The following is a 115,343-nucleotide window of genomic DNA, read 5'->3' on the forward strand; positions in this document are numbered from 1 at the left end:
GTCGCGCCGCTCCGGAAGCGTGATCGGCGCCGAGCGCGCAGAATCCTCTCATCACGTGGGTCCACGCGAGAGGGAGTCATGAGCCGTCGCCACTACCTGTGCCGCGGGTGCGCCGCACCGCTGTTCGTCGTGGCGACCACGCAGCCGGGCACACCGGATCTCCGCTGGGAGATCGATCACCAGACCGTCCCGGAAGGGTGCGCGGTCCTGCCCCTCCTTCCGCTGTACGGGGAGGCGCTCCGGCCGGAAGGGCTCGAGTACGCGTTGGACGTCCTGACGCCGCTGATCCACTGAGAACCCTTCCAGGGGCCCGGCTCACTCCCGCCCGCGCCGCCGCGTCCGCTCGTGCCACACGCCGGCCGCACAGGCCACCGCCGTGACCAGCAGCGTCAGCAGCAGGGAGCGGCGGCTCGCCTCGCTCGCCGCCATGCCTCCGATGATCACCAGCAGCACCACGAGGACCAGCAGGCTGAGGTAGGGGTAGGCCCACATGCGCAGCGCGAGGGTGCTCGGTGTCTCCTTCTCCAGACGCCTGCGGCCGCGCAGATGCGTCACCGTGATGCACAGGTACACCACGACGGCCACCGACCCGGACGAGTCGATGAGGAACTGGTAGACGGCCGCGGTCGGAAGGAAGTAGTTGGCCACCACCGTGAGCAGGCCCGCGCTGGACGCCACGAGCACGGCGACCGCGGGAACGCCCTGGCGGGTCGTCCGGGCGAAGACGCGGGGCGCCTCGCCGCGCTCGGCCAGCGAGTGCAGCATCCGGGACGACGTGTAGAGGCCGGAGTTGAGGCAGGACAGGACAGCGGTCAGCACGATGAGGTTCATGACCGTCCCGGCGTACGGCACGTCAAGGTGGTCGAGCACGGCCGTGTACGGACTCTCGATCACGGCGCCCGCGTCCCAGGGAAGCAGGGTGACGACGAGAGCGATCGAGCCGATGTAGAAGAGCAGGATGCGCCACACCACGCTCTTGATGCCGCGCCGCACGGCGTAGGCGGGGTCCTTCGCCTCGCCCGCGGCGATCGTCACGACCTCGGTTCCGAAGAAGGAGAGGAACACCACGAGGGACGCCTGGATCACCGCGGACCATCCCTGCGGCGCGAAGCCGCCGTGCCCGGTGAGGTTCGACATGCCCGGCGCCTCGGTGCCCGGGACCGTGCCGAGGACCGCCGCCAGCCCCACGACGAGGAACGCGACGATCGCCGCCACCTTGATCATCGCGAACCAGAACTCGAAGGTGCCGAACGACTCGACCCGCGCGAAGTTCACCGCGATCAGCGCCAGCATCAGCACCAGCGCCGCCAGCCAGCTGGGCACCGCGGGGAACAGCGCGTGGGCGACGGCCGCGCCGGATATCGCCTCGAAGCCGACGATCACGCACCACTGATAGGCGTACAGCCAGCCGACGGACAGTCCGGCCCACGGCCCCAGGTAGCGGCCGGCATAACTGGCGAAGGAGCCGCTCTCGGGCCGGGCGACCGCCATCTCCGCCAGCATGCGCATCACCAGGACGACCACCGCGCCCACGGCGGAGTAGGCGACCAGCACGGCCGGGCCGGCCTGCCGGATCGCGTTCCCGCTGCCGACGAAGAGTCCGGCGCCGATGACGCCGCCGATGGCGATCATCGACATCTGGCGGTTGCCCAGCGCCTCCCGCAGCCGCTCGGGCCGACCCGTCGCGTCGGGGCCGCCCGCCTCTCGGGGCGGCCCCGGCCGGGTGTCCTCCGTCGGCGCCGGCACCCCCTCTGTCGAGGTGTCTCCGGTGGACCTGTTCACGGGTGGTTCCCCTCACGTAGAACGGCGACACGGATCGGCCGGGCGGCACGGGTGCGGCGAGCGCCCGGACGTCGATCTTGTCTACCGCTCGTACGTGACCTCGGAGTTGCCCGGACGTTTCACGAACTCCGCGCGGATCTTCCACCGGGTGCGCGGTCGCCGCCTTGCGACCGGCACCTCAGTGGTGCTGACGCATCATCATTTCTCTTCCCCTGAAGGCGGGTTGTCGCCCTTCTGATGAGGAACCGGGCAGCCGCCGGGAAAGGTGCCGAGCTCCGACACCCGGTATCCCTTCGGGTATCCGCGGACATTGCTGCTCTGCCGGGCGTAGCGCGGTGTGCGGCGCGGGGGCAGCAGGCGGACGAGCCGGCCCCGCAGCCTCATGCCGCCGCGGACCGCGCGTTCCAGTGGGGCGGGCGGATCGGCGTAGCCGAACGCGGACCGCAGCGGCGCGTCCATCAGGCACCGTGAGGCGGTGCGCATCGCCGGGCCGAGCGGGCCGGGATACCAGGAGGCCATCAGCTCCAGCGTGGCCTCCGAGACGGCGCGGCCTCCGGCGTCGAAGGCGAAGTGACGGCGCTCGTAGGAGTCCATGTACCCCTCGAACTCCTCGTAGGTGGCGGGGATGTGCTGGATGTTCATGCGGGCGCCGAGCGCGCGGTAGTAGTTGGTCGAGGCGCGGACCTCGTGGCGCGAGTAGGGCCGCCAGCCGTAGTCGTCGAGCCACCGTTTGGGAACGACGACGAACGTGGACAGCACGTAGAGGTAGTCGTCGTTGGTGATGTCGTAGGCGCGGTGCATCTGGTTCATCCGGCGGATGGCCTCCCGCCCCCGCGGGGCGTCCATGCCGTGCTCGCCCACGGCGTCGAGGATGAGCACCGTGTCGTCGTACCGCTTCTGCGTCCGGTCCGTGAACTCCCCTGTCCGGCTGAGCAGTCGGCCGATGCTGGGCACGGCGTACGTGCGGTAGAGGGCGAATCCGAGGGCCTGCATGGTGTCCCACGGGAATTCGTACGTGGAGCTGATGCCGTATATCTCCTCGAAGTCACGGTCCGGATCCAGTCGGCGGATCCGCTCGAGCCAGTGATTGCGCCGCATGAACGTCCTCTCTGAAGCCCGCGCGCGGATGGTGCCCCCTCATGATCCCGGTCCTCGCGCAGAGCGGAAGACGATCCGCGCACGGATCCGCGAATCGTCCGGAGTTCTGTCGGGTCGGCGGACACGGCTTCCGACGTGTCGTGGCCTCCGGCAGATCCCCGTACCGCACCACCGAGCTGCTAGAACGGTTCCACACGTCAGCAGGTGCGCCGGCAGGCGCCCGCTACTCGGTCGGGACGGTTCGGATGCGCAGTGTCGGGGTCGAAGAGGAGTTGCTGCTCGTCGACGGTGAGTGCGGGGAGCCGCGGGCCCTGTCGAGCGCGGTGCTGGCGATGGCCGCGCGCGACCAGCACGGCGCCGACGAAGTCTTCGAGGCCGAACTCCACCGCCAGCAGCTGGAGTTCGCCACCCGGCCGTGCGATACGACGGCGGATCTCGCCCGGGAGATCGTCCGGTGGCGCGCGGCCGCCGCCCGGCACGCGGCCACCCTCGGCGCCGCGATCGCCGCACTGGCCACCTCGCCGCTTCCGGTGAACCCCACCGTCGGCACCGGCCCGCGCCATCGCTGGCTCGAGGAGCAGTTCGGGCTGACCACGCAGGAGCAGCTCACCTGCGGCTGCCACGTCCATGTGTCCGTGGAGTCCGACGAGGAGGGGGTCGCGATCCTGAACCAGATCCGGCCCTGGCTGTCCGTCCTGCTCGCCCTGAGCGCCAACTCCCCTTTCTGGCAGGGAAAGGACTCCCGCTACAGCAGCTACCGGAGTCGGGTGTGGGGGCGCTGGCCGTCGGCGGGACCGGTGGAGCTCTTCGACGGCGCCGACGCGTACCACCGGCAGATCAGCGCCATGGTCGCGACGGGCGTGCTGCGCGACGAGGGGATGATCTACTTCGACGCGCGGCTCTCGGCGGCCCATCCGACCGTCGAGGTCAGGGTGGCCGACGTCTGCCTCGACGCGTCCACCACCGTGCTCCTGGCCATTCTGGTACGCGGCCTGGCCGAGACGGCGGCCCGGCAGTGGCGGGCCGGTGAACCTCCTGCCGCGCACCCGGTGGCCCTGCTCCGCCTCGCGGCCTGGCGCGCGAGCCGTTCCGGCCTGGACGGGGAGCTCGTCTGTCCGGAGCTCATGCGACCGGTGCCGGCCGCCTCCGCGGTGGAGTCGCTCTTCGCCCACGTACGGCCGGCTCTGGAGGACGCCGGTGATCTCGACGAGGCCCGGTCCCGGCTGGCGCGGCTGTTGCACGAGGGGAACGGGGCGCGCGTACAGCGGGAGGCCCTCACCCGCACCGGCAGTCTGCGGGATGTCGTCGACGCGTGCGTGCGACGCACCGGTCAGTCTGATTGAACGGGCCGGGCGCGGCCCGCCTGCTCCCCCTCGACCCCAGAAGCTCTCACCTGCGCCGCTCCCCCTGCGCCGCTCTGCTCTGTGCTGCTCTGTGCTGCTCTCTTCTGCGCCGCTCCGCCCTGCTCGCGATATGAGACGCCTTTCTGCGATCTTGCCGAGGTCTTTAGAGTGGCGCACATGTTCGGACCCGCTCGTCAGCTGGCGCTCGCGCTCTTCGCGGCCACGCCGTGGAGCGTCGACGACGCGCTCTGTCGCCGCTGACCACACGTCGCGCCGCTACGGCGTGCCGATCCCGCGCCGTCATCGCCAGTCCGGCATTCCCCCCTCCCTCCTCCGGAGACCTGCCTTGACCACCGCTCCCTCCGCCGGGGCGCCGCCCCGGGCGGCCCTGCTCTCCCCCGCCCCCACGTCCTCCCCCGCCCCGCAGGCCGAAGCCGCGCCACCGGTCCGGCGGGCGCCGCTGGCCGGCGCCGCCGTCATCGGCGCGGCACTCGCCGTCTACGTCTTCGTCGAGCACGGTGCCAAACCCGGCGTCCTGCTGCTGCTCGGGATCGCGCTGGGATTCGCGCTGTTCCACTCGCGGTTCGGATTCACCTCCGCCTGGCGCCAGCTCGTGGCCGTCGGCAACGGCACCGGCCTGCGGGCGCACACCCTGCTCCTCGGCACCACCGCGACGCTCTTCGCACTGATCATCGGCACCGGCAGTGGCCTCTTCGGTTCGGTGCCCGCACCCAGTGCGGGGCCGATCGGGGTGGGGCTGCTGGTCGGCGCGTTCCTCTTCGCCATCGGCATGCAACTCGGCGGCGCCTGCGCCTCCGGAACCCTCTTCGCCGTCGGCTCGGGACAGAGCACGATCGTGCTCACCCTCTTCGGGTTCATCACCGGTTCGACCCTCGCCGCCTGGCAGTTCACGCTCTGGAACGACCTGCCCGCGCTCGATCCGTTCCTGCTCTCCGACCACGTCGGCTGGTTCGGTTCCTGGGCGGTGACCATCGTGGCGCTGGTCGCGATCTGGTTCGTCGCACGCGCCGTGCAGGCCCGGCGCAATCCTCCGCCGGTCGGCGCCGCGCCCTCGGCGCACGGCACGCTGGCCCGTGCGGTGCGCGGCTCGTGGCCGCTGGCCGCGGGCGCCCTGGTGCTCGCGGTGCTGGGCGCCGGTGTGCTGCTCGTCTCGGGCGGCGCCTGGGGCATCACGAGCGCCTTCTCCCTGTGGGGCTCCAAGCTGGTGGGTGCGCTCGGCGGTTCTCCGGAGACCTGGGCGTACTGGCAGCAGCCCGGCAGTGCCGCCCAGTTGTCGGGGCCGGTGCTCGCCGACAAGAACAGCCTCACCGACATCGGCATCATGGTCGGCGCGGCCGTCGCCGCGGCCGCCGGCGGTGTGTGGCAACTGCACCGCGGCATCCCCGGCCGAACGGCGCTCGCCGCGGTCCTCGGCGGCATCCTCATGGGGATCGGCGCGCGCCTCGCGGGCGGCTGCAACATCGGCGCCTATCTGGCGGGGATCGCCTCGGGCTCGCTCCACGGCTGGATCTGGGGCGCCGTCGCCCTTCTCGGCACCTGGGCGGGGCTACGGCTGCGTCCGCTGTTCGGCCTCGGCAACCCCAAGCCGGCCGACAGCGTCTGCTGACCGCTCCGCGCGGCGGACTCCCTGTCAGCGCCCGCGTCTGGCGGCACGAACTGCCCCTTCTCTCCGTCGCCCGCGGCCTCCTCGCGGGCGACCCTCACCTCGACCCCGACGCCTGACCCGGCACATCCGTGCGGAGGTCAGACGTCGGGGTCGGCGCGGGCCTGCGCCGGTCAGTCGTCGCTGCGGCTCAGGCGCCCGGGCCACCAGGCCTTGGGCCCGATGTCCCGTACCAGTGCCGGGACGAGCAGCGACCGTACGACCAGCGTGTCGAGCAGGACGCCGAACGCCACGATGAACGCGATCTGCACGAGGAACGCGAGCGGGATGACGCCGAGCGCGGCGAACGTCGCGGCCAGCACGACACCCGCCGACGTGATGACGCCTCCCGTCGCGACCAGGGCCTTGAGGATGCCTTCGCGCACGCCGTGGGCCAGCGACTCCTCGCGGGCCCTGGACATCAGGAAGATGTTGTAGTCCACGCCGAGCGCGACGAGGAACACGAACCCGTAGAGCGGCACGGAGGCGTCGGTGCCGGTGAAGCCGAAGACGTGCTGGAAGACGAGCGAGGAAATGCCCAGCGTGGCGAGGAAGTTGAGCGCCACCGTCGCCACGAGGAGCAGCGGCATCAGGACGGACCTGAGCAGTCCGACGAGGATGACCAGGATGATGGCGAGGACGACGGGAACGATCAGCTTGCGGTCCCGCTCCGCGGTGGTCTGCGTGTCGTACTGCTGGGCGGTGTAGCCGCCGACCAGGGTGTCGGCGCCGTCGATCCCGTGCAGGGTCGTGCGGAGACGCGAGACCGTCGCCTTGGCCGCGTCGCTGTCGGCGGGGTCGTCCAGCGTGACGTCGACCCGGATCCTGCCGTCCACGACGCGGGCCGGGCCGCCGCCGGGCCGACCCTGGGCGTTCAGGGCCGCCGCGTCGGCCACGCCCTCGGTCGCCTTGGCCCGCTGGGTGACCTCTTGCTCGTGCTCCGCGTCGGCGATCACCACGGCCGGGTTGCCTGAGCCGCCGGGGAAGTGCTCGGCCAAGGTCGCCTGGGCGGCGACGGACGGTGCGTCGTTGACGAAGATCTCGTCGAGCGGCACGCCCTTGGAGTCCAGGGTGGGAGCGAACGCGGCGCAGACGAGCAGACCGGCCAGCGCGACGGCCCAGATCTTGCGCGGCGACTGCTGCACGGCGTGCGCGACCCGGCGCCACACGCCGTGTCCGCCGGCCGCCGCGTCGGCGGGGCGCGGACGCGCGGGCCAGTAGGCCGCGTTGCCGAGCAGCACCAGGACCGCGGGCAGGAACGTGAGGGTGCTCAGCACGGCGCAGACGATGCCGATCGCGCCGACCGGGCCGAGCGCGCGGTTGTTGGTGAGGTCGCTCAGCAGCAGGGCGAGCAGGCCGAGGGCGACGGTGGCGGCGCTGGCGACGATCGCCCCGGTCGACTGGCGCAGGGCGGCGCGCATCGCGGCGAACCGGTCGGTGCGGGCGGCGAGTTCCTCGCGGTAGCGCGCGGTCAGCAGGAGCGCGTAGTCGGTGGCCGCGCCGATGACGAGGATCGACAGGATTCCCTGGACCTGTCCGTCGACACGGACGACGTCGTGATCCGCGAGGGCGTAGACGACGGCGCAGGCGGCCCCCAGGGCGAACACCGCACTGATGATGATCACGAACGGAAGCAGGACACTGCGGTAGACGAGCAGCAGGATCACCAGGACCGTGACCAGCGCGACCACGAGCAGCAGTCCGTCGATGCCCGCGAACGCGCCCGAGAGGTCTGCCTGGCTCGCCGCCGGTCCCGCGACGGCGACCGTGGTGCCCGGCACGCCGCCCGTCGTCCGTTCGATGCGGTCCAGGGCGGGAGAGAGTTTGTCGCCGAGGTCGGGGCGGAGCTGGACGATGCCCTGCAGCGCCTTGCCGTCCTTCGAGGGCACGGCGGGCGACACCTGCCCGACCACCCCGGGTGTCCCCCGCAGCTGTGCCAGCGCGCGGGTGGCCCGGTCCCGCTGGCCGGCGTCGAGCGAGCCCTTGTCGTCGGCGGTCCACACGACGATCGCCGGCAGGGTCTCGTCCTGCTGGAACGCGCGCTGTGCGTCGATCACGCGGGTCGACTCGGCATTGCGCGGCAGGAACGCGGCCTGGTCGTTGGTCGCGACCTCACCGAGCTTTCCCGCGTACGGGCCCAGCGTGCCGCCCACGGCGAGCCAGACGATCAGCAGGACGAGGGGCACGAGCCAGCGGGCGCCTCGTGGTGTGCGGGACATGGATCTCCCAAGGCAGAGGGCAGGAACAACAAACTCAACAGAAAAGTATCTTAATGATTGAGTTAAGTGGGCAGCGGGTGCTGTCGTCAGTCGATTCCGTCCCGGCCACCTGATCGGATGCAGGCGGCGTCGGTTACGCCTGCGGGCCCTTGGTGTGCGTGAGTTCCTCGTTGAGGTCGTTGAGAAACCTCAGCACGACGGCGAGCTCGGGTCCGCTGAAACCGCTGCGGACCCGGTCGGCCGCCTCCGCGAGCGGGCCGAAGTACCTCCGCGCCTGCGCCTGGGCGCCGGGCACGTAGTGCAGATGGACCACACGCCGGTCCGCGCTCTCCCGGACCCGGTTGATGTGTCCCGCACGTTCCAGCCGGTCCACGCACGCGCTGACCGCGCCGGACGTGAGACCGAGATGCTGACGCAGCCCGCTCGGGGTCAGCGGCTCCTCGGAATCCAGAATGGCGGCCAGTGCCTGGACGTCCGTGGGGTGCAGTCCCTGTCCGGCCGCGAAGCCGTGGACGAGGCGGTTCAGTTCGCCGTTGAGACGACGCAACTGGACGGCGAGGGCCTGCAGATCCGGGTGCGGAGCCGACCCCGCGTCGCCGCTCTCCTCCGTATGGCCGCTGGTCGCGGCGGTCCCGCCTGGTTCACGATTGTCCACCTGCCCACCCTACCGACGCCGTGGACGGTCCCGGCCGCCGCGCGCGACGGTCCGGCCCACTGGCGGACCGGCCGGTGGCAGCGGAGGGTGGAGAGAGCACCGAGCGAAGGAGTGGCGTTGAACGCGGCCGACGACGGGATGCACTGCCTGGTGACCGGGGCGAGCGGCTACATCGGCGGCCGGCTGGTGCCCGAACTGCTGGCCGCGGGGCACCGGGTGCGCTGCCTGGCCCGCACCCCCGACAAGTTGCGCGATCACCCCTGGGCGAAGGACACGGAGATCGTCCGCGGCGACGTGACCGATGCCGCCTCGCTCGCCGACGCGCTGGCCGGGGTGGACGTCGCCTACTACCTCGTGCACTCCCTGGGCACCGGCGACGACTTCGAGCGGACCGACCGCGAGGCCGCGCGGATCTTCGGCGAGCAGGCCCGCCGGGCCGGCGTGGGCCGCATCGTCTATCTCGGCGGCCTGACCCCGGCGGGCGTACCGGAGCACGAGCTCTCACCCCACCTGCGCTCACGTGCCGAGGTCGGTCACATCCTGCTCGCCTCCGGGGTGCCGACGACGGTCCTGCGGGCCGCCGTGATCATCGGCTCCGGTTCGGCGTCGTTCGAGATGCTGCGCTATCTGACCGAGCGCCTGCCCGTGATGGTGACGCCGAGCTGGGTGCGCACCCGGATCCAGCCGATCGCGGTGCGCGACGTGCTGCGGATCCTCGTCGGCAGCGCGACGATGCCGTCGCACGTCTCCCGCGCCTTCGACATCGGCGGCCCCGACGTGCTCACCTACCGCGACATGATGTTCCGGTACGCGGCCGAGGCCCGGCTGCCGCGGCGGCTCGTGCTCCCCGTGCCGATGCTCAGCCCCGGCCTGTCCAGTCACTGGGTCGGGCTGGTGACCCCGGTGCCCGCGTCCATCGCCCGGCCGCTGTGCGAGTCGCTGCGCCACGAAGTCGTCTGCCACGAACACGACATCGCCGCATGGGTGCCGGATCCGCCGGGGACCCCGATCCCTTTCGACGAGGCCCTGGCGCTTGCGCTGCGCCGGATCCAGCAGGCGCAGGTCTCCACGCGCTGGTCCTCCGCCTCGGTGCCGGGCGCGCCCAGCGACCCCTTGCCCACGGACCCGGACTGGGCGGGCGGCAGCCTGTACACGGACGAGCGGGAATGCGTGGTGAACGCGTCGCCGCAGCGGCTGTGGGACGTGGTGGAGGGCATCGGCGGCGAGCACGGCTGGTACTCGTTCCCGCTGGCCTGGGCGGTACGCGGCTGGCTCGACCGGCTGGTGGGCGGCGTGGGACTGCGGCGCGGGCGGCGTGACGCGGCCCGGCTCCGGATCGGTGACTCCCTGGACTTCTGGCGCGTCGAGGAGATCGAGCCGGGCCGGCTGCTGCGGCTGCGGGCCGAGATGCGCCTGCCCGGACTCGCCTGGCTCGAACTGTCGGTGGAGGCGGTGGACGGCGGCCGGTCCCGCTACCGTCAGCGGGCGCTGTTCCACCCGCGGGGCCTGGCCGGTCAGGCGTACTGGTGGAGCGTGGCCCCCTTCCACTCCGTGGTGTTCGGCGGCATGGCCCGCAACATCGCCTCCGCCGCGGAGCACGGCCAAGAACAGCCGCGACGGCGTCGCGTCGGCCGGTCCCGCGCCCACCGGTGAAAGGGGCGCCGGGCCGCCTCCCGCGACGGTCCGGCGCCCATGGTCAGCCGTTCCGGGCCGAGGCCCGCTGCGGCGTCAGCCCGGTCCCGCTGCCGACGCCACCGAGGGGCACCACGTGGTCGAGCCCCACGAAGCGGCCGTCACTCTGCCAGAGAGCGGGCTTGAGGAAGGCGTACTTCTCCTCGTCCCACGATTTCCAGTCGTCCTTCAACAGCCCTCCGGTGTCACCGGAGTTGGGGTTGAGGCACCAGAACGTCTGGTTGATGCGGTGCTCGGTGATGAAGTCCCTGAGCGCTGTCATCCACTTCTGGTTGTCGGCGCCGTCGAGGCGGCCGCCCCATTCACCGATGAGCAGCGGTGCCGTGCCCTGGTCCTGGAGATAGAACCAGTTGGGCCGCCACACGTCCGCGGTCAGGGTGTCCTTGTTCCAGTCGCCCTCGAACCAGGGCTGCCGGAAGACGGCCGGGCCGTAGTCGTGCGGGGAGTAGACGAGCTGGTCCTGGTCCTTGCCGAGGTCGACGGGGTGGTCCGCGGCGCCCCGCAGGTTTCCGCCCCACCAGTCGAAGTGGTAGTCGGCCTCGTTCGTCGACTGCCAGTTCTTGCCGTCGCGCGGGTAGATCTCGATGCCTTCGCAGAGCACGAGCAGATGCGGGTTGATGGCGAGGATGCGGCGGCCGGCCGTCTGGCAAGCGTTCTTCCAGTTGTCCTCGTCGGTGGAGCCGTCCCACTTGGCGCGCGGGCTCTCGGTCTGCTTCCCGTGCGGCTCGTTCTTCACGTCGGCCGCGATCACCGTGTCGTCGTATCTGTAGCGGTCTGCGAGCCACTCCCAGGCCCGGTAGAAGTCCTCGCTGGTGATGGCGCCCTTCCACCACACCGGGTAGATGTGGCCGGAGTTGTCGGCCTCCGCGCTGTGCACGTCGAGCATGACCTTGATCCCGTAGGTCTTGCACAGCTGGAGGAAGCGGTCGAACACCTCCAGCGTGGTCTTGTCCTTCAGGTCCGGGTTCTCGTAGGTGTTGACCGCACTGGACACCGCGGCCCTGCCGTCCCGCCACTCCAGGACGAGCTGGGTGCTGATGGGGACGCGGATGGTGTTGAGGCCGCGCTCGGCCATCTGTCGCGTGATGGTCTCCAGGTTCGCCGACCACAGTCCGTGGAAGACGCGTTCGGTGGTGTTGAAGCCGAACCAGTTCGTGCCGGTCATCCACACCGGGTTGCCCTGTTCGTCTACGACCTGGGCTCCGTCGGTGTGCAGCCAGTCGTCGCCGTCCGCGGCCGCGGACTTCGTGGAGTACGACGCCTGAGTGGCCTGCTTCACCGGCGCCGCGCTCACCGCTGGATAGGTGTTCTTCACCAGAGTCGCGAACTGGGCGTCGAACCAGTGCCCGGCGAGCGGTGCGTCCGGCAGCGCCCCCGTCCTGACTCCCTTCGGGGTGGTGAAGTCGGGGTCGCAGTTCGGGTCGGGGCGTTTGCCCTCGCCGTTGTCGATGTCCTCACCGGAGCCGTCGGACTCGCCGGGCGGCTTCACCCACAGGTAGGCGTCGATGCCGGGCGCGTCGGCGGGTGCCCCCTGGGGGCGGGCGCCGAGGCCCGCGCCCTGCTGGTTGCACCAGTTGCCGCGGTCGGTACGCCGGTCGACGCGCCCGGAGGTGACGTAGGCGTCGGTCGTGTCGCCGCTCGCGCCGCCGGGCCGGTCGGTGCCGCCCCAGCCGTTGCGTGAGGTGTCGACGAGGACGCCGAGCCCGTCGGACCAGCCCGCCGCCGCGAACGAGGTGCGCAGCGCCTTCGCGTAGTCGGCCTCGTCGAAGTTCGGGTTGTACTCGTAGAACGTGGCGGACTTCAGCGGCTGACCGCCGACCGTCTGATCGGGGTCGTCGAGGTGGGGCTCGGCCGTGGGGGTGTAGTTGGAGACGTTGGTGACGACTCCGTCGACGCTGTCGAGCCCGGCCTTCGTCCCGCGTGCCGTCTCGGTGTAGAGGTCGACGACGCCCTTCAGGTTGTTGTCCCAGCCGAGCCATCCGGAGTGGGCCGCGTCGAGGTAGGTGTAGACGTTCGGGAGGGCGTGCAGTTTGTCCAGGGCGTACTGCACCGCCTTGACCTGCAGTCCGCTGGACTTGGCCTGGGCACACTCGGGGTCGGAGAGGTTGGTGACGAGGTTCGGCAGGCCGTCGGGTTCGATGACGGTGGCGATGCGCAGGTCGGCGTACCTGGGATCGGCCAGGGCATCCGCTACGGGGTCGATGTACTCCTTCTCGTAACGCTCCAAACCGGCCTCCGTGAGCGGGAGTTCACCGTTGGAGGCGAGGGCGGCGCAGTCGCGTCCCGGGAGGTCGTAGACGACGAACGTCGCGGTGATCGGGGTGCCGGGCCGCGCCTGGGCGAGGGCCTTGTCGAGGTGGCCGGTCAGGCCGAGCCGCCCGTCGTTGGCGGCGCCGCCCTCGATGGCGGCGATCCGGTCCAGCCAGACGGCGGTGGGCTGTCCGCCGACGCTGCGCATCCGGGCCGCCAGGTCGGCGTCGCTCTCCTGGCCGGCGGACTGCTCGACGCGGGACGTGTAGTCCGGGTTGACGTAGGCGTCGGCGCCCTGGAACGGATTGTCGACGTGTTCGGCGGCGCGGGCGGTGCCGGCCGTCGCGGACCAGGGGGTGAGCAGGGCCGCGGCCAGCGCCGTGGCCGTGAGGACTGCCGCGCCGGGGAGGCGCGTCAGGCATCTGCGGTGCGGGGGATGCCGGTGCACTCTTCTGTCCCTTCGTGGGGTGGACACAGGGGGTTGGACACAGAGGGTTGGGCACAGGGGTGGGCGTGCGGTGGGGCGTCGGAGCCATATGTTTGGGAGCGCTCCCAACTGCCGTACGACCGGGGCTTTTCGACGCACCCGGTCAGGAGACGCTGAGCGAGAAGGCGTCGGTGCGCAGTCCGGCTCCGCCGTGCCACGGCTCGAACCCGGCCTGGACGCTGGTGAGATACCAGTCGGCGCGCAGGCTGCCGCGCGCGGCGGCATCGTCGGCGAAGGCGTGCAGGTCCAGGTCGGTGACGGCGTCCGTGGCGCTGGTGCGGACGTAACTGATCACGTTCCAGCCGATGTTGCCGGTCCACACGTCGTAGTTCGCGCCGCCGATGGTGACGTTTCCGGCCTTCTGGCCTACGGGCTGGACCGGGCCTTGGTGCTTGTTCCAGATCATCAGCTCGCCGGCGTTCTGGCCGCTCGCCCGGGCGTCGGGGTCGAACCAGAGGTCGTACGCGACGTCGTAGACGCCGCTCGCCGGCGCGTGCGTGGACCAGCTGCTGGTCACCCGGTTCATCGCGTCGATGCGCAGCGGCAGCCCGCTGCCGGTGGTGCAGGCGCCGTAGTGGCAGCCCGCGTAGATGGAGGGGTAGGAGGCGGGGGCGCCGTTCGTCGGGTTGGCGTGGTCGGCCCGGGTGACCTCGAAGGAGGTGCCGTCGACCGCGATGCACTGGGCCGTCGACGCTCCCCACACGTTGTTCTGGACGGTGTACTTGCCGCCTTCCACGCTCAACGTGTCGAAGGCGCCGCAGAGTTCGGTGGCGCGGGCCGAGGCGGTGGCCGTCGACGCGGAGGCGAACAGGCAGCCGGCCGCGGCGAGGACCGCGAGGGCCGTCCTCGTCCGGCGGACGGCGGTGGGGGGACGCTTCACGTCGCTTTCCTTTCGTCGGTACGGGATCACTTTGGGAGCGCTCCCACATCCAGCGAGAAAGCCATGTCCATGACATTCACGATGCCGGTCGGCTGCCTCGGCGGAGCGAGAGGTGGTCCGACCGGCATCGTGGGCAACTCCGCGGCGCGCGTCAATCAATCGCGCGAGTTTCGGTCGACGGCGCAGGTCGTCACCGCGCCGTCGAAACCCGTCGCCCTCGCGAGCCGGCCGGTCAGCCGCACCGGGTGCGGAATCCGGTGGCGGCGAGACCGTCGCAGAACGCCGCCCGCGCGTCCGTGTTGCGCGACAGACGTCCGTCCGCGAACCAGGTCGAGTCCGGCGGGAAGTCGAACGAGCCGTCGTCCTTCCCGTCCCAGCCGTAGCGGAAGTCGAGATTGATGTACGTGACCGTGGTGATGACGTCGGACAGGTCGTAGGTACCCGCCATGTTCGGGATGGGGCCGCGGTAGTCGAGCAGGCCGAAGAGCCGCTTCGTCCAGAGCGCGCCGCGTACGGGCTCGGCGCCACTGGTGTCGCCGCCGTCGGCGGTGAAGTTCATCATGCCGGACTCGGACACGGTCATCTTCTTCCCGTGGTCCTGGGCGAACTTCATCATCTTCAGGACGTTCGCGTCGTAGTCCCAGTTCTTCCAGACCGCACTGGGATGGCCCGAGGAGTCGGTGGCGAGGTAGGCGTTGCGGCACTGCAGCGTGGAGGTGTCGTAGTTGTCCGGCGGGGTGCCGTTGTAGAGGTAGCCGCCGAGGTCGTGGATGGGCATGCACAGTTCGTGGGCGAAGATCGAGACGCCTATCCGGTCCACCGCGGCATCCCCCGGATAGAGCTTCTCGAACTCGCCGCGCACCGGGTGGAAGACGAACCTGACGTTGTTCTGGTGGACACGCCCCTGGATCAGCGAGCGGATGCGGGCGAAGGCGTTCTTGTACGAGGCGCAGCTGTCGTCGGTGCAGTGGTAGAAGGAGCTCACCTCGTAGTCGAGGCGCAGCAGGAACGTGGCCGACGGGTGGGCGTCGATGAAGTCGATCAGTGTCGTGAACTTGTCGGTGTAGCGGCCGTCGGCGAGTTCCTGGGTGACGGCGCGCGAGCGGGCGGCCTTGGCGTTCTCGTCGCCGCCCTCGAAGCCGGGCGGGTTGTCCTTCCAGCTGATGCCGACCTGCACCGTCCTGCCCTGTCCGGCGAGGAAGGACGCGTAGTCGGCGTGGCCGGGGCCGACCCAGTTCCCGGAGGCGAGTTCGTAGTAGACGGAGCCGCCGTCCGGGGCCTGGCCGAAGGAGGTGTAGTCGTCCCAGGCCGCACGGGTGGACTGCCCGATGAGGAGCGTGCGCGGCTCGGCCGGGGCGGCGGAGGCGCTCGTCCCCAAGGGGATCAGCCACGCCACGGAGAGGAGCGCGGCGAGGAGCAGGAGGTGCGGCCGCGGACCGCGGCCGGTGTTCGTGGTGCGCATGGTGTCACTCCTGACTGCCGGGCCGTGGTCGTGGGGGCGGCCCGGCGCGGCGGGGAAGGGGCGGCGGGACGGCCGGGTGCGGGGTCGTCCCGCCGCGAGGGCGTCAGGTACCGGGGGTCACCTGGTGCCGTTCGCCCAGCCGGAACCGCGTAGTTGGGCGAGGAAGCGGTCGCGGATCGTGGGGTTCGCCTGGATACGGGAGTCGCCCCAGTAGCCGTTGGAGCAGCCGGGGCCGCCCGCCTGGGCGCCGTCCGCGCACTGCCACTGCGTCTGGCTGTCCCAGTCGGTGTTGATGTAGGCGGCGGCCCGCACGACGTCCCGGTTCTTCGCGATCCAGTCGAAGTACGGCTGGTACCACTCGTTCCAGATGGTGTCCGCGCTCGCGGCGGCCGGGCCCTTGCGCATGATGCAGCTCTTGGTGCCGGCGCCGTTGTCGTAGCCCTGCGGCGCGGACTCGGCGACCATCACCGGCTTGCCGTGCCCGCGGGCGAAGTTCAGCACGCGGTCCTGGAGGTCGGCCGGTGCGGTGTCGGTCGCGCTGCATCCCCACTGCGTGGCCACGGATCCGGCGGAGTAGAACGAGGACATGCCGACCCAGTCGACGTACTGGTCCCCGGGGTACCAGGCGTCGTAGTGGTGCGGGTCGGTGACGACGTAGTTCCACTCGGGGTGGTCGGTGCTGGTGTTGAGCGGCCAGGCCGCGGTCTGCCAGACCGTCGCGACCTTCGTGGCGCCCAAGGCGTCGATGCGCCCCTTGATGTAGGCGAACGCCCGCTTGTAGAAGTCGGCGTTGTAGCAGTTCCAGGGGCCGTCGAACTCGTAGCCGATCCGCAGGAACACCTGGCGGTCGTAGCCCTTGAGCTTGGTCACCATCTCGTCGACCTTGTCGCGGTACCGAGTGATGAGGTTCGGGCTGCCCGAGGTCACGTCGCTGTCGCCGGTGCCGATGATGGCGCGCAGCGGCTGGTTGTTGCATCCGCTGGTGGCGTCGGAGAGGTAGAGGCCGACGGCGACGGCCGCGCCGGGGTACTGGGCGAGGGTGCTGTTGAAGTCGACGGTTCCCGCGCCCCAGTTGGCGGATCCGTTCATTCCGGCGAGCGGCTCCGGGTTCCCGCCGAGCACCAGGTTGGTGTAGAGCGTGACGCCGCCGGGGGCGGGCGCGCCGAGTGCTGACTGGTCGAGCACGTCGCGCTTGTAGTCGGCGAGCGTGTCGCTGTCCTGGCCCATGATGGACAGCGTCTTGCCGTCGGGCGGGAGGTTGCGGGCCGCGACGGCGGAGTCCGCCGCGGCGGGCACGGTGCCGAGCGCGCCGAGCACGGCCGCCGCCGCGAGGCCGGCCACCGCGGCCGTGGCGCGTCCGCGCAGGGACGTCATCGGGCTCGCAGGTCTCATGGATCTCAGGGTCCTGAGGGGATTCACGGGTCAACTCCTTCTGGTGGGGGGTGAGTTCCGCCCCGCATCGTGGAGACCGCTCCGCGTTACGTCAATGAATCACGTAAGTTTCGTAGAAGTTTGCTGGCTGTGGCCGTGCGCTCGAAACGCGCAGGGCGCCTTGTGGGCTGCCGAGGTGCACACATCACCCCTCCCACCGGCGGTGTTTACCAGCTCGTCGGAGCACGTGCCGACACCGAATGTTCTTCGAAACTCTTGACATTAAGTTTCGACAGCCGTCAGGTTGTGCGCATCGAAACGCCTTCGCGTCCCTCGGTCTCCCACTCGCTCCTGATCCCTGGAGGTCCCCCATGGGCTCCTCGCACGCCCGCAGATCCGTCGCCGCGGCAGCCGGACTCGCCACCCTGCTCGTCCTGTCCGGCTGCTCGTCCGGCTCGGTGGAGTCCGACGGGAAGATCACCCTGACCGTCGCCACCTTCAGCGACTTCGGGTACAAGCCGCTGATCAAGGAGTTCGAGAAGGCGCACCCGGACGTCGTGGTGAAGGAGCGGATCTCGCAGCTCGACCAGCACCACAACAGCCTCTCCACCCAGCTCTCCTCGGGCAGCGGCGCCGCCGACGTGGTCGCCATCGAGGAGGGCTACCTGCCCAAGTTCCGCACGGTGCAGGACAAGTTCGTGAACCTCGCCGACTTCGGCGCCCTCAAGCGCAAGAACGAGTACCTGCCCTACAAGTGGGGCCAGGGAACCGCCGACGGCGGGAAGTTCGTGATGGGGTACGGCACGGACGTCGGCGGTCTCGCCATCTGCTACCGCAAGGACCTGTTCCGCCGGGCGGGGCTGCCCACGGACCGGGAGGCGGTGGGCAAGCTGTGGCCCACCTGGGACGCGTACTTCAAGGCCGGTGACACCTTCCGCGCCAAGGTGAAGGACCACGCCTGGTTCGACTCGGCGGGCAACGTGTTCAGCGCGATGATGAACCAGACCGAGTACGGCTTCTTCGACGCCGACGACTCCTACATCGCCGACAAGAACCCCGACGTGAAGCGGTCCTTCTCCGACTCCGCCGACGCCGCGGCCGACGGCATGTCCGCCAACCTCGTCCCGTTCAGCCAGCAGTGGAACGCGGGCATCAAGCAGGGCCGGATGGCGACCATCACCTGCCCCGCCTGGATGACGGGCCTCATCCAGACCGCGGCCGGCAAGGAGGGCGAGGGCAAGTGGGACATCGCCGCCGTGCCCGGGGGCGGCGGCAACTGGGGCGGCTCCTTCCTGACGGTGCCCAAGCAGGGCAAGCACACGAAGGAAGCCGCCGAACTGGCCTCGTTCCTCACCTCCGCGGCCTCGGAGAAGAAGATCTTCCAGGGACCGACCGGCTCGCTCCCGTCCCTGACCGGCGCGCTGTCGGACCCGGCGGTGCAGAACACCCGGCAGAAGTACTTCAACGACGCGCCGACCGGCAAGATCTTCGCCGCCTCCGCGCAGGGCCTGAAGCCCAGTTACCGCGGCACCAAGGACCAGCAGGTGCGCATCCCGTTCGCCAACGCCCTCCAGCTCGTCGAGCAGCGCAAGTCCTCCCCCGCCGAGGCATGGCGAAAGGCCCTGTCCGACGCGGAGAAGAACCTCAAGCACTGATCCCCGACCCACCCGAGCCCGTAAGGAGGCCTCCATGGCGGTCCACACCGCCGGTGCCGAGCGCACCCTCGGTACTGACGCACCACCGGGCCGCCGTGCCCGAAGGCGGCCGACGCGGCGCAGCCGCCTCACCCCCTACAGCTTCATCGCACCGTTCTTCATCGTCTTCGGGCTCTTCGGGCTCTACCCGCTGCTCTACACGTTCTGGGTCTCGCTGCACCGCTGGGACCGGCTCACCGGCGACGGCGGGTACACGGGCCTGGACAACTTCCGGGACCTGTTCGCCGACCCGGACTTCTACAACGCCACCTTCAACACCTTCAGCATCTACCTGCTCTCCACCGTCCCCCAGCTGCTGCTCGCCCTGGCCGTCGCGTGGCTGCTCGACCGGCGGCTGCGCGCCAGGACGACCTGGCGCGCCCTGGTCCTGGTGCCGCAGTACGTGTCCGTGGTGGCCGTGGCCCTCGTCTTCTCCCAGCTGTTCGGGCGCGACTTCGGCGTCGTCAACTGGGTCCTGGAACAGCTCGGACTGATCAGCGACCCCGTCGACTGGACCGCGGACACCTGGAGTTCGCACCTCGCGATCAGCTTCATGGTGATGTGGCGCTGGACCGGCTACAACGCCCTGATCTATCTGGCCGCGATGCAGGCGGTGCCGCGCGATCTGTACGAGTCGGCGATGGTCGACGGCGCCGGACGCCTGCTCACCTTCCGCCGCATCACCCTTCCCGCGATCCGCCCGACCCTGCTGTTCACGGTGGTCATCTCGACCATCGGCGGCCTCCAACTCTTCGCGGAACCACTGCTGTTCGACTCCCAGGCCAACGCCGAGGGCGGCACGGAGCACCAGTTCCAGACGCTGACGCTGATGCTCTACAAGTACGGGTTCATCAACAACGACGCCGGATACGCGTCCGCCATCTCCTGGGTGCTGTTCCTCGTCATCGCCGCCGTCGCCGCGCTCAACTTCTTCCTCACCCGGCGCCTGGGCGGCTCCGACCGATGACCCCTCCCCCGGCCCCCGAAGGAAGCCCCCGTATGGCAACACCCCTGACCGCCCGTCGCCCGCGCACCCGCGCCGCAGGGCCCCGGCGCCACGACAGTGCCGGTCCGCTGGCCTACGCCCTGCTCGCCGCCGTGGTCCTGGCCTCGATCTTCCCGCTGTACTGGACGTTCGTCGTCGCCTCGCACAGCGACAACTCCGTCCTCGGCAACGCGACCCCGTCCCTGGTGCCCGGCGGCCACCTGCTGGAGAACATCCGGCGCGTCTTCGACACCGTCGACTTCTGGAAGGCGCTCGGCAACTCCTTCACCGTCGCCGGCACCACCGCCGTCAGCAACGTCCTGCTCTCCTCGCTCGCCGGGTACGCCTTCGCCAAACTCCGCTTCCCCGGCCGCAACGCCCTCCTCGTCGTAGTGATCACCACGGTGATGGTGCCGACGCAGCTCGGCATCATCCCGCTGTACCTGCTGGTGACGGACATGGGCCTGTACGGCAAGCTCAGCTCGCTCATCGTGCCCGCGCTGGTCTCCGCGATCGGCGTGTTCTGGATGCGGCAGGCCATGGAGGAGAACATCCCCGACGAGCTCATCGAGGCGGCCCGGATGGACGGCGCGGGACAACTGCGCACCTTCTGGTACGTGGCCTGGCCCGGCGTGCGCTCGGTCGCCGCGGTGCTCGGCATGTTCACCTTCATGTTCGCCTGGAACGACTACTTCTGGCCGCTCATCGCCCTGCCCCCGGAGAACGGCACGGTGCAGATCGCCCTGAACCAGCTCGCCGCCGGCTACTACACCGACTACACCCTGATGCTCGCCGGTGTCGTGGTCTCCGTCGTCCCCGTGCTCGCGCTCTTCGCCGTGCTGGCCCGGCGCATCGTCTCCGGAGTGATGGCCGGTGCGGTGAAGGGGTGAGCCACGCCTTCGGCGCCGCCGCGCCGCGACCCGCTGACCGTGACCGCCTCCGCACCGATCCCCGAGGAACCGTATGACTGCCGCCGCGCCCACGACCGGGCCGACCTCCGCCGCGCCGCCGCCCGCCACCGGGCGGCCCGCGATGATCCGCAACCCCGTCCTCGCCGGATTCCACCCGGACCCGTCCCTGCTCCGGGTCGGCGAGGACTACTACCTCGCCACCTCCACCTTCGAGTGGCTGCCGGGGGTGACGCTGCACCACTCGCGCGACCTGGTGAACTGGCGCCCCCTGGGCGGCGCGCTGACGGAGGAACGGCTCGTCGACCTCGCCGGCACACCGGACTCCGGCGGGGTCTGGGCGCCCTGCCTGTCGTACGCGGACGGGCTGTTCCACCTCGTCTACTCCAACGTCAGGAGCCTGGCCGGCGCCTACAAGGACGTACGCAACTGGGTGACCACCTCCCCCACCCCCACCGGCCCGTGGTCCGAGCCCGCGCCCGCGCCCGGCGGCGGGTTCGATCCGTCGCTGTTCCACGACACCGATCCCGGTGGCAGCGGCCGCAGTTGGCTGCTGTGGCTGTCCTGGGACCACCGGCCGGGCAACGATCCGTTCGGCGGCATCCTGCTGCAGGAGTGGGACCGGTCCGCGCGCCGCCCCGTCGGGCCGGTGCGACGGATCTTCTCCGGTACGCGGCTCGGACGCACCGAAGGACCGCATCTGTACCGCAAGGACGGCTGGTACTACCTGTTCACCGCGGAGGGCGGGACGTCGTGGGAGCACGCGGTGACCGTCGCGCGCTCCCGCGACATCACCGGCCCCTACACGTCCGATCCGGCCGGCCCCCTGTTGACCGCGTACGGCGACGACGCCCTGGAACTCCAGAAGGCCGGACACGGCAGCCTCGTCGAGACCCCCGACGGCGCCTGGTACCTGGCCCATCTCACCGCCCGCCCGCTGACCGCGCGCGGCGCCTGCGTCCTCGGCCGCGAGACCGCCCTGCAACGCGTGCACTGGACGCCCGACGGCTGGCCGCGCGTCGACGGCGACGCGGGCCCCGGGCGCCCGTCCGTGCTCGTCGCCGCGCCCGCCGGTGCGCGGGCCGAGCCGCAGCCCGCGGCCACCGCGTCCACCGGCGTCCTCGGCCCCGAGTGGATGACCCTGCGCCGGCACCCCGACCCGTCCTGGCTCACCCGGACCGGCCCGCACGACGACACGCTGCGGCTGCGGCTGCGCGGCGGCGAATCGCTCTCCTCGCTCCACGAGCAGAGCCTGGTGGCCCGCCGCCAGCAGCACCTGCGCTTCACGGCCGAGGCGACGGTCTCCTTCGACCCCCATGCGCCCCAGCACATGGCGGGCCTGGTCCACTTCTACAACACCCAGATCTGGCACTACGCCCATGTCACCTGGGACGACGCGCAGGGCAGGGTGCTGCGCCTCGCCGTCTGCGACCGCGGCCGGTACTCCGAGCCGACGCCGCCGGTGCCGCTGCCCCCGAGGGGCCCCGTCCGGCTGCGGCTGACCGGGCAGGGCGCGGAGGCCGCCTTCACCTGGTCGGTGGGCACCGACGACGGCGCCCGCGCGGAACGTCCCCTCGGCCCGGTCCTCGACGTGACCCGCCTCTCCGACGAGTACGCGACGGTCGGCGACGGCGGACACTTCAGCAGCTGGGGGTTCACCGGCGCCTTCATCGGCGTGTGCGCGCAGGACCTCACCGGCGGCGGGCGTGCCGCCGACTTCACCGCACTCGGCTACCAGGGCCCGGACCACGGATGACGGGCCTTAGGCTTCACCCCACAACGCCCCGCCGCGCCCCGCACGCCACCGTCCCACGGGAGTCCGACGCCGTATGACCGCACAGTCCCGCCCCCGCGCCACCATCGGTTCCATCGCGGCCGAGGCCGGGGTGTCGACGGCCACCGTGTCGAAGGTGCTCAACGGCCGCAGCGACGTCTCCGCGGCGACCCGGGAACGCGTCCAGGAGATCATGGCGCGTCACCATTACCACCCGCGCCGGCCACGGCGCCGCGGCGGCATCGTCGACCTGGTCCTCAACGAGCTCGACAGCCTGTGGTCCGTCGAGATCATCCGCGGCGCGGAGGAGACGCTGCGCGAGGCGGGCGTGAGCATGGTCCTGTCCGCGGCGCACGGCAGCAGCTCGCAGACCAGCGCCTGGCTCGACCAGCTGGCGGCGCGCCGCTCCGACGGCGCGATCCTGGTCGTCTCCGATCTGACGCTGGGCCAGCGCAATCGCCTGGCCTCGCTGGGCGTCCCGTTCGTCCTCGTCGACCCCGTCGGCAACGTCGAGGCCGGCGTCCCGACGATCGGCGCCACCAACTGGGCGGGCGCGGTCGCCGCCACCGAGCACCTGATCGGTCTCGGGCACCGGCACATCGCCCATCTCGCGGGCCCGCGCCAGCTGTTGTGCAGCCGGGCCCGCGCGGACGGGTTCCGTGCGGCGATGGAGGCCGCCGGCCTCGACATCCCGGAGGGTGCGGTGCGGCACGGCGCCTTCACCGACCCCTCGGGCCGCACCGAGACGATCGCCCTTCTCGACGACGCCGAAGAGGGCCGGCTGCCGCGTCCCACCGCGGTGTTCGCCGCCAGCGACCTCCAGGCGTTCGGGGCGTACACGGCGCTGCGCGAGCGCGGGCTGCGGGTGCCGCAGGACATCAGCGTGGTCGGTTTCGACGATCTTCCGGTGACGCGGTGGAGCGACCCCACGCTCACCACGGTCCGCCAGCCGCTCCAGGACATGGCGGCGATGGCGGCCCGCACCCTGCTGCGGGTGATCGACGGCGAAGAGGTCGATCTTCCCCGGGTGGAGCTCTCCACCCGCTTGGTGGTCCGCGCCAGTACGGCGGCGCCCGGCACCGGTTGACCGCTCGCGGCAGATTTGAGCGTCCAGGGCGTTGACGCGCCGTCAGGCGGTGCGCCATAACTTCTCTTACAACGATGTAAGAGCGGCGTACTCGACCCCGGCCGCCGGCCCGCCCGCTCCCCATCACGGCACCCGGATCCGGCGCTTGTTAGCCCGGTGCCGTACAGCGTTGTAAAGCTCAACGAGCACCGGGCACCCAGCGTGCTCCAGCACCTCCGTACCGCCGTCCGGCGGCCCGTGCGGCCGCGCCCTGCGACACGAGGAGCCCCGATGCGCCACCCCTCCAACCGCCTCAGATCGACGCGCCCCGCGCGTGCCCTGTCGGCGTCCCGCCCGGGCCGCGCGCTCGGCATTCTGCTGACCACCCTCGCGCTGCTCCTGGGCGGCGCCACCGCCCTGGCCCCCGCCGCGCAGGCGGCGGCCGCCGCCTGGACCCCCAAACCGGCGCCCATGACGACGCCGTGGACCGACCAGGTCTCCCGGGACAATCCGCTGCCGGAGTATCCGCGACCGCAGCTGACGCGCTCCGACTGGGCCAATCTCAACGGCATCTGGGACTTCGCCGTCACCTCGGCGAACGCCGGGCAGCCGGCCTCCTTCACCGAGCAGATCCGGGTCCCGTTCGTCGCGGAGTCCGCGCTCTCCGGCATCCAGCGCAAGATCACCCAGAACGACAAGCTCTGGTACAAGCGCACGTTCACCGTGCCGTCCGCGTGGAACGGCCGCCGCGTCCAGCTCAACTTCGGCGCCAGTGACTGGCGTACGACGGTGTGGGTCAACGGACAGCAGGCGGGCGCCGCCCACAGCGGCGGCTACGACGCCTTCGGCTACGACATCACGCCGCTGCTCAACGGCGGCACCAACACCATCGTGGTCTCGGTGTTCGACCCGACCCAGACCGGCGGCCAGGCCGTGGGCAAGCAGCGCATCAACGACGTGACGCCGCACCCGGGCGGCGGCATCTTCTACACCGCCGCCTCCGGCATCTGGCAGACCGTGTGGCTGGAGCCCACCGCCCCCGCCCACATCACCCGTCTCGACATGGTGCCGAACCTGTCCGACTCGACGCTGCGGGTCACCGTCCGGGGCGACGGGATCAGCGGCCAGAGCGCGCGCGTCACGGTCAGTTCCGGCGGCACCACGGTGGGCACGGCGACCGGCGCGGTCGGCTCGCAGCTGACGGTCCGCATCACGAACCCGCATCTGTGGTCGCCGGACGATCCGTTCCTGTACGACGTCAAGGCCGACCTCGTGACCGGCTCCACGGTGTCCGACTCCGTCGGCAGCTACGCCGGAATGCGCTCGATCTCGCGCGGCACGGTCGACGGCAAGCAACGACTGCTGCTCAACGGCACGTTCGTGTTCCAGACCGGCACCCTCGACCAGGGGTACTGGCCCGACGGCATCTACACCGCGCCCACCGACGACGCCCTCAAGTACGACCTCCAGAAGCACAAAGACCTCGGCTTCAACATGGTCCGCAAGCACATCAAGGTCGAACCGCAGCGCTGGTTCTACTGGGCCGACCGGCTCGGGCTGCTCGTGTGGCAGGACATGCCCGCGATGGACACCCGCACCCCGGACTCGGCCGCCCGCACCCAGTGGGAGGCGGAGTACGACCAGATCATCGACGAGCACCGCAGCTCCCCGTCGCTCGTGATGTGGGTCAACGAGAACGAGGGCTGGGGCCAGTACGACCAGGCCCGCATCGCCGACAAGGTGAAGGCGGCCGACCCCTCGCGTCTGGTCGACAACATGAGCGGCGTCAACTGCTGCGGCTCGGTCGACGGCGGCAACGGCGACGTGATCGACAACCACATCTACGTGGGCCCGGGGGTGACCAGACCCTCGGCGACCCGGGCCGCCGTCCTCGGCGAGTACGGCGGGCTGGGGCTCCGGGTCCCCGGCCACGAGTGGTCGCCGGGCAACGGCTTCTCGTACGAGGACCAGACCGACGCCGCCCATCTGAACAACCGCTTCACCGGCCTGATCGACGCGCTGCGCCTGCAGCAGATGCCGGCGGGTCTGTCGGCGTCGGTCTACACCGAGATCACCGACGTCGAGAACGAGGTCAACGGCCTGCTGACGTACGACCGTCAGGTGGTCAAGGTCGACGCGACGCGGGTCAAGGCGGCGAACCAGGCCCTGATCAACGCCTCGAAGAGTCCGGCTGCGCCGACGACCCTGCCCACCGGCCTCAAGTCGCTGCGGGTCACCACCCCCGGCTACACGGACCGGTACGTCCGGCACAAGGACGCCCTCGCGTACACCGAGGTCGTGAACAGCGGCAGCAGCGACCTGCTGAAGAACGACGCCACCTGGCGGATCGTGCCCGGTCTGGCCGACAGTTCCTGCTACTCCTTCGAGTCCCGCAACTATCCGGGCGAGTACCTGCGCCACCGCGAGTTCCGTGTGTACCGGGAGGCCGGTGACGGCTCGGCGCTGTTCCGCGCGGACGCCACGTTCTGCGCGGTTCCGGGGCAGGGCGGCGTGCGGCTGATGGCCCAGAACTATCCGGGCCAGTACCTGCGTCACTACAACTCCGAGGTGTACCTCGCCGTCCCCGGCGGATCCCGCGCCGCGGACAACCCGAGCCTGTTCACCGAGGACACCACCTGGTCCGTGGAGGCCCCCTGGGCTCCCTGACCGGTGATCGCTCGGCGCCGCCGCGCACATCTCCCGACGCCGGGGTGTGCGCGGCGGCGTTCGGCTTGATAGGCAAGTGAATGCTTGCCTATTCTGTGGATGTGGCCGATGACCTGTTCAAAGCCTTGGCCGACCCCACCCGGCGCACCATCCTCGACGAGCTCACGGAGAAGTCCGGCCAGACGCTGTTCGAGATCTGCGCGCGGCTGAGCATGAAGCACCGGCTCGGCATCTCGCGCCAGGCGGTCTCCCAGCACCTCGCCGTGCTGGAGGCCGCCGGGCTCGTCGCGACGCGGCGGGAGGGCCGCTACAAGTTCCACGACCTGAACACCGCCCCGCTGCGGCAGATCGCCGAGCGGTGGCTCGTGCCCGGCACATCCGGACCTGAGGAGAGTTCCCCATGAAGATCCATCTGACCAGCGTCTTCGTCGACGACCAGGCGAAGGCCCTGCGCTTCTACACCGAGATCCTCGGCTTCGTGAAGAAGTACGACGTCCCGGTCGGCGAGCAGGACCGGTGGCTGACCGTCGTCTCGCCCGACGAGCCCGGCGGCACCGAGCTCCTCCTGGAGCCCGCCTCCCACCCGGCCGTGAAGACCTACCGCGACGCGCTCGTCGAGGACGGCATCCCGCTCGCCCAGTTCGCGGTCGCCGACGTGAAGGCGGAACACGAGCGCCTGCGCGGCCTCGGCGTCCGCTTCACCCAGGAGCCCCTGGAGATGGGCCCCGTCACCACCGCCGTCTTCGACGACACCTGCGGAAACCTGATCCAGATCGCGACACAGCCGGAATAGGCGCCACACCGCCACGGCGCACTCCACGACCACTCTGCGCATCAGCAAGTCCGAGAGCCAGGAAAGGCCCCATCACTCACGTAGCTCACATGCATATTGTGCAATCCCTGTTCAGCCTCTGGGATCTCCTGTAAGTTCCCGCCGCAGCGGAGGGCGAGATCACCTCCGCGTGCCGGAGAGAGCCGCGCAGGAGGCACCGTGACCGAGACGACCGACCAGGCGACACGTGCAAGGACCCGTCCCCGCGACGCGGCCGCGGCGGGTCCCGGCCGGGGCGCATCAGGGCTGCGCGCGCGGGAGACCGCTCCGCCGCACCCCTCCGCCTGAACCCTTCGCCCCCGCCCCCCTTCTCGAAGGAGTCACCATGCGCCGCCCCGGTCCTCGTACGTACGCCGCCTCGGCCGCGGCCCTGACCGCCCTGCTCACTCTCGTCCCGGCCGCGCAGGCCGTACCTCTGTCACCCGGCGCGGCTGCTCGGAGCACCATCGCGGCGGCCACGGTCGAGAAGGTGCCCTACGCCATGGACTCGTCCAACCAGGCCGCCTGGTGGACGCCGGTCGCCACCTACAAGGGCCGCGGCCAGTACACGTACTTCGCCTACGACGAGCCCGGCTCGATCGCCGCCACGCACCGCCCGGCGCTCGCCCGCCGCGATCCGGACGGCGTCTGGAGCCGCCTGCCGCTGCTCGACAGCGACGGGCAGCAGGCCGAGTTCACCGACGACAACGGGCACAACCAGCCGTCCGTCGCCCGTGACGGGAGCGGCCGCCTGCACGTCTTCACGTCCATGCACACCGACACATGGCGCTACTTCCGCTCCGACAAGGCCGGTGGCGACCTCACGGACCACGCGGCCGAGATGCCCGACCAGGGCGCGGCCATCACGTACCCCGTCCTGACCACGGCGCCCAACGGCGATCTGTACCTGGCCGCACGCGTCGGCAACGGATCGGACCAGCGCCCCGGGAAGCTGTACCGCTGGGACAACGCGGCATCCCGGTGGAGCGTCGTCGCCACCTTCGCCGCGGCCCAGTACCGCGCCGTCTACCCCGACGACCTCGCGGTCGACTCCGCCGGACGCGTGCACCTGCTCTACGAGTGGTCCAAGGCGCCGTCGTCCGCCTTCCGGCACCAGCTGTCCTACCTCCGCTACGATCCGGCGACCGGCAGCTTCACCGACAGCACCGGAGCGGCCGCCACCACCCCGGTCACCCCCACCACCGCCGACGTGATCCAGGGGCTCACCACGGGCGAGGAGTGGAGCAGCGACAACACCGGGTACACCGGCCCGGCGGTGCAGAGCGCCAAGCTCACCCTCGACGGCGCCACGCCCAAGGTCGCCTACCGGTACCGCTCGGGCGACAGCGGCGGCGACTTCCGCGTGTACTACGCGTACCCGAGCGCCGGCCGCTGGGCCCGTCAGACCGTCTACGCCGGCGGCCCGACCAACGCCGCGCTGGGCATCACCTGGGACGAGACGGACGGCAAGCGGGTCTACTACGTGACCGGCTCCGGCACCGACCGCGTGTACGCCGCGACGGAGGCCGGCGGCGCCTGGACCTCGACGTCCGTCACCCCGGGCCTGACCGCGGACCGCCTGGCGGTGCGGCGCGACTCGGACGGGAACGATGTGCTGTACCTGCCGGACACGGCGCACAACACGCTGTACTACGCGCGGCGTTGAGGGATGTGAGAGGGCGTGGCCGCGCCGAGGTGACCGCCAGGCGGGCCCGCTCCCGGAGCGGCTCTTCCCGGCCCGGATCCGCACGGGCCGGGCGAAGCGTCGGCGACATGCGCGAGGCCGCCTCGGAGTGTGTGCTCCGGGCGGCATCGGTGCGTCGGCCGGTCAGTGGTCGTCGGCGAGTGCGCCGCTGAGCCGTTCGTGGATGCGGGCGCTGTGCTCGTTCAGGCCGCTTATCTCGACCTGCTTGCCGCGCTGGGCGTACTTGGCCTCGATCAGGTCGAGGGCGGCGACGGAGGAGGCGTCCCAGATGTGGGTGCCGGACAGGTCGATGACGACCTTGTCCGGGTCGGCGGCGTAGTCGAACCGGCCGACCAGGCTGTTGGCGGAGGCGAAGAAGAGTTCGCCGGTGACGGAGTAGACGACCTGACCTCCGTCGGGATCGGTGACCGCGGTGACATCGGCGACGTGGGCGACGCGCCGGGCGAAGATCACCATGGCGATGACGGAACCGACGACGACACCGATGGCCAGATTGCCCGTGGCGACGACCACCGCGACGGTGATGACCATGACGGCGATCTCCCCGGCGGGCATCCGCCTGAGGGTCTTCGGCGCGATGGAGTGCCAGTCGAACGTCGCGAACGACACCATGACCATCACCGCGACCAGAGCCGCCATCGGGATGTCCGACACGATCGGGCCGAACACGATGCACAGCACCATGAGGAACGAGCCCGCCAGGAAGGTGGACAGGCGGGTGCGTGCTCCCGACACCTTCACGTTGATCATGGTCTGGCCGATCATGGCGCAGCCGCCCATGCCGCCGAAGAAGCCGGTGACGATGTTGGCGATGCCCTGGCCGATCGACTCACGGGTCTTGTCGGAGTGCGTGTCGGTGATGTCGTCGACGAGCTTGGCGGTCATCAGTGACTCCATGAGCCCGACGAGTGCCATGGCGAGCGCGTAAGGAGCGACGGTGGTCAGCGTGTCCAGCGTGAAGGGGACGTCGGGCAGGCCCGGTACCGGGAGCGCGTGCGGCAGTTCCCCCTTGTCACCGACGGTCGGCACCGCGATCGCGGCCGCGACGGTGATCACGGTCAGGACGACGATGGAGACCAGCGGGGCCGGAATCACCTTGGTGACCTTCGGGAACAGCACCATCAGCGCGAGCCCGCCGACGACCAGCGGGTAGACGGCCCAGGGCACGTCGGTGATCTCGGGCACCTGCGCCATGAAGATGAGGATGGCGAGCGCGTTGACGAACCCGACCATCACGCTGCGCGGGACGAAGCGCATCAGCTTGGCCACTCCCAGCGCGCCGAGGACGACCTGGAAGATCCCGGCGAGGATGACCGCGGCGACGAGGTAGCCCAGTCCGTGCTCGCGGTTCAGGGGCCCGATGACGAGGGCGACGGCGCCGGTCGCCGCGGAGATCATCGCTCGTCGGCCGCCCACGATCGAGATGGTGACGGCCATCGTGAAGGCGGCGAACAGGCCGATCTCCGGGTCCACCCCCGCGATGATCGAGAAGGAGATCGCTTCGGGGATCAGGGCGAGCGCGACGACGAGGCCGGCGAGGACCTCGGTGCGCCACACCTTCGGATCGGAGATCCAGTCGGGCTTCACGCGGCGCAGCAGCGCGACAGGAGATGCGGGAGATTGCGCAGACAAGAGAAGCGGTACCTGTTCGTGGTCGGGCACACTCGGTGTCACCGTGCATGCGGGAAGGCGCGGACGGACCGGGCCGGTCGTCCGCACAGCCCGCTCGACGGCGGGCCGAGGTCCACAGGGACGAGCAGGCGCGGCGGGACCGGCGGACTGCTCAGGGGCGAAGGGTCACGGCGGGCAAGCAGCGGCGCGACACGACATCGGCATGCGCACGCTCTCTCCTGCACCCATCGGTTCTTGACCGGGGGCGCCATCGGCCCCGACTCGGCTGACGGTCACGGGACGGACCCCGGAACGCTGTCAACGGTCGTCAAATCTACCCTAACGTTAGGGTAGAGATCGGTGCGGGCCGCCTGCGGCCGCAGCGGCAGGAACCAGGGAAGGGCGTCCGCGGTGAGCGGCGAGCACATGCAGATCGGCGAGGTCGCCGCCCGGACGGAGCTGTCGCTGCGCACCATCCGGCACTACGAGGAGACAGGTCTGGTCATCCCCTCGGCCCGTTCCCAGGGCGGTTTCCGCCTCTATACCGAGTCCGATGTCGCCCGCCTCATGGTGATCCGCCGGATGAAACCGCTCGGCTTCACCCTCGACGAGATGCGCGATCTGCTCGACGCCACCGACCGTCTGGACTCCGGCGCGGACCTTCCTGCCGACGAGCGTGGTCAAATCCTGGTCCGCATCGAGGAGTTCGAGCGGGCGGCGCAGCGGCGGGTGGCGGATCTGCGGACCCAGTTGGCGCGGGCGGAGGAGTTCGCCGGCACCCTGCGCACGCGCCTGGACCAGGCGGGCGGGCCCACGCGGTCCGCCTGATCGTCGGCGGTCCCGCGCCGCGACGCGCCAGGATCGCCGGAGGGCCTGGATCCACCGTACAGAGCACCCGCACCGCGGCGGCGGCGTTCGTCGCGGCCGGGCTCGTCGACGACGGGAGCGCGCACGCCGGGTCCGCGTCCAGTCTGCGGGTCACCGCTGAGGGCGACTCGCTGCCGGCCCGGGCCGCCGAGGAGGTGGCCCGGCTCGACGCCCGCTTCGCCGCACAGCACCCCGAGCTCAATGACAGCCACCCCGCGTTGCGCCTTGCCTCACATCACCCTGTTCGAATGAACATTGATCTGTTAGAAATGAGGCATGGGAATCGCCAATCGTCTGGACCTGACCCTGCGACTGGTGCAGGGCTCCGACCGGGTTTCCGTGTCGGAGCTCGCCCATCGCCTGGGCGTCTCGGACATGACCGTGCGCCGTGACCTGGACGCACTCGAAAGCCAAGGGCTGGTGCGCAGGGTGCACGGTGGCGCGGTCGCCACCCGGCCGCGCGAGGAAGGCGGCGGCTTCGCCGCACGGGAAGGGTGGCAGGCCGCCACGAAGGACCGGCTGGGCGCGGCCGTGGCCGCACTGGTGGAGCCCGGCTCACGCGTTCTGCTGGACGCGGGCACCACGACCGTGCATGTGGCGGAGCATCTGGCCGAGCGGTCCCCGCTGACCGTCGCCGTGCTGAGCCTGCAAGCGGCCGCGGCGCTGGCGGACCGGCCGGGGATCGACCTGCTCGTCGTCGGGGGCCGGTCCCGCCCCGGCGAGCGCTCGCTGGTGGGGCCGTTGGCCCTGCGCACGCTGGAGGCACTGAGTTTCGACTGCTTCGTCATGTCCATCGGCGGTGTGCACGCCGCACACGGCTGGTCGGAGTTCTCCCTGGACGACGCGGCCGTCAAGCAGGCCGGCCTCGCCCAGTCCGCGCGCACCGTCACGGTCGCGGACGCCACCAAGCTCGGCGTGCGCGCGTTCAGTCAGGTCGCGCCGCTCGGATCCGTGGAGCACTTCGTCACCGACGCCGCCGCCGAGGATCCCCAGACCCACCCCGGCGGCCCGGAGACACTCCGGGCCCTTCGGGAATCCGGCGTCGAGATCCATCTCGTCTGACGCCGGTCCACCAGCACCACAGCAAGGAGCAGTCCGGTGAACACCGCCCCGGCATCACTGATGATCCTCGTCGCCGGCCCCTACCGGTCCGGCACCGGCGACGACCCGCACAAGCTCGAGGCGAACGTGCGGGCGATGAACGAAACGGCCCTGAGGCTCTTCCGCGCCGGCCACCTGGGAGTCACCGGCGAGGCACTCGCCCTGCCGCTCCTGGAGGCCGCGGGCAGCACCCGGCCCGCAGACGCCGCGTACGAGGAGATCTTCCACCCCGTCGCCGAGCAGTTGCTGGCCCGCTGCGACGCGGTCCTGCGCATCGGCGGCCCCTCCGAGGGCGCCGACCTGATGGTCGACCGCGCACGCGCCCGGGGCAAGCGCGTCTTCACCTGCCTCGACGACGTCCCGGCCGCCCGATGACCGCCGGCATCGACACACCTGACCGGCGCGGCCGCACCGGCCTGGACCGGCACGGGCGCGACCTGACCGGCAATCCGGACGTGTGCGTCCGGGACGTGGAGGTCCTCTCCTGCGACTGGTACGTGCTGCGCAGGACCACCTTCGACTTCCGGCACAGTGACGGTCACTGGAGCCGCGAGCAGCGCGAGACCTACGACCGCGGCGACGGCGCCACGATCCTGCTCCACGACACGGAGCGGCGGACCGTCCTGCTGACCCGCCAGTTCCGGCTGCCCGCCTACGTCAACGGGCATCCCGACGGCATGCTCATCGAGACGGCGGCGGGCCTCCTGGACGGCGACACCCCCGAAGAGGCGATCCGACGTGAGGCGGCCGAGGAGACAGGGCACGTCATCGGCACGGCCGAACCCGTCTTCGCCGTCTACATGAGTCCCGGCTCGGTCACCGAGCGCGTCCACTTCTTCGCCGCGCCCTACCGGGCCGCGACCGCCACCGCGACGCCGGGCGGCAACGCGGACGAGGGGGAGGACATCGCCGTACTGGAACTGCCCTTCACCCAGGCACTGTCCATGATCCGCACCGGTGGGATCGCCGACGCGAAGACGATCATGCTGCTTCAGTGGGCGGCCCTCGACGGGCCGTTCGGCCCTCCGGGTTCGCACACCGGCGCGGCCGTCGTGCACTCCGACGGCACCGACCCACGCGTCCGGGCGTAGAGCGACCCATCCGTCCGCCCTGCGGCTCCGTATTACCACTGCACCCGTGTTCACATGTGTGCGTACCGAGAGCTTGGAGGTCTGGAACGTGAAGGAAGCCGTCCACATCGGTCCCGCACCAGGTAGGGGACCCAGCCTGGAGGAGCTCATGGCCGATGTGGCGAAGGGAGACAAGGACGCGTTCGCGTCGGTGTACGACGCCGTGGCGGGTTCGGTCCTGGGCGTGGTCCGCGGCGTCCTGCGCGACCGGGCGCAGTCGGAAGAGGTCGCGCAGGAGGTGCTCATCGAGGTGTGGGGCAATGCCGCCCGCTACCGCACCGACCGCGGGACCGCGATCAACTGGGTGCTCACGCTGGCCCATCGGCGCGCGATCGACCGGGTCCGCTCGGTGGAGGCCGCCGCCGCGCGGGACCATCAGGCGGCGCTCCTGGAGCAGACCCCCGAGTTCGACGAGGTGACCGAGGAGGTGGAGACCCGGCTCGAGCACGAACAGCTGCGACGCTGTCTGCGGACGCTGACCGAACTGCAACGGCAGTCCGTGTCGTTGGCGTACTACCGCGGCCTCACCTACAGCGAGGTCGCCGAATTGCTGGCGGTGCCGCTGGGCACCATCAAGACGCGGCTGCGCGACGGTCTGATCCGGCTGCGGGACTGCCTGGGGGTGAACGCATGACGACCGCCGATCTGCACACACTGACCGGGGCCTACGCCCTGCACGCTCTCGACCCCGAGGAGCAGGCCGAGTTCGAGCGGCACCTCGTCGCCTGCTCGGCGTGCTCGCAGGAGGTCAAGGAGCTGTCCGCCACGGCGGCCCGGCTCGGCAGCGCCCTCACGGTCGTACCGCCCGAGGGATTCAAGGAATCGGTCCTGCGCCGGATCGACACCGTGCGCCAGGAGCCGCCGCGCACCGCCGCGGGCTCGCGGCTCTCCGGGACGCCCCGGCGCGGGCGCCAGATCTCGCGCTGGGCCCTGGCGGCCTGTGTCGCGGCGGTCGCCGCGCTCGGCGGGACCACGGTCTGGCAGCACCAGGAGGCACAGGACGCGCGGGAGGAGGCCCGGCAGGCCCGGCAGGCCACGGACCAGGTCGCCGACGTCCTCGCGGCGCCGGACGCCAAGACGCGCACCGCACGTCTGGGGGACGGGGCGAGCGGCACGGTCGTCGTCTCCAAGAGCCTCGACAAGGCCGTGTTCGTGGCCGCCTCCATGGCGGAGCCGCCGAGCGGCAAGGTCTATCAGCTGTGGTTCGACGACGCCGGAACCATGCGGCCCGCCGGATTGATGGATCCGCAGCGCACGGCCCAGACCGTCCTCATGGACGGCGCGGTGGGCGACGCGTCCGGCATGGGCGTCACGGTCGAGCCGACGGGTGGATCGCAGCACCCGACGTCGAATCCCGTGGCGCTGATGCAGCTGCCCGCATGACCGGTCCGGCGGGTGGCGGCGAGATCGCCGCCACCCGCCGGTTCAGCCGCGCTTCGGCGGCCGGGGGAAGAAGCCGCTGGTACGCGCGACGTACTCGGCGTATCCCGGCCGCTGCGCCATGTGCCGCTCCAGCAGGGCCTTCCCGCTCCCGTTGATCAGCAGGAAGCTCATCGTCAGGGGCGAGACGAGGGCGAGGAGCGCGGGCCAGGGGCCGGCCTCGCAGGCCACGAGGAACAGGCCCCACCAGACGCAGAAGTCACCGAAGTAGTTCGGGTGCCTGGTCCAGCTCCACAGACCCCGGTCCATGATCTTTCCGCGGTTCCCGGGATCGGCCTTGAACCGCGCCAGTTGGTGATCCCCGACGGCCTCGAAGGACAGACCGACGGCCCACACGACCGCTCCGACGACCGTGAGCGGCGACAGGTCCGACCGCGCGTACGACGCGATCTGGACCGGCAGCGACACCAGCAGGATCAGCGCGCCCTGCAGGAGGTACACCATGCGCAGGGCGTACAGGTCGCGTCGGCCGGGCGCCTTCGCCAGCATCTGTTCGTAGCGGGGGTCCTCACCGTGTCCGCGGGAGCGCCGCGCGATGTGCAGGGCGAGACGCAGCCCCCAGACCGCGGTGAGCAACAGCACGAGGATCCGCCGGACCAGATCGCCGTGGCCCGCGGAAAGGCCGAACGTCGTGGCGGCCACGGCGGCGAAACCGATCCCCCAGGCCACGTCGACGCCGCGGTGGCGGCCCGTGCGGAGGCCGACGGCGAACGCGGCCAGGACCACGACCAGGGCCGCGGCCGCCGACCCGCCGACGTTCACGGCGAAGGCCGCCCACGGGAAGCCGTTCACGACCTGTCCCCCGCCGGGCCGTCAGGGCGTACGGACAGGATCTGGTCGACGCCCATCCGGCCTTCCTCGAAGGCGAGTCCGCCGCCGACGAGATACAGGCGCCACACCCGGGCCCCCTCCTCGCCGATCAGGCGCACGGCCTCGTCCCAGCCGTCCTCCAGCGTCTTCAGCCAGGCGGCGACGGTGTGGACGTAGTGCTCGCGCATCGCCTCGACCCCCACCACCTCCAGGCCGGCCTCCTCGACGAGCGTCACGGTCTCCCCCAGCGGCCGCATGTGCATGTCGGGCGCGATGAACGCCTCGATGAACGCGCCGCCGCCGGGGGCGTGGTGACCGCGCGACATCTGCTGGATCAGGACCCGCCCGCCGGGCCTGACGCGGTCGTGCATCAGCCGGGCGAAGGCGGGGTACTCCGCGTCGCCGACGTGTTCCCCCATCTCGACGCTGACGGCCGCGTCGTACCGGTCACCGGCGGACTCCCGGTAGTCCTGGCAGCGCACCTCGACCCGGTCCTCCAGACCGCGTTCCCGTGCCTGTTCCCGGACGTGGGCGGCCTGTTCGGCGGCGAGCGTGACCGCGGTGACGCGGACACCGTGCTGCTCGGCGGCGTACAGCGTGAGCGAGCCCCAGCCGCAGCCGACGTCGAGGAGCCGGTCGCCCGGCCCCAACCGGAGCTTGCTGCAGATGAGTTCCAGCTTGGCGCGCTGTGCCTGCTCCAAGGTGGCCTCGGCCGGACGGTCGGGCCACAGGGCGCACGAGTAGGCCATCGTGTCGTCCATCAGGAACCGGTAGAAGGCGTTCGACAGGTCGTAGTGGTGACTGATCGCGGCGCGGTCCCTGGCCCGGCTGTGCAGCGTGCCGCGCAGCCGGGACTGGGACGCCGGGGGCGCGGGCGGCGGGCCGAAGGCGCCGAGGCGGGCCAGGGTGCGCACCGCGCGGGCCCGGTCGGCCGCGGAGATCCGGGGTGCGTGCAGTGCCTGCTCGCGGGCGGCCCGCCACATGACGCGCAGGGACTCGCCGAGGTCGCCGTCGACGTCGATCTCACCGGTGACGTACGCCTGGGCCAGGCCGAGCTCGCCGGGATGCCACAGCAGGCGGCGCAGGGCCCGGCGGTGGCGGACGACGACCGCCGCGGCGTCCGGCGGGCCCGCCTCGCTGCCGTCCCAGGTACGCAGGCGCAGCGGCAGCGGCCCGCCGAGGGCGTCCTCGGCGAGTGCGGCGAGCCGCTGCGCGGCTCCCTTGCGGGCGGTGCCGGAAGTGCTCATCGGCGGGTGGGCTCCTTCGTGAACAGGTACTGCTGGACATCGAGGTAGCGGGCGCGGAACCCGGCCTCGGAGTAGGCGAGATAGAAGGTCCACATGCGGCGGAACGTCTCGTCGAAGCCGAGTGCCTCGACCTCGTCCGCCCGCTCGGTGAACCGCTCGCGCCACAGCCGCAGGGTCTCCGCGTAGTGCGGTGCGAGGGCGTCCCTGCGGTCGGTGCGCAGGTGCGTGTGCTCGCGGGTGACGCTGTCGATGACCTCGACGGACGGCAGCAGTCCGCCGGGGAAGATGTACTTCTGGATCCAGGTGTAGGTGTGGCGGCTGGCCACCATCCGGTCGTGCGGCATGGTGATGGCCTGCACGACGGCCCGGCCGCCGGGGACGAGCCGCTCGTCGAGGGTGCGGAAGTATCCGATCCAGAACTCCTCGCCGACCGCCTCGATCATCTCGACGCTGATGACGGCGTCGTACGTGCCCTCGCTCGCCCGGTAGTCGCGCAGCTCGATGTCGACCTGGTCCGCGTATCCCGCTTCCTCGACCCGTGCCATGGCGAGGTCGCGCTGTTCGCTGGAGAGGGTCAGTGACGTGACGTGGGCGCCGCGCGCCGCGGCCCGCAGGGCCAGTTCGCCCCAGCCGGTGCCGATCTCCAGGACCCTGGTCCCGGCGCCGACGCCGGCCAGATCGAGCAGCCGGTCGATCTTGCGGTGCTGGGCCGCCTCCAGCACGGACCAGTCCGCGGGAAAGCCGCGGAAGAGTGCGGCGGAGTACGTCAGGGTGTCGTCCAGGAACAGCGCGAACAGTTCGTTGGACAGGTCGTAGTGGTGGCTGATGTTCGCGCGCGACCCGTCCGGGGTGTTGCGTTGCGCGGCGGGCTGCCGCTGGGCCCACAGGTCGCGGAGCTTCTGCAGCGGTGCGGGGACGAGGGTGGCCGCGTGTTCGGCGAGGACGGTGAGCACGCCGACGAGGTCGTCGGCCTCCCACTCCCCGGCCAGGTACGACTCGCCGAAGCCGATGAGGCCCTGGGCGCCGATGCGGCGGTGGAAGGCTTCCGGGTCGTGCACGACGAGCGCGGGACCGCCCAGGCCCAGGGTGTCCTGGCCCGCGTAACGGACGCGCAGGGGAAGCCGGTTCAGGGCGGAGCGGACGACCGTGCGCGCGACGGCCGTGCGGGCACGGGAGGCGCGGGGCAGCGCCGCGACGTCGGGCCATCGTGCCGCGTCCACGCCGGAGCGGGGCAGCGCCGGGGCCCCGGTGGAGGTGAGTCTCATCGCATGCCTTTCTGGACCTGGTGGCGGGGGCGCGGCCGAATGCGCAGACCCCGCGTCAGGAGACGTATGCCGTGGTACCGGATAGCGGCGGACACCGCGATTGTGGACAGCGGGTACCGCAGGACGGCGCGTGCGACACCCAGTGGTGTCGCGGGCCGTCGTTCACCGCGCACGGTCGCGGTGAAGGGCGGTGCTCCGGCGTGGTCCAGACGCACCGTCAGCCGCAGCGTGTCGCCGGGCGTCGGCAGCCGCATCCGGTAGCGGCCCTCGACGTCGTAGAACGGCGAGACGTAGAACTCCTTGTCCACCTCCGCCTGACCGGCGCGGTCGGGATGCAGCACGTAGCAGTGGCGTTCGCCGTACGTGTTGTGGACCTCGGCGACCACCCAGCGGGCGGTTCCGTCGGGCGCGAGGCACCAGTAGAGGGTGAGCGGGTTGAAGACATGGCCGAGCACGCGCGCGTGAGCGAGCATCACCACGCGGTCCGTGGCGGCCAGGTCGACGCCCTGCGCCGCCAGGAACGTGCCGAGCCGCTCGCGCAGGGTGCCGCCGTCGCCGCCGAAGTGGTCACGGGCGTCGAAGCGGGCGAACCAGCGCAGCGGGTACGCGAGCCGCGGCGGCCGGTCGACGTCGATGAGCCACATGTAGGTGTGGTGGCGCAGGGTGTGGCGCACCGGGCCGGTGCGGACGTGCGCGACGGTGCAGGGGTAGAGCGCGGGGGTGCGGATCACCAGGGCACCCCCAGCGCGGCGGCGGCCTCGACGCCCGCGCGGCACCCGTCCTCGTGGAAGCCCCAGCCGTGGTAGGCGCCCGCGAACGCCGTGACGGGACCGTTCAGTTCGGGGAGCCGGCGCTGCGCGGTGACGGACTCGGGTGTGAAGACGGGGTGCTCGTACACCATGCGTGCCAGCACCCGGGAGGGATCGACCCGGTCCGTCCCGTTCAGGGTCACGAGGAACCGCTCCGGGGCGTCGAGGCGCTGCAGCCGGTTCATGTCGTAGCTGACCCGTACCGCGGCGGAGTCCGTGTCGCACGACGGCATCAGGTAGTTCCACGACGCCTGCGCGCCCGGGCTGCGCGGCAGCACGCCGGGGTCGGTGTGCAGCAGGGTCTCGTTGCGGGAGTAGTGGAAAGCACCCAGGACCTCACGCTCGCGCGGGTCGGCGTCGGCGAGCAGGCGCAGCGCCTGGTCGGGGTGGACCGCGAGGACGACGGCGTCGTACGTCACCGTCCCCAGCCCTTCGGCGGTGATGTCCGCGCCGCCCGCGTGCCGGCGGACCGCGTGCACCGGGGTCGCCGTGTGGACGGCATCGAGGTTCTTCGCGACCCGCTCCACGTAGGTGCGCGAGCCTCCCGTCACGGTGCGCCACACCGGGGATCCGCTGACCGCGAGCATCCCGTGGTGCTCCAGGAAGCGGAACAGGTGGGCCGCCGGGTACTGGTGGGCCGTGCGGGCGTCACAGGACCAGACGCAGGACACCAGCGGCGTCATGAAGTGCGTGACGAAGTAGGGCGAGAAGCGCTCGGCGGCGAGGAACTCCCCCAGCGAGACGGGGAGCCGCCCGTCGTCGGCGCCGGGCGCCGACGAGGCCCTCAGGACCCTGCGCGCCGCCCGGTGGAAGCGCGGCACCTCGCTCAGCATCCGCAGATACGGCGCCCGCAGCACGTTGCGCGGCTGGGCCAGCAGGCCGCGCACGCCCCGGGCCCCGGCGTACTCCAGGCCACAGCCCTCGCAGCGGACGGACATGCTCATCTCGGATTCCTGGGTGGGGACTCCGAGTTCGGAGAAGAGCCGCAGCAGGTTCGGGTACGTGCGGCGGTTGTGCACGATGAACCCGGAGTCGACCCGGTGCAGCCGGCCGTCGGCCGAGACCAGGTCGTGGGTGTGTGCGTGGCCGCCGAGGCGGTCGTCGGCCTCGTACAGGCTCACCTTGTGGGCGCGACTCAGAATGTGCGCCGCCGTCAGCCCGGCCACTCCACTGCCGACGACCGCAATGCGCCGCCCCGTCCCGTCGGGCATCGTGCTCCTCTCACCCGGCCCCCGTTCGGGCCTCTCACCTGTGATCCGGAGCGGACGCCCTCATGGATTGCCCCGGCATGGTCAACATCTCTTCTTTTCAGCACAGCAGGACGGATGCACAGGTCATCGGCCAGGTGGGCGTACGAGGAGAGGGGGCAGGAGCGCGTGCGGCGCGGCGCGGCGCGGATCGCACCCGCGGGGGTTAATCCGTAGGCGTGAACGACCAATCCGAGCGGGCGACGGGGACGGATTCCTGAGCATGGACGACGCAACGCAGCAGCCGCCTCGCGGCATCAAACGTCTGTCGCTGGGCGCACTGAGCGGCCTGCTCGCCGGTTATGCGGCGATCGCCGTCGCCGAGTTGGTCGCCGCGGCGGTCAGGCCCGAATCGGGGCCGGTCGTCGCGGTCGGCGGCGCGGCGATCGACCGCACTCCGCCCGCGGTCAAGGACTGGGCGATCCGCCAGTTCGGCACGAACGACAAACTCGTGCTGCAGCTCGGCATCCTCGCCGTGCTGACCGTGCTGGCCCTCGCGCTGGGCATGCTGGCCACCCGATGGCGGCTGCTCGGTTCGCTCGGGGTGCTGGCGTTCGGTGTCGTCGGCGCGCTGGCGGCGGTGAGCCGGCCGGACTCGACGAGCTTCACCGACGCTCTGCCGTCCGTCGTCGGTGCCGTGGCCGGCGCCGCGCTCCTGTACTGGCTGACCGGACGCCTCGGTCCGGTAGGCGGCGCCGCCGGGGCCCCCGCGCGCGAGGACCGCGACGACAACGCTCCTGAGGGCGATCCCGGCGCCGACGGGTCGGGCTGGGACCGGCGGGGCTTCATCATCGCCGCCACGGCCGCCGCCGCCGCGTCGACCGGCGCGGGGTTCGCCGGCCGGGCCCTGAGCGGTTCCCGGGGGCAGGGCGCGGTCGCTTCGCGCAAGGGTGTCGTGCTGCCCGCTCCGGCGTCGACGGCCGCGCCCGTCCCCCGCGGCGCCGCGCTGCGGATCGACGGGATCAGCCCGTTCATGACCCCGAACGGCGACTTCTACCGGGTCGACACCGCCCTGACCGTGCCGAAGGTCGACGCCACCAGCTGGCGGCTGCGCATCCACGGCAAGGGCGTCGAGCGGGAACTGACCCTGTCGTTCGACGACCTTCTGAAGATGCCGCTCGTCGAGCGGAACATCACGTTGACCTGTGTCTCCAACGAGGTGGGCGGCCCGTACGTCGGCAATGCCCGCTGGATCGGCGTCCGGCTGGCCGACCTGCTGGAGCGGTGCGGGGTGAAACCGCCGTCCAAGGGCGGGCCCGCCGACCAGCTGGTGGCCCGCTCGGTGGACGGCATGACGATCGGCAGCCCCGTCGAGGACGTGATGGACGGCCGGGACGCGCTGCTCGCCGTCGGGATGAACGGGCAGCCGCTGCCGTTCGAGCACGGCTTTCCGGTGCGGATGGTCGTACCCGGCCTGTACGGATATGTGTCGGCCTGCAAGTGGATCCAGGACATCGAGCTGACGACGTTCGACGACTACGACTCGTACTGGGTCAAGCGGGACTGGGCGCAGCGCGCCCCCATCAAGACCGAGTCGCGGATCGACACGCCGAAGCCGTTCGGCCGCCCGAAGGCCGGGAACGTCATGGTGGCCGGGGTCGCCTGGGCGCAGCACCGCGGCATCGACAAGGTCGAGGTCCGCGTGGACGACGGCCCCTGGGAGGAGGCCCGCCTCGCCGCCGAGGACACCCGGGACACCTGGCGTCAGTGGTCGTACGCCTGGCAGGCCACGAAGGGCGGCCACACGCTGACCGTACGGGCCACCGACCGCACCGGCGAGACCCAGACGGAGAAGCGCACCCCGCCGATCCCCGACGGAGCCTCGGGGTGGCATTCCGTGGTGGTCACCGTCGACTGAACCCGGCGACTCCCGGAACCGCGCTCGGGGCGGGCACAGCGGCTGCTGTGCCCGCCCCGACGGGGATGCGGCCCGCTCGCGCGGGTCAGCTCTTGGGCATGAGGACGGTGTCGATGATGTAGACGTTGGCGTTGGCGGTCTTCACGTTGCCGCAGACCACGTTCGCACTGTCGTTGACCTTGTACTTCTCGCCGGAACCGGACGTGGTGAGCATGCTGCCCTCCAGCGTCTTGAAGTTGCCGTCCGAGAGCTTGTCCGGCGTGACCTTCTCGCCCACCACGTGGTACGTGAGGATCTTGGTGAGCTGGGCCTTGTCGTTGAGGACCTTGTCCAGGTCGGCCTTCGGGATCTTGGCGAACGCCTCATTGGTCGGGGCGAACACCGTGATGTCCTTGGCGTTGTTCAGCGTGTCGACCAGGCCCGCCTTCTTCACCGCCGTGACCAGGGTGGACAGGTCGGGGTTGTGGGACGCGGCCGTCGCCACCGGATCCTTCGCCATGCCGTCGAAGGAGCCCGCGCCGTCCTTGGGCACGGACGAGCAGGCCGGACCGAACGGCCCGTCCATGTCGTCGGCCGAGGCCATCGGCGCCAGCGCCAGCATGGAGAACGGCAGAGCGAGCGCCGCCGCCCCCACCATGAGCCGGGTGCTTGCACGGTGAGCGGTCATGATCAACCCTCCTCGTCGGCGGGCACCATTGCCCACCGGTCCCCGAGCGGGTGCGGACCGCCTGGGTCGGCAGTTCTCTGCGCACCCTCACATGGGGAATACGTCGCGACCCTTTGCGCGGATTGCCCCGATTCAAGAAATTTGCCCCCGCTTCTTCGCACGCTTCGGTGCACACCCGTTCGCCGGACACCTCGCGACGGCTGATCCAGCGCCGATGACCAGGGGAATCACGGCCGATCGTCACTCATCCGGGGGACACACCAATCCGCGTACCGATCAGTTCCGGATTCCCCGCGATGAAGGCAGATCGCCTTTGTGAGCCACCTAGTTGAGGAGTTGCCATGCGGAACCGAATCCGTCGCATCGCCGTCGCCGCCACCGTCAGCGCCGTCCTGCCGCTGGCCCTGACCGCCTGCTCCGACAGCGACTCCAAGGACAAGGCCTCCGACACCGCGTCCTCGGCCGCCTCCAAGGGCTCCGACATGGCCAGCCCCTCCGACGACACGAACGCGATGAGCGAGCCCTTCGGCCCCGCGTGTTCCTCCGTGCCCAAGGACGGCGCGGGCTCCTTCGACGGCATGGCCAAGGACCCCGTCGCCACCGCCGCGTCCAACAACCCGGCGCTGTCGACCCTCGTCACCGCGGTGAAGAAGGCCGGCCTCGTCGACACCCTGAACAACGCCAAGAACATCACCGTCTTCGCGCCCACCAACGACGCCTTCGCCAAGATCCCCAAGGCCGACCTGGACAAGGTCCTCAACGACAAGGCCCAGCTCACCAAGATCCTCACCTACCACGTCGTCGGCCAGAAGCTCGCCCCCAAGGACCTCGAGAACGGCTCCTTCGACACCCTCGAGAAGTCCAAGCTCACCACCGCCGGCTCCGGCGAGAACTACAAGGTCAACGACACCGCCAACGTCGTCTGCGGCAACGTCAAGACCGCCAACGCCAACGTCTACATCATCGACACCGTCCTCATGCCCAAGAGCTGACACCGCACCACGGCACGACGGGAGGAGGCCGGACGCCACCGAGGACGTCCGGCCTCCCGCCGTTTCCGTGCAGGTCACGTCCTGCGCTACGCCGTGCCCCGGGACGCGCCCCGCTCGAGGACGGCGTACGCGAGCACGGCGACGACCAGCCCGGTGACCGCGTCGGAGAGCTGCGGGGCGAACCAGTGGGCCGCTCCCGCGCCCGCCGCTCCGATCGCCCACGCCCCGAAGGCCGTGGGACGGATCGCCACCGTGGGCCGGGCGTCCATCGCGCGGCGGCCGCCCCGGGCGAAGAACTGGTCGGCGATCAGCACACCGCCGAGCGGCGGGACGAAGACACTGAGGATGACCAGCCAGTCCAGGAAGTGATTCCAGACTCCGGCGAGCGCCGCCGCCGTCCCGATGAGACCGAGCACGATCGTCATCAGCCGCATGGTCCGGCCCGTCAGATGGGACCAGCCCAGGGCGCCGTTGTAGAGGCAATGGCTGCACACGGAGCCGAGGTTGACGAAGACGAAGACGGCGGCCAGGACGTTCAGGACCCCGGAGTTCTCGCCCGTGAGGATCGGCAGGAAGTCGCCGCCCGTGACGGCCGGTGCGGCGATGGCACCCGCCGCGACCACCAGGCCGCCGGTGACCTGGGCGACCACGCTGGCGACCGGGAACGCGCTGATGGTCGCGAGCACCGCCTGGCGGCCGTTCCTGGACCAGCGGGTGAAGTCGGCGGTCATGGTGCCGGAGTCGGCGAACGTCGCCATGACCAGGGAGACCGCGGCTCCGAAGGTGAGCGTGGCGTCACCGCCCACGCCTTCGTAGGAGAAGACGGCGCCGAGGTCGTGGTCCTTCGCCACGATCACCAGGGCGGCGACGCCCGCGACGATGAACAGCGGCGCGGCGACCGCGCCCAGCCAGGACAGTGCCCTGATCCCGAGATAGGTCAGGGCTATGAAGCCCAACCCGGCCAGGACGGCGACGAGTTGCTCGTGCCAGCCGAAGGCCTGGTGCAGGGTCGCGCCGGTGGCGCCGGTGTTGAACGCGAACCAGCCGACCACGATGGTGGCGAGGAACGCGGAGGCGACGACGTAGCCGGTGCGGCCGAAGGTGCGCGTGGCCTGGAGGGAGAAGCTCTCGCCGGTGGAACCGGCGCGGTGACTGAGGATCCCCACGTACAGGAGCATGACGAGGTTGGCCGCGGCGATCGCGGCGAGCCCCCGCCAGAAGCCCAGCATGGCGACGACCACGCCGCCGGGGACGGCGTTGGTCAGGATCATCGGGAATCCGAACCAGACGGCCGAGACCGTCAGCAGCGACTTGCGGCTCTCCGCCGGGACCGGGCTGTGCTCGTACTCGGGGTCGAGCTCCCGGGCCGTGGCAGGATCCGGCTGCGCGGCGGTGTGTGGAGTGTTCATCGTGTGGTGTGGGCTTCCGGGTGGGCGCTCGCGCGCGTCAGGCGGGAGAGTCGGTGAACGCGTCCGCGAGGGCGGTGGCCGCCTTCGTGAAGGCCTCGGCGGGCGGGTGGGTGATGCCGGCGCCGATCATGCCGATGCCGGCTTCCTTGTGGGCGATGGCCGTGTTGATGACCGGCAGGATCCCGGTGTCGAGGACCTTGCGGACGTCGATGCCCGTGGGCAGGCCCTGGAAGTCGAGGGACGGGATGGTCACGTTCGTGTTCTGCGTCGTGGTGATCTCGCCCATGTCGCGGGTGTACCCCAGGGCCTCCTGCACGGTGCCGCCGACCAGGGCGACGATGGCGGGGGCCGCCGACATGGCGAAGCCGCCGAAGCCGTACGTCTCGGTGATCGCGCTGTCGCCGATGTCGAGGCCGGAGTCCTCCGGCTTGAACCCGGCGAACATCGGGCCGACGACCTGCTGGGCGGGGCCGGTGAACCACTGTCCCGGCAGCCCGCTCACGCGGATGCCGAACTCGACGCCGTTGCGGGCCATCGCGGTGACGACCGTGGAGTGCTCGATGCCGTGCGCGGCGTCGAGGGCGGCCTTCGCCATGACCATCCAGGTCGGGCCGGAGAAGTAGTCCGAGCTGGCGATGAAGTCGAGGACCTCCTTCTTCTGCTCCGTGGTGAACGACGTCTGGAGCAGGGAGGCGCTCAGCGCCTGGGCGAGCAGCAGCGTGCCCGCGTTGTTGCGGTTGTGGCACTCGTCGCCCATGTGCAGGGCCTGCGAGAGCATCAGGCGCAGGTCGATCGGGCCGCCGATCTCCATGGCCTCCTTGAGCATGGGGCCGAGGACGTCGCGCATCCAGTTCAGGCGGGTGATGACGCTGTCGTCGTTGGCGCCCATCCGCAGGATCTTGGCCATCTGCTCGGACAGGTTGGTGAAGGCGACGTTGCCGTGCGTCGCGTTCCTGACGATGTGCATGTACATCGACGCGGAGGTCACACCGGCCATCGAGCCGACGCAGTCGGCCTCGTGGCAGGGCTTGAAGGTGATGGCGCCGGAGGCGGCCAGCTCGGCGGCCTCGTCGAGGTTCTCGGCGAGGCCCTCGAAGACGAGGGCGCCGGTGACCGCGCCCTTCATGGCGCCGGCCATCCGCTCCCAGGTGATGGGCGGCCCGGAGTGCAGGATGGTGGTCGGCGTCATGCCCGGTACGACGTCGAGGGCTCGGCCGTAGCCGGTCAGCATCGGGCGGGCGGCGGTGATCCGTTCCACGGCCTGCGCGTTGGCGGCCTCGATGCGGGCGGCGAGGGCGGGCGCGTCGAGGGCGTCGAGGGCGCGGACGGCCTCGGGGCTGCCGCCGCCGGGCGGCGTCCAGTCCAGGGTGGTGACCTGCGCGCCCTGGGCGGCGATGTCGGCGTCGAACATGGCGAGTCCGACGTTGACCACGTTCAGGTCGCTGCCGAAGAGGGCGCCTGCGGGGGTGGTTGCTTCGGGGGTGCTCATGACTACTTGGCCTTCCGGGCGATCTCGCGGGCGAACCGGCCCGTCTCGGTGCTGCTGCGGGTGACGGTGACTCCGGCGGCCCGCAGAGCCGCGCTCTGGTCGGCGACGGAGGGGGTGTCCAGGTCGGTGCCGAGGACGTACGCGACGATCTCCAGGTGGCGGCCGGCCTCGGCGGCGATCCGCTGCGCCTCTTCGATGGCGGGCAGGGTGGTGCCGACCGGGTCCTCATGGGCGCCGAAGCCGAGCACGAAGTCCATGACGATCGCGGCGACCTCGGGGTCACCGGCCTCCTGGACGAGCCGCTCGAGGCGCAGCGCCGGGTCGATCATCGGGTGGGGGCGGCCGTTGGTGAAGTCGTCGTCGCCGAAGTCGAGGAAGGTGTGGCCGGTGCTGGGGCCGGCGGCGGTCAGCCGGCGGGCCGGGTCCTTCTGGATGTTGCTGAAGATCTCGACGCCCGCGTCCTGGACCGCGTACATCGTCTCGTCGCAGAGCGTGCCGCCGCAGAAGAGGCCTCGGACGTAGCGCTGGCCCGGCGCGAGGCGGTCCGTCACCTCCGCCGCTGCGGCCTCGGCGTCGAACTCCTCGGTGGCGGGCTGCTCGACGTCGGCGAGCCGGACGGCTTGGCGGGCCGCGTCGAGGCTGCTGCCGGCGAAGTGCCCGCCGGCGGCCTCGACCGCGTCCTGGGAGCCGCCGATGAAGTAGACGACGACGGGCTTGCCCGCGGCGGCGACCTCGGCGAGGACCTTCTTCTCCACCGACGGCGCCGGGGGCTTGGAGACGAGGACGATGACGTCGGTGGCCGGGTCGGCGGCGAGGGCGCGGATGCCGTCGGTCATCATGATGCCGCCGACCTCCTCGCTCAGGTCGCGGCCGCCGGTGCCGATGAGCTGCGAGATGCCGCCGCCGAGGGCGTGGACCCGGACGCTGACCTCCTGCGAGCCGGTGCCGGAGGCGGCGACGAGACCGATGCTGCCGGGCCGCACCTTGTTGCCGAAGCACAGGGCGACGTTGTTGATGATGGCGGTGCCGCAGTCCGGGCCCATCATGAACAGGCCCTTTTCGTGGGCGAGTTGCTTGAGGGCGACCTCGTCCTCGACGGGCACGTTGTCGCTGAACAGCATCACGTGCAGGCCGCTTTCGAGGGCCTTGCGGGCCTCGCGTGCGGCGTAGGCGCCGTTGACCGCGATGACGGCGAGGTTCGCGCCTTCGATGGCCTCGGCGGCGCCGGTGACGGTCCGGTGGGTGACCGCGCCGGCCTGTGCGGAGGCGGGCGCCTTGCGCTGGAGCAGGTCCTCGACCTGCTCCAGCAGGGCCTGGGCGTCGGCGTCCTCGGCGGTGACGAGGACGATCATCAGGTCCCCGTTGCCCGCCGCGCGCAGCTCGTCGGTGAGCAGGCCGAGGTTGTCCAGGACCCCCTTGTTCATCTCGGTGCCCATGGCGGTGAACGCCTGGTCCACCCCGTCCAGGCCGTTGGCCCTGGTCGAGACGGACATCAGGGACACGGAGTCGTAGTACGTGTTCTTCCGTACGACTGCTGTGGTGCTCACAGCGAACCTCGCAGTTCTTCTTCCAGGTGGAGCCCGGCCGCCAGGCCGGACAGGGTGTCGCTGCCCGAGGTGTGGCCGATGGCCAGCACCGCGTGGACAGGAACGTGCAGTGCCCGCGGCGACCGGCTCTCGTCGGCCAACTGCCGCAGTACGTCGATGAGTTCGGACCGGACACGACCGCTCGCGGCCTCCGCAAGCGTCGCGAGGGAGAGGTCCGTGGTGCGTCCGGGGTGCTCGTCCAGGGTGTCCCGGAGGGCCGGGAGGAGGGGGGCGAGCCCGCTGCCGGGGAGCGCGGCCAGCAGGGCAAGGCCGGTGAGGAAGTCGTCCCCGGCCGGGGTGAGTCCGGGGCCGAGGCCCAGCAGGGCGAGGATGCCGCGGCGGATCGCGGCGTCGTTCCTGTCGCGCAGGGCTGCGACGAGTGCGGTGCGTCCCTCGTCGAGCGCGGCCGCGACGGCGGCTTCCATGGGGCCGGCGCCCGGGACCGGGCCGAGCATGCCGCCGCGGGGGCCGTGCATCCGGTTCAGGTCGTCGAGGCGGGCGGCGGCGGCCGCGAACCCGCCCGGGGAGAGATGGGCGAGGGAGGGTGCGACGGGTCGCCAGGCGCGGGCGCCCGCGGGCGTCAGGCGCAGAGGGTGGCGCGGGATGTCGAGTTCGAGGCACTGGTCCGTGAACGTCACGCCGTGGCCCGGCACGAGGCCCTGTCCCGCCCAGTTCGCCACGTCCACGACGAGCGCTCTGGGGGCATCGGCCGCGTCCCGTGATGTGAGCGCGATCAGTTCGCCGCGCGGGGTGAGCACGTTGACGACGCGGGTGAAGACGGAGTGGACGGTGCCCCGGCCGGCGAGGGCGGTCAGCCGGTCGAGGAGTTCCGCGTCCCCCGAGAGCACGCGCACCTCGCGCGGCGGGACGAGCTCGCCGTGGACCATCCCGCGCCCCTTTCCGCGTCCCGCGCACGCACCGACGGACGACCGATCGGCTCGCCCACATTGGTATACCATTCAGCCTCTCGTAAGCGAACACAAGTACCAGCAAGGGACCTACGCATGCGCATCGTCGTCGCCCTCGGAGGAAACGCTCTCGCTCGGCGCGGGGAGCCCATGACCGCGGACCACCTGCGCGCCAACGTCCGCTGCGCATGCCAGGCGCTGGCCGGGCTGGCCCGTGAGCACGAGGTCGTCATCACGCACGGCAACGGTCCCCAGGTCGGCCTGCTCGCCCTGCAGAACCTGGCCTACCAGGACGTGGCGGCGTACCCGCTGGACATCCTCGGCGCGGAGACGCAGGGCATGATCGGCTACGTCATCCAGCAGGAGCTCTCGAACGCGCTGGTCGGCGAACGCGAGGTGGCGGCCGTCATCACCACGACCGAGGTCGACGAGGCGGACCCGGCCTTCGAGCGTCCGACCAAGCTGATCGGTCCGACCTACTCGGCGCAGGACGCCGCCGAGGCCGCGGCCGAGTACCGCTGGACGATCGCCCGCGACGGCGGGGCGTTCCGGCGCGTGGTCCCCTCCCCCGAGCCGCTCCGCATCATGCAGGCGCCGCTGGTCAGCAATCTGCTGGACCACGGCACGCTCGTGGTCTGCGTCGGCGGCGGCGGCGTTCCGGTGCGCACCGACGCCAAGGGCCGGCAGATCGGCGTGCAGGCCGTGGTCGACAAGGACGCGGCCAGCGCCGCGCTCGCCGCCGGGCTGAAGGCCGACATGCTGATCATGCTCACCGACGGCGACTTCGTCAGCGAGAACTGGGGCACCCCCGAACAGCGCGACATCCTCACCGCGTCACCGGAGGGTCTCGCCCGGCTGGCGTTCGCCGAGGGCTCGATGAAGCCGAAGGTCGACGCGGCCGTGCGGGTCGCCGAGGCGGGCGGCCGCGCGCTGATCGGCCCCCTGGAGCGCCTGGACGACCTGATGGAGCGGCGGGTCGGCACGGAGATCCGGTCCGACGTGCCGGAGGGCATCGTCTACGTCCAGCAGTGAGGCACGGACGCTACAGGCTATTCGGTATACCAATGGAGAGCCGGTGGCCGTGCTCCGACCGGACGCACCGGCGGGGACACGCGCCCTCCGGGAGAGGAGCAGCACCGTGCCGCGGGAGAACCCGATGGTCGCACCCCCGTCGCCCCCAGCCGTCGGCCGGACGGGGCCGTTCGCCTCGCTCCGTGACAGCCCGGGGTTCCGCGCCCTGTGGGTGTCCAACGTGTTCTTCTTCGGCGGGGCGTGGATCCAGACGATGGTCCTGGGGTGGATCGTCTTCGAGACGACGCGCTCCGAGCTGCTGCTCGCCGTCTTCACCGCGGCGCGCCTCGCGCCCATGCTCCTGGGGCCGTTCGCCGGGGTCCTCTCCGACCGTTACAACCGCGTCCGGCTGCTCACCGTGGCGTGCGTCTGGGCGCTGACCGCGGCGGTCACCGTGTCGGGGCTCGAGTCCCTGACCCAGGTGCCCTACTGGGCCCTGGTGCTGGGCGGTCTCGCCATCGGTCTGGCGCAGTCGCCCTCGCAGCCCTCCCGGTCCGCGCTGGTCCTGCACCTGGTGGGCCGCCGCAATCTGAGCAATGCCAACGCACTGAACGCGATGGCGATGAACATGACGCAGGTCGTCGGACCCGCGCTCGGCGGCGCCATGATCAGCGCGTTCGGTGCCCCGGCCGCCCTGTGGATCTCCAGCGCCTGGTACGCGGTGTCCCTGCTCGCCCTCTGGCCGCTGCGCCATGCGGACCGCGCCGCCCGGCGCGACGCTCCCGCCGAACCGGTGGTCGCCATGCTCGTCACCGGGCTGCGGACGGTCCTGCGCAGCCGGCTGACCGCGGCCGTCCTCGGTGTCACGCTCGCGGCGAACGTCCTGCTGTGGCCGATCCACCAGGCGTTCATGCCGGTCTTCGCCAAGGAGTCGCTCGGGCTGGACGCCGACGGCCTCGGCTGGCTGCTGACCTGCGGCGGCGTCGGCGGACTCGTCGGCTCCCTGGTGATCGCCGCACTCGGCGACTTCCGTTTCAAGGGGGGCCTGTTCGTGTTCGGGACAGCCGGGTGGGCCACCCTGTGGGCGCTGTTCGCCCTGTCGCATCAGGTCGCGGTCTCGTTCGCGCTGATGGCGGGGATCGGTGTCCTGAGCGCCTCGTTCGGCGTGCTGCAGACGACGCTGCTGCTGATGACGACCGAACCGTCGGTCCAGGGCCGCGCGTTGGGCGTCCAGGAACTGGCCATCGGCGTGATGCCCCTGTCGTCGCTGGGGCTCGGCGCGGCGGCGCAGTACGCGGGGGTGGCCACGACCACCTTCCTCAGCGCACTGCTCCTCGTCGCGTTCCTGGCCGTCCTCGCCCTGCGGATGCCGGGCCTCCCGCGCTACGGCGGAAGCGGCGCCTGACACTCCCCCGCCCGGCGGCTACTGCTCCGCCGTCGCCCTGCGCTGGTGCTCCGCGGCCACGGTCTCGCTGGTCTCCAGGTGCCGTACGGCCAGTTCCTCGACGCGGGCCACGTCCCGCGCCTCGATCGCCCGGTAGAGCTCGCGGTGCTCACCGGCCACGACGGCGAAGTCGTCGTGCTGCCCGAGGAGCCAGCGCATGCGGCTGCGCAGGGTCTCGTTGAGCTCGTCGAGCAGGGCGTTGTCGGCGAGTTCGGTGACGGTCTCGTGGAAGTCGGCGGCGGCCCGGCGGGCCGCCGCGCCGTCCCCCTTGGCGGCGGCCGCCAGCTCGGCGTCGAGGTCCACGCGAAGCTTGGCGAGACCGGCACGCGTGCGGCGCTGAGCGGCGAGCCGGAACGCGAGGACCTCGAGTGCGGACCGGACCTCGCCGAGGTCCGAGATGTCGGAGGCGGTGAACTCCCGGACGACGGCCCAGGTGCGCGGACGCGGCGTCACGAGCCCTTCGTTGACCAGGTCGCGCAGGGCGTCACGGACGGGCAGCCGGCTCACGTCCAGCTCGGCGGCGATCTCGCGCTCGACCAGTTTGCTGCCGGGCGCCCTCGTCCCGTCGATGATCTGGTCACGCAGGGTGCGCATGACCCGCTCCGACTCGGGGGTGAATTCCTCAGCGCCTGTCATGCCGTCATTCTCGCATCGCAGGTCGCGAGGGCGATCCGCTCCCTGCCGAGCCGGGTACGGGCGGGGCCCGGTGACGTCGTGACCGTATGCGGAGCGTCGAGATCCGGAGGCGCTCCAGCATCTCGCTTCACGGTATACCGAATGACACAAGGAAGCCCCCTTTCTCATGCGCCAATTACCGCTTAGCCGGACATTCTTACCGACCGAAACCACACGGCGCTCCATCTTGGTATGCCAAATGTTAGGGTCGCATCGGCGCGTGGCCGACGGCCGTACCGCAGCCGATGCCGATGGCCGGGCTCCCGCCCGGCGAGCGACCGCCAGGAGGGCCTTCGTGCGTACCCGTTGGCGTGCCGCCCACGTCCTCGCCCACCAGGACGGGCACCACGTCCTGCTGCACGACGGCGAGGTGGTCTGGGAGGACGACACGCTCGTCCATGTCGGGCGCGGCTGGACCGGCCCGCTCGACGAGGACCTCGACCTCGGGGACCGCCTGGTCATGCCCGGGCTCATCGATCTCGACGCGCTGGGCGACATCGACCACCTCCTCCTCGACTCCTGGGCCTCGCCCGAGCGGGCCCCGGGACTCCAGTGGTCGCGGGAGTACGCCGCCCGCAGCCGCGACGTGTTCACGCCCGAAGAGCGCTCGGTGATCCGCTTCTACGCCCTGGTGCAACTGGCCCTGCACGGCATCACCACGTACATGCCGATCGCCTCCGAGGTGCACAGCGCATGGGCGGAGACGTTCGACGAGTTCGTCGCCATGGCCGACGCCTCCCGGCGGATCGGGCTGCGCGGCTATCTGGGACCGAGCTACCGCTCCGGAGTGCACGTGGTCCACCCCGACGGACACCGCGACGTCGTGTTCGACGAGGAGCGGGGCCGCGCCGGGCTGCGGGACGCCGAGCGCTTCCTCGACCACGTCGACGACCTCGCCGACCCGCTCGTGCGGGGCGCCCTGCTGCCGTGCCGCATCGAGACGCTCACCCCCGAACTCCTGCGCGCCACCGCCGATCTCGCGACGCGCCGGGACGTCCCGGTGCGCCTGCACTGCCTCCAGGGGACGCTGGAACGCGCGCTCGTGCGCCGCTTCCACGGCTGCACGCCGCTCGAACTCCTGGACCGCGTCGGCCTGTTGGGGACCAGGCTCCTGGTGCCGCACGGCATCGTCATCGACCGCCACCCCTCGGTGCACGGTGAGGACTTCGGCGACCTGGCCACGCTCGCCGCCGCCGGGGTCTCCGTCGTGCACTGCCCGCAGACCTCGCTGCGGTACGGCAGCGTGCTGCACTCCTTCGGCACGTACCGCCGCGCCGGGATCAACCTGTGCCTGGGCACCGACTCGTTCCCGCCGGACCTCGTCCGGGGCATGGACACCGGCGTGCACCTCGCCAAGGTGGTCGACGGACGGGCCGACGCCGCGCCCGCCGAGGCCTACGTCGACGCCGCCACGCTCGGCGGCGCGCGGGCGCTGGGCCGCGACGACCTGGGCCGCCTGGAACCCGGCGCCCGCGCCGACCTCGTCGCGTTCCGGCTCGACGACATCCGCGACGGCGTCCTCGACGATCCCGTGCGGACCCTGCTCCTGAACGGCAGTGCCCGCAGCGCCACGCACTCCGTGGTGAACGGCCGCCCCGTCCTCGTCGACGGAGCGCTGCCCGGCGTCGACACCGAGGCGCTGCGGCGCCGCGCCCAGGCACTCTTCGACACGATGCGGGCGGCCTACGGCGAGCGGGACGTGCTCGGACGCGGCGCCGACGCGCTCTTCCCGCCCACGTTCCCGGCCTTCGAGGAGCCGAGGACGGCGGTATGTCCCACGTCGACCGTGTCGCGCGGACCCTGCGTGCCGCCATCCTGGCGGGCGTCCATCCGCCCGGCGCACGGCTGCGGGAGCGCGACCTGTCCGAGGCGCTCGGGTACTCGCGCGTCCCGGTGCGCGAGGCGCTGTCCCGGCTCGCGGCCGACGGCCTCGTCGAGCTCTCCCCGCGCCGCGGCGCATCGGTGCGCCGGCTCACCCTGCGCGACGTGGACGAACTGTTCGACCTCCGGCTCAGCCTGGAGGTGCTGGCCGCCCGCAGGGCCGCGCAGGTCGCCGCCGCGGGCGGGAGCACCGTACGGCTGCGTCAGCTGATGGAGGCCGCGGAGGACGCCACCCGGCGCGCGGCGGTGCGGGAGATCCCGGCCGCCAACACCGCGCTGCACGCCGAGATCGTGGCCCTCACGGGCAACCGGATGCTGCGGACCACGCTGCAGCCCTCCCTCGGCCTGGTCCAGTGGGTGTTCACGCTCACCGGGGACCGCGACCAGCGCGTGCAGTGCTCCGAGCACCAGGACATCTGCGCGGCGATCCACTCCGGCCTGCCGGACCTCGCCGCCGCCCTCGCGTACACCCACATCGAGAGGGGGCGCGCCCCCTCCCTCGCCACGCTGGCCGACGTGCTGCCGGCCGAGTAGCCCCCCCGATCCCCCTTCCTCACCTGTACAGAACGGCAAGGAGTCACCACTCATGCTCATCAGGAACGTCCGCCCCTGGGGCGGCGACAGCTCCGACATCTACGTCCGCGAGGGCCGCATCGCGTCCGTGCTGCCGCACGACCCGGCCCGCGCGGACGACGGGGTGAGCGTCGACGGTCGTGGCCGCCTGGCCATGCCGTCCTTCTCGGACGTCCACTGCCACCTCGACTCCAACCGGATCGGGCTGCCGTTCCGCCCGCACACCGGGACGCCCGGGGTGTGGGGCCTCATGTCGAACGACCGTGAGCACTGGCGCGAGGACCCGCCGGTCGCCGAGCGGGCCACCAACCTGCTGGGCCGCATGATCGAGCGCGGCACGACGCGGGTGCGCAGCTACGCGCAGATCGACGCCGACTGCGGGCTCGAGCGGTTCGAGGGCGTGCTGGCCGCCAAGGAGGCCCACAAGGACCGGGCGGACGTCGAGATCATGGCGTTCCCGCAGGCCGGCCTGCTCCTGGAGAAGGGTGTTCCGGAGCTGATGGACCAGGCGCTGGCCTCCGGCGCCGCGGTCGTCGGCGGCATCGATCCGTGCACCCTCGACCGGGACCCGGTGCGCCACCTCGACATCGTCTTCGACCTCGCCGAGCGCCATCAGGCGCCGGTCGACATCCACCTCCACGAGCCGGGCCACCTGGGCGTGTTCAGCACCGACCTGATCCTGGAGCGCACGCGTGCGCTCGGCATGCAGGGCAAGGTGACGCTGTCGCACGCCTACGAGCTGGGCACCGTCGACGAGGCGACCCGGCGCCGCCTCATCGAGGAGTTCGCGGAGCTGGACGTGTCGATGGCGACCATCGCGCCCGCGCAGCAGTCCCACGCGCTGCCGCTGGCGGACCTCACGCGGGCCGGCGTCCGTGTGGGCCTGGGCGAGGACGGACAGCGCGACTACTGGTCGCCGTACGGCAACGGCGACATGCTCGACCGCACCTGGCAGCTGGCGTTCACCAACCGCTACCGCCCGGACGAGCTGATCGAGCACTGCTGGGCGGTCGCGAGCCGGGGCGGTGCCGCGATCCTCGACCCGTCGCTGGAGCGGCTCACCTCGACCGCGGACCGGCCGGGCGTGGCGGTCGGCGACGCCGCGGATCTCGTCCTGGTGGACGGTGACAGCGTGGCCGCGGCCGTCATGGACCGGGGCACGGACCGCACCGTGATCCACGCGGGCCGGGTCGTCGCGGACCAGCTCCAGCTGGTCGGCTGATCCCCGGGCCGACCGGCCCGACCCGACCCGTGCGAAGGGCCGGACCACCTCGACGGTGGTCCGGCCCTTCGTCTGCGCTCACCGCCTCAGACGCTTGCCGTCTCCTTGGCGTTCGGCGCCGTGCCGTCCTCCGCCACCAGGTGACAGGCCACCTCGCGCGGCGCGCCGCCCGGCTCCGCCGACGGGAGGGTGCGCAGGGCCGGCGCCTCGGTGCGGCAGCGGTCCGTGGCCAGCGGGCAGCGGGTGTGGAAGTGACAGCCCGGCGGCGGGTCCAGCGGACTGGGCAGGTCGCCGCCGAGCACGATGCGGCTGCGGCCGCGCTGCTCCGCGGGGTCCGGGACCGGCGCCGCGGACAGCAGCGCCTGGGTGTACGGATGCTTCGGGTCGGCGAACAGCTCGGCCGCGGGGGCCTGTTCGACGATCCGGCCCAGGTACATCACGGCGATCCGGTCGGCGAGGTACTCGACCGCCGCCAGGTCGTGCGTGATGAACAGGCAGCCGAAGCCCCGCTCGCGCTGGAGGTCCGACAGCAGGTTGAGGACGGAGGCCTGCACGGAGACGTCGAGGGCGGACGTCGGCTCGTCCGCGACCAGCAGGGCGGGTTCGACGGACAGGGCGCGCGCGATGGAGACCCGCTGGCGCTGGCCGCCGGAGAGCTGGTGGGGGTTGCGGTCGGCCAGCTCCGGGCGCAGTCCGACCCGGCGCAGCAGTTCGTCGACGCGCCGCGCCGCCTCCGCCTTGCTCGCCATGCCGTGCAGCCGCATGGGCTCCGCAACGATCTGACGGATCGTCATACGCGGGTTGAGGGACGACGAGGGGTCCTGGAAGACCAGATGGACCTTCTTGCGCAGCGGCCGCATCGCGCGGGGCGAGAGCGTCGTGACGTCGGTGCCGTCGAGGACTACCTCGCCGCCGGTCGGCTGGTCGAGGCGGACCACGCAGCGGCCGACGGTCGACTTGCCGCTCCCCGACTCACCGACCAGGCCGACGACCTCGCCGGGGCCGATGGTCAGCGAGACGCCGTCGACGGCGCGGACGGTGCCGGTCGCCGCCGGGAAGTGGCGCCGCAGTGCGCGGACCTCCAGCACCGGGGTGTCCGTGCCGGTCATCGGGTTGCCTCCTCGGACGTGGGCGCCGCCGGGTGGTGGCAGGCGATCTGGTGGGTGCCGGTCAGGGAGCTCAGGAGCGGGCGGCCGGCGCGGCAGTCGTCCTGGGCGAACGCGCAGCGCGGCGCGAAGGAGCAGGCGTCCGGCTGCGTCCGCAGGTCCGGGACGAGACCGGGGATCTCGTTGAGCCGGCTGCGGCCCTCGGCCGTCCGGCTGCCGGGCCGCAGCACGGCACCGAGCAGACCGCGTGCGTACGGGTGGCCGGGCGCGGCGAACAGCTCGTCCACCGAGGCCTGTTCGACGGGACGCCCCGCGTACATCACGAGAACCCGGTCGGCGGTCTCGGCGACGACACCGAGGTCGTGCGTGATGAGCACGATCGCGGTGCCGAGCCGGTCGCGCAGCGACTTCAGTACGTCGAGGATGCCCGCCTGAACGGTCACGTCGAGGGCGGTGGTGGGCTCGTCGGCGATGAGGACGGCCGGGTCGCAGGCGACCGCGATGGCGATCATCACGCGCTGGCGCATGCCGCCGGAGAGCTGGTGCGGGTACTCGTCGATCCGGCGGTCCGGGGCCGGGATGCCGACCAGGTCGAGGAGTTCGACGGCCCGCGCGCGGGCGTCCTTCTTGCTCAGCTTCTGGTGCCGGACGAGGACTTCGGTGATCTGCCGCCCGATGGTGAGCACCGGGTTCAGGGACGTCATCGGTTCCTGGAAGATCATGGAGAGGCGGCGGCCGCGGAGCGAGCGCAGGGTGCGTTCGCTCGCGCCGACGAGCTCCTCGCCGTCCAGGGTGATGGAGCCGCCGACGCGCGCGGTCGACGGGAGCAGGCCCATGACCGCCATCGACGTGACGGACTTGCCGCAGCCGGACTCGCCGACCACGGCCAGCACCTCGCCGGCCCTCAGGTCGTACGAGACGCCGTCGACGGCGTGGACCGTGGAGTCCGGCCCCTCGAAGGAGACGGTCAGATCACGGACGCTGAGCACGGGCTGCCCCTCGCCCAGGCGGGTCGGGGACGGTTCGGTGAGGGTCACCGGGAGCCTCCACGGGGGTCGAGGATGTCGCGGACGCCGTCGCCGAGCAGGTTGAACGCCAGTGTGGCGAGCACGATGACGATGCCGGGGAAGACCGCCATCCAGGGGGCGTCGGCGATGAACGGCTGGGCGCTGGAGAGCATCACGCCGAGCGACGGGGACGGCGGCTGGACGCCGAGGCCCAGGAAGCTGAGCACCGCCTCACCGATGATCGCGGACGGGACGCCGACGGTCGCCTGCACGATGAGTGCCGAGGTCGCGTTGGGCAGGATGTGGCGGAAGAGGACCGTGCCGTTGCCCGCGCCGTTGGCGACGGCCGCGTCCACGTAGTCGAGATGCTTCAGGCGCAGGGTCTCGGCGCGCGTGATGCGCACGATCGCCGGGATCTGGGAGATGCCGATGGCGATGGTGGCGTTCTTCAGCGACGGGCCGAGCACGGCGGCGAGTCCGACGGCCAGGACCAGGAACGGGAACGCGAGCATGGTGTCGGTGATCCGGGAGACCACCGTGTCGGCGAGGCGTCCGTAGTAGCCGGCGAGCAGGCCCAGCGGTACGGCGACCACGAAGGCCAGCACCACGGCGAGGACGCCGACCTGCATCGACGCGGTCACTCCGACCAGGACCCGGGAGAGCTGATCGCGCCCCAGGTCGTCGGTGCCCAGCCAGTGCGACCAGCTGGGCGCGGCCAGCACCTGGTCGAAGTCCGGCGCCGCCGGGTCGTAGGGCGTCAGCAGCGACGAGAAGACGGCGACCAGGACGAAGAGTGTCGCGAGGACGGCGCCGGTCAGGGCGAGCCGGTTGCGGCGCAGCGTGCGCCAGGCGTCGGCGGCGCGGCCGCGGGTCCGCTCGGCGGGGGCCGCGGGTGTCGCGGCGGCGGTGTCGACGGCCGTCATCGGGAGCCTCCCAGCCGGATGCGCGGGTCGACGACCGAGTAGAGGAGGTCGACCAGCAGGTTGATCAGGATGTACGCGGCCGAGGTGAACAGCACCACGCCCTGCACCATCGCGTAGTCACGGGTGAAGACCGCGTCGATGGTGAGCTTGCCGAAGCCGGGCAGGACGAAGACCTGCTCGGTGACGACGGCTCCGGAGATGAGCTGGCCGAGCTGGAGGCCGAGCACGGTGATGACGGTGACCAGCGAGTTGCGCAGCGCGTGCGAGCCGATGACGGAGCGCTGCGAGAGGCCCTTGGCGCGGGCGGTGCGCACGTAGTCGGAGCTCATCGCGTCGAGCATGGCCGCCCGGGTCTGCCGCATGACGACGGCGGCCAGGCCCGAGCCGAGCACGATCGCGGGCAGGACGAGGCGCCGCAGGTTCTCCATCGGGTCCTGGCCGAACGGCACGAATCCGGAGGCCGCGAAGACCGGTACGGCGATGGCGAGTCCGAGGACGAGGAGCATGCCCAGCCAGAACGTCGGCACGGACATGCCGAGCAGCGCGAGCGCGTTCGCGAGCCACTCCTCGGGGCGCCCGCGGCGCACGGCCGCGACGATGCCCGCGCCGATGCCGAGCACGACGGCCAGCAACAGGGCCAGCGCGGCGAGTTCGAGGGTGATGGGCAGGGCGTCGAGGATGGAGTCCAGGACGGGCAGGCCGCTGCGGGCGGAGGTGCCGAGGTCGCCGGTGACGGCGTGGCGTAGGTAGTCCCAGTACTGGACGGCGATGTTGTCGTTGAGCCCGTACTCCTCGCGGATGGCGGCCAGGACCTCCGGGGAGGTCTGCTCGCCGGCGAGCGCCTGGGCGGTGTCACCGGGCATGGCGCGCACGCCCGCGAACACCGTGATGCTGACCAGGACCATGGTGAGCAGGGCCTGTCCGACGCGGCGTCCGGGGTAGGAGGTCAGGAGTCTGCGTGCGGTCGTCATCCCTGGCCACCAGCCTTCACGTAACCGGCTTCCTTGACCCGGATGAGGCCGTCGCCGGACAGCTTGATGCCGCTGACGTCCTGGGAGGCGACGGCGTAGTTGATGTTCCGGTAGAGGTAGATCACCCCGTGCTGGCGGTTGATCGCGGCGGTGAGTTCGCGGTAGATCTCGCGGCGCTTCGCCACGTCCGCCGTGCTGCGTCCGGCCGCGATGAGCCGGTCGATGTCGGGGTCGGAGAGCTTGCCCTGGTTGTTGCTGCCGGTGGTGCCGACGAGGCTGTCGATGTTTCCGGCCGGGTCGGGCTGCCCGCCCCAGCCGCCGGTGCGGGCCTGGAAGTCGCCCGCGAGGGTGCGGGTCAGGCCGGTGGCGAACTCGGTGGGACGCAGCTTCACCGCGAAGCCCGCCTCCTTGGCCATGGACTGGACGACCTGGCCGAGCCGGTTGTCCTCCGGCGTCGTGTTGATCATCAACTCGAGCGGGACGGGCGTCTTCACCCCGGCTTCCTTCAACAGCCGCTCGGCCTTGGCGACATCGCGCTTCGGGCAGGTGACGGGGGTGCTGAGCGGGGTACCCGGCGGGACCGGCGAGCAGGCGGGCTCGTACATGTCCTGGAAGACGACCTTGTTGATCAGCTCGCGGTCCAGCGAGAGGTCGAAGGCCTCACGGACGCGCACGTCGCGGCCGAAGGGGGTGTCGACGCGGCCGGGCTTGTGGTTGATGCCGTCGCTGTTGCCGACGTTGAGGGTGATCGCCATGTAGCCGAGCGAGGGCGTGTTGAGGAGCTGGAGGTCCTTGTCGCCCATGCCGCTGCGCACCTCGACCGGGCCCATCTGGTCGCCGATCTGGACGTCGCCGGAGCGGAGGTTGGCCAGGCGGATGTTGCCGTCGGTGATGGTCTTGTAGACGACGCCGTCGAGGTGGACCTTGTCGGCGTCGTAGTAGAGCGGGTCCTTCTTCAGCTCGATCCGGTCGCCGATCACGCGCTTGTCGTACTTGAACGGTCCGACGCACGACGGGTGAGCGGCGAACTTCTTGCCGTACGTGGCGAGCGCCTTGGGCGACATGATCAGGCCGGCGGTGTTGGCGAGGCGGCCGAGCAGCGGGGTGTCCGCGTGCTTGAGCGTGAGGCGCACGGTGTAGGGGCCGACGGCGTCGACCTTCTCGACCGAGTCGATCTCCGAGGCGCGGCCTGATCCGGCGAGGTGGAGGTGGCGGTCGAGGGAGGTCTTCACCGCCTTGGCGTCGAGCCGGGCGCCGTCGCTGAAGCGGGCGTCGCGGCGCACGTCGAAGGTGAACGTCCGGCCGCCGTTGGTGATCTTCGGCAGGGACGCGGCCAGTTGCGGCACGAAGCGGTTGTGCTGGTCGACGTCGTAGAGCTGCTCGCACATGGAGGTGAAGACGGTTCGCGCGACGAGCGTGCTGGTCAGGCTGGGGTCGAGCATGTCGGGGTCGGACTTGAGCGCGATCACGGCGGTGCCGCCGTCGCGGACGGGTCGCGTGTCGGCGAGCCGGGGCGCCGCGGCGGTCTGTTCACCGGGCGGCGCGAGGGAGCCGCAGCCGGTGACGAACGTCAGCAATGCGGCCGCCGCGAGCACGGCGGGGAGATGACGCACGGGACCACACCTCCTTACACGAGCAGGGGCGCACGCCCGGTCGGGCCGCGCCATTGGGGCGACACGGTATACCGAACCACTGTTTCGCCAGTTGGACAGCGAGGAGGTTCTGTCGCCCTACGCCCCAAATATCGCTACGAAACAGGGGCATTGTCGGCACGCGCGAGGAGGGTGATCGTTACGTCTTCGAGTCTTTGGTATACCGATTGGCGGGCCGGGTCAGTCCGAGCCGAGGGAGCGGGTCCGGGTGAGGATGTCGCGCAGGTCGGCCACCGGGATCTTCGGCAGGCGGTCCGCTGTCAGCAGGCCGTTGATCTCCTGCTCCGTGTCCGTGAACTGGGTGTAGCAGAAGCCCGCGAGACCCGAGTCCACCGCGGCCCGCACCAGGGACTCCAGCCGCGCGGCGAAGTCCTCCTTCGTGGCCACGGTGTCGTAGCCGAACCACTCGGCGCCCTCGGCCGGTTCGAAGGTGGCCCCGCCGAACTCGCTGAGGACCACGGGCTGTCCCTGGTGACGCACACCGTCCAGGAGGAGCCGCTTGGCGCCCGGCCACCGCTCGACGATCTCGCCGCGCCGCCCGGGGCCGCGTGCGTAGCGCTCGCGCAGCACCTCCGCGTGCTGGGTGTAGTCGTGCACGCCCCAGATGTCGGCGGCGGAGATCTCCCAGCCGTCGTTCGAGACCGCCGGGCGCGCGGGGTCGAGGGCCTTGGTCAGGTGGTAGAGGGCGTCCATGAAGTGCCGTTGCTCGGGCACGAGCGCCGGGTTCGGGACGGACCAGGACTCGTTGACCGGCACCCAGGCCACGATCGAGGGGTGGCTCAGGTCCCGGGAGATCGCCTCGGTCCATTCGGCGACCACCCGCTCGACGGTCGTCGTGCCGAACGCGTACGCCGACGGCATCTCCTCCCACAGCATCAGCCCGAGCCGGTCGGCCCAGTAGAGGAAGCGGGGGTCCTCGATCTTCTGGTGGATGCGCAGCCCGTTGAGACCGATGTCCTTGGCCAGTTCGGCGTCGCGGCGCAGCGCGTCGGCGGAGGCCGACAGGTGCGACGCGGGCCAGTAGCCCTGCTGCAACGCGAACCGCAGGAAGTACGGCTTGTGGTTGAGCAGGAAGACGCCGTCGTCCCACCCGATGTCGCGCAGGCCGAGGTAGGAGGCGACACGGTCGACGGCCGTGTCGTCGGCGCCGTCGGCGCTCTCGCTCACGAGGACCGTCGCGTCGACGAGATGCGGATGCTCGGGGCTCCAGAGCAGGTCGTCGAGGTCCTGCCCGTGCCCCAGGGCGGGCACCGCGATGTCGAACGCGGTCTCCTGCAGGTCGGTCAGCAGCCGTTGCTCGGCGAGGACCCGGTCCCCCAGGGTGAGCCGCACCGTCAGGTGCAGCGGTCGCTTCGGCCACGCGGCGAGGCGGACGCGGCACCGGACGCGGGCGTGGGCGACGTCGGGCGTCCAGTGCAGGACGCTCACGTGCTGGTCCGGGACGTCCTCGAGCCACACCGGCTGCCAGATCCCGGAGGTGCGGTGGTACCAGATGACGTGGGGGTCGCGCCGCCAGTCCTGCTTGCCGCGGGGCTGCGCGGCGTCGAGCGGCTGGTCCTCGGTCCGGACCACGAGGACCTGTTCGCCGTCCTCGACGACGGCGTCGGTGAGGTCGCAGGTGAAGCCCGTGTGCCCGCCTGTGTGACGGCCCACCGGGTGTCCGTTCAGCCAGACCTCGGCCCGGTGGTCGACGGCTCCGAAGTGCACCAGCAGGCGTCGGCCCGCGGCCGGCCTCGGCACGGTGATCGTGCGCCGGTACCAGAGCACGGGGTGGAAGTCGGTGTCGCCCATGCCGGAGGCCTCGGACTCGGGCGGGTGGGGCACGGTGATGACGCGGGTGAAGGGTTCGGTGGTGTCCGGGTCCATCCAGCGGCCGGAGCGGCCGCGGTCCGCGTCGTCGTGGGCGAACTGCCACGGACCGCTCAGGTCACGCCAGTCGGGGTCGCGGACCAGCTGCGGCCTCGGGTGACCGGCGGCGTCCAGGTGGCTGTGGGGCATGCGTGAACTCCAGTGGTGTCGTACGTGGTCACGGCGGAAGGAGGGCGCCGTGCGGTTCAGCTCTCCGGCCGGCCCGATGTAGCGCGCAGGTCGACGACGGTGGCGGCGAACGCCAGCGGCCCGGGCAGCAGCGGGACCATCAGCGGCATCGACCAGGCAAGGAGCGCCGACAGGAGCACCGCGCCGGCCAGCATGAGGGAGCCGCGCGGATCGGCGGCCGAGCGGAGCAGTCCCTCCCGTGCGGACAGCTGGTGCGGGGCCTCCAGCACGGTCGCGCGCAGTCCCACGACCGAGACGCCGAGGGCGAGCAGGGCCAGGGCGGGTGCCATGACACCGGCTCCGGGCAGCCCGCTGCGCAGCAGTGCGGTGTCGGTCAGCAGGACCACGACGAGCAGCGGCGGGACAAGGCCGACGGCCAGGGCGCGCGCGGACAGTCGTGCGCGCAACTCGCCGACGTGGGCACTGAAACTGATCTGGACACCGGTGCCCGCGGTCCGCCGCAGGCTCGCCGACGCGGCGGCGAACGCGGCCGGCGCCGTGACGACCGGCAGGCAGGCGGCGCTGGTGAGCAGGCCGACGAGCAGCATGTCGGCGAAGAGGCTGAAGCCGGACCCGAAGACCTCGCCGGGTTCCCGGCGCCGCCCGGGCGGTACGGAGGTGGCCTGAGTCATGAGGTCAGCCCTTCAGCCCGGAGGTGGCCATGCCCTGCACCAGATAGCGCTGGAACACGAAGAAGAACAGCACGATCGGCAGGACGGAGATCACCGACATCGCGAACATGGGGCCGTACGCGGAGGTGCTGGACTGGTCGACGAAACTGCGCAGGGCCAGCGTGATGGTGAACTTGTCCGGCGCGAACAGATAGATCATCTGCGTGAAGAAGTCGTTCCACGTCCAGATGAAGGTGAAGATGGCCGTCGTGATCAGCGCGGGCCGGCTGAGCGGCAGCGTGATGGACCAGTAGGTGCGGAAGGCGCCGCAGCCGTCGATGCGGGCGGACTCCTCCAGTTCGCGCGGGAGGCCGCGCATGAACTGGACGATGAGGAAGACGAAGAACGCCTCGGTCGCGAGGAACTTGGGCAGGATCAGCGGCCAGTACGTGTCCACCATGCCGAGCTTGTTGAAGATGATGTACTGCGGGATCAGCACGACATGGTGCGGGAGCATCAGCGTCGCCACCATGAAGGCGAACATCACCTTGCTCATCCGGAAGCGCAGCCGTGCGAAGGCGTACGCGGCCAGCGAGCAGGACAGGACGTTGCCGAGGACGGCGCCGCCCGCGATCAGCAGGCTGTTGCCGAGGAGCCGGGTGACGGAGATGCCCGACACTCCGTCCAGGGCCGTCGTGTAGTTGGACCACTCCAGGTGGCTGGGCCACAGGTCGAGGCTGGTCAGTACCTCGTCGGCCGGCTTGAGGGACGTGGCGAGGAGCCAGACCAGTGGATAGAGCAGGACGAGCAGCGCGACGGCCACGACCGTGTGCGGGAGCCAGCGCTTCATGGCGATGTTCATCGGGTTACCGCCCCTCCTCGTCCGCGTAGAAGACCCAGGACCGGGACGTCCGGAAGAGGATCAGGGTGATGGCGCCGATGGCGATGAGCAGCATCCAGGCCATCGCCGCCGCATAGCCCATGTGCGAGGCGGTGAAGCCGCGTTCGTACAGGTACAGCGTGTAGAACATGGTGGAGTCGGCGGGCCCGCCCTTGCCGCCGCTGATGGCGAAGGCCGGCGTGAAGACCTGGAAGGAGTTGATGATCTCCAGCACCAGGTTGAAGAAGACGACCGGGGACAGCATCGGCACGGTGACGGAGACGAACTGCCGCCAGCGGCCGGCGCCGTCGAGCGCGGCGGCCTCGTAGAGGTCGGGCGAGATCTGCTGCAGCCCCGCCAGGAAGATCACCATCGGTGCCCCGAACTGCCACGCGGTCAGCAGTACGACCGCGTACACCGCAAGGTCGGGGTCGCCGACCCAGCCGCCGGTGTGGATGCCGACCGCGTCGAGGACGCCCGCGACCGAGCCGCCGTCGTTGAACAGGGCGCGCCAGACCAGCGCGATGGACATGCTGGCCCCGAGCAGGGAGGGGGCGTAGAACGCGGAGCGGTAGAAGGCGCGGCCCCGGCTGAGGTTCTTCAGCAGCATCGCCACGCCGAGCGCGAGACCGAGCTTCAGCGGCACGGCGACGACGACGTACAGCATCGTGGTGCCGACCGACCGCCAGTACCGGGGGTCCTCGGTGAGCATCTCGGTGTAGTTGCGCAGGCCCACCCAGCGGGGCGGGTCGAAGAGGTTGTAGTCGGTGAAGGACAGGTACAGGGACACCGCCATCGGCACCAGGGTCAGCACGACCGCGCCGATCATCCATGGTGAGAGGAACACATAGGCGGGCCACTGCCGTTCACGGGTCCGGCGGCGCCGTCCGGCCGGCTGCTGGTCCGGGGTGCGGTCGGCGCGCGCGGGCGCCCTGGTCGTCACCGTGCTCATGACCTCAGCTCCCTGTTGGCCGTGTCGATGAGTTCGCGCGCCGCCTGGCGGGGCGTGGTCAGCTCGTACATCACGCGCTCGTACGCGCGGCCGAAGGCGGTGTTGATGGCGAGGTCGGCGCGCGGCGGTGCGGTCGGCGGTGGTGCCACGCCGTACTTCTCCATGGTCTGTGCGTACTCGTAGATCTCCCGCTCGGGGCCCTTGAGGGTCTTGGAGACGCGGGTCGCGATCTTCCGGTTGGGCGGGGTGGAGCGGGAGAAGCCGAGGATGTCGCCGGCCCGGGGGTCGTTGAGGAGGAAGTCGATCAGCTGGGCGGCTTCCTCGGGGTGTGCGCTGTGCGCTCCGATGCCGATGAGCATGCTCGGCTTGAAGTAGACGCCCTGGCGGCCGCCGGTCGTGGGGACCGGGGCGTAGTGGACGTCATCGCCGAGGAGGCTCACATAGCCGGGGAACGGCGCGTCCCAGGTGAAGTCCGAGGCCGCGAGGCCACGGCCCATCGGGCTCATCTCGGTGTTGGTGGCCTGGGTGGAGTCCTTGGCCTGGGCGGTGGCGCCCTCCCTGCGGAGCTTGTCGCAGAACGTCCAGAACTCGGTGAGGTCGTTCTCGTTGAAGGCGAGTTCGGTCTGGCTCGCGTAGAGCTTTCCGCCGCGGCTGCGCAGCCAGTCCTCGAACACGTCCTCGTTGCCCCCGCCGTCGTTGGAGCCCACGACGGTGCGGCCGTCGGGTGACGTCAGCCCCAGGGCGCTGATCCTGCGGTTGCCCTCCGCCCATTCCTCCCAGGTCCAGTCGGGTTGCGGTGCGGGGATCCCCGCCTTCTTGAAGACGGCGGAGTCATAGGCGTACCCGGTGATGCCACGGCCCATCGGCAGGGCGTACTGCCCGCCCTTGTAGGTGCCGGTGCGCAGGAAGCTCTTGTCCATGTCGGACGTGCGGATCGTGCTGTCCTCGATGACGTCGTCCAGTGACATCAGGGCGTCGCCGCCCGCGTACTGGGACACCTGGCGGTAGTCGAGCTGGACCACGTCGGGGACGCCGCCGCCGGCCGCCTGTGTGGCCAGCTTCTGGAGGTAGGCGCCGAACTCCCCGTTCGACGTGCGGACGGTGACGCCGGGGTGTTCCTTCTCGAAGAGCCGGACCGCCTTCTCGGTGCGCGCGGCGCGGTCGTCGTTGCCCCACCAGGAGAACCTGAGGGTGACGCCTCCGGACGTGCCGCCGCTCGCGGTGGAACACGCGGAGAGGGTGCCGGTCAGCGCGGTACTGAGGCCGGCTGCGGCCGCCGCCAGGACGGTCCGGCGGCTCGGTGGTCGCGGCCGACCGCTTCGGAGCTCGGGCATGAGGGCCCTCCGGGGAATGGACGTGGACGTTGACAGGGGGGACAGGGGGGGGACAGGGGGAAGGTGGATGGCCAGGGGTGTGAAGGGGCGTCAGATACCGGGGTAGACGTCCAGCCGGCCGCACATGCCGAAGCGGCCGCGGGCGGTGGGCCCGGTCGCGGCGACCCGGGCCGCGGCCAGATGCCTCTCGTCCTGTGTGCGCAGGGCTGCCAGTTGGTCGCCAGTCGCCGTCGCTGCGGCACGGGCGCCTTGGTGCCAGCGGCGTTCCCATGCGTCCAGCCGGGGGCGGACCAGTGCGGCGGCCGCCCGCTGGAACGCCGCCAGCGGCTCCGGGTCGCCGCTCTCGGTGGCGGCGCGCAGTTCGACGAACCGGCGGGTGGCCAGGTCGCGGCGGGCGCGCGCGATCTCCACCTGCTCGGCCTCGGGAACATCGGCGGGGACGCGGATCGCGTCGGCGTACGTCCCGGCGTCGGCGAGCAGGTCCTGGGGCAGGGTGAGCACCGCGTCGCCCGCCTCGGGCAGACCGCTGTTCTGCATCACGACGGTGATCTCCAGGCCGCCCGTGCTGGTCAGGCGGTGGATCGTGCCGGGCGTGAACCATGCGACGGTGCCCGGCTCCAGGGCGGTCTCCTGGTAGCCGGAGGTGGTGAGGGTCTGCACGGTGCCCCGGCCCGCCGTGACCACGTACCCCTCGCTGCAGGTGAGGTGCAGGTGCGGGGTGCCGCCCCCGGGCAGGCCGTCGACGGTGGGCCAGTCGTACACGCGCAGCCGGGACACCCCGACCGCCGCCGGGAACCCGTCGTACGTCGCGCTCACCACGCCCGGTCCTTCAGGTGCGCGGTGACCTGCTCGCGGTCCCAGGCGCCGTCGGCGATGTGCACGCGGTAGCCGCGGGTGAGGGTCTCGCCGGGGGCGAGGACGAGTTCGTCGTGGAACGCCCAGGACGGCGCGACCGCGGCGAACGGGTCGCTGCGCACGAACCAGTGCGCCGGGTGCGTCCCCCGCTCGCCCGCGTGGTCGTTGGCCGGGGCGTGCTCGAAGACGACCGTGGCGTGGCCGTCGCGGCCGTCGTGCTCACCGACGTACGCCAGCCAGGGGGCCTGGCTGCCCATCGGTTCGCCGCCGTCGGCCTCGGCGGTGAAGACCTCGCCGTCGCGGAAGGCGCGCGGGCCGCGCCAGAACAGGCCGGTGTATCCGGCCGCGGGGCGCCCGTGGGTGGTCGGGCTGCCGAACCGCAGGGGCTCGGCGCGCCGGTTGGTGACGGCCGAGGTCCAGGAGAGCGACCAGCTGCCGGCCTGCGGATCGACGTCGCACACCTCGATGCGCCGGTCCTCCTGAGCCCACAGCTCGCCGTCGTGCGGGTGCCAGGACAGACGCTCGGCGATGACGACGCGGTCATCCGCGGCCGACACCTCGTCGAAGGCGATGTGGGCCATCGAGCCGACCTTCTCCGGCAGCGCGAGGTACCCCTCGCCGTGCACGTAGGTGTTCCCGCCCCACAGGTTCTGGCCCGACAGGTGGGAGGCGGTCAGCTGCAGCCCCTTGTGCCACCGGTGGTCGTTGGGGCGGTAGTCGGTCACGAGCCCGCCCGACAGGGTCCGCAGCGGGTGTAGGTAGGGCTTGGGCGCCTCCCACGCGGCTTCGGGCCGGTACACGTAGGCGAACAGCTCGGTTCCGGTCGCCTCGTGGGCCACGGTGATGCGGTCGCCGTGGGCGTGGGTCAGTGCGAGCGTCATGCGTGGTCCTCTTCCTTGCGCGGTGCGGCGGGCGCCCAGCCCGGGGCGCCGCCGTGCAGTGCGGTGTAGTAGGGGTCGCCGGGGCCGATCTCGCCCGCGCGCACGGGGGCGCCCGTGAACGCGGACTTGTACAGGGCGGTGATGAACTCGAGGGTCTGGCGGCCGCCCGCGCCGCTGGTGGCGTGGCGCCGTCCGGCCTTGATGTCGGCGACGAGGGCGCGCAGTTGGGCCAGGTGCGAACTGGGCTCGTCGGTGCCGAAGTCGCGCCAGGCGGCGACCGTCTCCTCGGGGACGCCGGGTGCCGGGGTGATGCGCCAGTCGGCGTTGCGGTAGCCGTACAGATGGGTCAGTTCGACCGTGGCGTGTGCGCAGTCGATCCGGATCCGGCTGACCTCGTCCGGGCTCAGGACGCTGTTGATGACGGTGCCCAGGGCGCCGTTCGCGAAGCGGATCTGCGCCGTGGACACGTCCTCGGTCTCGACGTCGTGCACGAGCCGGGCCGCCATGCCGCGCACGTCGGACCACGGGCCGAGCAGGTCCAGGAGCAGGTCGGTCTGGTGGATGCCGTGCCCCATGGCGGGGCCGCCGCCCTCGGTGGCCCATCGGCCGCGCCAGGGAACCGCGTAGTAGGCGCTGTCCCGGTACCAGGTGGTCTGGCAGTGCGCCACGAGAGGCCGGCCGAGGGCGCCGCTGCGCAGCAGTCCGCGGACGTGGCGGGCGCCGGAGCCGAAGCGGTGCTGGAAGACGATGGCGGCGTACGGGTCGGCGTCGCCGCCCTTCTCCGCCGCCTCGATGGCGTCGAAGTCCGCCAGGGACGGACAGGGCGGCTTCTCGCACCACACCCACGCGCCGCCCCGCAGGGCCGCCTCGGCCTGCTGCCGGTGCACGGCGGGCGGCGTGCACAGCACCACGAGGTCCGGGCGCACTTCGGCGAGCATCGCGTCGAGATCCGTGGCCGCGTACGGGATCCCGAACTCGTCGGCGCACGCGCGCACCGCGCTCTCGTCGACGTCGACCGCGGCGGCGACGACCACCTCGCCCTCGGCCTCCAGCGTCCGGAGCGCGGGCAGATGGCTGGAGCGCGCGATCCCTCCCGTGCCGACCAAGGCCGTGCGCAACGGGGTGTTCGAGCGGTGCGGGGACATGCGGACCCTCTCGTGAGACAGCCGTGGGCGGGGCACTGCGGGCGGCGCGAGCGCGTGAGGGCGGCGTCGGCGCGAGGCCTGTGTCGGCCCTCTCCCGTGGGGACAGCGGCCTCGGCCCGCAGACATGCGGCGGTCGCCCGACCTGCCGGCGGGGCAACCGCTTTCTATCGGTGTTCCAACGTTGTAACCGCCGTGAGTCGCGGAGGTCAACCCTTCGTCGGCGATGAGATCGGGCGGGCACGGACCACTGGCTCTCGGCGGCAACCGATGCATAATCTGGGAGAACTTCGACGACGGGAGCCGGTCAGTGGCAGCGGTGACACTCAAGGACGTGGCGGAACGCGCAGGGGTGTCGATCAAGACCGTTTCCAACGTTGTACGCGATGCGCCACGGGTGTCCGAGGCCACGCGGGAGCGGGTGATGCGGGCCGTCCACGAACTGGGCTACCGGCCGAACCCGTCGGCCCGCCGGCTGCGCACCGGGCGCAGCGGGCTGATCGCCCTGGCCGTTCCGGACCTGGCGACGCCGTACTTCGCGGAGCTCGCCCAGCACGTACGGGCGGAGGCCGCGGCCCTGGGGCTCACCGTCCTCATCGAGGAGACGCTGGGGGACGCGACGGAGGAACTGCGCCTGGCCACCGGTGTCGGCGCGTCACTGCTGGACGGCGTCATCCTGTCGCCCCTGCGGGTCCCGCCCGAAGAACTCGCCGCCGTCGCCAACGAGTTCCCCCTCGTGCTGCTCGGCGAACGCAGCTACGAACGCGAGCAGGTCGTGGTCGACCACGTTCTGATCGACAACGTCGCGGCGGCCCGCGACGCCACCGAGCACCTGATCGCGCTCGGCCGCACCCGGATCGCCGCCATCGGTGTCGACCAACAGGCGTCGGCGACCAGCCGGCAGCGCCTGGAGGGCTTCCAACGGGCGCTGCACGAGGCCGGGTTGACCTACGATCCCCGACTCGCGCCCTCGGTGCGGGAGTTCGACCGCCGCAACGGCCTGGCGGCGATGCGCGCCCTCGCCGCCCTGCCGGCCGGGGTACGGCCCGACGCGGTGTTCTGCTTCAGCGACCTGCTGGCCGTGGGCGCCCAACGGGCCCTGTACGAAGCCGGGATGAGCGTGCCCGACGACGTCGCCGTGGCCGGCATCGACGGGTCCGACGAGGCGCTCTACAGCACCCCGTCGCTCACGTCCGTGGTCCCCGACAAGGCCGCGATCGCCTCCCTCGCCGTGAAGTGCCTGGCGGCCCGCATCCGCTCCGACGTGCCCTTGCCGTTCGAGGTGCACACGGCCCCGCACTGGCTGGACACGCGGGAGTCCACCGCGGGAACGCGACAGCAGCTGCCCTGATGAACGGTCGGCCGCGGTCGGTGGCTTCCACGCGCCCGAGCTGCCGCCGGCTCGCGGTCGGCCGCGTCGCCCGGCGTCACGGAGCGACGCGGAGCGGAATCCGCCCCGTCCGGCAGCCGTCCTCGCACAGCCGGCCCAGCTCCCTGCCACGACCGGCCCGAGTCCGGCGTTCCGCCTGTTCGGGCTCCCTTCGACCGGGTCGGCGCAGCGCTGTCACCGCCGTCTCGTAGTCTCTGCGCCATGAGCGAGGGGGGACCCGCACCGCGGGTGATCGACGGCCGGTTCGAGCTGGAGGCGCGGCTCGGCGGCGGGGGCATGGGGACGGTGTGGCGGGCCCGGGACCTGGTGCTCGACCGGGCCGTGGCCCTGAAGGAGGTCCGGCCTCCCGACCCGGCGCTGGCGGAGTACGACCCGCAGGCTGCCGCGCTGCTGCGCGCCCGGGCGCTGCGCGAGGCTCGGGCCCTGGCCCGGGTCGATCACCCGAACGTCGTGACCGTCCACCACGTCGTGGACCCGGGCGAGGCGGCGTTCCCGTGGCTCGTGATGGAGCTCGTGACGGGCGGTTCGCTCGCCGACCGGCTCGCGCGCGGTCCCATGGATCCGCGCGCGGCCGCGCAGTTGGGCCGCGAGGTGCTCGCCGCGCTGCGCGCCGCCCACGCGGCCGGGATCCAGCACCGTGACGTCAAGCCGGCGAACGTCCTGCTCAGACCCGACGGGCGGCCGGTGCTCACGGACTTCGGCATCGCGGCGATCCGTGAGTCGACCGCGCTCACGGCGACCGGCTCGATCATCGGCACCCCCGACTACATGGCGCCGGAGCGGGTCTCCGGCGGCGACGGCGGCCCCGAGTCCGATCTGTGGTCGCTCGCGATGATGCTGTACGTCGCCGTGGAGGGGCGGCACCCCCTGCGCAGGGCGACGACGCTGGCCACGCTGGCCGCCGTACTGAACGAGGAGCTCCCGCCCCCGGAACGGGCCGGGGTGCTCGCCCCGGTCCTCGGCCGGATCCTGGTGAAGGACCCTGCGCTGCGCCCGTCGCCGGCCGCGGTCGACGCCCAGCTCGCCTCGGCGGCGAAAGCGCCGTCGGCCGAGGACGTCCCGGCCACGTCGTACCGGCTGTCACCGCCCGCTCCCCCGGCGCCGTCCGTCCAGGACGCGGTCCCGGGGCCCGGCGCCGCCGCGCGGCCGGGCGGCGGGACCGATGAGCGGGAGGCGCGTGTCCGGCGGCTCACCCGGCGGCTCGCGATCGGCACGTCCCTCACCGGGACGGCGGTCGTGGCCACGGTGGTGTGGGTGCTCCTGCCGGACGGAGGCGCCACCGACACCGGAGGTCACGCCCCCGGACCGTCGACGGTCGCTTCTGCGTCCGCCGCTCCGAGTGCGGGCACGCGGCCTTCGTCCGCGCCCGGTCCGACGCCGACCGGCCGGACCGACCTGCTGACGCCCGACGGCATCCGCACCGCCCTGAAGGCGCTCGAGGCCGAGGCGGGGACGAGCCGGGTCAGCTCTCTCACCGTCTATCCGGAACACGTCTCGGCGCAAGTGATGGTCAACGGAAGCAGGACCCGCTACGACAGTTGGACCTACACCACCGAGCGCGGGGCCGAGAAGGGCATCATCAGCGGTTCGGTGACCTCCATGCAGAGCCCTTTCGACGTCGACGATCTCGACTGGGACGCGGTGCCCGCACTGCTCAAGAAGGCCGAGAAGACCCTGAACGTCTCGGATGTGACGAGCCGTTACCTCGATGTGCGGGCCCCGGACCCGACGTTCGGCACTCCGCTCCGCATGGCGGTCTACCTCTCGAACGCCTACAGCGAAAGCGGGTACATCGAGGCGGACGCCCGGGGCAGGGTGACGAGGACCCTGCCCGACGACAAGAGCTGAGCGTCCGCGCGGTCAGTCGGCGTCCTGGCCCGTCGCGCGGCGCACGGCCTGACGGGCCTCGTAGAAGTCGGCGTCCGAGACGTCCGGGTCGTCCTCGACCTCGCTCAGCCAGTCCTCCATCTCCTCGGGCTGCCACAGGTCGAATCCCTTGGGAATGTCGAGCGTCGTGGTGCTCGCACGCAGCTGCTCCACCGCAGCGGCTTCCTGGACACTGCGAGTGCTCACCTCGGTCACCGCGCCACGTCCTTCCGGTCTTCATAGGGGAACGGACGGGTGACCCTGCCAGACACACCCCGGATGTGTCCAAACCGGCCGCCCGCCCCCTCTCCGCTACGAGGCCAGAACGCTGACCCGACCGGCCAGTTCGGCCGAGAACACGGCGGCGGCCTGCTCCAGGGCCAGGGCGGACGCCGGAGCGATGACCGTGCGGTCCCCCTCGACGGTGATGTCCTTGTCGAGGGTGAACCAGCCGGGCACGATGTGGGCCGCGCCCATCGAGGTCAGGACCGGACGCAGCGCGTAGTCGATGGCCAGCACGTGGGCCGTGCTGCCGCCGGTGGCGAGCGGCAGCACGGTCTTCCCGGCGAGCGCGTACTGCGGGAGCAGGTCGAGCAGCGCCTTCAGCAGGCCGCTGTACGCGGCCTTGTAGACGGGCGTGCCGATGACGATCCCGTCCGCCTGCTCGAACCGGGCCGCGGCCTCGACGATCGCCGGGTGGCGGAAGTCGGCGCGCAGCAGCGCCTCGGCGGGCAGGTCACGGACGTCGAGCGTGCCCACCTAGTGCCCGTCGTCGACGAGGCGGGCGTCGACGTGGCGCAGGAGCCGGCCGGTGCGCGAGGTGGCTGAGGGGCTTCCGGAGACGGAGAGGACGACGGCCATGGGGAACCTTCCGGGTTCGGTGGTGCGGTGTGTACGGCGATGCGGTGCGGCGCCGCCGGTCGGGCGGCGGTCGTTCACCAGGCGCTGGCCCGCACGGAGACCTGGGGCTCCAGGTCGGCGCGCAGCGCTTCGAGGAAGGTGACGAGCTCGGCCGCCACCGCGCGGTGCTGCTGGTCGTTCAGGACGTCGTGGCGGGCTCCGCGCACGACGGCGAGGCGGGCACGGGGCAGGGTCTTGGCCAGGCGGTCGAGGGCGTCGTGGTCGGCGAGGGGGTCCAGGTCACCGGCGAGCAGCAGGTGCGGGACGGCCGAGCGGGAGTCGTACGCCGCGTCGAGCAGGGCGTCCGGCACGGGGGTGCCGAGGGTCCCGCGCCGGACCTGCGGGTCGGTGGTGAGGGCGCCCCGGTGGACGGGGCAGGTCGTCCTGACGTCCAGCTCGTCCTCCCAGCCGGCGCTTGCGGAGGCGGCCGCACTCCCGGGGAGCCCGGCGAGGACGAGGGCGTCGGGCCGGAGCTCGGGGGCCTCTGTGGCGTGGCTGTACAGGGCGGCGAGCGCGGCGGCGCCCGTGTCGGAGCCCACGAGCACGAGCGGACCCGCCGTGCCGTCGTCCGCCGCGGGCGCCGCGGCGGCAAGGCGCTGCCCGAACTCGCGCAAGGACGAGCCGAGTCGAGCGGTGTCGAGGTCCGCGGCGTCCGCGGCGTCCACGGCGTCCACGACGCGGACGCGGTAGGCGTCGGCGGCGAGTCGCCTGCCGAGCCGGTTGTACGTGGCGCGGGTCTCGCCCCGCCCCGGGACCACGACGACGGTGCCGCGGGTCCGCAGGCCCTCGGGCGCGTGGTGGTCGGTGTACTGCTGGGTCATGCGACTGCTCCTGCGGGTTCGGGCGCGGGCCGCCAGCCCAGGGCGGGGGCGACCTCGGTGGCGATGAGCTCGAGGGCCCGGATCGCGGCGTCGAGGTCGGGCACGGCGGGGTTGAACTGGGTGATCAGGTCGGTGGCGAGGGGCAGGACCTGTTCCTGGCCGAGCGCGTGGACGATCTCTTCGGGGTGGCCGTAGAAGCTGTGGAAGCGGCGCAGCGCCTCCGCGCGGTCGAGGCCCTCGGGGAACGCTCCGCCGCCGGCCATGCGCAGGGCGGCGCGGTGCACGTCGTCGCCGATGTGGCGCAGCGCGGTGCGCCGGTCCCGCGCCGGGAACACGAACCGCGACAGGCCGATCCGCGGGCGGTGCGGCCGGTCCCAGGCGGCGAGGTACGCGTCCGCCCAGGGGCGTTGCACCGCGTCGGTGGGCGCGTCGTGTCCGTAGGCCGCGCGGTTGAGGAGCAGGTGCGAGCCGCCGTTCGCGGCGTGCCGGGCGCCGGGTTCGCTGAAGACGCCCTGCCAGATCCGGTCGGTGAAGTCGCCCGGCGCGGGCTGGACGCGGAAGCCCGGCGCCCGCACCTCGTCACCGGCCAGGGCCTGGCGCAGCACCGCCAGGTGTTCGCTGGTGAGCTGCCGCTTGCGCGCGACGTCCTGGCCGAAGGCGGCGTACTCCAGGTCGCTCGATCCGCTGCCGACGCCGACCTCGACGCGACCGCCGCTGAGCGTGTCGACGACGGCGATGTCCTCGGCGAGCCGGACGGGGTCCTCCAACGGGAGGACGGTGACGGCGGTGCCGAGCCGGATGCGGGTGGTGCGGGCGGCGGCGTGGGCGAGGAAGGGCCAGGGCGCGGACAGGCCGCCTCCGCCGCCGGGTTCGTGGTGCTGGGCGACCCAGCCGATGTCGAAGCCCAGCGCGTCGGCCGCGACGAAGAGCTCCTGCGCGTTGCGGTACGCCTGTGCGGGGTCGTCGCCGCGGCCCTGGACGTGGGTGAGGAAGCCGAGCCGGAAGCGCGGCGCGGGCGCGGTCACGATCCGGCCGCGTCGAGGCTGTGACGGTTGGCGGGGACCGGCAGACCGAGGTTGCCGCGCAGGGTGTCGGCCTCGTACGCGGTGCGGAAGAGATCGCGCTTCTGCAGGATCGGCACGACCCCGTCGACGAACAGCTCCAGCTCCTCCTCGGTACGGAAGGCCAGGTTGATGCCGTCGAAGGTGCCGGCGTCGAACCACTCCTCGATGCGGTCGGCGACGGTCTGCGGCGCACCGACGAACGGCGAGCGGCGGAACTCGGCTAGCGACTGCGCTACTTGACGCAGCGTCAGGTTCTCCGTCCTGGCCCGTTCGATGATCTTCGCGGCGCCGGTGCGGCCGCCCTTCTCCGCGAGGTGCGCGACGTCGGGGAACGGCGCGTCGAGATCGTGCACGCTGAAGTCGTACGCGCCGAACGACCGGCCGAGGAGCGCGAGGTGCCGGTCGAAGTCGTTGTCCTCCTCGAAGATCTCCCGCTCACGGAGCCGTGCCGCCTCGTCCGTGGCGGCGACGACCGGACCGCCATGGATGAAGATCTTGATGTGGTCGGGGTTGCGGCCGTGGGCGGCCGTGCGCCGCTTGATGTCGGCGTAGTACTCCTGCGCCTGCTGGAGGGGCCCGCCGGGCGCGTAGATCCCTTCCGCCACGCGTGCCGCGAGGTCGCGGCCCTCCTCGGAGACCCCGGCCTGGAAGATCACCGGCTGGCCCTGCGGCGAGCGGGAGAGGTTCAGCGGACCGGCGACCTTGAAGTGCTCCCCCACGTGGTTGAGTTCGTGGAGCTTGGCCGGGTCGAGGAAGGTGCCGCGCTCGACGTCGGCCGGGAACGCGTCGTCCTCGTACGAGTCCCAGAGCCCCTGGGCGACCTGGACGAACTCCAGGGCGCGCCCGTAGCGGGTGGTGTAGTCGAGGTGCTCGTCGAGGCCGTAGTTCCTGGAGGTTCCGGTGTCGAAGCTGGTGACGACGTTCCAGCCGGCCCGGCCGCCGCTGATGTGGTCGAGGGAGGCGAAGCGGCGGGCGAGGTTGAACGGGGAGTTGTAGGTGGAGCTGGCCGTGCCGACGAGGCCGATGTGCCGGGTGTGGGTGGCGACGGCCGACAGGAGGGTGAGGGGTTCGAGCCGGTTGAGGTAGTGCGAGGGATAGGTGGCGTTGATGAACTGGCTGTCGACGATGAACAGGGCGTCGAACAGGGCGTGTTCGGCCGCCTGGGCCTGCCGTATGTAGTAGTTGATGTCGATGCTGGCGTTCTTGGCGACGCGCGGGTCCTTCCACAGGCCGTGCTGGCCGGGACCGCCGACACCGTACGGGTGCAGCGCGAGGTGGATCTGCTTCCGGGACATGAGGGTTCCTGTCTGTGGGCGCGGGAGGGGCGTGAGTGGCTATGCGTGGAGCAGGGCGCGCAGGGCCGCGCGTTCGGCACGGTCGGCCGGGGCACCGTGCAGGGTCGGCGCGGAGCCGAGGAGGAGGCGCGTGTACGCGTGGCGCGGCTCGTCGACGATGTCGCGGGCGGCGCCGACCTCGACGAGTTCACCCTGGTAGAGGACGGCGATGCGGTCGGCGACGCCGGCGACGGAGCCGAGGTCGTGGGAGATGAGGAGGAGCGCCACGCCTTCCGCGCGCAGCTCCTCGAGGATCTCCAGGACCTGGACCCGGTTGGCGGAGTCGAGCGCGCTGACCGGCTCGTCGAGGATGACGACGCGGGGCTCGGTGACCAACGCGCGCGCGACGGCGACGCGTTGGCGCTGTCCGCCGGAGAGCTCGCCGGGCAGCCGGCCGAGCAGGTCCGCGGTCAGCCGGACCCGGTCGAGGAAGGCCCTGACGCGGGTGGCCGCCTCGCCGCGCGGCACACCCCGTACGAGCAGCGGCTCGCTGAGCGATTCCTCGACGGTGAGGTCCGGGTCCAGGCTGCGCAGCGGGTCCTGGAAGACGTACTGGACGGTCCCGCTTCGGCGCAGGTCGCGCCATTGGCGGCGGCCGTAGGCCGTGACGTCCGCTCCCCCGATGGTGATCGATCCGCTCGTGGCGGGCACCAGGCCGAGGACGGTGCGGGCGAGTGTGGACTTGCCGGAGCCGGTCTCGCCGATGAGGCCGACGGTCTCGCCCGGCGCGACGCTCAGCGAGACGCCGTGCAGGGCCCGGCGTCGCCTGCGGCGCGGCCCGTAGTGCACGTCGAGGTCGGTGATCTCCAGGAGCGCGGGCGCCGGCCCCGCGGGGTGGTCGGTGCTCACGCGTCCTCCTTGACCGTGCGGAACCTGTCCAGGCCGTAGCTCTCGTGCTCGGCGATGAGGAGCCGGGTGTAGTCGTGGTGCGGGTCGTGCAGGACCGAGCGGGTCGGCCCGTGTTCGACCACTTCTCCCTGGCGCATGACGAGGACCTCGTCGCACAGCTGGGCGACGACGGCGAGGTCGTGGGAGACGACCACGAGCGCGAGCCCGGTCTGCGCGCGCAGGTCGGCGAGCAGGTCGAGGATCTCCGCCTGGACGGTGACGTCGAGGGCGGTGGTGGCCTCGTCGGCGATGAGGATGCGCGGCCGCGCGGCGATCGCGGCGGCGATCAGGACGCGTTGCAGCATGCCGCCGGAGAGTTCGTACGGGTACTGGCCGTGGACGAGTTCGGGGTCGCGCAGGTGGACCGCGCGCAGCAGCTCGACGGCGCGCTCGCGGGCCTCCCGTCGCTTCAGCCCCTGCTTCACGCGGACGACCTCCGCGATCTGGGCGCCGACGCGGATCGAGGGGTTGAGGTAGGAGGCCGGGTCCTGGAAGACGGCGCTGATGGTGGTGCCGCGCAGCTCGGTCCAGCGGGCGGTCGTCAGGGTGGTGATGTCGGTGCCGTCGATCGCGATCGAGCCGCCGGTGATCGCGAAGTGCGGGGGCAGGATGCCCAGCGCGGCGCGGCAGGTGAGGGTCTTTCCGCTGCCGGACTCGCCGACGATGCCGACGGTCTTGCCGGGGGTCAGTTCGAAGCTCACCCCGTGGACGATCTCGCGGTCGCCGGCCAGGTCGCTGATGCGCAGGTCGCGCACGGACAGGACCGGGGCGGCCGCATCGGCCGACTCCGGCTCGGAGGCGGCCGGTCGGGGCAGGGTCTTCTGCAGGGACGGGGTCATCGGGCACCTCCGGCGGTGACGGGTTCGGCGTTGTCGGTGCGGCGGGCGCGGGCCTTGCGGCGGTTGACCAGGGCGCGGCCCGCCTCGCCGGAGACGTCGCGGATGGCGTCCGCGAGCAGGTTGCCGGCCCAGACCGTCACCATGATCAGCAGGGCCGGGGCGACGGGCGCCCACGGCTGGTGGCTGAGGTAGGCCAGGTCGGAGGCGAGCAGGCCGCCCCACGTCGGGGCCGGGGGCTGGACGCCGATGCCGAGGAACGTGAGGCTGGAGACGATCACGAAGCCGACGCCGATGGTCGATGCGAGGGCGACCGCGAGGGGCGGGAGCACCTTGGTCCACACGTGGCGGCGCACGATCCAGCCGACGGAGGCGCCGGAGACGAGCGCGGCCTCGACGTACTGGGCACGGGCCACGGTGAGGGTCGCGGCGCGGGCCACCCGGTAGAACAGCGGGGAGACCAGGACGCCGGTGACGAGCATCGCCTGGGTGATGCCGTTGCCGAGGAGCGCGATGACCGCGACGGCGAAGAGCAGGAACGGCAGGGCCACGAGGGTGTCGGTCAGCCGCAGGGTGAGCCATTCGAAGGCGCGTCCCAGGTAGACCGACAGGATGCCGGGGACGGACCCCACGACCAATGCGGTCAGGGCGACTTCGAGGGAGCCGAGGACGCTGACGCGGGAGCCGTCGAGGAGGCGGCTGAACGTGTCGCGGCCGAGGTAGTCGGTGCCGAGCCAATGGTCCGCGGAGACGTCCGCGAGGGTGTGGGCGCTGGTGGCGAGGGGGTCCTGCGGGGCGAGCAGCGGGCCGAGCATCGCGAGCAGGGCGATCAGGGTGAGGACGATGACGGCGATCCGTCCGGACGTGAGCGTGAGAACGCGGCGCACCATGGGTCACACTCCTCTCTGGGAGGCCGGTGTGACCCGGGCCAGGACCAGGTTGACGAGCAGGTTGAACGTGACGACGAGGGCGATCGACACGACGAGGACGCCTTGGACGGCGGGGACGTCACCGGCCTGGGCCGCGTCGTTGGCGAACCGGCCGAAGCCCTGCAGGCCGAAGATCCACTCGGTGACGACGGAGGCGCCGACGAGGGCGGGGAACTTCAGGCCGAGCGTGGCGAGGGTCGGGCCGAGGCCGTTGCGCAGGACGTGGCCGAAGAAGATCCGCCGCGGGCTGAGCCCGCGGACCACGGCGCCGGTCACGTAGTTCTCCCCGTACGCGGCGATGAGGCTGGTGCGCAGCTGGCGGGCGACGTCGGCGATGACGTCGAAGCTCAGGGCGAGGGCCGGCAGGGTGATGTGGGCGAGCCACGGCCCGACGCCCTGTGCGGCGGGGACGTAGCCTGCCGACGGGAACAGGTGGAGTCCGACGGCGAACACGGCGACCAGCACGATGCCGACGACGAACGCGGGCATCACAGAGATCACCGTCACGAAGCCGGTGACCGCCCGGTCGATCCAGGTCGTGCGGCGCAGCGCGGCGAGCGTACCGAGGGCGAATCCGACGACCACGCCGATCAGGAGGGCGAACGTGGCGACGGACAGGCTGACGCCGAGGCCGACGCCGATGAGGGTGGAGATGTCGGAGCCGTTGGTCCAGCTGGTGCCGAGGTCGCCGTGGAGCACGCCGTCGAACCAGTCCCCGTACTGGACGAGGAAGGGCCGGTCGAGGCCCCATTCGGCCTCGACGCGGGCGACGGCCGCGGGGGTCGCCTCCTCCCCCAGCTGGATCCGCGCCGGGCTGAGACCGCTCAGTGAGCGCAGCGCGAACGTCACGAAGGTCGCGACCAGGAAGACGGGCACGAAGAGGGCGACCGACCGGGCGAGGGCGGCCAGGACCCGGCCCAGGGCGTGCCGTGTCCGGGAGCGCCGGGCCGTCACCGGGCGCCGCCGATGGTCACGCCGGTCCAGTCGATGTGGGCCGGGTTCTTGGGCAGGTCGGAGATCGACTTGCTCTTGGCGATGAGGTTCGGCTGGGAGTACGTGAAGACGAGGGCCTTGCTCTCCAGTCCGGCCCGGGTCGCCGCTTGCAGGGTCCTGGCGTACGCGGGCGAGTCGAGCGGGGTCCGGCGGACCTTGGCGATGGCGGACTCGAAGCCGTCGGGCTCGTAGGGCGAGCTGAGGTTGAGCGGGCCGTCGGGGCCGAAGTGGGCGGTGAGGGTCTGTGCGGCGGAGTCGCGTCCGGTGGTGGCGTACAGGGAGAAGGTGAGGTTCTTGGCGAAGAACGGGGTGGCCCAGTTCTTGTCGATCTTGATGGTGACGGTGATGCCGACCTTGGCCAGCTGCGACTGCACGATCTCGGCCTGTGGGTCCTCGGCGGGGATCACGAGGTCGAGCTTGATGTCACCGGCCTTGTGGCCCGCTTCGGCGAGCAGCTTCTTCGCCTTGGCCGGGTCGTAGGGATAGCTGTTCTCGGACCGCGGGTCGTAGGCGACGTAGCCCTTGGGGAACGGCTGGTCGGTGGCTTCGCCGTAGCCGAACGTCAGCTTGTCGACGAACTCCCGGCGGTCGATCGCGTAGCGGACGGCGTCGACGACCTTGTCGTTGTCGAACGGCTTCTTGTTGATGTTCAGGCTGATGTTGGAGGCGTTGAAGCCGGGCTGCACGAAGACGTCGAGGCCGGCCTTCTTGGCGGCGGAGGCCTGACCGGGTTCGATGTCGGCGAAGTTGTAGACACCGGTCTGCAGGCCGGAGATGACGGTGGAGGCGTCGGGGGCCGAGGTCAGTTCGACGTTGTCGATGTGGATGTTGTCGGCGTCCCAGTAGTCGGGGTTCTTCTTCAGGACGGCCTTGGTGCCCGGGATCACCTGGGTGACGATGAAGGGGCCGGCGCCGACCGGGTTCTGGTCGAGCTTCGCCGGGGACTTCGCGGCCTTGGGGCTGGCGATCTGCAGCACGCGCTGGCCGAACAACTGCGGTATCTGGTAGTCGACTTGGCTGAGGTGGACGACGGCGTCGAGCCCCTCGGCGTCCACGGACTCGATCGACGTGAGGTCGCCGAAGAGGGCGGAGTTCTTCTGCTTCTTGGCCCGCTCGACGGCCGCCTTCACGGCGGCGCCGTCGACCGGCTCGCCGTCGCTGAACGTCAGGCCGGAGCGCAGGTGGAAGGTGATCCGGTCGCCCTTCTTGTTGTACTCCCAGCTCTTGGCGAGGTCCGGGACCGCGTCACCCTTCTCGTTCGTACGCGTCAACGAGGCGTACACCAGGGCGAGTTCACGGAACTGGGCGCCGCTGCCGCCGACGACCGGGTCCCAGTGAGCGGGGAAGTACGACGACGTCCACTTCAACGTGGCGCCCCCGCTCGCGGAGCCGGCCTCACCGCCGCAGGCGCCGAGTGCCGGTACGAGGAGGGCGGTCAGGCCGGTCACCAGGCCTGCGGTGCGCAGCCGGGCGGCGGGTCGGAGGGGGCCTGCGGGACGACGGGGCATGAGGCGTCCGGGCATGGTTCTCTTTCGTCGATGGCCCGCTTCCGCCCGGGGCGGCGGGTGGCGGGGCGAGGGGCGGCACCCCCGCGACCGCCACGGACGCACGCCTCAACAGGCCTGCACGCACGGGGAGATGGGCGCGGCGGAGCCTTGGAGCCGAGGCAGGGGCGTCAGCGGATCACGGGGTGGACCGGGACACGGAGCAGAAGAGGTGGCGGCGCGCAGACGAACGCGCTCGGCCGGGGAAGGCGCAGCGGGCGGCGCGGGGGCCGTGGACCGGGTCGATCAGCGACAGAGGGCGCTACAGGTGCGCCGCAGATCCACGTAGCGGCACACCACACCGGGGTGCGTCGTGAGCATGTCCACATCCTGGGGCCGGTCGTCCGCCCCTGTCAATGGACACCAATTGGTGTCTCATTCGGCGGACAGTCCTACGCCGCTGGTCAACGGCCTGTCAGGGAGCAAGGGAGGTCCCAGGGAGGGCCGTTGAGCGCTCCCGGGCCTCCGCCGCGTCCAGCCACACCGGGCCGCCCGCGGTGTCCACCCGCACCGCGTCCGGTGGCGGCCACGGCCCGGTCGTCAGCACTTGGCGCTCGGGGTCGGTGAGGCTGCGGTAGCGCTTCAGCGCCCGGTCCGCGGGCAGCGCGGGCGGCGCCGTCGACAGCAGGCCGGGGGACAGCTCCTCGACCGCCGCGGCGTACTCCTCGTAGGGGCGCCAGCCGGGCACGACGCGTCGGCCACCGGAAGCGCGCAGCAGCAACGTCGGCAGGGCGTAGCGGAGTCGGCCGTCCGAGGTCTCCTTGGCCGCGCCGGGGTGGGGTGAGCCGCTGTCGACGGAGCGCACCTCGGGGACCGGCCTGCGCGCCTCGGCGCGGTCGGCCCGCACGCTCTCGCGCACGGCGTCGGAAGCCGCGTCGGCCCGCAGCCGCTCCGCGTCCAGGCCCGGCACGCCTCGTACGGCGAGCAGCGCAGACTCGGGGGTGTCGGCGGGCTCGCCCGCCACGAACACGGTCTCGCGCAGCCGTCGCAGCACGCGGTCGGCGACCTGGCCGCCCTGCGGCTCGGCCGCCTTGGCCACGAGGGACGCGGGCCAGGAGCTCGCCGCGACGCGGCTCAGGCAGACCGCGCGGGGCGCCTTCGTGTGGCCGCAGATCTCCTCGACGTAGCGGGCGTACCAGGCGGTCTCCGCGGCGGGGTCGGGCGGCGGGTCATCGTCGTCGTCGAACAGGATGCAGTAGGCCCGGCGCCAGCGGACCCGTCCGTCGAGCGCCGCCCGCAGACGGCGGAAGGTGGGCTCCGAACCCCAGGCCCAGGGGCACAACGGGTCGGTGTACTCGACGACTTCGAGAGCCGGCTCCTGTCCCGCACCGGGCCCGCCGGCCGCATCCGCGTCCGTCACGCGGCGCTCCGGGGGGCCTGTGCCGCGCCGGTTCCGGCGTCGATGCCGGTACCGGCTTCGGGCGGCAGCAGTGCGGCCAGGGTGACCCCGCCCAGAAGCGCCGCCGCGTCGGCCTCGATCCGCCGGTACATGGCGGGCAGTCCCGTGGCGGCGCCCGGGTAGTCCAGGCCCTCCAGCGGCTCACCGCGCAGGGTGATCAACTCGCCGTCGACGGCACGCGCGACGTCGAGCAGGGTGATCTCCTCGGCGCGGCCGCCCAGCCAGTAGCCGCCCTCGCAGCCGCGCTGACTGCGCACCAGGCCGGCCTTCCGCAGCTCGCCCACCACGGACTTCAGAAATCGGAACGGGATCCCCTGCGAGGAGGCGATGGACTCGCAGGTCAAGGGACGGTCAGGGACACGGGCGAGCTCCAGCAGCGCCCGCGTGGCGTAGTCCGCCTTCGCGGAGATATGCATGAGCACATCATGCCTGAACCCCCGCTCGCGACAAGGCCCTTCACCCCCGCCCGCCGGTATGTTTCGGGAACATTGCCGCAGGTGAGACCCATTGGACACCTCTTGACATCCTTTTCGGGGGAGCTCTAGCGTCCCGGCCATGAGCGATGCGCTGACCACCCCTGGCGAAGGCTTCCACCCGCATCTCCACGATGCCCCGAACCCGTCGGCCGCTCCGCTGCGGACGCGCCTGCACCACATCCGCGCCGACGCCCTGGACGGCGACACGGCGCAGACGGGCGGCATGCGCCGCTTCGCCGCCGTCAGCGGGAACACGGTGGGCTCGGAGAAGCTCTGGATGGGCCAGACCCATGTCGCCCCCGCGACGTCGTCCTCCGACCACCATCACGGCGAGTCCGAGACCGCCATCTACGTGGTCAGCGGTCACCCCGAGTTCGTCTTCCTCGAGGACTCGGGCGACGGCGAGGAGGAGATCCGGTTGCGCACCTCCCCCGGCGACTACATCTTCGTACCGCCGTACGTGCCGCACCGCGAGGAGAACCCCGACCCGGCCGACGAAGCCGTGGTCGTCATCGCGCGCAGCACCCAGGAGGCGATCGTGGTGAATCTGCCGAAGCTGCACGCGCTGCCCGGCCAGCAGGACTGAGGCCGGCCGCACGACCGGCCGCGGCAAGCACCCGACCGCGGAATTCACCCGTTCGGCCCTGCGACGGCGCCCCCGACGGGCGCTCCCCTCATGCGACCCCAACGCTCTGAGTACGACTGATCTCAACGTATTGGGGTGGTTGCCATGCGAACCAGAGCGCTGGCCTCGGAGTTCGTCGGAACCCTGCTTCTGGTCTTCTTCGCCGTGGGCTCGGCGGTCCTGGGAGCCGAGTACATCGGCACCCTCGGCATCGCGTTGGCCTTCGGCTTCACGCTCCTGGCGTTGGCCTACTCGCTCGGCCCGATCTCGGGGTGCCATGTCAACCCGGCAGTGACGCTGGGCATGCTGTGCGCACGCCGCATCGACGTGCGCACGGCGGTCTCGTACTGGATCGCCCAGTTCGTCGGCGGCATCGCCGGAGCGGCGCTCCTCTTCCTGCTGGCCAAGCAGGTGCCCGGCTTCCGGGCCTCCGGCGCCTTCGGCAGCAACGGCTACGGATCGCGGTCCGCGGTGCACATCAACACCGGTGGCGCGTTCCTCGCCGAGGTCGTCCTGACCTTCCTGCTGGTGTTCGTGGTACTCGCCGTGACGCACCGCGTCGCCGTCACCGGCTTCGACGGCCTGCCGATCGGCATCGCGCTCGCCGTCATCCACCTGGTCGGCATCCCGCTGACCGGTACGTCCGTCAACCCGGCGCGCAGCCTCGGCCCGGCCCTGTTCGCCGGCGGTGCCGCGCTGTCGCAGCTGTGGCTGTTCATCGTCGCGCCGCTGGTCGGCGGCGCACTCGCCGCGGTCGTGCACCAGGTGACGCACCCGGCGGGCGAGGACCGCACGATCGCCGACGAGGTGTCGGCGGCCTGACCCGGGCGGGCCCGCGCGGACGACGTCCACGCGGGCCCGGGCCGACGGTCAGCCGAGCAGGTCGGCGACCATCGCCGCGAACTCGTCCGGGGTGACCAGGCGGATCCCGAGGGACTCGGCCTTGGCCCGCTTCGAGCCCGCGCCCTCCCCGGCGACGACGATGCTGGTGTTCTTCGAGACGCTGCCCGAGGACGTGCCGCCTGCGCGCTCGACGAGCTCGTTCATCTGGTTGCGGGAGAGCTCGGCCAGGGGGCCGGTCATGGCGCCGGTCACCACGACCTTCATGCCTGCCAACGGGCCCGCTTCCGGGGCGTCCTGGCCGTCGGCGTCCGTGGCGGCCGCGGGGGGTGTGGCGCCGGGTTCGGTCATGGACAGGCCCGCGGCCGCGAGGCGGTCGATCTGCTCGGCGAGCTCGGCGAGTTCGGCGACGATGACCGGGGCCTTCTCCGCGCCGATCCCGTCGACCTGCTGCATCGCCTCCGCGTCCGCGGCCCGGATCGCGTCCATGGTGGCGAAGTGCCGGGCGATGCGGCGGGACATGGAGCGGCCGGTACCGCGGACGCCGAGCGCGCACAGCACCCGCGAGAGCGGCTGTCTCCTGGCGGCGTCGAGCGCCGCCATGAGGTTGTCGGTGCTGGTCTCCCCCATCCGTTCCAGGCCGAGCAGTTGCTCGCGGGTGACCCGGTCGAACAGGTCGGGCAGGCTCGTCACCAGCCCGGACTCGACGAGCTGCACGACCCGGGACTGGCCCAGTCCCTCGATGTCGAGCTGGTCGCGGCCCGCCGCGTAGGAGACGGAGGCGACCAGGTGGCAGTTGCGGCCGCGCTCGCACCGCCACCGCTGTTCGCTCGTGTCGATGCCGGAGCCGCACTGCGGGCACTCGGCGGGGAAGGCGATCTCCTGCTCGTCGCCGGTCCGCAGGTGGGCGACGGGGGCTTCGATGCGGGGGATGATGTCGCCCGCCTTGTAGACCATGACGTGATCGCCCAGGCGCAGGTCGCGGCGGGTGATGTCGGCGGGGTTGTGCAGCGTGGCGTACGTGACGGTGGAACCGTCGATCTCCACCGGCTCCAGCACCGCACGCGGCGCGATGATGCCGGTGCGACCCACGTTCCACTCCACGCCGACCAGCCTGGTGATCTTCTCGACGGCCGGGAGCTTGAAGGCGACCGCCCAGCGCGGCGCGCGTGATCCGGATCCGGCCGTCCGCTGGTCGGCGGCGAGGTCGGCCTTGACGACGATCCCGTCGATGCCGAACGGCAACTCCGCGCGGGCCGCCGCGATCTCCGCGACGCGGGCCAGGACCTCCTCCACGGAGGTGACCACGACGCCGGCGACCTGGGTGCTGGCCGGGGTGTTGATGCCGTAGCCGGACGCGCGGTCCATGAGCGCCCCGTGCGCGGCCTCGGTGAGGTCGGCGGCGAGCGCCTCGTCCGTGTCCGCGAGCGGCAGCAGACCGTAGCCGAAGAACGTCATCTCCACCCGGTACGCGCGGTCCTTGGCGCGCAGTGTGCCGGCCGCGGCGTTGCGCGGATTGGCGAACGGCTCGCCGCCGTGCTCGGTGCGCAGCTGGTTGGCGTACTCGAACTGGGCGGTGGTCATGAGGACTTCACCGCGCACCTCCAGCGTGACCGGCTCGGTGAGCTCCGCGGGCAGGCCCTCGATGGTGCCGACGGCGTGCGACACGTCCTCCCCTGCGGTGCCGTCCCCGCGCGTGATGAGGCGGGCGAGCCGGCCGTGCTCGTACCGGGCGGCGATCGCGAGGCCGTCCAGCTTGGGCTGAACGTTCCAGCTCGCCACCTCGCGGCCGATCCGCCGTTCCAGCGAGGCGGCCCAGGTCGCGAACTCCTCGTCGGAGAACACGTTGTCCAGGCTCAGCATCGGTACCGTGTGCGGCACGTCTCCTTCCACCGCGCCGCCCGCGACCTTCCCGGAGGGCGAGTCGGAGAGCACCTGGTCCGGGTGGGCGGTCTCGTACGCGGCGATCGCCCGCACCAGCCGGTCGTACGCGTCGTCGTCGAGTCGCGAGGTGCCGCCTTCGTAGTACGCGGCGGCCGCGGCCTTGGCCTCTTCGACCGCCTGCGCGTAGGCGGCGGCATCAGACAGCGCGGGCAGCGCGGGCAGCACAACAGGAACGGCAGGAGTCGTCGTCATGCCCTTCATCCTGCCTCCCACCACTGACAATCCAGTGGCTGCCGGGCGGGGCGGGCGTTACCTGACAGCCACGGTGCGCACCCCGAGACCGACCGGAACGGCCCCTGCCAGATGGCGGTCAGGAACTGCGGGACGAGGGTGAGCGAGACCCGCCGAGCCGAGGGCGACGAAGGCGCCGTCGGCTCGTGAACCCGCGATCACCTTCTGCGGGACGAGAGTGAAGCTGGTGCCGGGAATCAGGGTGAGGGGGACGACCGCGGCCACGCATCCGATGACCTGCTGCCACTGCGCACGACAAGCCTAGACAGTGGTGCCGGCCGCGTGCCGGTGTCCCGTGAAGCGGGACGGCGGGGTGCCGAAGGTGCGGGTGAAGGCGGCGGTGAACGCGGCGGGAGAGGCGTAGCCGAGTCGGGTGCCGGCCTCGGTGACGGAGGTCGTGCGCAGCAGTGGGACGGCGGCGAGCAGGCGGGCGCGGGAGCGCCAGACAGCGGGGCTGTCACCGGTCTCGGTGCGAAAGCGCCGGGTGAAGGCGCGCTCGCTCATGGCCGTGCTCGCGGCCCACGCGGCATTGGTGACCCCGGCGTCCGGGGCGGCCAGGTAGGCGCGGCAGAGCCGTGCCAGGTCGGCGGAGGCGGGGATCGCCACGTGGAACGGGAGCGGGGTCCGCTCGGAGATCTCGTGCAGGAGGAGCGCGGCGATGCTTCCGGTGCGGCCCGACAGGCTGTAGTCGGGCTCGAACTCCACGGCGGTCAGGAGCAGTTCGCGCAGCAGGGGTGGCACGTCGACGACCGTGCAGGTCGCGGGCCACCAGGGCACGGCGGCCGGCTCGATGTACAGGCTCCGGGTGCTCACGCCCAGCATCCGGACCCGGTGCCGGGTGACGGCCGGGATCAGCACGGCGCGCTCGGGCGGCACCGTCCAGGTGCCCTCGGCGGTGTCGACGATCATGACGCCCGTGGCGCCGTAGAGGAACTGTGCGCGCCGGTGTTCGTGCCAGTCCAGGACGTGGCCGGGCGGATAGTCGGTGCCGATCGGCAGGACGGCCCGGTCGACGTGGTCGACATCGGCCAGCGGGACGTTCTTCACCCGCCCACCCTAGTGGCCGGAACGCGAAAGAAATGTGCCGACCATCGAATGCGGGCAGCCGCTCCGGGTTGCTGGAGTGGACCCATGGATGTGGTGGCGTTGATCGGGGTCGGGCTCCTCACCGGGGTGACGACGGTGTTGTTCGGGTTCGGCGGCGGGTTCGTCGCGGTGCCCGTCGTGGTGTGGGCGGACGCCGCGCTCGGCGCGGACGCCGTGCGGGTGGCGACGGCCACGTCGGCGCTGGTCATGGTGGTGAACGCGGGGTTCGCGACGGCCGTGACCCCGCGCCGGGTGCTCGCCGCGCTCCGCGGGAGCGGCACGCTGCTGCTCCTGCTGGCGGCCGGCGCCGCGGCCGGGGCGTTCGCGGCGCGCCTGGCCCCGGCGGATCCGGCACGCTGGGCGTTCGTCGCGTACGTGGCCGTCACGATCGCCGACCTGCTCCTGCGCCCCGGCTTTCTGCGCCCGAGCGCCCGGGGCACGACGGCCCGTGACACCCCGCGTCCGCTGCCGGCCCTTCTCGGCGTGCCGGTCGGCGCGGTTGCGGCCTTCCTCGGAGTGGGAGGCAGCGTGATGACCGTGCCCGCGATGCGCCGCGCCGGGCACACGATGCACGTGGCCACGGCGCTGGCCAACCCGCTGACCCTGGCGATCGCGCTGCCGGCCGCCGTGGTGTCGCTGGCCGCCGCCGTGGTTCCCGCCGCCACCGACGCGCACGTGCGCCTCGTCGGCCTCGTCGACGTGTGGTCCGCGTCTGCGCTGCTGCTCGGAGCGCTGCCGGTGATCGCGGTTCTGCGGCGGCGCCCGCCACGGATCCCCGACCGCGTGCATGCCTGGACCTACATCGGGCTGCTCGTCGTGGTCACGGCCGCGATGGCGCTGTCGGCGTAGCGGCGGGGTGTCCCGCGGCACTCGCGCGGCGAGCGGCTCGTCGTGCGGGGGCCGCCGGGACCGGCTCAGCGGGCGTGGGCCTCCTGGCGCGCCCTGCGACGGAAGGCCCGGTGCAGCGTGGCCCGTTCGACCTCCGACGTGCCGCCCCATACCCCGGTCGTCTGTCCCGTCCGAAGGGCCCAGTCCAGGCAGGCGTCCGCCACCGGGCAGCGGCGGCACACCGCCTTCGCCTCCCGGACATCCTGCAGGGCCGGCCCGCTGCCGCCCACCGGGAAGAACAGTTCAGGGTCCTCCCCCACGCATGCCGCACTGTCGAGCCACTCCATGTCCCTCTCCCTCACTGGTACCGGAAGCGGCGCGGGTACCCACAACGCCGGGGACAACCCAGTGATGTCGTGACGGAACGGTTCCGGACAGCCGCAGTGGCGGGGCGTTCGCGGGTCAGCGGTCCACGGCCCGGGCCAGCTCCGCCTTGTTCATGGACGAGCGGCCCTTGACGTTCTTGCGCCGGGCCTCGGCGTAGAGCTGGTCCCTCGTCCGGCCCTGGGCGCCTTCGTGGGAGCGCGAACCTCCGCGCTGCGACGCCGACTTGGAGTCCTGGGTCGAGGTGCGGCTCGCGGTGCGCGACTCGCCGCTGCGCGCCCGCTCCTTGTTCACGGTGCGGGCGGCGATCTCCTCGGCCCGTGCCGTGGACTCGCCGCGCTTCTTCGCGCTCTCCTTGATGTGCTCGTACTGGCGTTCCCTCTTGCGGTTCGATCCTGCGGGCATGACACGTCCTTCTTTCCTGTGCGTGGTGTCCCCCACCAGGCTGGTCACACTGTCGGCCGTCCCGCCACACGACCAGCCTGGTGGGGGACTGCCCCGGGCGGGGCGGATCGTGCCGAAGAGGCCCTTGTCCCGGCTCGCCCGTCGCCGCATTCTCCTGATGACGCCCTCCGATCCGGTTCTGGAGCATGCGATGACGACGGCCGACCGAGACTCCTCGGGACTGACCACCGACGAGCTGCGCGATCTGGACGCCCACTGGCGCGCCGCGAACTTCCTGACCGTCGGACAGATCTATCTGATGTCCAACCCCCTGCTGCGCGAGCCCCTGCGACCGGAGCACGTGAAGCCGCGCCTGCTCGGGCACTGGGGCACCTCTCCCGGGCTGAACCTCGTGTACACGCACCTGAACCGGGTGATCGGGCGCCGCGGCCTGGAGGCACTGTGCGTGTGGGGGCCGGGGCACGGCGGTCCCGCCGTCCTCGCCAACTCCTGGATCGAGGGCAGCTACAGCGAGATCTACCCGGATGTGGGCCGCGACGCGGAAGGCATGGCCCGGCTCTTCAGGCAGTTCTCCTTCCCCGGCGGTGTGCCCAGCCATGTGGCACCGCAGGTCCCCGGCTCCATCCACGAGGGCGGTGAGCTCGGCTACTCCCTCGCCCACGCCTACGGCGCCGCCTTCGACCACCCGGGGCTGCTCGTCGCCTGTGTGGTCGGCGACGGCGAGGCGGAGACGGGTCCGCTGGCCGCGTCCTGGCACTCGGGCAGGTTCCTCGATCCCGTGCACGACGGCGCCGTGCTCCCGATCCTGCATCTCAACGGCTACAAGATCGCCAATCCGACCCTGCTCGCCCGGATGCCGCGCGACGAACTCGACGCCCTGCTGCGCGGCTACGGTCACCTCCCCTTCCACGTCGAGGGCGACGACCCGGCGCAGGTGCACCAGGACCTGGCCCGCGCCCTCGACCAGGCGCTCGACCTCGTCGCCGACCACCAGCGGGCCGCCAGGACCGGCGAGGCCGCCGCCCCCGTGCGGTGGCCCATGATCGTGCTGCGCACCCCCAAGGGATGGACCGGGCCGGGCGAGGTCGACGGCCTGCCGGTGGAGAACACCTGGCGCGCCCATCAGGTCCCGCTCCCGGAGGTCCGCGAGAACCGGGACCATCTCGCCCAGCTGGAGACCTGGCTGCGCTCGTACCGGCCGGAGGAACTCTTCGACGCCGACGGACGCCCCCGTGACCGCGTCCTGGCCTGTGTGCCGCACGGCCCGCGCCGGCTGGGGTCCACTCCGTACGCCAACGGCGGCCTGCGCCTGCGGGCCCTGCCGCTGCCGCCGCTCGAGGACTTCGCCGTGCCGGTCGACAAACCCGGCGCCACCCTGCACGCCCCCACGCAGGTCCTCGGCGACCTCCTCGCGCGTCTCATGGCCGACACGGCGCGCGAACGCACCTTCCGTCTCGTCGGACCGGACGAGACGGCCTCCAACCGGCTGCAGGCCGTCTACGGAACCAGCGGCAAGGCCTGGCAGGAACGCACGCTGCCCGTCGACGAGCACCTCGACCCGCACGGCCGGGTCATGGAGGTGCTGTCCGAGCACCTGTGCCAGGGCTGGCTGGAGGGCTATCTGCTCACCGGCCGGCACGGCCTGTTCTCGTGCTACGAAGCCTTCGTCCACATCGTCGACTCGATGGTCAACCAGCACATCAAGTGGCTGAAGACGGCACGGGAGCTGCCCTGGCGCGCGCCGGTCGCCTCGCTCAACTACCTGCTCACCTCGCACGTCTGGCGGCAGGACCACAACGGTTTCTCGCACCAGGATCCCGGCTTCGTCGACCACGTCCTCAACAAGAGCCCGCACATCGTCCGGGTGTTCCTGCCGCCGGACGCCAACACCCTGCTGGTCGTGGCCGACGACGCGCTGCGCAGCCGCGACCACGTCAACGTCGTCGTCGCCGGCAAGAACCCGAGCCCGGACTGGCTCTCGCTCGGCCAGGCACGCGCCCACTGCGCGCGCGGAGCCGGCGTGTGGGAGTGGGCCGGCACGGAGCGCGGCGACGGGCCCGACGTGGTGCTGGCCTGCGCCGGCGACGTCCCCACGCAGGAGATCCTGGCGGCGGCCGGACTGCTGCGGCGGTACCTGCCCGAGCTCGCCGTGCGGGTCGTGAACGTCGTCGACATGAGCAGGCTCATGACGTCCGAGGACCACCCGGGCGGCATGACCGACGCCGAGTACGACGGTCTGTTCACCCCCGACAAGCCGGTCATCTTCGGCTACCACGGCTACCCGTGGCTCATCCACCGGCTCACCTACCGGCGGGCCGGCCACGCGGACCTGCACGTCCGCGGCTACAAGGAGTCCGGCACCACGACCACGCCGTTCGACATGGTCGTCCGCAACGACCTCGACCGGTTCCGCCTGGTCATGGACGTCATCGACCGGGTCCCCGGGCTCGCCGTCCGGGCGGCCCGGATCCGGCAGCGCATGGCGGACGCCCGCACGCGGCACCACAGCTGGATCCGCGAGCACGGCACGGACCTGCCCGAGATCGTGGACTGGCAGTGGACGGGCTGACCGCACCCTGCGTCGATCAGGCCGGCGACTCGTCGGGGTCGGGGTGCTCGGGATGCACGGTGTCCGAGGTGTCGTCGCCGCGCCGCCGCGTGCCCGCCTCGTCGGTGTCCGGGACGTCGTCCGCGCTGTCCACCGGCTCGACGGGTTCGATGTCGAGGGCGTCGTCGCCCCCCGGCGGCCTGCTGGTCGGGCATGTCCCGCGGGACGGGAGCCCCGTTCTCCCCAAGTCCTTCCAGTCGGTGATCGGTCACAGCGGCCTCCTCTTCTTGGCATGGGGCACGCACGGGTCCGTACGTGCGCCGGGTACCTGGCCGGGCACGTACGAAACGTGGGCTCACGCCTCCGTCAGGAAGCCGAGGATCCGCCCATGACGAGCGCGAGGCCCTGTTCGGCGTCACCGTTCAGGGCGTCGCGGAACGCCTTCTCGTACGCGTCGTTCCCCGCCGCCTCGCGGGCCTGCCGCTCCCACTGGTCACGGACCTCGGACAGCTCGGGCGTGCCGTGGTTCGGGTGGCCGAGCATGCGCCAGTAGCTGTTCCCGGTGCCGGAGGTGCGGGCGGCCCCGATGCCGTTGCCCTGCGCCGCGTTGGCGCCGGTGAGGAGATCGAGGGCGAGGGCGATGCCCAGGTTGTCGTGGAGGTTGTGCTTGCAGGTGAGCATGGCCCGCGCATGGCGTTCGGCCGTGTGGGGGCGGCCCTGGAGAAGGTCGATGTAGGCGAGTTGGTGGAAGGCGTACGAGCGGGCCCAGTGCTCGCCGTACTGGAGGCTGAGACGCCGCAGGCCGGTGGCCGCCTCGTACGCCTCGGACAGCCGGCCCAGCGCGGAGTGGGCGAACGTCCTGATCACCATGCAGCACAGCTGGGGCGCGCCGGCCGGCGGCGAGGTGCTGTGGGTGACCAGGGCGTGGTCGCTGACGTCGTACGCCTGCTGGGGGCGGCCCGCCATGAGATGGGTCAGGCCCAGGGTGTGCGCGGCGAAGAGCGCGGACCGGGGGGTGCCGTCCTGGCGCGCCGCCTCGGCGCACTCCTCTCCGACGCGCAGGGCCGCCAGGTGGTCCCCTTGGAGCGTGAGGGTGATGCCCAGCGCCCACAGCGCGCGGGTGCGGGACGGGCTCGGGGGTGTGCCGAGGGCGAGGACGCGTTCGAGGTAGTCGCGGGACTCGTGGAGGTGTCCGCAGCAGGGCCAGAACAGGCCCGTCCGGCCGGCCATGTCGAGGGCGGCGTCCGGGTCCTCGGTGATCAGGTGGTCGAGTGCGGCACGCACGTCGGTGTGGCTGTCGGAGATCCGGCCGTACCAGGCGACCTGCCGGTCGCTGAGCCACTCGTCCTCGGCCCGTGCGAGGACGGCGCCGAAGTGCGCGGCGTGGAGCCGGGCGAGGGCGTCCTCCTCACCCAGTTCCGCCAGCCACATGGACCCGTACTCGCGCAACGTGTCGAGCATGCGGTAGCGGGTGCCGGCCCGCTGGAGGACGGACTGGTCGGCGAGCCGCTCCAGGAGCCGGGGGATCTCGTCGGCGCCGAGCGGACCGCCGGCGCAGACTGCCTGAGCGTCCGCCTCCGCCACGGGCCCGTGGAGGACGGAGAGCCTGGCCCACAGCAGGCGTTCGAGCGGCGAGCACAGTTCGTGGCTCCAGCCGATCGCCGTGCGCAGGGCCCGGTGCCGCTCGGGCCACGCCGTCTCGTCGACCAGCGTGTCGAGTCGTGAGCTCAAGCGCTCGGCCACCTCGGTGAGGCTGCTCTCCTTCAGCCGCGCGCAGGCGAGTTCCACCGCGAGGGGGATTCCCTCCAGCCGGCGGCAGATCGCGGAGACCGTCTCACCTGCGCCGGGCTCGTCGAGCGCCACCGTGGGAGCGGCCGTCGCGCATCGCTCGCGGAAGAGACGCACCGCGTCGCCGCTGCCGCCGTCGTCCACGGACAGCGGTCCCACCTCGACGCACCGCTCTCCGTGCACCGAGAGCGGCTCACGGCTGGTGGCGAGGACGGTCAACCGGGGCGCGGCGGAGAGGATTTCGCCCACCAGGAGCAGGCAGGAGCCCAGGACGCGTTCACAGCAGTCGAGGACGAGCAGGATCTGCCGGTCCGTCAGCCACTCGCACAGCGCCTCGACGGGGTCCCGCGGATTGTGGTCCAGGAGATCGACCGCGTCGCAGACCGTCGCGGTGAACAACCTGTCGTCGTAGAGGTTCGAGAGGTCCACCCACCACACCCCGTCGGCGTAGGCGCCGCGCAGCTGATCGGCCAGGTGCAACGCCAGCCGGCTCTTGCCGACACCGCCGCCACCGGTGAGGGTGACCAGTCGGTGTTCGCGCAACGCCGCGCCGATGACGTCCAGTTCACTGTCACGACCGACGAAGCTGGTCGTCGCGACGGGAAGATTGCCTACCACAGCCCCATCCTCCCGTGCTCGCGCACGCGGCCCTACCCTCCCGCACGAAAAGGCCGGAAACGATCGAGTTCGGCAACTGGACGAACATGCCGTACCGGTCGGAAAACCCCTGGAGGCACGCGCGCGGATCACCGATGATGACGCCATGCCCAGGCCCCCCGCGCACCCGGAGCCCTTCGAGATCGCCTGCGACGAATCCGGCTCCGACGGCGAGAACCTCGTGAACGGCAACACCGATGTGTTCGCGCACGCGAGCGTGCGGCTGGAGCCCGGGCCGGCGGCGGAGGGCCTGCGGGAGACCGTGGACCGGATCAGTTCCCCGGCACGCTCCGCCGCGACGGAGTACAAGGCCAACGTCCTCCTCAGGGGCAAGCACCGAGCGACTCTCACCTGGCTGCTCGGCCCCGCGGGCCCGATCCTGGGCCGTGCGCACGTCCACCTGACCGACAAGCGGTACTTCGTCGTCGACCGGGCCGTCGGCCTGCTGGCCGACGGGGACCCGGCCATGCGGTCCGCCGCCCTCGCCGCTCATCGCGCCGGCCCCCGCACCTTCGGGCCCGAGCGGTGGCGGGACTTCCTCGACGCCGCCAACGATCTGCTGCGGACCGGGCAGCGCACGGAGTCCCCCGCGCCCGTGGACGCCTTCTTCGCCACCGTCGACGCGCTGCTCGCCGTCGCCGACGCGGCGGGCCCGGCAGGTGAGTTCCTCGCGTTGCTGCGTCGCACACGGCCGCGGGCGGAGTCCCTGCGCACGCGAGCGACGGCAGATCCGGGAGAATTTCCCGCGCTCGATCCTCTCTTCCCCGCTCTTGTCGGGACCGTGGCCCACTGGAGCGCGAGCGGTCACCGGGTGACCGTCGTGCACGACCGGCAGAACATGCTGACGGACGCACGGGTGGGGCATCTGAAGCAGACGTGCGGTGGCGCGCTGGCCGACCTGCGGCTCGTCGAGGCGAGCCACGACGCGCGGGTGCAGCTCGCCGACTTCCTCGCCGGCGCCGCACGGAAGATCGCCTCCGACACCCTGGCCGGCCACGACGACGAGGAACTCACCGCGCTGCTGCGCCCTTACGTGAACCGGTCCTCGCTCTGGGCGGGACCCGCCCCGCTCGCGGACGGCCCAGCGGATCCGCAGGTGGCCGGACATCACTAGCCAGCCAACCCGGCCCATTTCAGGCCGAGTTCGATGACCCGCACCCGAGGGCAGTACGGGACGCATCCTGACGAAGACGCCGGACGGACGGTCCGCGCACCCAGCGGGGCGGGGCCGCGGAGCCGCCCCGATACACTCCCGGCGTGTCAGCCATGGACGAGATCCGCCGCAGCAAGTACATCAGCCTCACGACGTACCGGAAGGACGGGACACCGGTCGCCACTCCTGTCTGGCACGTCGTGCGGGACGCTCACGAACTCCTCGTGGTGACGCCCGCCGACTCCTGGAAGGTCAAGCGGATCCGCAACAACGACGCGGTACAGGTCACCGTCTGCGACCTCCGCGGCCGGACCTCCCCGGACGCCGCCACACTCCCCGGCACCGCCCGCCTGCTGGACGAGGCCGGCACCCGGGACGCCCAGGACCTCCTCGCCAAGAGGTACGTCCTGTCCCGCGTCGGGAACTGGTTCGTCAAGCTCCTGCGCCTTCCGAAGAAGCCGAACATCGGAATCGCCGTCACCCTGTGAGGCCCGACGACGGGTCCACCGAGGAGCGGCCCGACAGCGAGCCGGAGTGATTCCGCCGAGCGCGCGCTCGGCCGAACCGAGAGCCGCGTGCGCGTTCAGTCTACGCAAGGGACCCGTAATCCGGCCCGGCCCGCAGGCCACACAGGCCACATGGGTCGCCGAACCCCCGCCGCCGGCGCGCACCAGACCGGCGAACGTCGTCATGCCCCGGCGTTCGTACGGTGTTTCGTCCAGGAGGTCGCGCACCTGGTCCGCGTAGTCGGCGGCCGCTGTGTCGTACGACGCCCTCCCGTCGTCCACCCGGCCCTCCGTGTCCGGTCCGGTTCCCGTCGCGGCAGGCTGCCCAAGAGACGCGCGCAACACCTGTACGGAGAACGGCTCCTGGGATACCTTCACCTCGGTCACCGGGAATGAATCGTTTCACTCCCTGCCGCAGACATCACCACCACCGCCGTAGAACCGGCACCGCTGAGGAGTGAGCCGCCATGACATCGAGCCGCCCCGCCGAGGACAGCCCCCGGCCCGGCCCCGCCAGACGCACCGTCCTCGCCGCCGGCGCCGGGGCCGTAGCCCTGTCCGCGGCCGGACTCGCCTCCGCGCAGTCGGCGACCGCGGCCGGCACAAGCGGCGGGACCGCGCCGCTCGCCGGCGCGAAGCCGCCGCGCGGCGGCACCGGTTGGCAGCGCTACGTCCAGGCGCCTTCCTCGCGCACCGTACGCCCGGTGCGACTGCTCGCCTCCCAGGGTGACGTCACCCGGCCCGAGGCGCTGCTCAAGCCGGGCGGTCCCGCGACGGTGCTGCGCCGGCCGGAGCCGGCCCCCGCGCCCCGCTGGCCCGAGGGGACCACGGCCGAGGCCTCCTCCACGCACCCCGGCAACAACGGGAGCGACGGGCAGCCGCGGACCTACGACGCCTCGCACGCCGTGGACGGCGACCCGGACACGTTCTGGAACGACGACACCCAGGGCGCCTTCCCCGACGTCCTGACCGTGACGCTGCCGGCCGAGCGCGAACTGTCCGGCATCACGGTCATCTCCAACAGCGACGGCTTTCCGACCGACTTCACGGTCGACGTGTGGCACGACGGCGCCTGGCAGCGGGCCGCCACGCGCTCTGACAACGATGTCGTGCACTGTGCGGTGCCGTTCGCGACAGCGCTCCCCGCCTCCAAGGTCCGGATCACGGTGACGGCCGTGCAGGACACGCAGAGCGGCGCGTTCACCCGGATCAACGAGGTGTGGCCCGAGGCGGTCGAGGCGGTCCGGCCGCCGAGCGTGACCCTCGACTTCGGCAAGGTCGTCGTCGGCCACCCGCGCATCCGGTTCTCCGGCGCGTCGGACAACTCGCCCGGCGTGCGCGTCGCCTTCTCCGAGACGCAGCAGTTCCTGACCGAACGCAGTGACTTCACGCGCAACGACCAGGCCGGTGGGGCGAGTCACGGCACGGACCAGTTCGCGGTGCCCGCCGGCGGCGCCGACTGGCTGGACCACAAGGGCTTCCAGGCCGGGGACAAGGTCTTCGCCGACGGACTGCACGGCTTCCGCTACCTGAAGATCACGCTGGACGCGCTGCCGTCGGACGCCCCTGCCGCGCAGCCCTGGGGCACGGTCGAAGTGGACGCGGTGAGCCTGGAGTTCAGTGCCTACCTCGGTACGCCGGGCACGTACCGCGGCTGGTTCCTCTGCTCGGACGACGACCTCAACCGCTACTGGTACGGGGCGTCGTACACGAACGAGCTCGTCACCGACACCTTCCGGCGCGACGACGTCGATCCCCGCGACGCCTGGAGCTCGTCCCTGGAGGGCCAGTTGGTCCTGCACGACGGGCCGAAGCGCGACCGCGACCCGTACGTCGGCGACCTGGCCGTGTCCGCGCGCACGCTGTACCTGACGCACGACGACGCCGCGGCCGCCGCGCGGAACGTGCTCGCCGACCTGGCCGACCATCAGCGTGCCGACGGCTGGATCCCGCCGGCCTCCATCAACAACTACACGCTCCCCCTGTTCGACTATCCGCTGTGGTGGGTGACGTGCAGCTGGGACTACGTGCTCTACACCGGTGACCGCGCCTACGCGACGCGCTACTACGCGCACCTCCTGAAGGTGCTCGACACCTGGTACCCGAGCGTCACGGACGACGCGGGACTGCTCAGCAAGGGACTCAACGGCACGAGCGGATACGGGGATTACGCCTTCCTGAACCGCACGGGACGCATCACCTACTACAACGTCAACTATGTCCAGGCCCTCGGTGACGGCGCCCGGCTGGCCCGGTACCTGGGGCACACGGACGACGCGGCCCGGTGGGAGAAGCGGGCCGGACAGGTCGCCGACGCGGTCAACGCCCATCTGTGGGACGAGAAGGCGGGCGCCTATCTCGACTCCTCGACCGGCCCGGTGCGCCACGCCCAGGACGGCAACGCCATCGCCATCACCGCGCAGGTCGCCGACGCCGGACGGGCGGCGTCGGCCCTCGCCCATCTCGACGCCACGACCCGGCAGCCCTACGGCAACGCCTTCATGGACAACGACACGATCTTCGGGGGCGCCTCGCAGCGCGTGTACGCGTTCACGTCCTACCACGAGATCGTCGCCAGGTTCGAGACGGGGCGGGCGGACTCCGCGCTGGACCAGATCCGGCGCACCTACGGGTGGATGGACCGGCACGATCCCGGTATCACCCACTGGGAGGGCATCGGCCCGGACGGCTCGCTGTACGAGGACGCGTACACGAGCATGGCGCACGGCTGGTCGACAGGCGTGCTGCCCGCGCTGACCCACCAGCTCCTCGGTGCTCGGCCCACCGCCCCGGGCTACGCCACGTGGCTGGTCCGGCCGAACCCGGGCGACGTGGACTGGGCCCAGGGCGAACTGCCCACACCGCACGGCCCGTTGGGCGTGGAGTGGGAGAACGCGCGGTCGAACTTCACGGTGACGGTCCGGGTGCCCCGCGGAACCCGTGGGTCGCTCGCCCTGCCGGGTGAGCCCGGGCGGCTGACCGTGCGTCAGGGGCGCACGGTGCTGTGGGACGGACGGCGCGCCGCGCACCGCACCGTCGACGTCGCCGACGGCCGCGTCCGTGTGTCCTCGCTCGGCACGGGGACCCACACCTTCACGGCCGTGCGCGGCGGCTGACGCCCACGGCGACGAGACGTGGCCGCAGGGCGCGCCCTTTCCGGGCTCGTCCTGCGGCCACTGCCGCGTTCCTTCGACCGGCCCCAGGGCCGAAAGGGCCTACCGGTCGGTCAGTCCCGCTTGATGACGAACTGCGAGCCGGGTTCGGTCAGGACGTCGCCGTCGCGCGAGTTGGTGATCGTCACGTTGGACAGGGTGGCGCTGCCGCGTGCGCCGCTCATCGCGAGGATGCCGGAGCCGTTGTTCGACTTGTCGATGGTCACGTTGCTGACCTGGACACCGGGCATCTCACCGCCGCCGGTCTTGAACTGGATCCCGTCGTACGTGGAGTCACGGATGTCGGTGTCGCGGATCGTGACACCCGGGATGTTCTGTCCCTGGGCGAACAGGGTGATGGCACCGAACTCCTGGTCCTCGTTCCAGAAGGCTCCGCCGGTGCGGTACAGGCCGTTGTTGGCGATCAGGGTCGTGCCGGAGAACGGCAGCGGGTCGTGGTCGGTGGCGAGCATGATCCCGGGGTAGTTCATGGTGTCCGAGATCAGGTTGTTCTCGATGGTGTTGCCGTAACCCCCGTACACCGCGATGCCGTTGGCCCGCCACGGCAACTGCACCGTGTTGTTGCGGAAGTGGTTGTCGTGGCCGACGTCGACCGACGTGTCCTTCACGTACTTGCTGGCCCACACGGCCATGGCGTCGTCGCCGGTGTTGCGGAACGAGGAGTTGAAGACGGTCGAGTTGCGGGTGCCGTTGGCGAAGTTGACGCCGTCGGCGTAGGTGTCCCGGATGCGGACGCCGTTGAACTCGACGCGGTCGCCGGGGCCCCACAGTTCCGGGATGTTGGAGTAGTCGCGGCCGACCCAGGCACCGACGTTGGCGTGCTCGATCCAGACGTTGGTGATCTTCGTGTCCTTGCCGAAGCGGCCGTTGAGCGCGACACCTCCCTCGGCGTTGCCGTCGCCGCCGCGGATCGTGCCGGAGCCGAAGATCGCGATGTCGGAGATCTTGGTGTTGTCGTCGATGTCGAAGCCGAAGTTGCCCTCGTGCGGATGGTTGATGCCGCCCGCGTTCTGCGGCGCGATCAGCGAGTACAGCTGCGAGTGCCACATGCCGGCGCCGCGGATCGTCACGTCACGGATGCCGACCTGGTTGTACTGCCCGCGGTCCTGCGGGTCGTCGGTGAGGATCTTCTTCTCCTGGCGCCACTGCCCGGCCGGGATCCAGACGCAGGGGATGTCGCCCTTCTGGTCCGCCGTCACGGCGCGCTGGATGGCGTCCGCGTCGTCGATGCCGTCGTTGGGGACGGCGCCGTACTCGGTGATGGAGACGCAGCTGTCGGGCTTGGCCGCCGGGGCGGCGACCTGCTCCAGGTCGATCAGGTCGACGATGTAGAAGGACGCGTTGTCCCCGCTGTCGCGCTGGAGACGGAACTTCGTGCCCTCCGGGTAGGTCTCGGTGAGCAGGGCGTGGGACTCGTCGAACAGGCGCCGGGCGTCCCCGCCGGGCCGGTTGGTCAGCCCCTCCGGGTCGTCGGTGGTGCCGTAGAGCCAGCTGTGCTTGGAGGACAGGTTCAGCTTGCGGACGAACGTCCCGTTGGCGTAGAGGCTGAGCGTCGCGTCCTGCCCGCCGCCGGCGGCGGCGTCGGGGATCGAGTTGCGCACGACGATGGAGTTCGAGGGCGTGGTGGAGGTGAACTCCACGTACTCACCGGTGGCGTTGAGGCGGACCGACTTGCGGCCCGAGGACTCGGTGGCGAAGTTCGTGTGTCCGAAGGTGCGCTCGGCGTCCGCCGAGAGCAGGGTGCCGTTGGTGCGGCCGTCCTCCGCCTCGTACTCGGTGTAGGGCACGGCCGCGCCGCGTCCGACGACCAGAGTCCGGGCGAAGGTGTTGTTGTTCTCGTTCGTCTCGGTGAGCTTGTTCGTCGAGTCGGCGGTCGCGGTGAGCGCGGCTCCTCCGTTGGTGGCGGTCCAGCTGCCGCTGATGGGCACGGTCTCCGAGGCGCCCGCGGCGATGGCGCCGGTGGCACCGGTCAGCGCGGAGCCGCCGACGGTGAGCTGGGTGACGGTGCCCGCGGTCGCCGTGCTCGTGCCGCGGTTGTGGACGGTGACGGCGAAGGTGACCTTGGCGCCGACCGCCGGGTTGGCCGGCGTGGTGGCGATGCCGGTGACCTCCAGGTCCGGTCCGGGCGCCTGCTTGACGACCAGCTTCGTGTCGGCGTTGCGGCTGTTGTTCGTGTTGTCCAGTTCGGCCACGACGTCCGTCGGGTCCACGACCGCGGAGACCGCGTAGCTGCCCATGGGGCGCGTGCCGACCTTGACAGGCACCTTCACCGAGGCGCCGGCGGCCAGGGCGTCGACGGCGGCGCTGCCGGCGACCGCGCCCTCGAGGCTGACGTTCACCGTGGTGGCGGGGGACGCCGCGGTTCCGGCGTTGCGGACCGTCGCCTCGACGGTGACCGGGTCCACCTCGGACGGCGCGTCGGGCGACCAGGTCAGGCCGGTCACGGTCAGGTCGGGGGCGGGCGCGGCCGAGCCGACGACCTCGAACTCGGCGACCTGTCCGCCGCCCGCTCCGCTGTTGCCGGAGAACTGCAGCCGGACGTCGGCGTAGCGGCCGGTGACCGGGATGGTGACCGTGTTCTGGTTGGTCGACGGGTTGAAGGTGTACTCGGCGCGGTCCTTGATCGAAGTGAACTCGGTGGCGCCGGACTTGCGGGCCAGGACCTGGAGGGTCTGGGTGCGGGTGCTCCACGCGGCGTCCGGGTTGAGCTTGAGGACGACACCGGACAGATCGGCGTCGGAGCCGAGCTTCACGGTCAGCGCGGACGACGCGCCGCTCGCCTCCCAGTAGGTGGCGGTGCTGCCGTCGTTGGCGTTGGCCGCGACGTAGTTCTGCGTGGTCGACGTCGCCTCGATGGCCTTGCGCAGGGCGAGGTTGGTGCCGGCGGGCGGCGGGTCCCCCGGGTCCTGGCCGCCGTCGGTGCCGAGGACCTCCACCTCGGACAGCTGAGCGGCGTTCCAGCCGGTGTTGTCGCTGACCTGTACGCGCACATAACGGGCCTTGGCGGTGACGTCGACCGTCACCTTGTTGCCGGATCCCGGGGCGAAGGCCCGCTTCGCCGCGGCCGACAGCGTGGTGAAGTCCCGCCCGTCGGAGCTCCCCTGGACGGCGACGGTCTCCGTGCGGGCCTCCCACGAGGCGGGGAGTTTCAGCACCACGTCGTCGATGTCGACCGTGCGCCCCAGGTCGATCTGCACCCACTGCGGGAACGAACCGGTGGGCCCTTCCCAGTACGTGGCCTGGCTGCCGTCGGTGACGTTGCCGGCGGGGTAGCCGTCATGGGTTCCCCCGGCCGTGACGGGCCTGCCGAGGGCCACGTTCTGCGCCGCCGCGGCGGCGGCATGGGCCGTCACCGGCACCAGCCCCACGGTCACCAGACCCGCGGTCACCAGTCCGGCGAGCCACCGCCATCTATGACGTGCCCCTGTCATTGCTGTCATGACGCTCCTTGAGGGGGTCCTCGGAGGCCCGGCACGGCGCGACTCACCGGCCTGTCATCCAAGTATTGAGTTGATCTGTTAATTTTTTGCAGCAGTTCGAGGACAGATTCACCTCAGGGGTCACCCTTGTCAACGGGTTCGACACGAACTCACCGCGAGATCCTGGGAGATGAGGCACTCCCCGGCTCCAGCGAACCTCAATCAGGCGTCGATATTTTGCTATGAGCGATCGACATATTGCAGATCTGGCAGGTGGCGGTGGGGCCAGAGGGCCCACGCGCGGGAACAGACGGAAAAGCCACCGCCCCGCGCCGAAGGCCCCGACCGAACGGGCCCGCGGTCCCCCGCCCCGGAAGCGAAGCGCTCTGAGCAGCCGTTAGTTGGTCGACGGCTGCCAGGCAAGGTAAACAAGGTCACACCCGCGTCATCTGCTGCCGGTCCGGGGATCTGACCTAGCATCCGACCATGACGGTCCTGCCTGACGACGGGCTCTCCCTGGCAGCCGAGTTCCCTGACGCGACACATGAGCAATGGCAGCACCTGGTCGCGGGTGTCCTGCGCAAGTCGGGCAAGGAAGTCTCGGCCGGCGATGCGGAGGACGCCCTGTCCACCGCGCTGGAGGACGGGCTGCGCGCCCGGCCCTTGTACACAGCCCACGACGACGCACCCGCAACCGGCCTGCCCGGCTTCGCCCCCTTCGTGCGCGGTGGCCGCGCCGAGGGGAACACGGTCGGCGGCTGGGACGTGCGCCAGCGGCACACCGTGGCCGACTCCGTCCCGGTGCTGGCCGACCTGGAGAACGGCGTCACGTCGCTGTGGCTGACGGTGGGGGGATCCACCGGCTTCCCCGTCTCCGCACTCGCGTCCGCACTCGACGGCGTCTATCTCGACCTGGCCCCGGTGGTGCTCGACGCGGGCGCCGAGGTCGACACCGCGGCACGTCAACTGCTCCGCCTCTACGACGAGTTGGACGTCCCCGCCGAGGCGGCCCGCGGCAACCTCGGCGCCGACCCGCTGGGTCACGAGGCACGCACCGGGGACACGTACGACACCGCGCCGGTGACCGCACTCGCCCGGCTGTGCGCCGAGGGGTACCCCGGGCTGCGCGCACTGACCGTGGACGCGCTGCCGTACCACGAGGCCGGGGGCTCGGCCGCTCAGGAACTGGGCGCCTCCCTCGCCACCGGCGTCGCCTATCTGCGGGAGCTGACCGCGGCGGGGCTGAGCGTCGAGCAGGCGGCGGGCCAGCTGGAGTTCCGCTACGCCGCGAGCGCCGACCAGTTCCTCACCGTCGCCAAGTTCCGTGCCGCACGCCGCCTCTGGGCCCGGGTGGCCGAGGCGTGCGGGGCACCGGGGTCGGGGGCGCAGCTCCAGCACGCGGTGACCTCGCCGGTGATGATGACGCGCCGCGACCCGTGGGTGAACATGCTGCGCACCACCATCGCGACCCTCGGCGCGGGAGTGGGCGGCGCGGACGCCGTGACGGTCCTGCCCTTCGACCACGCGCTCGGCCTGCCCGACGCGTTCGCCCGGCGCATCGCCCGCAACACCTCCACCATCCTGATCGAGGAATCGCACCTCGCCCGCGTGATCGACCCCGCGGGCGGCTCCTGGTACGTGGAGCGGCTGACCGACGAACTGGCCCACGCCGCCTGGGAGTTCTTCCAGCAGATCGAGCAGGCGGGCGGACAGGCCGCCGCGCTGCGCTCCGGCCTGGTCCGCGACCGGCTGGCCGACACCTGGTCCGCACGCAGCAAGAAGCTCGCCGAGCGGCGTGAACCGGTCACCGGCATCAGCGAGTTCCCGCATCTGGCGGAGAAGCCCGTGACCCGCGAGCCGGTCCCCGGGCCGCCGTCCGGCGGGCTGCCCCGGGTACGGCGGGACGAGGCGTTCGAGGCGCTGCGGGCCCGCTCCGACGCCCATCTCGCCGCGACCGGCGCCCGGCCCCGGGTGTATCTCGCCGCGCTCGGTCCGGCCGCCGCCCACAGCGCCCGGCTCACCTTCGCCGCCAACCTCTTCCAGGCGGGCGGCATCGAGCCCGTCACCGACGGCACCTTCGAGGAGAGCGGGGCCCTGGACGTGTGTCTGTGCTCCAGCGATCCGGTGTACGAGGAGCGGGCCGAGTCCACCGCGGCGTCCCTGCGGGACAGCGGCGCGCGGCATGTGTCCCTCGCCGGCCGACCGGGAGCGTACGCCGGGGTCGACACGTATGTCTTCGCCGGCTGCGACGCCGTGGCCGTACTGTCCGCCGCGCTCGACCGCATGGGAGTGTCCTGATGTCCAATCCATCGAGGCCCTCGCCCCCCTCGACCCCCTCGGATCCCTCCGTCCCCGACTTCTCGGCGATCGAACTGGGGACACCGTCCGTCGACGCCGGCACCGACGAGTGGCGCAGCGCGGTCAAGCGGGCCGCAGGCGGTGACGACCTGCTGTGGGAGACACCCGAGGGCATCCCGGTCAAGCCGCTGTACACCGGGCAGGACCTGGAAGGCCTGGACTTCCTGGAGACCTTCCCCGGCGTGGCGCCGTACCTGCGCGGCCCCTACCCCACGATGTACGTGAACCAGCCCTGGACGATCCGCCAGTACGCGGGTTTCTCCACGGCCGAGGAGTCGAACGCCTTCTACCGGCGCAACCTGGCGGCGGGTCAGAAGGGCCTGTCGGTCGCCTTCGACCTGCCCACCCACCGCGGCTACGACAGCGACCATCCGCGCGTCACGGGTGACGTCGGGATGGCCGGCGTGGCGATCGACTCGATCTACGACATGCGCCAGCTCTTCGACGGCATCCCGCTGGACCGCATGTCGGTGTCGATGACGATGAACGGCGCCGTGCTGCCGGTGCTGGCGCTGTACATCGTGGCGGCCGAGGAGCAGGGCGTACCGCCCGAGAAGCTGGCCGGGACCATCCAGAACGACATCCTCAAGGAGTTCATGGTCCGCAACACCTACATCTATCCGCCGAAGCCGTCGATGCGGATCATCTCCGACATCTTCGCCTACACCTCGCAGCGGATGCCCCGCTACAACTCCATCTCGATCTCCGGCTACCACATCCAAGAGGCGGGCGCGACAGCCGACTTGGAGCTCGCGTACACGCTCGCCGACGGGGTGGAGTACATCCGGGCCGGGCGGGAGGCGGGCCTGGACGTGGACGCGTTCGCGCCCCGGCTGAGCTTCTTCTGGGCGATCGGCATGAACTTCTTCATGGAGGTCGCCAAGCTGCGCGCGGCCCGCCTGCTCTGGGCGAAGCTGGTCAAGCAGTTCGACCCGCAGAACACCAAGTCCCTCTCGCTGCGCACCCATTCGCAGACGTCGGGCTGGTCGCTGACGGCGCAGGACGTCTTCAACAACGTCACGCGCACCTGTGTGGAGGCGATGGCGGCCACCCAGGGCCACACCCAGTCGCTGCACACCAACGCGCTCGACGAGGCCCTCGCGCTGCCCACCGACTTCTCCGCGCGCATCGCCCGCAACACCCAGCTGCTGCTCCAGCAGGAGTCCGGCACGACCCGCGTGATCGACCCGTGGGGCGGCAGCGCGTACGTGGAGAAGCTGACCCACGACCTCGCCCGCCGGGCCTGGCAGCACATCCAGGAGGTCGAGCAGGCCGGGGGCATGGCGCAGGCGATCGACGCGGGCATTCCGAAGCTGCGCGTGGAGGAGGCCGCGGCCCGTACCCAGGCCCGGATCGACTCCGGACGGCAGCCGGTGATCGGCGTGAACAAGTACCGGGTGGACTCCGACGAGCAGATCGAGGTCCTCAAGGTCGACAACTCCTCCGTGCGGGCCCAGCAGATCGCCAAGTTGCGGCGGCTGCGCGAGGAGCGCGACGAGGCCGCCTGCCGGCACGCGCTCGACGCCCTCACCCGGGCCGCGGCGGGGAACGGGAACCTGCTGGAGCTCGCGGTGGACGCGGCGCGCGCCAAGGCGACGGTCGGCGAGATCTCGGACGCCCTGGAGAAGGTGTACGGGCGGCACGCGGGGCAGATCCGTACGATCTCCGGTGTGTACCGCAACGAAGCAGGCGAGTCCCCGTCCGTGGACCGCACGCGCGCCCGCGTCGACGCGTTCGCCGAGGCCGAGGGCCGCCGCCCGCGCATCCTGGTCGCCAAGATGGGCCAGGACGGGCACGACCGCGGGCAGAAGGTGATCGCGACCGCCTTCGCCGACCTCGGCTTCGACGTGGACGTCGGCCCGCTGTTCCAGACCCCGGGCGAGGTGGCCCGCCAGGCCGTCGAGGCGGACGTGCACATCGTCGGGGTGTCGTCGCTGGCCGCCGGGCACCTCACCCTCGTCCCGGCCCTGCGCGAGGCGCTCGCCGAGGAGGGACGCGAGGACATCATGATCGTGGTGGGCGGTGTCATCCCGCCGCAGGACGTCGCCACGCTCCTGGAGATGGGCGCCGCCGCGGTGTTCCCGCCCGGCACGGTGATCCCGGACGCGGCCCACGACCTGGTGGCACGCCTCGCGGCCGACCTCGGGCACGACGACCTGTGAGCCGGTGAGTCCATGGCCATCGATCTCGACACGTATGTCAAGGGTGTCCTCGACGGGAAGCGCGCGGTCGTCGCCCGCGCGATCACGCTCGTCGAGTCCACCCGGCCCCAGCACCGGGCGCTGGCGCAGGAGTTGCTCACCGAGCTGCTGCCGCACAGCGGGCGGGCCCGGCGGATCGGTGTCAGCGGGGTGCCGGGGGTGGGCAAGTCGACGTTCATCGACGCCTTCGGCACGATGCTGACGGGCCTGGGCCACCGGGTGGCCGTGCTGGCCGTCGACCCGTCGTCCAGCCGGACCGGCGGGTCGATCCTCGGCGACAAGACCCGGATGGAGCGGCTCGCCGTCGATCCCGCGGCCTTCGTACGCCCCTCCCCCACGGCCGGCACGCTCGGCGGCGTCGCGAAGGCGACCCGTGAGTCGATCGTCGTCATGGAGGCCGCCGGATACGACGTGGTGCTCGTCGAGACCGTCGGCGTCGGCCAGTCCGAGACCGCTGTCGCGAACATGGTCGACTCCTTCCTGCTGCTGACGCTGGCGCGCACGGGCGACCAGTTGCAGGGCATCAAGAAGGGCGTCCTGGAGCTGGCCGACGTGGTCAGCGTCAACAAGGCGGACGGCCCGCACGCGCGCGACGCCCAGACGGCCGCGCGGGAACTCGCGGGCGCGCTGCGTCTGATGCACGGCAAGGACGCCTTCTGGACGCCGCCGGTGCTCAGTTGCAGCGCACGCGAGTCGACCGGTCTGGACACGGTCTGGGAGCGGCTCGAACAGCACCGCGCCCTGCTCGACTCCTCCGGGCGGCTCGCCGGGCGCCGTCGTGACCAGCAGGTCGACTGGACCTGGGCCATGGTCCGCGACGAACTGCTCGGCCGGCTCAGCGCCGACCCGCAGGTCCGCTCCCTGGCCCCGGAGCTGGAGCGGCAGGTCCGCGACGGTGAGCTGACCGCCACCCTGGCCGCCGAGCGCATCCTGGACGCCTTCAGGAGCCGGTGAGCCCCGCGGTCGGTTCGTGTTAATCTCAGCCGTTTGGGCGGTCCCAGTTCATCGGTCAGTCACCCCTGCCGGGCCTTCCTCGGTACGTTCCCCTCACGGAAGGCTTCTCATGAACCACCCGGCCACCTCCTTCTCCGACCTGGACCTGCCCGCCGAGGTGCTGCGCACCCTCACCGAGCTCGGCATGCGCGAACCGTTCCCGATCCAGGCGGCCACGCTGCCCGACTCCCTCGCCGGACGCGACGTCCTGGGGCGCGGGCGGACCGGATCGGGCAAGACGCTCGCCTTCGGCCTGCCGCTGCTCGCCCGGACGGCCGGACGGCGGGCGGAGCCGAAGCAGCCCCTCGCCCTCGTCCTCGTCCCCACCCGGGAACTGGCCCAGCAGGTGACCGAGGCGCTCGCGCCGTACGCGGAAGCGCTCCGGCTGCGGATGGCCACGGTCGTCGGCGGTATGTCGATCGGCCGGCAGATCGCCGCGCTGCGCGACGGGGCCGAGGTCGTCGTCGCCACCCCCGGCCGGCTGCACGACCTCGTCGAACGCAAGGCCTGCCGCCTCGGGCGCGTGCGGATCACCGTCCTCGACGAGGCCGACCAGATGTGCGACATGGGATTTCTGCCGCAGGTCACCGAGGTCCTCGACCAGGTGCACCCCGACGGTCAGCGGATGCTGTTCTCCGCCACCCTGGACCGCGATGTCGACCAGTTGGTGACCCGCTACCTCCACTCGCCCGTCGTGCACACGGCCGACCCGGCGACGAGCTCGGTCACGACGATGGACCACCACGTCCTGGTCGTCCACGGACCCGACCGGTACGCGGTCATCACCGAGATCGCCGCCCGTGACGGCCGCGTCCTGCTGTTCCTGGACACCAAGCACGGCGTCGACCAGCTCACCCGGCATCTGCGGGCCAGCGGCGTGCACGCCGCGGCCCTGCACAGCGGCAAGTCCCAGCCGCAGCGCACACGGACGCTCGCGCAGTTCAAGAACGGCCAGGTCACCGCGCTGGTGGCGACCAATGTCGCGGCCCGCGGCCTGCACATCGACGACCTCGACCTCGTGGTGAACGCCGACCCGCCCACCGACTCCAAGGACTATCTGCACCGCGCGGGCCGCACCGCGCGGGCCGGGGAGTCCGGCCGGGTCGTCACGCTGGTGCTGTCGGGCCAGCGCCGCGAGGTGAGCCGGCTCATGGCCGAGGCCCGCATCGACCCGAAGGTCACCAAGGTGCGCTCGGGCGAGGCGGAGCTGACCCGGATCACCGGGGCGAGGCCCCCGTCGGGCAAGCCCCTCGACGGCGGCCCCGCCGCGGCCCGGCCGAAGAACACCAACACGCCGTTCCGCGGCCTGGGCACCACCAAGGACACCTCCCGCGGCAGGTCCCGCAAGTCGGACGAGGCCCGCAAGCTCGCCGAGGCGCGCAAGGCGGCTCAGGTGCGGCGCGGCCGCTGAGGTCGCCGGGCGGGCTCGAGGCTCACGCGGCGCGCGTGATCGTGACCTTGAGGTGCTTCATGAGCGGCTGGTCGCTCTGCGTGCTGTAGTCGCCGATGGCGCACAGCACGTTCATCTCCGGCATGTACCCGGCGGCGCAGCCGCGCGGCATGTCGTAGGGGACGGCGAGGTAGCCGTGGAGACGACGCCGGCTGCCGTCCTTGGCGATGCTCGTGATGTCGACGGGGTCGAACTCCGCGACACCTCTTTCGCGCATGTCGTCCTTGTTCATGAAGACGAGCGTGCGCAGGTTCTTGATGCCGCGGTAGCGGTCGTTGTCGGAGTAGATCGTGGTGTTCCACTGGTCGTGGGAGCGCATCGTGCCCAGCGCCAGGGTGCCGGGTTCGGGCACCACGTCGGGCAGGGCGGCGGCGGAGAACTCGGCGCGGCCCGACGGGGTGAGGAAGACCAGTTCGCGGGCGGGCTGCTTGATCCGGAAGCCGAGCGGCAGCCGGACCCGGCGGTTGCAGTCCTCGAAGCCGTCGAGGACCTGGGCCATGGTGTCGCGGATGCGGTCGTAGTCCTCGACGTACCACTCCCAGGGGGTGTCGCTGCCGGGCAGTGCGGCGCGCGCCATGCCCGCGATGATCGCGGGCTCGGACAGCAGGTGCTTCGACGCGGGTCGCTTCATGCCCACGGAGAGGTGCACCATGCTCATCGAGTCCTCGACGGACGTGCTCTGCAGGCCGCCGCGCTGCTGGTCCTTCTCGGTGCGGCCCAGGCAGGGCAGGATCAGCGCCGTGCGCCCGTGGACGAGATGGCTGCGGTTCAGCTTGGTGCTCACCTGGACGGTGAGGTCGCAGGTGCGCAGTGCCTCGTACGTGTACGGGGTGTCGGGCGCGGCCAGCGCGAAGTTGCCGCCCATACCGACGAACACCTTCACGTCGCCGCGCCGCATCGCCTCGATGGTGCCGACGGTGTCCAGGCCGTGCTCGCGGGGCGGGTCGATAGTGCAGACCGCGGCGAGCCGGTCCAGGAACGGCCCGGCGGGGCGGTGGTCGATGCCGCAGGTGCGGTTGCCCTGGACGTTGCTGTGGCCGCGGACGGGCGACGGTCCCGCTCCCTCGCGGCCCAGATTGCCGCGCAGCAGAAGCACGTTGACGATCTCCCGCACGGTGTCGACGCCGTGCTCGTGCTGGCTGACGCCGAGGCACCAGCTGATGATGCTGCGGTCGGCGTCGCGGTAGACGCGCGCCGCTTCGAGGACGGCGTCGCGGCCGAGGCCCGACTGCTGCTCGATCTCCTCCCAGGACGTGGCCTCGCACCGGGCGCGGTACGCGTCGAAGCCCGTGGTGTGGCGGTCGATGAACTCCTGGTCGACGGCCTTGGGGTCGGTCCGGGACTGCTCCAGGATCGCCTTGGCCATGCCGCGCAGGAGTGCCATGTCGCCGCCGATGCGCGGCTGGAGGTTCAGCGTGCTGGTGCGGGTGGCCTTGAACAGCGCCATGTCCGTGAAGTCGTGCGGGACGATGGTGCGCGTCGCGGCCGCCTCGACCAGCGGGTTGATGTGCACGATGTGCGCGCCCCGGTCATGGGCCGCGGCCAGCGCGGTCAGCATCCGGGGCGCGTTGGAGGCGGCGTTGACCCCCATGATGAACAGGGCGTCGGTGGTCTCCCAGTCCTTGAGGTCGACGGTGCCCTTGCCGGTCCCCAAGGACGCCGTCAGGGCACGGCCGCTCGCCTCGTGGCACATGTTGGAGCAGTCGGGCAGATTGTTGGTGCCCAGTTCGCGGGCCATCAACTGGTAGAGGAACGTGGCCTCGTTGCCCAGGCGGCCCGAGGTGTAGAAGGACGCCTGGTCCGGGTGGTCGAGCTCCCGCAGGGTGCGCCCGACCAGTTCGAACGCGTCGTGCCAACCGATCGGTACGTAGTGGTCGGACTCGGGGTCGTAGACCATGGGCTCGGTCAGGCGGCCCTGGTCCTCCAGCGCGAAGTCGCTCCACTCGGACAGCTCGGTCACCGTATGGGCGGCGAAGAACTCGCGGCCGACCCGTTTGGGGGTCATCTCCCAGGTGACGTGCTTGATGCCGTTCTCGCAGATGTCCAGGTGCAGGCCCTTGGTGTCGTCGGGCCACGCGCATCCCGGGCAGTCGAAGCCGCCGTTCTCGTGGTTCATCTTCAGGATCGCCCGCGGCCCGTCCACCAGCGCGCGTTCCTTCACCAGGAACTGCCCCACGCTCTTGGCCGCGCCCCATCCCGCGGCCGGGTGGTGGTAGGGGTGGGATTCCGGTGCGCCCTGTGGTGCGGGCCCGACCCGGGGTTCTTCCTGCGCGTCTCGCGGGGCGTTCACGACTGTCACCTTTCGCCGTCCGGGCGCGGGCCGGTGCACGGCACTCACCGTTTCAGGCTAGGACGGGTGATCAGGTGCCGCCATGTGACGGCCGGGCGGTGCGTCCCGTCAGGAATGCAGGGCCAGGAACGGTGCCAGTGCCAGCAGGAACGCGACCAGCGCGAACTTCAGACGCCGTGCCGGCAGCGCCCGGGCGATCCGCCAGCCGATCAGCACTCCGGCCAGTTCGGGGATGCCGACCACCGCCGCCGGTACCCACTGCACATCACCGTGGGCCGCGTAGGCCACGGTGCCCACGCTCGCGATGACGATGGACTGCGCCTGTGCGGCGGCCAGTGCCACGAGGACCGGCAGCCCCGCCACGACGAGGAGGGGCACGCTCAGCATGGGGCCGCCGAGACCGAACAGGCCCGCCGCGAACGCGACGACGACGCCGATCACGACCGTACGGGCCATGGGGACACCGGGGTCCGGCGCGTCCGGCAGGAGCAGCCCGGCGGGCGGTGCGGCGGGGCTGCGCCCCTCGCGCACCCACACCAGGATCCCGGTGACCGCGACCGCACAGGCCAGCAGGATCCCGAACCCGCGGCCCGCGACGAGGGTGTTGCACAGCACCCCGAGCGGCGCGCCGACCACGGCGACACCGGCGAGGACGGCCGCGCAGCGCCGCGCGCCCACCGCCCGCAGCTGCCCCGAGCGCACGTACGCGGCCGTGCCCAGCAGCCCCGTGGCGACGTGGGTGACGATCGCGGTGCCGGCCACCCCGGACGGGGTCAGATCGGAGAACAGGAACAGGCCGATGGTCGGCAGCACTCCGCCGGGCCCCAGCGCGGTGATGCCGATCCCGCCGAGCAGCCCGGCCACCGCCAGCAGCACGACGTGCGTCGCGTCCAGGGTCATCTCACTCCCCCGGCCTCTGCGACCGGGCCCTCGGCAGCACGGTGCGCAGGGCGAAACGGTCGGCGCGCACCCGCAGCGACTCGACGTCGACCGGTCGGCCGTCCGCGAGCCGGGTCAACCGGTCGATGGTGAACAGCGCGGCGCCGTCCGCCACCTCCAGCAGCCGTGCGGTGTCCGGTTCGGCGGTGACGGCGTGCACGGTGACCTCGGCGCTGCCGAGCCGGGTGCCGCTGGTCTCCTCGATGAGCGCGAACAGGTCGCGGTCCGTCAGACGGCGGTCGAGCAGGGGGCGTCCGATGTCGGGGGCGAGCCATGTCGAGTCGAGCGAGAGCGGCGTGCCGTCGAGGCGTCTGAGCCGCTCGATGTACACGGCGTCGCAGCGGTCGGCGAGTCCCAGTCGTTCGGTGATCGCCGGCGGGGCGTGCGGGACGAGGCGGGCCTCGCGCACCTCGTTGGTGACCGTGCCGTACGGGGTCAGTTCCTCGGCGAGGCCGACCAGCCGGTCCAGGCCGTGACCGCACTTGCGCGCCGTGACGAGGGTGCCGATGCCGCGGCGCCGGGTGACGAGTCCTTCGTCGCGCAGCAGGTTCAGCGCCTCGCGGACCACGTTCCGGGTGGCTCCGAGGGACCGCCCGAGGATCCGCTCGTCCGGCAGCGCGCCGTCCGCGTAGTCGCCGTCGACGATCCGTTGCCGCAGCACGTCGGCGGCACGGCGTGCCCGGGCCGCGCGTCCGGCGCTGCCGTCGTACGTCCCGGAACCCGTCCCTGCACCGTCTCCGCCCGCCATGTCCCGCCTCTCTCCGAGACGGCAGACCGTACGCGCACTCGTGTTTCGCCGGAGTTACGCCACCCGTTCCGACCTGCGCGAACGTCTGACCAGGGGCTCAGCGCCCGGCGCGCACGGCAACGCCGCCCCCGCCCATGCTCAGTGGTCCACCCCGAGTCCCCGGAGCAGCATCGGCAGCGAGGAGTGCAGCTCGCGCTGCCAGTAGGCCCAGCCATGGGTTCCCGGGCCGTAG

The 115,343-nt window shown here is 71.7% G+C and carries 93 protein-coding genes and 4 pseudogenes (1 of these 97 cut by a window edge); 41 read left to right on the forward strand and 56 right to left on the reverse strand.

Annotated features, from left to right (window positions below):
* Positions 1-78 precede the first annotated feature (78 nt).
* Positions 79-294: a hypothetical protein gene (locus tag ACVHNB_RS22350; RefSeq protein WP_428956943.1), complete on the forward strand. Its 216-nt coding sequence runs from the start codon at positions 79-81 to the stop codon at positions 292-294.
* A gap of 21 nt (positions 295-315) precedes the next feature.
* Here ACVHNB_RS22350 and ACVHNB_RS22355 read toward each other — a convergent pair whose 3' ends face one another.
* Positions 316-1,782, reverse strand: a complete 1,467-nt coding sequence (locus ACVHNB_RS22355) for an amino acid permease (RefSeq protein WP_456225697.1) — start codon at positions 1,780-1,782, stop codon at positions 316-318.
* A gap of 198 nt (positions 1,783-1,980) precedes the next feature.
* Positions 1,981-2,880: an oxygenase MpaB family protein gene (locus tag ACVHNB_RS22360; protein ID WP_456225698.1), complete on the reverse strand. Its 900-nt coding sequence runs from the start codon at positions 2,878-2,880 to the stop codon at positions 1,981-1,983.
* 245 nt (positions 2,881-3,125) lie between these two features.
* Here ACVHNB_RS22360 and ACVHNB_RS22365 point away from each other — a divergent pair, with 245 nt between their 5' ends.
* Positions 3,126-4,223, forward strand: a complete 1,098-nt coding sequence (locus ACVHNB_RS22365) for a glutamate--cysteine ligase (protein WP_456225699.1) — start codon at positions 3,126-3,128, stop codon at positions 4,221-4,223.
* 346 nt (positions 4,224-4,569) lie between these two features.
* Positions 4,570-5,850: a YeeE/YedE family protein gene (locus ACVHNB_RS22370; protein WP_428956939.1), complete on the forward strand. Its 1,281-nt coding sequence runs from the start codon at positions 4,570-4,572 to the stop codon at positions 5,848-5,850.
* 170 nt (positions 5,851-6,020) lie between these two features.
* Here ACVHNB_RS22370 and ACVHNB_RS22375 read toward each other — a convergent pair whose 3' ends face one another.
* Both ACVHNB_RS22375 and ACVHNB_RS22380 read right to left on the reverse strand, forming a co-directional pair.
* Positions 6,021-8,105: an MMPL family transporter gene (locus ACVHNB_RS22375; protein ID WP_456225700.1), complete on the reverse strand. Its 2,085-nt coding sequence runs from the start codon at positions 8,103-8,105 to the stop codon at positions 6,021-6,023.
* Positions 8,106-8,238: 133 nt separating this feature from the next.
* The gene (locus ACVHNB_RS22380) at positions 8,239-8,760 is read right to left on the reverse strand and encodes a MarR family winged helix-turn-helix transcriptional regulator (protein ID WP_428956937.1); all 522 of its coding nucleotides are present in this window, start codon (positions 8,758-8,760) and stop codon (positions 8,239-8,241) included.
* Positions 8,761-8,898: 138 nt separating this feature from the next.
* On the opposite strand from ACVHNB_RS22380, the gene ACVHNB_RS22385 reads away from it, so the two are divergent.
* Entirely contained in the window at positions 8,899-10,413 is a 1,515-nt protein-coding gene (locus tag ACVHNB_RS22385; RefSeq protein WP_428957763.1) for an SDR family oxidoreductase, read from the forward strand.
* 43 nt (positions 10,414-10,456) lie between these two features.
* Here ACVHNB_RS22385 and ACVHNB_RS22390 read toward each other — a convergent pair whose 3' ends face one another.
* The 4 genes from ACVHNB_RS22390 to ACVHNB_RS22405 form a co-directional block, all read right to left on the reverse strand.
* Positions 10,457-13,150, reverse strand: a complete 2,694-nt coding sequence (locus ACVHNB_RS22390; protein ID WP_456225701.1) for a glycoside hydrolase family 6 protein — start codon at positions 13,148-13,150, stop codon at positions 10,457-10,459.
* Positions 13,151-13,292: 142 nt separating this feature from the next.
* On the reverse strand, positions 13,293-14,069 hold the full coding sequence (locus ACVHNB_RS22395; protein WP_456225702.1) for a GH12 family glycosyl hydrolase domain-containing protein: 777 nt from the start codon (positions 14,067-14,069) through the stop codon (positions 13,293-13,295).
* 232 nt (positions 14,070-14,301) lie between these two features.
* Complete coding sequence (locus ACVHNB_RS22400) at positions 14,302-15,531, reverse strand: hypothetical protein (RefSeq protein ID WP_456225703.1); 1,230 nt, start codon at positions 15,529-15,531, stop codon at positions 14,302-14,304.
* 117 nt (positions 15,532-15,648) lie between these two features.
* Positions 15,649-16,923, reverse strand: coding sequence for a glycoside hydrolase family 26 protein (locus ACVHNB_RS22405; RefSeq protein WP_428956933.1), 1,275 nt, complete (start codon positions 16,921-16,923; stop codon positions 15,649-15,651).
* A 350-nt stretch (positions 16,924-17,273) separates the two neighbouring features.
* Here ACVHNB_RS22405 and ACVHNB_RS22410 point away from each other — a divergent pair, with 350 nt between their 5' ends.
* The 10 genes from ACVHNB_RS22410 to ACVHNB_RS22455 all read left to right on the forward strand — a co-directional run bounded on the left by ACVHNB_RS22410 (position 17,274) and on the right by ACVHNB_RS22455 (position 28,473).
* On the forward strand, positions 17,274-18,557 hold the full coding sequence (locus ACVHNB_RS22410) for an ABC transporter substrate-binding protein (protein WP_456225704.1): 1,284 nt from the start codon (positions 17,274-17,276) through the stop codon (positions 18,555-18,557).
* 34 nt (positions 18,558-18,591) lie between these two features.
* The gene (locus tag ACVHNB_RS22415; RefSeq protein ID WP_456225705.1) at positions 18,592-19,563 is read left to right on the forward strand and encodes a carbohydrate ABC transporter permease; all 972 of its coding nucleotides are present in this window, start codon (positions 18,592-18,594) and stop codon (positions 19,561-19,563) included.
* A 32-nt stretch (positions 19,564-19,595) separates the two neighbouring features.
* Positions 19,596-20,471 (forward strand): carbohydrate ABC transporter permease, encoded by an 876-nt coding sequence (locus tag ACVHNB_RS22420; protein ID WP_428956930.1) that lies wholly within the window; start codon positions 19,596-19,598, stop codon positions 20,469-20,471.
* A 73-nt stretch (positions 20,472-20,544) separates the two neighbouring features.
* Entirely contained in the window at positions 20,545-22,245 is a 1,701-nt protein-coding gene (locus tag ACVHNB_RS22425) for a glycoside hydrolase family 43 protein (RefSeq protein WP_428956928.1), read from the forward strand.
* Positions 22,246-22,318: 73 nt separating this feature from the next.
* Positions 22,319-23,350, forward strand: coding sequence for a LacI family DNA-binding transcriptional regulator (locus ACVHNB_RS22430; RefSeq protein ID WP_428956927.1), 1,032 nt, complete (start codon positions 22,319-22,321; stop codon positions 23,348-23,350).
* Between the two features lie 270 nt (positions 23,351-23,620).
* Entirely contained in the window at positions 23,621-25,996 is a 2,376-nt protein-coding gene (locus tag ACVHNB_RS22435) for an AbfB domain-containing protein (protein WP_456225706.1), read from the forward strand.
* Between the two features lie 101 nt (positions 25,997-26,097).
* Positions 26,098-26,400, forward strand: coding sequence for an ArsR/SmtB family transcription factor (locus ACVHNB_RS22440; protein WP_428956924.1), 303 nt, complete (start codon positions 26,098-26,100; stop codon positions 26,398-26,400).
* A complete protein-coding gene (locus tag ACVHNB_RS22445) occupies positions 26,397-26,789 on the forward strand; it encodes a VOC family protein (RefSeq protein WP_428956923.1) in 393 nt (130 codons plus the stop codon). Before ACVHNB_RS22440 ends, ACVHNB_RS22445 begins: the two co-directional genes overlap by 4 nt.
* A gap of 198 nt (positions 26,790-26,987) precedes the next feature.
* Positions 26,988-27,116 (forward strand): hypothetical protein, encoded by a 129-nt coding sequence (locus ACVHNB_RS22450; protein ID WP_428956921.1) that lies wholly within the window; start codon positions 26,988-26,990, stop codon positions 27,114-27,116.
* A 37-nt stretch (positions 27,117-27,153) separates the two neighbouring features.
* Positions 27,154-28,473: a BNR-4 repeat-containing protein gene (locus ACVHNB_RS22455; protein WP_428956920.1), complete on the forward strand. Its 1,320-nt coding sequence runs from the start codon at positions 27,154-27,156 to the stop codon at positions 28,471-28,473.
* Positions 28,474-28,635: 162 nt separating this feature from the next.
* Here the strand turns inward: ACVHNB_RS22455 and ACVHNB_RS22460 are convergent, their stop codons facing one another.
* Positions 28,636-30,144 (reverse strand): SulP family inorganic anion transporter, encoded by a 1,509-nt coding sequence (locus ACVHNB_RS22460; RefSeq protein ID WP_456225707.1) that lies wholly within the window; start codon positions 30,142-30,144, stop codon positions 28,636-28,638.
* Positions 30,145-30,534: 390 nt separating this feature from the next.
* Here ACVHNB_RS22460 and ACVHNB_RS22465 point away from each other — a divergent pair, with 390 nt between their 5' ends.
* The 6 genes from ACVHNB_RS22465 (at position 30,535) to ACVHNB_RS22490 (ending at position 34,604) form a co-directional block, all read left to right on the forward strand.
* Positions 30,535-30,951, forward strand: a complete 417-nt coding sequence (locus ACVHNB_RS22465) for a MerR family transcriptional regulator (RefSeq protein ID WP_456225708.1) — start codon at positions 30,535-30,537, stop codon at positions 30,949-30,951.
* Between the two features lie 315 nt (positions 30,952-31,266).
* The gene (locus ACVHNB_RS22470) at positions 31,267-32,052 is read left to right on the forward strand and encodes a DeoR/GlpR family DNA-binding transcription regulator (protein ID WP_428956917.1); all 786 of its coding nucleotides are present in this window, start codon (positions 31,267-31,269) and stop codon (positions 32,050-32,052) included.
* Positions 32,053-32,088: 36 nt separating this feature from the next.
* Complete coding sequence (locus ACVHNB_RS22475) at positions 32,089-32,466, forward strand: DUF4406 domain-containing protein (RefSeq protein WP_428956916.1); 378 nt, start codon at positions 32,089-32,091, stop codon at positions 32,464-32,466.
* Positions 32,463-33,182: an NUDIX domain-containing protein gene (locus ACVHNB_RS22480; protein WP_428956915.1), complete on the forward strand. Its 720-nt coding sequence runs from the start codon at positions 32,463-32,465 to the stop codon at positions 33,180-33,182. Before ACVHNB_RS22475 ends, ACVHNB_RS22480 begins: the two co-directional genes overlap by 4 nt.
* A gap of 88 nt (positions 33,183-33,270) precedes the next feature.
* A complete protein-coding gene (locus tag ACVHNB_RS22485; protein WP_428956914.1) occupies positions 33,271-33,855 on the forward strand; it encodes a sigma-70 family RNA polymerase sigma factor in 585 nt (194 codons plus the stop codon).
* Positions 33,852-34,604 (forward strand): anti-sigma factor, encoded by a 753-nt coding sequence (locus tag ACVHNB_RS22490; RefSeq protein ID WP_428956913.1) that lies wholly within the window; start codon positions 33,852-33,854, stop codon positions 34,602-34,604. The genes ACVHNB_RS22485 and ACVHNB_RS22490 overlap by 4 nt, the downstream gene beginning before the upstream one ends.
* A 42-nt stretch (positions 34,605-34,646) precedes the next feature.
* Here ACVHNB_RS22490 and ACVHNB_RS22495 read toward each other — a convergent pair whose 3' ends face one another.
* From ACVHNB_RS22495 to ACVHNB_RS22515, 5 genes are read right to left on the reverse strand one after another with little or no spacing between them, the layout of a single operon-like run.
* Positions 34,647-35,453: a DUF1295 domain-containing protein gene (locus ACVHNB_RS22495; RefSeq protein WP_428956912.1), complete on the reverse strand. Its 807-nt coding sequence runs from the start codon at positions 35,451-35,453 to the stop codon at positions 34,647-34,649.
* A complete protein-coding gene (locus tag ACVHNB_RS22500) occupies positions 35,450-36,718 on the reverse strand; it encodes a class I SAM-dependent methyltransferase (RefSeq protein ID WP_428956911.1) in 1,269 nt (422 codons plus the stop codon). Before ACVHNB_RS22500 ends, ACVHNB_RS22495 begins: the two co-directional genes overlap by 4 nt.
* Complete coding sequence (locus tag ACVHNB_RS22505) at positions 36,715-37,983, reverse strand: class I SAM-dependent methyltransferase (protein WP_428956910.1); 1,269 nt, start codon at positions 37,981-37,983, stop codon at positions 36,715-36,717. Before ACVHNB_RS22505 ends, ACVHNB_RS22500 begins: the two co-directional genes overlap by 4 nt.
* Positions 37,980-38,711 (reverse strand): DUF1365 domain-containing protein, encoded by a 732-nt coding sequence (locus tag ACVHNB_RS22510; protein WP_456228927.1) that lies wholly within the window; start codon positions 38,709-38,711, stop codon positions 37,980-37,982. The genes ACVHNB_RS22505 and ACVHNB_RS22510 overlap by 4 nt, the downstream gene beginning before the upstream one ends.
* Positions 38,711-40,003: an NAD(P)/FAD-dependent oxidoreductase gene (locus ACVHNB_RS22515; RefSeq protein WP_428956909.1), complete on the reverse strand. Its 1,293-nt coding sequence runs from the start codon at positions 40,001-40,003 to the stop codon at positions 38,711-38,713. Before ACVHNB_RS22515 ends, ACVHNB_RS22510 begins: the two co-directional genes overlap by 1 nt.
* A 259-nt stretch (positions 40,004-40,262) precedes the next feature.
* Here ACVHNB_RS22515 and ACVHNB_RS22520 point away from each other — a divergent pair, with 259 nt between their 5' ends.
* A complete protein-coding gene (locus ACVHNB_RS22520; RefSeq protein ID WP_456225709.1) occupies positions 40,263-41,897 on the forward strand; it encodes a sulfite oxidase in 1,635 nt (544 codons plus the stop codon).
* Between the two features lie 85 nt (positions 41,898-41,982).
* Here ACVHNB_RS22520 and ACVHNB_RS22525 read toward each other — a convergent pair whose 3' ends face one another.
* The gene (locus ACVHNB_RS22525; RefSeq protein WP_456225710.1) at positions 41,983-42,564 is read right to left on the reverse strand and encodes a fasciclin domain-containing protein; all 582 of its coding nucleotides are present in this window, start codon (positions 42,562-42,564) and stop codon (positions 41,983-41,985) included.
* A 341-nt stretch (positions 42,565-42,905) separates the two neighbouring features.
* Between ACVHNB_RS22525 and ACVHNB_RS22530 the strand changes: the two genes are divergently transcribed.
* Positions 42,906-43,556, forward strand: coding sequence for a fasciclin domain-containing protein (locus tag ACVHNB_RS22530; RefSeq protein WP_428956906.1), 651 nt, complete (start codon positions 42,906-42,908; stop codon positions 43,554-43,556).
* 86 nt (positions 43,557-43,642) lie between these two features.
* On the opposite strand, the gene ACVHNB_RS22535 is transcribed toward ACVHNB_RS22530, so the two are convergent.
* Genes ACVHNB_RS22535 through ACVHNB_RS22550 form a run of 4 tightly spaced genes read right to left on the reverse strand, consistent with a single transcriptional unit; the run spans position 43,643 to position 48,927 of the window.
* Positions 43,643-44,965 (reverse strand): cytosine permease, encoded by a 1,323-nt coding sequence (locus ACVHNB_RS22535; RefSeq protein WP_428956905.1) that lies wholly within the window; start codon positions 44,963-44,965, stop codon positions 43,643-43,645.
* Between the two features lie 37 nt (positions 44,966-45,002).
* Positions 45,003-46,454 (reverse strand): YlbE family protein, encoded by a 1,452-nt coding sequence (locus tag ACVHNB_RS22540; protein WP_428956904.1) that lies wholly within the window; start codon positions 46,452-46,454, stop codon positions 45,003-45,005.
* Between the two features lie 2 nt (positions 46,455-46,456).
* Positions 46,457-48,001, reverse strand: a complete 1,545-nt coding sequence (gene fdrA / locus ACVHNB_RS22545) for an acyl-CoA synthetase FdrA (RefSeq protein ID WP_428956903.1) — start codon at positions 47,999-48,001, stop codon at positions 46,457-46,459.
* Positions 47,998-48,927: an oxamate carbamoyltransferase subunit AllH family protein gene (locus ACVHNB_RS22550; protein ID WP_456225711.1), complete on the reverse strand. Its 930-nt coding sequence runs from the start codon at positions 48,925-48,927 to the stop codon at positions 47,998-48,000. Before ACVHNB_RS22550 ends, fdrA begins: the two co-directional genes overlap by 4 nt.
* 171 nt (positions 48,928-49,098) lie before the next feature.
* Here ACVHNB_RS22550 and ACVHNB_RS22555 point away from each other — a divergent pair, with 171 nt between their 5' ends.
* A complete protein-coding gene (locus ACVHNB_RS22555; protein ID WP_456225712.1) occupies positions 49,099-49,980 on the forward strand; it encodes a carbamate kinase in 882 nt (293 codons plus the stop codon).
* A gap of 106 nt (positions 49,981-50,086) precedes the next feature.
* Positions 50,087-51,364, forward strand: coding sequence for an MFS transporter (locus ACVHNB_RS22560; protein ID WP_428956900.1), 1,278 nt, complete (start codon positions 50,087-50,089; stop codon positions 51,362-51,364).
* Between the two features lie 18 nt (positions 51,365-51,382).
* Here ACVHNB_RS22560 and ACVHNB_RS22565 read toward each other — a convergent pair whose 3' ends face one another.
* A complete protein-coding gene (locus ACVHNB_RS22565; protein ID WP_428956899.1) occupies positions 51,383-52,039 on the reverse strand; it encodes a GntR family transcriptional regulator in 657 nt (218 codons plus the stop codon).
* Between the two features lie 238 nt (positions 52,040-52,277).
* Between ACVHNB_RS22565 and ACVHNB_RS22570 the strand changes: the two are divergent.
* From ACVHNB_RS22570 to ACVHNB_RS22585, 4 genes and pseudogenes are all read left to right on the forward strand, one after another.
* A pseudogene (locus ACVHNB_RS22570) lies at positions 52,278-53,771 on the forward strand (chlorohydrolase family protein); the annotation flags it as partial.
* Positions 53,772-53,848: 77 nt separating this feature from the next.
* Positions 53,849-53,983 (forward strand): annotated as a pseudogene (locus ACVHNB_RS22575) (GntR family transcriptional regulator); the annotation flags it as partial.
* Positions 53,984-54,064: 81 nt separating this feature from the next.
* Positions 54,065-54,493 carry an FCD domain-containing protein gene (locus ACVHNB_RS22580; RefSeq protein WP_456228928.1) on the forward strand — a complete coding sequence of 143 codons (429 nt, stop codon included), beginning with the start codon at positions 54,065-54,067 and terminating at the stop codon, positions 54,491-54,493.
* Between the two features lie 52 nt (positions 54,494-54,545).
* Positions 54,546-55,754 (forward strand): amidohydrolase, encoded by a 1,209-nt coding sequence (locus tag ACVHNB_RS22585; RefSeq protein ID WP_428956897.1) that lies wholly within the window; start codon positions 54,546-54,548, stop codon positions 55,752-55,754.
* Between the two features lie 86 nt (positions 55,755-55,840).
* Here ACVHNB_RS22585 and ACVHNB_RS22590 read toward each other — a convergent pair whose 3' ends face one another.
* The 13 genes from ACVHNB_RS22590 to ACVHNB_RS22650 all read right to left on the reverse strand — a co-directional run bounded on the left by ACVHNB_RS22590 (position 55,841) and on the right by ACVHNB_RS22650 (position 70,108).
* On the reverse strand, positions 55,841-56,863 hold the full coding sequence (locus ACVHNB_RS22590) for an ABC transporter ATP-binding protein (RefSeq protein ID WP_428956896.1): 1,023 nt from the start codon (positions 56,861-56,863) through the stop codon (positions 55,841-55,843).
* Positions 56,860-57,897, reverse strand: a complete 1,038-nt coding sequence (locus ACVHNB_RS22595) for an ABC transporter ATP-binding protein (RefSeq protein WP_456225713.1) — start codon at positions 57,895-57,897, stop codon at positions 56,860-56,862. The genes ACVHNB_RS22590 and ACVHNB_RS22595 overlap by 4 nt, the downstream gene beginning before the upstream one ends.
* Positions 57,894-58,790 (reverse strand): ABC transporter permease, encoded by an 897-nt coding sequence (locus ACVHNB_RS22600; protein WP_456225714.1) that lies wholly within the window; start codon positions 58,788-58,790, stop codon positions 57,894-57,896. The genes ACVHNB_RS22595 and ACVHNB_RS22600 overlap by 4 nt, the downstream gene beginning before the upstream one ends.
* Positions 58,787-59,761, reverse strand: coding sequence for an ABC transporter permease (locus tag ACVHNB_RS22605; protein ID WP_428956893.1), 975 nt, complete (start codon positions 59,759-59,761; stop codon positions 58,787-58,789). The genes ACVHNB_RS22600 and ACVHNB_RS22605 overlap by 4 nt, the downstream gene beginning before the upstream one ends.
* On the reverse strand, positions 59,758-61,374 hold the full coding sequence (locus ACVHNB_RS22610) for an ABC transporter substrate-binding protein (protein ID WP_456225715.1): 1,617 nt from the start codon (positions 61,372-61,374) through the stop codon (positions 59,758-59,760). Before ACVHNB_RS22610 ends, ACVHNB_RS22605 begins: the two co-directional genes overlap by 4 nt.
* 219 nt (positions 61,375-61,593) lie before the next feature.
* Positions 61,594-63,411 (reverse strand): glycoside hydrolase family 2 protein, encoded by a 1,818-nt coding sequence (locus tag ACVHNB_RS22615; protein WP_456225716.1) that lies wholly within the window; start codon positions 63,409-63,411, stop codon positions 61,594-61,596.
* A 56-nt stretch (positions 63,412-63,467) separates the two neighbouring features.
* On the reverse strand, positions 63,468-64,082 hold the full coding sequence (locus ACVHNB_RS22620; RefSeq protein ID WP_428956890.1) for a hypothetical protein: 615 nt from the start codon (positions 64,080-64,082) through the stop codon (positions 63,468-63,470).
* A gap of 4 nt (positions 64,083-64,086) precedes the next feature.
* Positions 64,087-64,923 carry a carbohydrate ABC transporter permease gene (locus ACVHNB_RS22625; RefSeq protein WP_428956889.1) on the reverse strand — a complete coding sequence of 279 codons (837 nt, stop codon included), beginning with the start codon at positions 64,921-64,923 and terminating at the stop codon, positions 64,087-64,089.
* A 4-nt stretch (positions 64,924-64,927) separates the two neighbouring features.
* The gene (locus ACVHNB_RS22630) at positions 64,928-65,893 is read right to left on the reverse strand and encodes a carbohydrate ABC transporter permease (protein ID WP_428956888.1); all 966 of its coding nucleotides are present in this window, start codon (positions 65,891-65,893) and stop codon (positions 64,928-64,930) included.
* Complete coding sequence (locus ACVHNB_RS22635; protein WP_456225717.1) at positions 65,890-67,227, reverse strand: ABC transporter substrate-binding protein; 1,338 nt, start codon at positions 67,225-67,227, stop codon at positions 65,890-65,892. The genes ACVHNB_RS22630 and ACVHNB_RS22635 overlap by 4 nt, the downstream gene beginning before the upstream one ends.
* Positions 67,228-67,317: 90 nt before the next feature.
* A complete protein-coding gene (locus ACVHNB_RS22640) occupies positions 67,318-68,046 on the reverse strand; it encodes a cupin domain-containing protein (RefSeq protein ID WP_428956886.1) in 729 nt (242 codons plus the stop codon).
* The gene (locus ACVHNB_RS22645) at positions 68,040-68,963 is read right to left on the reverse strand and encodes a DUF6807 domain-containing protein (protein WP_428956885.1); all 924 of its coding nucleotides are present in this window, start codon (positions 68,961-68,963) and stop codon (positions 68,040-68,042) included. The genes ACVHNB_RS22640 and ACVHNB_RS22645 overlap by 7 nt, the downstream gene beginning before the upstream one ends.
* On the reverse strand, positions 68,960-70,108 hold the full coding sequence (locus tag ACVHNB_RS22650; RefSeq protein WP_456225718.1) for a Gfo/Idh/MocA family protein: 1,149 nt from the start codon (positions 70,106-70,108) through the stop codon (positions 68,960-68,962). Before ACVHNB_RS22650 ends, ACVHNB_RS22645 begins: the two co-directional genes overlap by 4 nt.
* A gap of 307 nt (positions 70,109-70,415) precedes the next feature.
* Here ACVHNB_RS22650 and ACVHNB_RS22655 point away from each other — a divergent pair, with 307 nt between their 5' ends.
* Both ACVHNB_RS22655 and ACVHNB_RS22660 read left to right on the forward strand, forming a co-directional pair.
* Positions 70,416-71,456, forward strand: coding sequence for a LacI family DNA-binding transcriptional regulator (locus ACVHNB_RS22655; protein ID WP_428956883.1), 1,041 nt, complete (start codon positions 70,416-70,418; stop codon positions 71,454-71,456).
* Between the two features lie 240 nt (positions 71,457-71,696).
* Entirely contained in the window at positions 71,697-73,343 is a 1,647-nt protein-coding gene (locus ACVHNB_RS22660) for a serine/threonine-protein kinase (protein ID WP_456225719.1), read from the forward strand.
* A 12-nt stretch (positions 73,344-73,355) separates the two neighbouring features.
* Here ACVHNB_RS22660 and ACVHNB_RS22665 read toward each other — a convergent pair whose 3' ends face one another.
* The 12 genes and pseudogenes from ACVHNB_RS22665 to ACVHNB_RS22720 form a co-directional block, all read right to left on the reverse strand.
* On the reverse strand, positions 73,356-73,568 hold the full coding sequence (locus tag ACVHNB_RS22665) for a hypothetical protein (protein WP_428956881.1): 213 nt from the start codon (positions 73,566-73,568) through the stop codon (positions 73,356-73,358).
* 105 nt (positions 73,569-73,673) lie between these two features.
* A pseudogene (gene ssuE / locus ACVHNB_RS22670) lies at positions 73,674-74,222 on the reverse strand (NADPH-dependent FMN reductase).
* A gap of 74 nt (positions 74,223-74,296) precedes the next feature.
* Positions 74,297-75,082, reverse strand: a complete 786-nt coding sequence (locus ACVHNB_RS22675) for an alpha/beta hydrolase (RefSeq protein WP_456225720.1) — start codon at positions 75,080-75,082, stop codon at positions 74,297-74,299.
* Positions 75,079-76,107 (reverse strand): LLM class flavin-dependent oxidoreductase, encoded by a 1,029-nt coding sequence (locus tag ACVHNB_RS22680; RefSeq protein ID WP_456225721.1) that lies wholly within the window; start codon positions 76,105-76,107, stop codon positions 75,079-75,081. Before ACVHNB_RS22680 ends, ACVHNB_RS22675 begins: the two co-directional genes overlap by 4 nt.
* The gene (locus tag ACVHNB_RS22685; RefSeq protein WP_456225722.1) at positions 76,104-77,441 is read right to left on the reverse strand and encodes an LLM class flavin-dependent oxidoreductase; all 1,338 of its coding nucleotides are present in this window, start codon (positions 77,439-77,441) and stop codon (positions 76,104-76,106) included. The genes ACVHNB_RS22680 and ACVHNB_RS22685 overlap by 4 nt, the downstream gene beginning before the upstream one ends.
* 39 nt (positions 77,442-77,480) lie before the next feature.
* The gene (locus ACVHNB_RS22690) at positions 77,481-78,329 is read right to left on the reverse strand and encodes an ABC transporter ATP-binding protein (RefSeq protein WP_428956876.1); all 849 of its coding nucleotides are present in this window, start codon (positions 78,327-78,329) and stop codon (positions 77,481-77,483) included.
* A complete protein-coding gene (locus ACVHNB_RS22695) occupies positions 78,326-79,207 on the reverse strand; it encodes an ABC transporter ATP-binding protein (RefSeq protein WP_428956875.1) in 882 nt (293 codons plus the stop codon). Before ACVHNB_RS22695 ends, ACVHNB_RS22690 begins: the two co-directional genes overlap by 4 nt.
* On the reverse strand, positions 79,204-80,094 hold the full coding sequence (locus tag ACVHNB_RS22700; protein ID WP_456225723.1) for an ABC transporter permease: 891 nt from the start codon (positions 80,092-80,094) through the stop codon (positions 79,204-79,206). The genes ACVHNB_RS22695 and ACVHNB_RS22700 overlap by 4 nt, the downstream gene beginning before the upstream one ends.
* Before the next feature lie 3 nt (positions 80,095-80,097).
* Positions 80,098-81,087, reverse strand: a complete 990-nt coding sequence (locus ACVHNB_RS22705) for an ABC transporter permease (RefSeq protein ID WP_428956873.1) — start codon at positions 81,085-81,087, stop codon at positions 80,098-80,100.
* Complete coding sequence (locus ACVHNB_RS22710) at positions 81,084-82,649, reverse strand: ABC transporter substrate-binding protein (RefSeq protein WP_428956872.1); 1,566 nt, start codon at positions 82,647-82,649, stop codon at positions 81,084-81,086. The genes ACVHNB_RS22705 and ACVHNB_RS22710 overlap by 4 nt, the downstream gene beginning before the upstream one ends.
* 436 nt (positions 82,650-83,085) lie before the next feature.
* The gene (locus tag ACVHNB_RS22715) at positions 83,086-84,030 is read right to left on the reverse strand and encodes a DsbA family oxidoreductase (RefSeq protein ID WP_456225724.1); all 945 of its coding nucleotides are present in this window, start codon (positions 84,028-84,030) and stop codon (positions 83,086-83,088) included.
* Positions 84,027-84,485: an RrF2 family transcriptional regulator gene (locus ACVHNB_RS22720; RefSeq protein ID WP_456225725.1), complete on the reverse strand. Its 459-nt coding sequence runs from the start codon at positions 84,483-84,485 to the stop codon at positions 84,027-84,029. Before ACVHNB_RS22720 ends, ACVHNB_RS22715 begins: the two co-directional genes overlap by 4 nt.
* A gap of 139 nt (positions 84,486-84,624) precedes the next feature.
* On the opposite strand from ACVHNB_RS22720, the gene ACVHNB_RS22725 reads away from it, so the two are divergent.
* Together ACVHNB_RS22725 and ACVHNB_RS22730 are read left to right on the forward strand one after the other, a co-directional pair.
* A complete protein-coding gene (locus ACVHNB_RS22725; RefSeq protein ID WP_428956869.1) occupies positions 84,625-85,131 on the forward strand; it encodes a cupin domain-containing protein in 507 nt (168 codons plus the stop codon).
* Positions 85,132-85,275: 144 nt separating this feature from the next.
* A complete protein-coding gene (locus ACVHNB_RS22730; RefSeq protein ID WP_428956868.1) occupies positions 85,276-85,992 on the forward strand; it encodes an MIP family channel protein in 717 nt (238 codons plus the stop codon).
* A gap of 48 nt (positions 85,993-86,040) precedes the next feature.
* On the opposite strand, the gene ligA is transcribed toward ACVHNB_RS22730, so the two are convergent.
* Together ligA and ACVHNB_RS22740 are read right to left on the reverse strand one after the other, a co-directional pair.
* On the reverse strand, positions 86,041-88,155 hold the full coding sequence (gene ligA / locus ACVHNB_RS22735) for an NAD-dependent DNA ligase LigA (RefSeq protein ID WP_456225726.1): 2,115 nt from the start codon (positions 88,153-88,155) through the stop codon (positions 86,041-86,043).
* A 291-nt stretch (positions 88,156-88,446) separates the two neighbouring features.
* Positions 88,447-89,232, reverse strand: coding sequence for an AraC family transcriptional regulator (locus ACVHNB_RS22740; protein WP_456225727.1), 786 nt, complete (start codon positions 89,230-89,232; stop codon positions 88,447-88,449).
* Between the two features lie 84 nt (positions 89,233-89,316).
* On the opposite strand from ACVHNB_RS22740, the gene ACVHNB_RS22745 reads away from it, so the two are divergent.
* Positions 89,317-90,120, forward strand: a complete 804-nt coding sequence (locus ACVHNB_RS22745; RefSeq protein ID WP_428956865.1) for a TSUP family transporter — start codon at positions 89,317-89,319, stop codon at positions 90,118-90,120.
* 65 nt (positions 90,121-90,185) lie between these two features.
* Here ACVHNB_RS22745 and ACVHNB_RS22750 read toward each other — a convergent pair whose 3' ends face one another.
* The gene (locus ACVHNB_RS22750) at positions 90,186-90,446 is read right to left on the reverse strand and encodes a WhiB family transcriptional regulator (RefSeq protein WP_428956864.1); all 261 of its coding nucleotides are present in this window, start codon (positions 90,444-90,446) and stop codon (positions 90,186-90,188) included.
* Positions 90,447-90,561: 115 nt separating this feature from the next.
* Positions 90,562-90,888, reverse strand: coding sequence for a plasmid stabilization protein (locus ACVHNB_RS22755; RefSeq protein ID WP_456225728.1), 327 nt, complete (start codon positions 90,886-90,888; stop codon positions 90,562-90,564).
* A gap of 190 nt (positions 90,889-91,078) precedes the next feature.
* On the opposite strand from ACVHNB_RS22755, the gene ACVHNB_RS22760 reads away from it, so the two are divergent.
* Complete coding sequence (locus tag ACVHNB_RS22760; RefSeq protein WP_456225729.1) at positions 91,079-93,457, forward strand: phosphoketolase family protein; 2,379 nt, start codon at positions 91,079-91,081, stop codon at positions 93,455-93,457.
* Positions 93,458-93,473: 16 nt separating this feature from the next.
* Here the strand turns inward: ACVHNB_RS22760 and ACVHNB_RS22765 are convergent.
* Positions 93,474-93,708 (reverse strand): annotated as a pseudogene (locus tag ACVHNB_RS22765) (hypothetical protein).
* Positions 93,709-93,802: 94 nt separating this feature from the next.
* On the reverse strand, positions 93,803-95,842 hold the full coding sequence (locus ACVHNB_RS22770) for an ATP-binding protein (RefSeq protein WP_428956860.1): 2,040 nt from the start codon (positions 95,840-95,842) through the stop codon (positions 93,803-93,805).
* 145 nt (positions 95,843-95,987) lie between these two features.
* On the opposite strand from ACVHNB_RS22770, the gene ACVHNB_RS22775 reads away from it, so the two are divergent.
* The 3 genes from ACVHNB_RS22775 (at position 95,988) to ACVHNB_RS22785 (ending at position 100,656) form a co-directional block, all read left to right on the forward strand.
* Positions 95,988-96,995: a hypothetical protein gene (locus tag ACVHNB_RS22775; protein ID WP_456225730.1), complete on the forward strand. Its 1,008-nt coding sequence runs from the start codon at positions 95,988-95,990 to the stop codon at positions 96,993-96,995.
* Between the two features lie 152 nt (positions 96,996-97,147).
* Positions 97,148-97,522: a PPOX class F420-dependent oxidoreductase gene (locus ACVHNB_RS22780; RefSeq protein ID WP_428957760.1), complete on the forward strand. Its 375-nt coding sequence runs from the start codon at positions 97,148-97,150 to the stop codon at positions 97,520-97,522.
* 485 nt (positions 97,523-98,007) lie between these two features.
* Positions 98,008-100,656: an alpha-L-rhamnosidase-related protein gene (locus ACVHNB_RS22785; RefSeq protein ID WP_456225731.1), complete on the forward strand. Its 2,649-nt coding sequence runs from the start codon at positions 98,008-98,010 to the stop codon at positions 100,654-100,656.
* A gap of 110 nt (positions 100,657-100,766) precedes the next feature.
* Here ACVHNB_RS22785 and ACVHNB_RS22790 read toward each other — a convergent pair whose 3' ends face one another.
* On the reverse strand, positions 100,767-104,144 hold the full coding sequence (locus ACVHNB_RS22790; protein WP_456228929.1) for a CARDB domain-containing protein: 3,378 nt from the start codon (positions 104,142-104,144) through the stop codon (positions 100,767-100,769).
* A 474-nt stretch (positions 104,145-104,618) separates the two neighbouring features.
* On the opposite strand from ACVHNB_RS22790, the gene ACVHNB_RS22795 reads away from it, so the two are divergent.
* The 4 genes from ACVHNB_RS22795 (at position 104,619) to ACVHNB_RS22810 (ending at position 111,095) form a co-directional block, all read left to right on the forward strand.
* Positions 104,619-106,430: a methylmalonyl-CoA mutase family protein gene (locus tag ACVHNB_RS22795; RefSeq protein WP_456225732.1), complete on the forward strand. Its 1,812-nt coding sequence runs from the start codon at positions 104,619-104,621 to the stop codon at positions 106,428-106,430.
* Complete coding sequence (gene scpA, locus ACVHNB_RS22800) at positions 106,430-108,652, forward strand: methylmalonyl-CoA mutase (protein WP_456225733.1); 2,223 nt, start codon at positions 106,430-106,432, stop codon at positions 108,650-108,652. Before ACVHNB_RS22795 ends, scpA begins: the two co-directional genes overlap by 1 nt.
* Positions 108,653-108,664: 12 nt before the next feature.
* Positions 108,665-109,645 carry a methylmalonyl Co-A mutase-associated GTPase MeaB gene (meaB, locus tag ACVHNB_RS22805; protein ID WP_428956855.1) on the forward strand — a complete coding sequence of 327 codons (981 nt, stop codon included), beginning with the start codon at positions 108,665-108,667 and terminating at the stop codon, positions 109,643-109,645.
* Positions 109,646-109,754: 109 nt separating this feature from the next.
* On the forward strand, positions 109,755-111,095 hold the full coding sequence (locus ACVHNB_RS22810; RefSeq protein ID WP_428956854.1) for a DEAD/DEAH box helicase: 1,341 nt from the start codon (positions 109,755-109,757) through the stop codon (positions 111,093-111,095).
* Positions 111,096-111,117: 22 nt separating this feature from the next.
* Here the strand turns inward: ACVHNB_RS22810 and ACVHNB_RS22815 are convergent, their stop codons facing one another.
* The 4 genes from ACVHNB_RS22815 to ACVHNB_RS22830 form a co-directional block, all read right to left on the reverse strand.
* On the reverse strand, positions 111,118-113,424 hold the full coding sequence (locus ACVHNB_RS22815; protein WP_428956853.1) for an FdhF/YdeP family oxidoreductase: 2,307 nt from the start codon (positions 113,422-113,424) through the stop codon (positions 111,118-111,120).
* 108 nt (positions 113,425-113,532) lie between these two features.
* Complete coding sequence (locus ACVHNB_RS22820) at positions 113,533-114,324, reverse strand: sulfite exporter TauE/SafE family protein (protein ID WP_456225734.1); 792 nt, start codon at positions 114,322-114,324, stop codon at positions 113,533-113,535.
* A 1-nt stretch (position 114,325) separates the two neighbouring features.
* Positions 114,326-115,111, reverse strand: a complete 786-nt coding sequence (locus ACVHNB_RS22825) for a GntR family transcriptional regulator (protein ID WP_456225735.1) — start codon at positions 115,109-115,111, stop codon at positions 114,326-114,328.
* Positions 115,112-115,249: 138 nt separating this feature from the next.
* Positions 115,250-115,343 carry the final stretch of an alpha/beta hydrolase gene (locus ACVHNB_RS22830; RefSeq protein WP_456225736.1) on the reverse strand. Its footprint extends 905 nt past the window's final position, so the window shows 94 of its 999 coding nt (coding positions 906-999); the start codon falls outside the window, past its right edge; its stop codon occupies positions 115,250-115,252.

Source organism: Streptomyces sp. YJ-C3 (assembly GCF_053891275.1).

What these genes read in the sequence shown, in the direction of transcription:
- ACVHNB_RS22350 (WP_428956943.1), top strand. Translation starts at nt 79, where the DNA reads ATGAGCCGTCGCCACTACCTGTGCCGCGGGTGCGCCGCACCGCTGTTC.
- ACVHNB_RS22500 (WP_428956911.1), bottom strand. Translation starts at nt 36,718, where the DNA reads ATGAGCACTTCCGGCACCGCCCGCAAGGGAGCCGCGCAGCGGCTCGCC.
- ACVHNB_RS22410 (WP_456225704.1), top strand. Translation starts at nt 17,274, where the DNA reads ATGGGCTCCTCGCACGCCCGCAGATCCGTCGCCGCGGCAGCCGGACTC.
- ACVHNB_RS22710 (WP_428956872.1), bottom strand. Translation starts at nt 82,649, where the DNA reads ATGCCCGGACGCCTCATGCCCCGTCGTCCCGCAGGCCCCCTCCGACCC.
- ACVHNB_RS22750 (WP_428956864.1), bottom strand. Translation starts at nt 90,446, where the DNA reads ATGGAGTGGCTCGACAGTGCGGCATGCGTGGGGGAGGACCCTGAACTG.
- ACVHNB_RS22525 (WP_456225710.1), bottom strand. Translation starts at nt 42,564, where the DNA reads ATGACCGCTCACCGTGCAAGCACCCGGCTCATGGTGGGGGCGGCGGCG.
- ACVHNB_RS22625 (WP_428956889.1), bottom strand. Translation starts at nt 64,923, where the DNA reads ATGAACATCGCCATGAAGCGCTGGCTCCCGCACACGGTCGTGGCCGTC.
- ACVHNB_RS22365 (WP_456225699.1), top strand. Translation starts at nt 3,126, where the DNA reads ATGCGCAGTGTCGGGGTCGAAGAGGAGTTGCTGCTCGTCGACGGTGAG.
- ACVHNB_RS22385 (WP_428957763.1), top strand. Translation starts at nt 8,899, where the DNA reads ATGCACTGCCTGGTGACCGGGGCGAGCGGCTACATCGGCGGCCGGCTG.
- ACVHNB_RS22645 (WP_428956885.1), bottom strand. Translation starts at nt 68,963, where the DNA reads ATGACGCTCGCACTGACCCACGCCCACGGCGACCGCATCACCGTGGCC.
- ACVHNB_RS22435 (WP_456225706.1), top strand. Translation starts at nt 23,621, where the DNA reads ATGCGCCACCCCTCCAACCGCCTCAGATCGACGCGCCCCGCGCGTGCC.
- ACVHNB_RS22730 (WP_428956868.1), top strand. Translation starts at nt 85,276, where the DNA reads ATGCGAACCAGAGCGCTGGCCTCGGAGTTCGTCGGAACCCTGCTTCTG.
- ligA (WP_456225726.1), bottom strand. Translation starts at nt 88,155, where the DNA reads ATGAAGGGCATGACGACGACTCCTGCCGTTCCTGTTGTGCTGCCCGCG.
- ACVHNB_RS22360 (WP_456225698.1), bottom strand. Translation starts at nt 2,880, where the DNA reads ATGCGGCGCAATCACTGGCTCGAGCGGATCCGCCGACTGGATCCGGAC.
- ACVHNB_RS22420 (WP_428956930.1), top strand. Translation starts at nt 19,596, where the DNA reads ATGGCAACACCCCTGACCGCCCGTCGCCCGCGCACCCGCGCCGCAGGG.
- ACVHNB_RS22430 (WP_428956927.1), top strand. Translation starts at nt 22,319, where the DNA reads ATGACCGCACAGTCCCGCCCCCGCGCCACCATCGGTTCCATCGCGGCC.
- ACVHNB_RS22515 (WP_428956909.1), bottom strand. Translation starts at nt 40,003, where the DNA reads ATGCCCGACGGGACGGGGCGGCGCATTGCGGTCGTCGGCAGTGGAGTG.
- ACVHNB_RS22445 (WP_428956923.1), top strand. Translation starts at nt 26,397, where the DNA reads ATGAAGATCCATCTGACCAGCGTCTTCGTCGACGACCAGGCGAAGGCC.
- ACVHNB_RS22480 (WP_428956915.1), top strand. Translation starts at nt 32,463, where the DNA reads ATGACCGCCGGCATCGACACACCTGACCGGCGCGGCCGCACCGGCCTG.
- ACVHNB_RS22530 (WP_428956906.1), top strand. Translation starts at nt 42,906, where the DNA reads ATGCGGAACCGAATCCGTCGCATCGCCGTCGCCGCCACCGTCAGCGCC.
- ACVHNB_RS22720 (WP_456225725.1), bottom strand. Translation starts at nt 84,485, where the DNA reads ATGCATATCTCCGCGAAGGCGGACTACGCCACGCGGGCGCTGCTGGAG.
- ACVHNB_RS22620 (WP_428956890.1), bottom strand. Translation starts at nt 64,082, where the DNA reads ATGACTCAGGCCACCTCCGTACCGCCCGGGCGGCGCCGGGAACCCGGC.
- ACVHNB_RS22590 (WP_428956896.1), bottom strand. Translation starts at nt 56,863, where the DNA reads ATGACCGGCACGGACACCCCGGTGCTGGAGGTCCGCGCACTGCGGCGC.
- ACVHNB_RS22630 (WP_428956888.1), bottom strand. Translation starts at nt 65,893, where the DNA reads ATGAGCACGGTGACGACCAGGGCGCCCGCGCGCGCCGACCGCACCCCG.
- ACVHNB_RS22615 (WP_456225716.1), bottom strand. Translation starts at nt 63,411, where the DNA reads ATGCCCCACAGCCACCTGGACGCCGCCGGTCACCCGAGGCCGCAGCTG.
- ACVHNB_RS22455 (WP_428956920.1), top strand. Translation starts at nt 27,154, where the DNA reads ATGCGCCGCCCCGGTCCTCGTACGTACGCCGCCTCGGCCGCGGCCCTG.
- ACVHNB_RS22540 (WP_428956904.1), bottom strand. Translation starts at nt 46,454, where the DNA reads ATGAGCACCCCCGAAGCAACCACCCCCGCAGGCGCCCTCTTCGGCAGC.
- ACVHNB_RS22675 (WP_456225720.1), bottom strand. Translation starts at nt 75,082, where the DNA reads ATGACCCAGCAGTACACCGACCACCACGCGCCCGAGGGCCTGCGGACC.
- ACVHNB_RS22470 (WP_428956917.1), top strand. Translation starts at nt 31,267, where the DNA reads ATGGGAATCGCCAATCGTCTGGACCTGACCCTGCGACTGGTGCAGGGC.
- scpA (WP_456225733.1), top strand. Translation starts at nt 106,430, where the DNA reads ATGTCCAATCCATCGAGGCCCTCGCCCCCCTCGACCCCCTCGGATCCC.
- ACVHNB_RS22695 (WP_428956875.1), bottom strand. Translation starts at nt 79,207, where the DNA reads ATGACCCCGTCCCTGCAGAAGACCCTGCCCCGACCGGCCGCCTCCGAG.
- ACVHNB_RS22745 (WP_428956865.1), top strand. Translation starts at nt 89,317, where the DNA reads ATGGATGTGGTGGCGTTGATCGGGGTCGGGCTCCTCACCGGGGTGACG.
- ACVHNB_RS22775 (WP_456225730.1), top strand. Translation starts at nt 95,988, where the DNA reads ATGCCCAGGCCCCCCGCGCACCCGGAGCCCTTCGAGATCGCCTGCGAC.
- ACVHNB_RS22400 (WP_456225703.1), bottom strand. Translation starts at nt 15,531, where the DNA reads ATGCGCACCACGAACACCGGCCGCGGTCCGCGGCCGCACCTCCTGCTC.
- ACVHNB_RS22520 (WP_456225709.1), top strand. Translation starts at nt 40,263, where the DNA reads ATGGACGACGCAACGCAGCAGCCGCCTCGCGGCATCAAACGTCTGTCG.
- ACVHNB_RS22725 (WP_428956869.1), top strand. Translation starts at nt 84,625, where the DNA reads ATGAGCGATGCGCTGACCACCCCTGGCGAAGGCTTCCACCCGCATCTC.
- ACVHNB_RS22790 (WP_456228929.1), bottom strand. Translation starts at nt 104,144, where the DNA reads ATGACAGGGGCACGTCATAGATGGCGGTGGCTCGCCGGACTGGTGACC.
- ACVHNB_RS22650 (WP_456225718.1), bottom strand. Translation starts at nt 70,108, where the DNA reads ATGTCCCCGCACCGCTCGAACACCCCGTTGCGCACGGCCTTGGTCGGC.
- meaB (WP_428956855.1), top strand. Translation starts at nt 108,665, where the DNA reads ATGGCCATCGATCTCGACACGTATGTCAAGGGTGTCCTCGACGGGAAG.
- ACVHNB_RS22785 (WP_456225731.1), top strand. Translation starts at nt 98,008, where the DNA reads ATGACATCGAGCCGCCCCGCCGAGGACAGCCCCCGGCCCGGCCCCGCC.
- ACVHNB_RS22780 (WP_428957760.1), top strand. Translation starts at nt 97,148, where the DNA reads ATGGACGAGATCCGCCGCAGCAAGTACATCAGCCTCACGACGTACCGG.
- ACVHNB_RS22565 (WP_428956899.1), bottom strand. Translation starts at nt 52,039, where the DNA reads ATGACAGGCGCTGAGGAATTCACCCCCGAGTCGGAGCGGGTCATGCGC.
- ACVHNB_RS22685 (WP_456225722.1), bottom strand. Translation starts at nt 77,441, where the DNA reads ATGTCCCGGAAGCAGATCCACCTCGCGCTGCACCCGTACGGTGTCGGC.
- ACVHNB_RS22490 (WP_428956913.1), top strand. Translation starts at nt 33,852, where the DNA reads ATGACGACCGCCGATCTGCACACACTGACCGGGGCCTACGCCCTGCAC.
- ACVHNB_RS22820 (WP_456225734.1), bottom strand. Translation starts at nt 114,324, where the DNA reads ATGACCCTGGACGCGACGCACGTCGTGCTGCTGGCGGTGGCCGGGCTG.
- ACVHNB_RS22555 (WP_456225712.1), top strand. Translation starts at nt 49,099, where the DNA reads ATGACCGCGGACCACCTGCGCGCCAACGTCCGCTGCGCATGCCAGGCG.
- ACVHNB_RS22505 (WP_428956910.1), bottom strand. Translation starts at nt 37,983, where the DNA reads ATGAGACTCACCTCCACCGGGGCCCCGGCGCTGCCCCGCTCCGGCGTG.
- ACVHNB_RS22425 (WP_428956928.1), top strand. Translation starts at nt 20,545, where the DNA reads ATGACTGCCGCCGCGCCCACGACCGGGCCGACCTCCGCCGCGCCGCCG.
- ACVHNB_RS22795 (WP_456225732.1), top strand. Translation starts at nt 104,619, where the DNA reads ATGACGGTCCTGCCTGACGACGGGCTCTCCCTGGCAGCCGAGTTCCCT.
- ACVHNB_RS22535 (WP_428956905.1), bottom strand. Translation starts at nt 44,965, where the DNA reads ATGAACACTCCACACACCGCCGCGCAGCCGGATCCTGCCACGGCCCGG.
- ACVHNB_RS22760 (WP_456225729.1), top strand. Translation starts at nt 91,079, where the DNA reads ATGACGACGGCCGACCGAGACTCCTCGGGACTGACCACCGACGAGCTG.
- ACVHNB_RS22415 (WP_456225705.1), top strand. Translation starts at nt 18,592, where the DNA reads ATGGCGGTCCACACCGCCGGTGCCGAGCGCACCCTCGGTACTGACGCA.
- ACVHNB_RS22810 (WP_428956854.1), top strand. Translation starts at nt 109,755, where the DNA reads ATGAACCACCCGGCCACCTCCTTCTCCGACCTGGACCTGCCCGCCGAG.
- ACVHNB_RS22700 (WP_456225723.1), bottom strand. Translation starts at nt 80,094, where the DNA reads ATGGTGCGCCGCGTTCTCACGCTCACGTCCGGACGGATCGCCGTCATC.
- ACVHNB_RS22635 (WP_456225717.1), bottom strand. Translation starts at nt 67,227, where the DNA reads ATGCCCGAGCTCCGAAGCGGTCGGCCGCGACCACCGAGCCGCCGGACC.
- ACVHNB_RS22605 (WP_428956893.1), bottom strand. Translation starts at nt 59,761, where the DNA reads ATGACGACCGCACGCAGACTCCTGACCTCCTACCCCGGACGCCGCGTC.
- ACVHNB_RS22660 (WP_456225719.1), top strand. Translation starts at nt 71,697, where the DNA reads ATGAGCGAGGGGGGACCCGCACCGCGGGTGATCGACGGCCGGTTCGAG.
- ACVHNB_RS22825 (WP_456225735.1), bottom strand. Translation starts at nt 115,111, where the DNA reads ATGGCGGGCGGAGACGGTGCAGGGACGGGTTCCGGGACGTACGACGGC.
- ACVHNB_RS22550 (WP_456225711.1), bottom strand. Translation starts at nt 48,927, where the DNA reads ATGGTCCACGGCGAGCTCGTCCCGCCGCGCGAGGTGCGCGTGCTCTCG.
- ACVHNB_RS22585 (WP_428956897.1), top strand. Translation starts at nt 54,546, where the DNA reads ATGCTCATCAGGAACGTCCGCCCCTGGGGCGGCGACAGCTCCGACATC.
- ACVHNB_RS22405 (WP_428956933.1), bottom strand. Translation starts at nt 16,923, where the DNA reads ATGAGACCTGCGAGCCCGATGACGTCCCTGCGCGGACGCGCCACGGCC.
- ACVHNB_RS22375 (WP_456225700.1), bottom strand. Translation starts at nt 8,105, where the DNA reads ATGTCCCGCACACCACGAGGCGCCCGCTGGCTCGTGCCCCTCGTCCTG.
- ACVHNB_RS22755 (WP_456225728.1), bottom strand. Translation starts at nt 90,888, where the DNA reads ATGCCCGCAGGATCGAACCGCAAGAGGGAACGCCAGTACGAGCACATC.
- ACVHNB_RS22600 (WP_456225714.1), bottom strand. Translation starts at nt 58,790, where the DNA reads ATGACGGCCGTCGACACCGCCGCCGCGACACCCGCGGCCCCCGCCGAG.